This is a genomic window from Hyphomicrobiales bacterium, from assembly GCA_002869065.1.
Taxonomy (GTDB): domain Bacteria; phylum Pseudomonadota; class Alphaproteobacteria; order Rhizobiales; family Rhodobiaceae; genus Rhodobium.
In genome coordinates this window covers 115,344-230,686 of record PKTR01000005.1, presented here as the reverse complement: position 1 = coordinate 230,686, position 115,343 = coordinate 115,344, and the positions used below count along the sequence as shown (strand labels likewise).

Annotated in this window: 97 protein-coding genes, 1 other RNA gene and 2 pseudogenes (2 of these 100 cut by a window edge); 56 read left to right on the top strand and 44 right to left on the bottom strand. The window is 64.5% G+C overall.

Annotation, left to right across the window (positions count from 1 at the left end; all coding sequences use genetic code 11):
* From C0606_15025 to C0606_15015, 3 genes are all read left to right on the top strand, one after another.
* A protein-coding gene (locus tag C0606_15025; GenBank protein PLX36624.1) for a cell division protein FtsK crosses the window boundary here: on the top strand, positions 1-2,472 show its 3' portion. Its footprint begins 192 nt before the window's first position; 2,472 of the gene's 2,664 nt are visible here — the last part of the coding sequence; its start codon lies off the left edge, out of view; it ends in the stop codon at positions 2,470-2,472.
* A 116-nt stretch (positions 2,473-2,588) separates the two neighbouring features.
* Complete coding sequence (locus tag C0606_15020; GenBank protein PLX36583.1) at positions 2,589-3,257, top strand: hypothetical protein; 669 nt, start codon at positions 2,589-2,591, stop codon at positions 3,255-3,257.
* A gap of 555 nt (positions 3,258-3,812) precedes the next feature.
* The gene (locus tag C0606_15015) at positions 3,813-5,024 is read left to right on the top strand and encodes a hypothetical protein (protein PLX36582.1); all 1,212 of its coding nucleotides are present in this window, start codon (positions 3,813-3,815) and stop codon (positions 5,022-5,024) included.
* Between the two features lie 15 nt (positions 5,025-5,039).
* Here the strand turns inward: C0606_15015 and C0606_15010 are convergent, their stop codons facing one another.
* The 4 genes from C0606_15010 to C0606_14995 all read right to left on the bottom strand — a co-directional run bounded on the left by C0606_15010 (position 5,040) and on the right by C0606_14995 (position 10,028).
* Positions 5,040-5,576: a GNAT family N-acetyltransferase gene (locus tag C0606_15010; protein ID PLX36581.1), complete on the bottom strand. Its 537-nt coding sequence runs from the start codon at positions 5,574-5,576 to the stop codon at positions 5,040-5,042.
* A gap of 122 nt (positions 5,577-5,698) precedes the next feature.
* Positions 5,699-6,481 (bottom strand): hypothetical protein, encoded by a 783-nt coding sequence (locus C0606_15005; GenBank protein PLX36580.1) that lies wholly within the window; start codon positions 6,479-6,481, stop codon positions 5,699-5,701.
* A 269-nt stretch (positions 6,482-6,750) separates the two neighbouring features.
* Positions 6,751-9,201 (bottom strand): glycosyl transferase family 1, encoded by a 2,451-nt coding sequence (locus tag C0606_15000; GenBank protein ID PLX36623.1) that lies wholly within the window; start codon positions 9,199-9,201, stop codon positions 6,751-6,753.
* A gap of 131 nt (positions 9,202-9,332) precedes the next feature.
* Positions 9,333-10,028 (bottom strand): ABC transporter ATP-binding protein, encoded by a 696-nt coding sequence (locus tag C0606_14995; GenBank protein PLX36579.1) that lies wholly within the window; start codon positions 10,026-10,028, stop codon positions 9,333-9,335.
* A 105-nt stretch (positions 10,029-10,133) separates the two neighbouring features.
* On the opposite strand from C0606_14995, the gene C0606_14990 reads away from it, so the two are divergent.
* From C0606_14990 to C0606_14980, 3 genes are all read left to right on the top strand, one after another.
* Positions 10,134-10,772, top strand: a complete 639-nt coding sequence (locus C0606_14990; GenBank protein ID PLX36578.1) for an arylesterase — start codon at positions 10,134-10,136, stop codon at positions 10,770-10,772.
* Positions 10,773-10,862: 90 nt separating this feature from the next.
* The gene (locus tag C0606_14985) at positions 10,863-11,057 is read left to right on the top strand and encodes a hypothetical protein (protein PLX36577.1); all 195 of its coding nucleotides are present in this window, start codon (positions 10,863-10,865) and stop codon (positions 11,055-11,057) included.
* A gap of 155 nt (positions 11,058-11,212) precedes the next feature.
* Positions 11,213-11,416, top strand: coding sequence for a hypothetical protein (locus C0606_14980; GenBank protein ID PLX36576.1), 204 nt, complete (start codon positions 11,213-11,215; stop codon positions 11,414-11,416).
* A 100-nt stretch (positions 11,417-11,516) separates the two neighbouring features.
* Here the strand turns inward: C0606_14980 and leuD are convergent, their stop codons facing one another.
* The 3 genes from leuD to C0606_14965 all read right to left on the bottom strand — a co-directional run bounded on the left by leuD (position 11,517) and on the right by C0606_14965 (position 13,533).
* Positions 11,517-12,122: a 3-isopropylmalate dehydratase small subunit gene (gene leuD / locus C0606_14975; GenBank protein ID PLX36575.1), complete on the bottom strand. Its 606-nt coding sequence runs from the start codon at positions 12,120-12,122 to the stop codon at positions 11,517-11,519.
* A gap of 96 nt (positions 12,123-12,218) precedes the next feature.
* On the bottom strand, positions 12,219-12,779 hold the full coding sequence (locus tag C0606_14970; GenBank protein PLX36574.1) for a hypothetical protein: 561 nt from the start codon (positions 12,777-12,779) through the stop codon (positions 12,219-12,221).
* A gap of 160 nt (positions 12,780-12,939) precedes the next feature.
* Positions 12,940-13,533, bottom strand: coding sequence for an alkylhydroperoxidase (locus C0606_14965; GenBank protein PLX36573.1), 594 nt, complete (start codon positions 13,531-13,533; stop codon positions 12,940-12,942).
* 410 nt (positions 13,534-13,943) lie between these two features.
* Between C0606_14965 and C0606_14960 the strand changes: the two genes are divergently transcribed.
* Both C0606_14960 and C0606_14955 read left to right on the top strand, forming a co-directional pair.
* Positions 13,944-18,782 (top strand): NAD-glutamate dehydrogenase, encoded by a 4,839-nt coding sequence (locus C0606_14960; GenBank protein ID PLX36572.1) that lies wholly within the window; start codon positions 13,944-13,946, stop codon positions 18,780-18,782.
* 13 nt (positions 18,783-18,795) lie between these two features.
* Complete coding sequence (locus C0606_14955) at positions 18,796-20,187, top strand: MFS transporter (GenBank protein PLX36571.1); 1,392 nt, start codon at positions 18,796-18,798, stop codon at positions 20,185-20,187.
* A gap of 284 nt (positions 20,188-20,471) precedes the next feature.
* Here C0606_14955 and purH read toward each other — a convergent pair whose 3' ends face one another.
* From purH to C0606_14935, 4 genes are all read right to left on the bottom strand, one after another.
* Positions 20,472-22,088, bottom strand: coding sequence for a bifunctional phosphoribosylaminoimidazolecarboxamide formyltransferase/inosine monophosphate cyclohydrolase (gene purH, locus C0606_14950; GenBank protein PLX36570.1), 1,617 nt, complete (start codon positions 22,086-22,088; stop codon positions 20,472-20,474).
* A gap of 109 nt (positions 22,089-22,197) precedes the next feature.
* The gene (locus tag C0606_14945) at positions 22,198-23,973 is read right to left on the bottom strand and encodes a heparinase (GenBank protein ID PLX36622.1); all 1,776 of its coding nucleotides are present in this window, start codon (positions 23,971-23,973) and stop codon (positions 22,198-22,200) included.
* A gap of 190 nt (positions 23,974-24,163) precedes the next feature.
* The gene (locus C0606_14940; GenBank protein ID PLX36569.1) at positions 24,164-25,591 is read right to left on the bottom strand and encodes an MFS transporter; all 1,428 of its coding nucleotides are present in this window, start codon (positions 25,589-25,591) and stop codon (positions 24,164-24,166) included.
* A complete protein-coding gene (locus C0606_14935; GenBank protein PLX36568.1) occupies positions 25,588-26,643 on the bottom strand; it encodes a zinc metalloprotease HtpX in 1,056 nt (351 codons plus the stop codon). The genes C0606_14940 and C0606_14935 overlap by 4 nt, the downstream gene beginning before the upstream one ends.
* A gap of 149 nt (positions 26,644-26,792) precedes the next feature.
* Between C0606_14935 and C0606_14930 the strand changes: the two genes are divergently transcribed.
* Entirely contained in the window at positions 26,793-27,050 is a 258-nt protein-coding gene (locus tag C0606_14930; GenBank protein PLX36567.1) for a DUF1674 domain-containing protein, read from the top strand.
* A gap of 28 nt (positions 27,051-27,078) precedes the next feature.
* Complete coding sequence (locus C0606_14925) at positions 27,079-27,501, top strand: aldehyde-activating protein (protein PLX36566.1); 423 nt, start codon at positions 27,079-27,081, stop codon at positions 27,499-27,501.
* Positions 27,502-28,335: 834 nt separating this feature from the next.
* Here the strand turns inward: C0606_14925 and acs are convergent.
* The 9 genes from acs to C0606_14880 form a co-directional block, all read right to left on the bottom strand.
* On the bottom strand, positions 28,336-30,285 hold the full coding sequence (gene acs, locus C0606_14920) for an acetate--CoA ligase (protein ID PLX36565.1): 1,950 nt from the start codon (positions 30,283-30,285) through the stop codon (positions 28,336-28,338).
* 134 nt (positions 30,286-30,419) lie between these two features.
* Positions 30,420-30,797, bottom strand: coding sequence for a hypothetical protein (locus C0606_14915; GenBank protein ID PLX36564.1), 378 nt, complete (start codon positions 30,795-30,797; stop codon positions 30,420-30,422).
* Entirely contained in the window at positions 30,794-31,519 is a 726-nt protein-coding gene (locus C0606_14910) for a nicotinamide N-methylase (GenBank protein ID PLX36563.1), read from the bottom strand. Before C0606_14910 ends, C0606_14915 begins: the two co-directional genes overlap by 4 nt.
* 24 nt (positions 31,520-31,543) lie before the next feature.
* Positions 31,544-31,894 carry a hypothetical protein gene (locus C0606_14905; protein ID PLX36562.1) on the bottom strand — a complete coding sequence of 117 codons (351 nt, stop codon included), beginning with the start codon at positions 31,892-31,894 and terminating at the stop codon, positions 31,544-31,546.
* Positions 31,895-32,108: 214 nt separating this feature from the next.
* Complete coding sequence (locus C0606_14900; protein PLX36561.1) at positions 32,109-32,537, bottom strand: EVE domain-containing protein; 429 nt, start codon at positions 32,535-32,537, stop codon at positions 32,109-32,111.
* Positions 32,538-32,744: 207 nt separating this feature from the next.
* Complete coding sequence (locus C0606_14895) at positions 32,745-33,725, bottom strand: DMSO reductase (protein PLX36560.1); 981 nt, start codon at positions 33,723-33,725, stop codon at positions 32,745-32,747.
* A 21-nt stretch (positions 33,726-33,746) separates the two neighbouring features.
* Positions 33,747-34,478 (bottom strand): ferredoxin, encoded by a 732-nt coding sequence (locus C0606_14890; GenBank protein PLX36559.1) that lies wholly within the window; start codon positions 34,476-34,478, stop codon positions 33,747-33,749.
* 14 nt (positions 34,479-34,492) lie between these two features.
* Positions 34,493-37,333, bottom strand: a complete 2,841-nt coding sequence (locus tag C0606_14885; protein ID PLX36621.1) for a formate dehydrogenase — start codon at positions 37,331-37,333, stop codon at positions 34,493-34,495.
* Between the two features lie 625 nt (positions 37,334-37,958).
* Positions 37,959-40,835, bottom strand: coding sequence for an excinuclease ABC subunit UvrB (locus C0606_14880; protein PLX36558.1), 2,877 nt, complete (start codon positions 40,833-40,835; stop codon positions 37,959-37,961).
* 234 nt (positions 40,836-41,069) lie between these two features.
* On the opposite strand from C0606_14880, the gene C0606_14875 reads away from it, so the two are divergent.
* Complete coding sequence (locus tag C0606_14875) at positions 41,070-41,966, top strand: diguanylate cyclase response regulator (GenBank protein PLX36557.1); 897 nt, start codon at positions 41,070-41,072, stop codon at positions 41,964-41,966.
* A 6-nt stretch (positions 41,967-41,972) separates the two neighbouring features.
* Here the strand turns inward: C0606_14875 and C0606_14870 are convergent, their stop codons facing one another.
* Entirely contained in the window at positions 41,973-42,596 is a 624-nt protein-coding gene (locus C0606_14870; protein ID PLX36556.1) for a hypothetical protein, read from the bottom strand.
* A 198-nt stretch (positions 42,597-42,794) separates the two neighbouring features.
* Positions 42,795-43,205: a hypothetical protein gene (locus C0606_14865; GenBank protein PLX36555.1), complete on the bottom strand. Its 411-nt coding sequence runs from the start codon at positions 43,203-43,205 to the stop codon at positions 42,795-42,797.
* A gap of 284 nt (positions 43,206-43,489) precedes the next feature.
* Here C0606_14865 and C0606_14860 point away from each other — a divergent pair, with 284 nt between their 5' ends.
* The 3 genes from C0606_14860 to C0606_14850 all read left to right on the top strand — a co-directional run bounded on the left by C0606_14860 (position 43,490) and on the right by C0606_14850 (position 47,763).
* Positions 43,490-44,761 carry a pyridine nucleotide-disulfide oxidoreductase gene (locus C0606_14860; protein ID PLX36554.1) on the top strand — a complete coding sequence of 424 codons (1,272 nt, stop codon included), beginning with the start codon at positions 43,490-43,492 and terminating at the stop codon, positions 44,759-44,761.
* Between the two features lie 109 nt (positions 44,762-44,870).
* A complete protein-coding gene (locus tag C0606_14855) occupies positions 44,871-46,526 on the top strand; it encodes a hypothetical protein (protein ID PLX36553.1) in 1,656 nt (551 codons plus the stop codon).
* A gap of 4 nt (positions 46,527-46,530) precedes the next feature.
* Positions 46,531-47,763, top strand: coding sequence for a hypothetical protein (locus tag C0606_14850; protein ID PLX36552.1), 1,233 nt, complete (start codon positions 46,531-46,533; stop codon positions 47,761-47,763).
* Between the two features lie 75 nt (positions 47,764-47,838).
* Here C0606_14850 and C0606_14845 read toward each other — a convergent pair whose 3' ends face one another.
* Entirely contained in the window at positions 47,839-48,039 is a 201-nt protein-coding gene (locus tag C0606_14845) for a DUF2892 domain-containing protein (protein ID PLX36551.1), read from the bottom strand.
* 253 nt (positions 48,040-48,292) lie between these two features.
* On the opposite strand from C0606_14845, the gene C0606_14840 reads away from it, so the two are divergent.
* The gene (locus C0606_14840; GenBank protein ID PLX36550.1) at positions 48,293-50,812 is read left to right on the top strand and encodes a marine proteobacterial sortase target protein; all 2,520 of its coding nucleotides are present in this window, start codon (positions 48,293-48,295) and stop codon (positions 50,810-50,812) included.
* A gap of 59 nt (positions 50,813-50,871) precedes the next feature.
* Positions 50,872-51,453, top strand: a complete 582-nt coding sequence (locus C0606_14835; GenBank protein ID PLX36620.1) for a class GN sortase — start codon at positions 50,872-50,874, stop codon at positions 51,451-51,453.
* Here the strand turns inward: C0606_14835 and C0606_14830 are convergent.
* Positions 51,428-51,985: a hypothetical protein gene (locus C0606_14830; GenBank protein PLX36549.1), complete on the bottom strand. Its 558-nt coding sequence runs from the start codon at positions 51,983-51,985 to the stop codon at positions 51,428-51,430. The genes C0606_14835 and C0606_14830 overlap by 26 nt on opposite strands.
* A gap of 111 nt (positions 51,986-52,096) precedes the next feature.
* Here C0606_14830 and C0606_14825 point away from each other — a divergent pair, with 111 nt between their 5' ends.
* Positions 52,097-52,417, top strand: coding sequence for a hypothetical protein (locus C0606_14825; protein PLX36548.1), 321 nt, complete (start codon positions 52,097-52,099; stop codon positions 52,415-52,417).
* Positions 52,418-52,438: 21 nt separating this feature from the next.
* Here C0606_14825 and C0606_14820 read toward each other — a convergent pair whose 3' ends face one another.
* The 4 genes from C0606_14820 to C0606_14805 form a co-directional block, all read right to left on the bottom strand.
* Complete coding sequence (locus C0606_14820; protein PLX36547.1) at positions 52,439-52,849, bottom strand: GtrA family protein; 411 nt, start codon at positions 52,847-52,849, stop codon at positions 52,439-52,441.
* Positions 52,846-53,907 carry a glycosyl transferase gene (locus C0606_14815; GenBank protein PLX36546.1) on the bottom strand — a complete coding sequence of 354 codons (1,062 nt, stop codon included), beginning with the start codon at positions 53,905-53,907 and terminating at the stop codon, positions 52,846-52,848. Before C0606_14815 ends, C0606_14820 begins: the two co-directional genes overlap by 4 nt.
* Positions 53,894-55,120: a hypothetical protein gene (locus C0606_14810; protein PLX36545.1), complete on the bottom strand. Its 1,227-nt coding sequence runs from the start codon at positions 55,118-55,120 to the stop codon at positions 53,894-53,896. Before C0606_14810 ends, C0606_14815 begins: the two co-directional genes overlap by 14 nt.
* A gap of 130 nt (positions 55,121-55,250) precedes the next feature.
* Complete coding sequence (locus C0606_14805) at positions 55,251-56,552, bottom strand: flagellar biosynthesis protein FlgA (GenBank protein PLX36544.1); 1,302 nt, start codon at positions 56,550-56,552, stop codon at positions 55,251-55,253.
* A gap of 253 nt (positions 56,553-56,805) precedes the next feature.
* Here C0606_14805 and C0606_14800 point away from each other — a divergent pair, with 253 nt between their 5' ends.
* A complete protein-coding gene (locus tag C0606_14800; protein ID PLX36543.1) occupies positions 56,806-57,594 on the top strand; it encodes a hypothetical protein in 789 nt (262 codons plus the stop codon).
* An 84-nt stretch (positions 57,595-57,678) separates the two neighbouring features.
* Here C0606_14800 and C0606_14795 read toward each other — a convergent pair whose 3' ends face one another.
* Together C0606_14795 and C0606_14790 are read right to left on the bottom strand one after the other, a co-directional pair.
* Positions 57,679-58,365 carry a cytochrome B gene (locus C0606_14795; protein ID PLX36542.1) on the bottom strand — a complete coding sequence of 229 codons (687 nt, stop codon included), beginning with the start codon at positions 58,363-58,365 and terminating at the stop codon, positions 57,679-57,681.
* 12 nt (positions 58,366-58,377) lie between these two features.
* On the bottom strand, positions 58,378-60,024 hold the full coding sequence (locus C0606_14790) for a cytochrome C (GenBank protein PLX36541.1): 1,647 nt from the start codon (positions 60,022-60,024) through the stop codon (positions 58,378-58,380).
* A gap of 328 nt (positions 60,025-60,352) precedes the next feature.
* On the opposite strand from C0606_14790, the gene C0606_14785 reads away from it, so the two are divergent.
* Together C0606_14785 and C0606_14780 are read left to right on the top strand one after the other, a co-directional pair.
* Positions 60,353-61,222 (top strand): MipA/OmpV family protein, encoded by an 870-nt coding sequence (locus tag C0606_14785; protein PLX36540.1) that lies wholly within the window; start codon positions 60,353-60,355, stop codon positions 61,220-61,222.
* Between the two features lie 170 nt (positions 61,223-61,392).
* Positions 61,393-62,595, top strand: coding sequence for an aspartate aminotransferase (locus C0606_14780; protein PLX36539.1), 1,203 nt, complete (start codon positions 61,393-61,395; stop codon positions 62,593-62,595).
* A 74-nt stretch (positions 62,596-62,669) separates the two neighbouring features.
* Here C0606_14780 and C0606_14775 read toward each other — a convergent pair whose 3' ends face one another.
* On the bottom strand, positions 62,670-63,227 hold the full coding sequence (locus tag C0606_14775) for a hypothetical protein (protein ID PLX36538.1): 558 nt from the start codon (positions 63,225-63,227) through the stop codon (positions 62,670-62,672).
* 475 nt (positions 63,228-63,702) lie between these two features.
* Between C0606_14775 and C0606_14770 the strand changes: the two genes are divergently transcribed.
* The 8 genes from C0606_14770 (at position 63,703) to C0606_14735 (ending at position 75,691) form a co-directional block, all read left to right on the top strand.
* Positions 63,703-65,751: an elongation factor G gene (locus C0606_14770; protein PLX36537.1), complete on the top strand. Its 2,049-nt coding sequence runs from the start codon at positions 63,703-63,705 to the stop codon at positions 65,749-65,751.
* A gap of 387 nt (positions 65,752-66,138) precedes the next feature.
* Positions 66,139-66,888, top strand: coding sequence for an electron transfer flavoprotein subunit beta (locus tag C0606_14765; GenBank protein PLX36536.1), 750 nt, complete (start codon positions 66,139-66,141; stop codon positions 66,886-66,888).
* Between the two features lie 28 nt (positions 66,889-66,916).
* Positions 66,917-67,861 (top strand): electron transfer flavoprotein subunit alpha, encoded by a 945-nt coding sequence (locus tag C0606_14760; GenBank protein ID PLX36535.1) that lies wholly within the window; start codon positions 66,917-66,919, stop codon positions 67,859-67,861.
* Between the two features lie 175 nt (positions 67,862-68,036).
* Positions 68,037-68,918, top strand: coding sequence for a 3-hydroxybutyryl-CoA dehydrogenase (locus C0606_14755; protein ID PLX36534.1), 882 nt, complete (start codon positions 68,037-68,039; stop codon positions 68,916-68,918).
* Positions 68,919-69,045: 127 nt separating this feature from the next.
* A complete protein-coding gene (locus C0606_14750) occupies positions 69,046-69,810 on the top strand; it encodes a desaturase (protein PLX36533.1) in 765 nt (254 codons plus the stop codon).
* Between the two features lie 21 nt (positions 69,811-69,831).
* A complete protein-coding gene (locus C0606_14745; protein PLX36532.1) occupies positions 69,832-71,358 on the top strand; it encodes an AMP-dependent synthetase in 1,527 nt (508 codons plus the stop codon).
* Positions 71,359-71,595: 237 nt separating this feature from the next.
* Positions 71,596-75,114: a carbamoyl phosphate synthase large subunit gene (locus tag C0606_14740; protein ID PLX36531.1), complete on the top strand. Its 3,519-nt coding sequence runs from the start codon at positions 71,596-71,598 to the stop codon at positions 75,112-75,114.
* Between the two features lie 103 nt (positions 75,115-75,217).
* A complete protein-coding gene (locus C0606_14735) occupies positions 75,218-75,691 on the top strand; it encodes a transcription elongation factor GreA (protein ID PLX36530.1) in 474 nt (157 codons plus the stop codon).
* 94 nt (positions 75,692-75,785) lie between these two features.
* On the opposite strand, the gene C0606_14730 is transcribed toward C0606_14735, so the two are convergent.
* Positions 75,786-76,262 (bottom strand): ArsR family transcriptional regulator, encoded by a 477-nt coding sequence (locus C0606_14730; protein PLX36529.1) that lies wholly within the window; start codon positions 76,260-76,262, stop codon positions 75,786-75,788.
* 260 nt (positions 76,263-76,522) lie between these two features.
* Here C0606_14730 and C0606_14725 point away from each other — a divergent pair, with 260 nt between their 5' ends.
* The 4 genes from C0606_14725 to C0606_14710 all read left to right on the top strand — a co-directional run bounded on the left by C0606_14725 (position 76,523) and on the right by C0606_14710 (position 80,744).
* The gene (locus C0606_14725) at positions 76,523-78,124 is read left to right on the top strand and encodes a GMC family oxidoreductase (GenBank protein PLX36528.1); all 1,602 of its coding nucleotides are present in this window, start codon (positions 76,523-76,525) and stop codon (positions 78,122-78,124) included.
* Positions 78,125-78,151: 27 nt separating this feature from the next.
* Positions 78,152-78,559, top strand: a complete 408-nt coding sequence (locus C0606_14720) for a hypothetical protein (GenBank protein PLX36527.1) — start codon at positions 78,152-78,154, stop codon at positions 78,557-78,559.
* 270 nt (positions 78,560-78,829) lie between these two features.
* The gene (gene trxB / locus C0606_14715; GenBank protein PLX36526.1) at positions 78,830-79,783 is read left to right on the top strand and encodes a thioredoxin-disulfide reductase; all 954 of its coding nucleotides are present in this window, start codon (positions 78,830-78,832) and stop codon (positions 79,781-79,783) included.
* Between the two features lie 70 nt (positions 79,784-79,853).
* The gene (locus C0606_14710) at positions 79,854-80,744 is read left to right on the top strand and encodes a LysR family transcriptional regulator (GenBank protein PLX36525.1); all 891 of its coding nucleotides are present in this window, start codon (positions 79,854-79,856) and stop codon (positions 80,742-80,744) included.
* Here the strand turns inward: C0606_14710 and C0606_14705 are convergent.
* The 4 genes from C0606_14705 to C0606_14690 all read right to left on the bottom strand — a co-directional run bounded on the left by C0606_14705 (position 80,741) and on the right by C0606_14690 (position 84,001).
* The gene (locus C0606_14705) at positions 80,741-80,971 is read right to left on the bottom strand and encodes a hypothetical protein (GenBank protein PLX36524.1); all 231 of its coding nucleotides are present in this window, start codon (positions 80,969-80,971) and stop codon (positions 80,741-80,743) included. The genes C0606_14710 and C0606_14705 overlap by 4 nt on opposite strands.
* Before the next feature lie 418 nt (positions 80,972-81,389).
* Entirely contained in the window at positions 81,390-82,376 is a 987-nt protein-coding gene (locus C0606_14700) for a protein-methionine-sulfoxide reductase catalytic subunit MsrP (protein ID PLX36523.1), read from the bottom strand.
* A gap of 126 nt (positions 82,377-82,502) precedes the next feature.
* Entirely contained in the window at positions 82,503-83,309 is an 807-nt protein-coding gene (locus tag C0606_14695) for an N-acetylmuramoyl-L-alanine amidase (protein PLX36522.1), read from the bottom strand.
* A complete protein-coding gene (locus C0606_14690; GenBank protein PLX36521.1) occupies positions 83,306-84,001 on the bottom strand; it encodes a molecular chaperone DjlA in 696 nt (231 codons plus the stop codon). The genes C0606_14695 and C0606_14690 overlap by 4 nt, the downstream gene beginning before the upstream one ends.
* A gap of 154 nt (positions 84,002-84,155) precedes the next feature.
* Here C0606_14690 and C0606_14685 point away from each other — a divergent pair, with 154 nt between their 5' ends.
* Together C0606_14685 and C0606_14680 are read left to right on the top strand one after the other, a co-directional pair.
* On the top strand, positions 84,156-85,058 hold the full coding sequence (locus C0606_14685; GenBank protein PLX36520.1) for an EamA/RhaT family transporter: 903 nt from the start codon (positions 84,156-84,158) through the stop codon (positions 85,056-85,058).
* Positions 85,059-85,351: 293 nt separating this feature from the next.
* Positions 85,352-85,717, top strand: a pseudogene (locus tag C0606_14680) (hypothetical protein).
* Positions 85,718-86,095: 378 nt separating this feature from the next.
* Here C0606_14680 and C0606_14675 read toward each other — a convergent pair.
* The gene (locus C0606_14675) at positions 86,096-86,665 is read right to left on the bottom strand and encodes a transcriptional regulator (GenBank protein ID PLX36519.1); all 570 of its coding nucleotides are present in this window, start codon (positions 86,663-86,665) and stop codon (positions 86,096-86,098) included.
* A 212-nt stretch (positions 86,666-86,877) separates the two neighbouring features.
* Between C0606_14675 and C0606_14670 the strand changes: the two genes are divergently transcribed.
* Positions 86,878-90,504, top strand: coding sequence for a 5-oxoprolinase (locus tag C0606_14670; protein PLX36518.1), 3,627 nt, complete (start codon positions 86,878-86,880; stop codon positions 90,502-90,504).
* Positions 90,505-90,510: 6 nt separating this feature from the next.
* On the opposite strand, the gene C0606_14665 is transcribed toward C0606_14670, so the two are convergent.
* On the bottom strand, positions 90,511-91,446 hold the full coding sequence (locus C0606_14665; protein PLX36517.1) for a hypothetical protein: 936 nt from the start codon (positions 91,444-91,446) through the stop codon (positions 90,511-90,513).
* A gap of 139 nt (positions 91,447-91,585) precedes the next feature.
* On the opposite strand from C0606_14665, the gene C0606_14660 reads away from it, so the two are divergent.
* From C0606_14660 to C0606_14650, 3 genes are all read left to right on the top strand, one after another.
* Positions 91,586-92,032, top strand: a complete 447-nt coding sequence (locus C0606_14660; protein PLX36516.1) for a group 1 truncated hemoglobin — start codon at positions 91,586-91,588, stop codon at positions 92,030-92,032.
* Positions 92,033-92,112: 80 nt separating this feature from the next.
* The gene (locus C0606_14655; protein PLX36515.1) at positions 92,113-93,408 is read left to right on the top strand and encodes a hypothetical protein; all 1,296 of its coding nucleotides are present in this window, start codon (positions 92,113-92,115) and stop codon (positions 93,406-93,408) included.
* A gap of 76 nt (positions 93,409-93,484) precedes the next feature.
* Positions 93,485-94,621, top strand: a complete 1,137-nt coding sequence (locus C0606_14650) for a sorbosone dehydrogenase (GenBank protein PLX36514.1) — start codon at positions 93,485-93,487, stop codon at positions 94,619-94,621.
* Positions 94,622-94,627: 6 nt separating this feature from the next.
* Here the strand turns inward: C0606_14650 and C0606_14645 are convergent, their stop codons facing one another.
* Entirely contained in the window at positions 94,628-95,947 is a 1,320-nt protein-coding gene (locus tag C0606_14645) for an MFS transporter (protein ID PLX36619.1), read from the bottom strand.
* Positions 95,948-96,277: 330 nt separating this feature from the next.
* Between C0606_14645 and C0606_14640 the strand changes: the two are divergent.
* From C0606_14640 to C0606_14615, 6 genes and pseudogenes are all read left to right on the top strand, one after another.
* A pseudogene (locus C0606_14640) lies at positions 96,278-96,505 on the top strand (hypothetical protein).
* Between the two features lie 268 nt (positions 96,506-96,773).
* Entirely contained in the window at positions 96,774-97,481 is a 708-nt protein-coding gene (locus C0606_14635; protein ID PLX36513.1) for a DUF4386 domain-containing protein, read from the top strand.
* Between the two features lie 13 nt (positions 97,482-97,494).
* A complete protein-coding gene (locus tag C0606_14630; protein PLX36512.1) occupies positions 97,495-98,337 on the top strand; it encodes a short-chain dehydrogenase in 843 nt (280 codons plus the stop codon).
* Between the two features lie 110 nt (positions 98,338-98,447).
* Positions 98,448-98,642 carry a hypothetical protein gene (locus C0606_14625; GenBank protein PLX36511.1) on the top strand — a complete coding sequence of 65 codons (195 nt, stop codon included), beginning with the start codon at positions 98,448-98,450 and terminating at the stop codon, positions 98,640-98,642.
* A gap of 36 nt (positions 98,643-98,678) precedes the next feature.
* Positions 98,679-99,257 carry an ATP:cob(I)alamin adenosyltransferase gene (locus C0606_14620; protein PLX36510.1) on the top strand — a complete coding sequence of 193 codons (579 nt, stop codon included), beginning with the start codon at positions 98,679-98,681 and terminating at the stop codon, positions 99,255-99,257.
* 26 nt (positions 99,258-99,283) lie between these two features.
* A complete protein-coding gene (locus C0606_14615) occupies positions 99,284-99,976 on the top strand; it encodes a rhomboid family intramembrane serine protease (protein ID PLX36509.1) in 693 nt (230 codons plus the stop codon).
* A gap of 96 nt (positions 99,977-100,072) precedes the next feature.
* On the opposite strand, the gene C0606_14610 is transcribed toward C0606_14615, so the two are convergent.
* Entirely contained in the window at positions 100,073-100,981 is a 909-nt protein-coding gene (locus C0606_14610; GenBank protein ID PLX36618.1) for a hypothetical protein, read from the bottom strand.
* Positions 100,982-101,121: 140 nt separating this feature from the next.
* On the opposite strand from C0606_14610, the gene C0606_14605 reads away from it, so the two are divergent.
* Both C0606_14605 and C0606_14600 read left to right on the top strand, forming a co-directional pair.
* Entirely contained in the window at positions 101,122-101,709 is a 588-nt protein-coding gene (locus C0606_14605; protein ID PLX36508.1) for a PadR family transcriptional regulator, read from the top strand.
* A gap of 56 nt (positions 101,710-101,765) precedes the next feature.
* Entirely contained in the window at positions 101,766-102,080 is a 315-nt protein-coding gene (locus C0606_14600; protein PLX36507.1) for a DUF2218 domain-containing protein, read from the top strand.
* A gap of 78 nt (positions 102,081-102,158) precedes the next feature.
* Here C0606_14600 and C0606_14595 read toward each other — a convergent pair whose 3' ends face one another.
* Genes C0606_14595 through C0606_14580 form a run of 4 tightly spaced genes read right to left on the bottom strand, consistent with a single transcriptional unit; the run spans position 102,159 to position 104,397 of the window.
* Positions 102,159-102,818 (bottom strand): pyridoxamine 5'-phosphate oxidase family protein, encoded by a 660-nt coding sequence (locus C0606_14595; protein ID PLX36506.1) that lies wholly within the window; start codon positions 102,816-102,818, stop codon positions 102,159-102,161.
* Between the two features lie 5 nt (positions 102,819-102,823).
* Positions 102,824-103,081, bottom strand: a complete 258-nt coding sequence (locus C0606_14590; protein PLX36505.1) for a DUF1272 domain-containing protein — start codon at positions 103,079-103,081, stop codon at positions 102,824-102,826.
* A 15-nt stretch (positions 103,082-103,096) separates the two neighbouring features.
* The gene (locus C0606_14585; protein PLX36504.1) at positions 103,097-104,047 is read right to left on the bottom strand and encodes an EamA family transporter; all 951 of its coding nucleotides are present in this window, start codon (positions 104,045-104,047) and stop codon (positions 103,097-103,099) included.
* Positions 104,044-104,397 (bottom strand): cupin domain-containing protein, encoded by a 354-nt coding sequence (locus C0606_14580; protein ID PLX36503.1) that lies wholly within the window; start codon positions 104,395-104,397, stop codon positions 104,044-104,046. Before C0606_14580 ends, C0606_14585 begins: the two co-directional genes overlap by 4 nt.
* Positions 104,398-104,504: 107 nt before the next feature.
* On the opposite strand from C0606_14580, the gene C0606_14575 reads away from it, so the two are divergent.
* From C0606_14575 to C0606_14530, 10 genes are all read left to right on the top strand, one after another.
* Entirely contained in the window at positions 104,505-106,034 is a 1,530-nt protein-coding gene (locus C0606_14575; GenBank protein ID PLX36502.1) for a PLP-dependent aminotransferase family protein, read from the top strand.
* A gap of 32 nt (positions 106,035-106,066) precedes the next feature.
* Positions 106,067-106,465: RNase P RNA component class A (gene rnpB / locus C0606_14570), an RNA gene on the top strand.
* Positions 106,466-107,005: 540 nt separating this feature from the next.
* Entirely contained in the window at positions 107,006-107,500 is a 495-nt protein-coding gene (locus tag C0606_14565) for a transcriptional regulator MraZ (GenBank protein PLX36501.1), read from the top strand.
* Positions 107,497-108,558: a 16S rRNA (cytosine(1402)-N(4))-methyltransferase gene (locus tag C0606_14560; GenBank protein PLX36500.1), complete on the top strand. Its 1,062-nt coding sequence runs from the start codon at positions 107,497-107,499 to the stop codon at positions 108,556-108,558. The genes C0606_14565 and C0606_14560 overlap by 4 nt, the downstream gene beginning before the upstream one ends.
* Entirely contained in the window at positions 108,555-108,914 is a 360-nt protein-coding gene (locus C0606_14555) for a hypothetical protein (protein PLX36499.1), read from the top strand. Before C0606_14560 ends, C0606_14555 begins: the two co-directional genes overlap by 4 nt.
* A 9-nt stretch (positions 108,915-108,923) precedes the next feature.
* Positions 108,924-110,636, top strand: a complete 1,713-nt coding sequence (locus C0606_14550) for a cell division protein (GenBank protein PLX36498.1) — start codon at positions 108,924-108,926, stop codon at positions 110,634-110,636.
* A 64-nt stretch (positions 110,637-110,700) separates the two neighbouring features.
* Positions 110,701-112,167 (top strand): UDP-N-acetylmuramoyl-L-alanyl-D-glutamate--2,6-diaminopimelate ligase, encoded by a 1,467-nt coding sequence (locus C0606_14545; protein PLX36497.1) that lies wholly within the window; start codon positions 110,701-110,703, stop codon positions 112,165-112,167.
* Positions 112,164-113,606: a UDP-N-acetylmuramoylalanyl-D-glutamyl-2, 6-diaminopimelate--D-alanyl-D-alanine ligase gene (locus C0606_14540; GenBank protein PLX36496.1), complete on the top strand. Its 1,443-nt coding sequence runs from the start codon at positions 112,164-112,166 to the stop codon at positions 113,604-113,606. Before C0606_14545 ends, C0606_14540 begins: the two co-directional genes overlap by 4 nt.
* An 8-nt stretch (positions 113,607-113,614) precedes the next feature.
* Positions 113,615-114,700, top strand: coding sequence for a phospho-N-acetylmuramoyl-pentapeptide-transferase (locus C0606_14535; protein ID PLX36495.1), 1,086 nt, complete (start codon positions 113,615-113,617; stop codon positions 114,698-114,700).
* A gap of 4 nt (positions 114,701-114,704) precedes the next feature.
* Positions 114,705-115,343, top strand: partial view of a UDP-N-acetylmuramoyl-L-alanine--D-glutamate ligase gene (locus tag C0606_14530; GenBank protein ID PLX36494.1) — the start only. 870 nt of this gene lie beyond the right edge of the window; the window shows 639 of its 1,509 coding nt (coding positions 1-639); the start codon lies at positions 114,705-114,707; its stop codon lies beyond the right edge, outside the window.

Sequence of the window (115,343 nt, the reverse complement as noted above, 5' to 3'; positions counted from 1 at the left end):
AATCTGCTCGGCACGCCGGGTGCGCTCATCGCCGACAGCCTGATCCAGATCGTCGGTATCGGCGCGGCGGTGATCCTGCTGCCGGTCGCGGTGTGGGGCTGGCGGATGGTGTTCGGCCGCACGGTTTCGATCACCCGGCGGCGTATCGCGAGCTGGGCGCTGGCGGTGCTGCTCGCCACGGGGCTGTTTGCCGTGATTTCCCCGCCGGTGACCTGGCCGCTGCCGACCGGGCTCGGTGGTGTCGTCGGCGATTTCGTTTTGCGGCTGCCGATGGCGTTCCTCGGTGCGCCGCTGCTCGGCGTTCCGGCAATGGCCGTGGCCGCGGTGTTCGGCATCGCCGCGCTTGCCTTCTTCGTGCATGCCTGCGGCTGGCCGCAAGGGGCGCCGGCGGATGCAGCCGTCGAGGCGAAGGCGAAGAAACAGGCGAAGCGCGCCGTGAACGACAAACGCGCGGCCAAGCGCAAGGCGCAGCCGGTTGTCGACGACTACGACGATGACGACGAGGAAGAGGGCGGCCGTTTCGCGACGACCTTCGGCGCGCTCGCCCATTTCGGCCTGTCGGCGAAGACGCTGGTGCAGCGCGTGCTGTTCCGACGTCGGCGCGACGTACTGTCGGTGAAGAAGCCGCGTGCGTCGGCATCGAAGCTGAAAGAGATCGGCCGTCAGGCACGCCAGTCGATCCTCGGAGCGGAGGATGACGGGCTTGAGGAGTTCTACAAGGGCGACCGGGTCGAGCCGCGCTGGCATGGCGAGGACCGCGACGACGAGGCGCTCTATGAAGCCGACCTCGCCGACGAAGACGATCTGTTCCGTCAGGTTCCCGAGCCGGAGCCGGCCCGCGCCATGCCCGTATCGGAACCGCCGCGCACAACGCGCGTTCGGGTCGATGAGCCGGCGCCGAGCCTGAAGCCCGGCCGTCGCGTGCTGCGCGAGGCGCAGCCGGCGCTGATCAATCTGGAAGCCTACGAATACCCGCCGCTGCAACTGCTCGCCGAGCCGCAGGCGACCGGGCGCAAGCCGGGCATGAGCGCGGATGCGCTGGAACAGAACGCCCGCCTGCTCGAAGGCGTGCTGGAGGATTTCGGCGTGCGCGGCGAGATCATGGCCGTGCGCCCGGGTCCCGTCGTTACGCTCTATGAACTCGAACCCGCGCCCGGCATCAAGTCGTCGCGGGTGATCGGCCTTGCCGATGATATCGCCCGCTCGATGAGCGCGATCTCGGCCCGCGTCGCCGTCATTCCGGGCAAGAACGCGATCGGCATCGAACTGCCGAACCAGCGCCGCGAGACGGTCTATCTGCGCGAGCTGCTCGCCTCGCAGGACTTCGAGAAGTCGAAGGCCAAGCTGCCGATGTGCCTCGGCAAGACGATCGGCGGTGAGCCGGTGATTGCCGATCTCGCCCGCATGCCGCATCTGCTCGTGGCCGGCACCACCGGCTCGGGCAAGTCGGTGTCGATCAACACCATGATCCTGTCGTTGCTCTACCGGATGTCGCCGGACCAGTGCAAGCTGATCATGATCGACCCGAAGATGCTCGAACTCTCCGTCTATGACGGCATCCCGCATCTGCTGTCGCCGGTGGTGACCGACCCGAAAAAGGCCGTTGTCGCGCTGAAGTGGACGGTGCGCGAGATGGAAGATCGCTACCGCAACATGTCGAAGCTCGGCGTGCGCAACATCGACGGCTACAACACCCGCGTCGCGCAGGCGCTGAAGAAGGGCGAGGTGATCTCGCGCACGGTGCAGACCGGGTTCGACCGCGAGACCGGCGAGGCGATCTACGAGGAAGAAGAGCTCGATCTGCAGCCGATGCCCTATATCGTTGTGATCGTCGACGAGATGGCCGACCTGATGATGGTCGCCGGCAAGGACATCGAAGGCGCGATCCAGCGGCTGGCGCAGATGGCACGCGCCGCCGGCATCCACATCATCATGGCGACGCAGCGCCCCTCGGTCGACGTCATCACCGGCACCATCAAGGCGAACTTCCCGACGCGCATCTCGTTCCAGGTGACGTCGAAGATCGACAGCCGCACCATTCTCGGCGAGCAGGGCGCGGAGCAGCTGCTCGGCATGGGCGACATGCTCTACATGGCCGGCGGCGGGCGCATCCAGCGCGTGCACGGTCCGTTCGTCGCCGATGGCGAGGTGGAGGACATCGTCGCCCATCTGAAGTGCCAGGGCTCGCCGGAGTATCTCGATCAGGTGACCAACGAGGACGAGCAGGAGCCGAGCCAGTTCGAAATGCTGTCGAGCGGTGATGACGACTCCAACGATCTCTACGACAAGGCCGTCGCCGTCGTTCTGCGCGACCGCAAGGCCTCGACCAGCTACATCCAGCGCCGCCTGTCGATCGGCTACAACCGGGCGGCCTCGATCATCGAGCGGATGGAGCAGGAAGGCGTGGTCGGTTCTGCCAACCATGCGGGCAAGCGGGAAATCCTCGTGCCCGAGCGTGAAGAGTACGACTGATAAATCGGCTCCGCCGGTCGCAAACTCGCCATAGAGGCGTGCGACAGGACGGGGAGAAAATGAGCAGCGTGCGCTTTGCGCCGCGCGCCAGAGACACGACCAGACGGAGACGACGCATGTTCGCCCGCACCCGCATTCTTTCCCTGCTGCGCCCGATGACCATGGCGCTCGTTGTTGCCGCCTTCTCCGCGGCGGTCAGCCTTGCCGGCGCGCAGCCGGCGGCGGCCAATCTCAACGAGGAGCAGAAGGAAGTTCTCGGCAAGATCAACGACTACTTCAACGGCATCCGCACCATGCAGGGCGACTTCGTGCAGTTCGCGCCGAACGGCTCGCGCACCGAAGGCACCTTCCACCTCGCCCGCCCGGGCAAGGTGCGGTTCGAATATGCCAAGCCGGCGCGCATGCAGATCGTCGCCGACGGCGAGTCGGTCGCCGTGGTCGACACGCGGCTGGCGACGCAGGACGTGTGGCCGCTCAACAAGACGCCGCTGCGCTTTCTGCTCGCCGATCACATCGACCTGACCGCCGACGCCAAGATCACCAATGTGGTGGTCGAGCCGGATCTCGTCACGATCACCATCGAGGAAGAGAGCGCCTTTGGCGACGGCAAGCTGACGCTGATGTTCGACGGGCGCACCCACGAACTGAAGCAGTGGACCGTCACCGATGCGCAGGGCGACACCTCCGTCGCGATCTACAATGTGGAAACCGGCAAGCCGGCGAGCGACAAGCTGTTCCGCATCAACTACCGCCACTTCATGCTCGACCGCGGCCGCACGAAATAGGGTCGTGGAGCGGTGAGGGTGGCGACTTACGGTCGTCAGCGCGCGTTTAGAGCGGGCAGAACACTCGAAAGCGGTTCCGTTGGGGGCCGTTTTTTTGTTTTGGGTGCACTGGGGTAGAGGGACGATGGGGACATGTCGGGTTGGCGGAGGGTCGGCAATGGGTTTTCGCGCCGACGTGGCTTGATCTGGCACTTCCGGGACCTCTTGCACGCGCCATCCTCCGGCTTGACCGGAGGATCGGTCCGCCATGCGCAATGCATCGGCGTTTCTTGAACCGGCGAGGGTGTCCGTTCGGCTCGAAACGCACCGCCGGAGCGTGCCGAGAGCGATCCTCCGGTCAAGCCGGAGGATGACGCAGGTTGGGGATGGGACCGGAGGATGGGTGGCTAAGGCCGGTGCAATGATGGTTGCGCTCGCTAACGGGAGGTAGTCGACCGTACGGGGGCGAAGGGCCGTTGAGTGGTACTGGGAGCTTGTGTCTCGCATTCGGCCGGTTCGGCGATATGCTTCGCTAAAGGAGTCGCGAATCCAAAGAAACGAGGAAAGTGGTGTCCGATGGAACCCGATGAGGTGATTGCCGAACTCAGAAATGCAACCGTTGGAATGGCGATCTTGAACTCTCGGGAAGCGCGTGATGTAGACGGGACGGCTCGTTATTGGTTCGAGTTTGACCGGCACCCGAGATTTGAGAGGCTATCGAAATATTTTTCCGAGATTCCCAGATTTCAGAAGTTCGATGAGAACCACGTACACGGCATTGCCTCGATTGGCGCTCCATTCACTAGAATGGATCTATTTAGATGGGTGGTGCGCCGGGCTGTCGAGACGGATCCGGAAGGCGCGATGGCCGACGTGTTTCGCTACTTAAAAAACGAGAAGGTCCGGGCGTATCGCATCGTTCTGGTGGAGGGGCTTTATTGCGGAAGCTCCGATGAAAACGCGTCATTTGCCAATGACATCAAGATAGTCCATCGCATGCATGCCCCTGTCCGAGCCATTCGTGACAACTGGATACAGAGCGCCGAACTGTTCGGCGTAAGTGATTACTTGGTTTGTCAGGAATTCTCTGTCAATCGGCATATCCGAGACGCTGCGGCATGGCCGAACCGGCACACGGCCGATGATTTCCCTGTGATCGAGCACTTGGAGGATCGTATAGCGTTGCTTTCCCTCATCTCCCGTCGAGGGTTGCAGATAGCTGCTTCGGCTGTCATTCAGGCGGATGAAGTTCCGCGCGCAAACGACAATATTACCTACGCTCTCCATTCCCGCAGAACACCCGTCTATTTGGATTCCCCGATCATCGGATTTGATCCTCAACGAGCGGAATTGCGCTACAAAAAATTCGCTGCGCTGAATACAAAATGGCGCAAGAAACTTCGTATCCCCATGGCGAAGCTCAATGATTGTCTTTCGGAAACAGGCGTGGTTCAGCGCGCGATCGACCTTCGAACGTGCCTTGAAGCCCTTTTTTTGGATGGCTCTAAGGAGGGCGAATATAGATATCGATTGTCTTTGCGGGCAGCTTTTTATGCAGCAGAAGAGATTTTGGATCGCCGGGAAATTTTTGAAGCGGTGAAGCGTTGGTATGATTTGGGGTCGGAGGCTGTGCACAGTGGATCGTTGAATCTCAAGGATGGGGACTATCAGAAATTTGAGATTGTGACAGGTGCGGTAAGGACAGCATTGCTGAAGCGCATCGACGGCGAGACACCAGATTACGATAATTTGATTATTGGCAACGGCCTTCCAAATGCTCTCGACTAGTTACCAATTTCTCGACTACTTCCCCTTGGGCGCTGTCTCCGCCCCTTCTCCAAGCGTCTTTTGCATCAGAACCGTGTCGAGCCAGCGTTCGTGCTTGTAGCCGACGTTCTGCAGCGTGCCGACGGGGCGGAAGCCGAGGCGGGCGTGCAGGCGGACCGAGGCGTGGTTGGCGGAATCGCCGATGACCGCGACGGCCTGGCGGAAGCCGGCCTCTTCGGCGAGCTTCATCACTTCGCTGAGGAGCGTCAGCCCGAGGCTGCGGCCGCGGAAGCGCGGGTCGACATAGACCGAATCCTCGACCGTCCAGTAATAGGCCGGGCGCAGCCGGTAGGGCCCGCAATAGCCGAAGCCGGCGACCTCGCCGTCGATCTCGGCAACGATATAGGGATAGCCGCCGTCGACGAGGCTCTTCCAGCGGCTGCGCATCTCGGCTTCGCTCGGCGGGTCCAGTTCGAAGGAGGCGCGGGCGTTGCGGACCTCGGCGCCATAGATGGCGGTGATGGCGGGGATGTCGGCCTTGGTGGCTGCGCGCAGGGTTGGAGTGGTGGTCATGGCGAATATTCCGGCAGAAACGATCTTGGGCGCGGGGGAGGTATCTTCCGCAGGATACTACGCCGGAAAAGAAAAGGGCGCGAAAAATCGCGCCCTTTTGTCGTTTTGATCGAGGCTGGCGACTATTCGCGGTTGCCGAACAGCTGCAGCAGCATGATGAACAGGTTGATGAAGTCGAGGTAGAGACGCAGCGCGCCCATGACCGCCTTGCGGCCGGCGACGGTGCTGTCGTCATACTCGTAGTACATCTCCTTGATCTGCTGCGTGTCGTAGGCCGTCAGGCCGGCGAAGACGAGCACGCCGATCACCGAGATGGCGAACTGCAGCGCCGAGGAGGCGAGGAAGATGTTCACCAGCGAGGCGATGATGATGCCGATCAGGCCCATGAACAGGAACGAGCCCCAGGCCGACAGGTCCTTCTTGGTGGTGTAGCCGAACAGGCTGAGCGCACCGAAGGAGGCCGCGGTGATGAAGAACACGCGGGCAATCGAGCCGTGGGTGTAGACGAGGAAGATCGACGATAGCGACAGGCCGACAAGGGCCGCGTAGACCCAGAAGGTCGCCTGCGCTGCGCCGACGCTCATCTTGTGAACGCGGAACGACAGGAACATCACCATGGCGAGCGGGGCGAGAATGACGACCCACTTCAGCGGGCTGGTGTAGAGCGCGACGCCGAGGCTGGTGAGATATGTGCCGCCGCGGATCTGGGCGGCTGCCGCCGCCGGATCGTTGGTCACCGCCATGTTGAAGATGGCGATGGCGGCAAGGCCGGTGATCGCCAGGCCGATGGCCATGTAGTTGTAAACGCGCAGCATGTAGGAGCGCAGGCCAGCATCAATGTCAGCCGCGCCAGCCCGGCCAACAGGGGTGCCGAAGCGCGCGTAGGGATTCGGGTTGTTGGTCATGTAGACAAACCTCTCCAGGTTCAAAACTCACTGTCCCGCGCACGCACTGCACGCGGGGCCTTGCAAGGAATATGGGTGGTCGGCGTGACCGAAGCAAGACTTCGGCGGATCAAAATCGGCGTGATGGTGTCCGCCGGTTTACGTTTTTCGGCAGAGGCGCCCCGGCTGGCTGGAGTATTTTACATTCAGCCTGAATTGCCAAAATGGCTATCGGCTTGTTTTGCCGCACCTTTGTCGACGCCAATTGGAACAATTGGCTGCACGATGCTCTACTGATTACGCAGGGCCGGGGCCGGTTTTTCGCCGAGAACGCGCCATGTTCCGACCAGGCCGAAGACCAGCGACAGGGTCATGGCACCGAGCGCGGCGACGAGCGCCACTTCCGGCAGGACGATGAACGGCAGGTTCATGACGCGGGCGACGACGGCCCAGGCTGCCGCGATGCCGGCGAAGACGCCGAACAGTGCCGTGGCGAGCCCGATCAGCAGATATTCGAGCCCGAAAGCCGTAATGAGGGTCGAGCGCGTGGCGCCGAGCGTCTTGAGGATGACGGCGTCGTAAATGCGGTGGCGGTGGCTCGAGGCGAGTGCGCCGCCGAGCACCAGAACGCTGGCGATCAGAGTGATCGAGGCGGCGGCGCGAATGGCGATGGCAAGCTGCGAGAGCAGATCGTTGATGGTGGAGAGCGCGTCCTTGACGCGGATCGCGGTCACCGTCGGGAAATCTTTTGCGACGTCTTTCAACACGGCTATTTCCCGCTCCGGGCTGCCGCCATCGGCGAAGGTGAGGGTGGCCAGATGCGGGTGGGGGGCGCCGGCAAAGGTGTTCGGCGAGAACACCATGACGAAGTTGATCGCGAGCGATTCCCATTCGACGCCGCGCAGATTGGCGATCTTTGCGGTGATCTCGCGGCCGAGCACGTTGACGGAGACGGTGTCGCCGATGGAAAGACCCAGTTCGCCGGCGAGTTCGGCGGCAAAGGAGACGAGCGGCGGGCCGGAATAGTCCTTTGGCCACCATTCACCGGCTTCCAGCGTGCTGTTGGCGGGCAGCTCGGCGGAGTAGGTCAGGCCGCGGTCGCCGCGCAGCACCCATGCGGCCGCCGGCGTTCCCTTCAACTGGTCGGCCGGCACGCCCTGCAGGGCGGTGATGCGGCCACGCAGCATCGGTACGCGCTGGAGCTTGCCGTCGGGCGCGGATTTGGCGATGAGGGCTTCGAAAGCCGGCACTTCGGCGCTCTGGATGTCGAGGAAGAAGAAGCTCGGCGCCTGTTCCGGCAGGTTCGAGGTGATCTGGTGGCGCAGGTTGCCGTCGATCAGGGACAGGGTGACGATAAGGGCAAGGCCAAGGCCGAGTGAAAGCACGACCGTCGGGGTCAGCGCGCCCTTGCGGTGGATGTTGCCGACGGCGAGCCGGAGAACCGTCGAGCGCGCGCGCGGCAGGCGTCTGGCAAGCGCCATGATCGCAATGGCGACACCGCGCAGCACGATGAAGATGGCGACGGTGGCGATCGTGTAGACGATGGCGATGCGCGGATCGTCGGCGAGCACGATGGCGATTGCCGCAAGGGCCGCGACGGCGATGGCGGTCGCGACGATATAGGGTGCACGCGGCCAGCGCCGGCTCGATCCGGCACGGTCGCGGAACAGCGCGGTCGGCGGCACTTCGCCGGCATGGCCGAGCGGCCAGAGCGCGAAGGCAAGCGTGGTCAGCACGCCGTAGACGGTGGCGAGCGCCAGTTCCTGCGGATAGACGCCGATCGCCGCCGTAAAGGGCAGGAGCTGCGCCAGGAAGGCGCCCGCTATGAAGGGGATTGCCGCGCCCGCGATCAGGCCGATGACGATGCCGATGCCGGCAAGCGTCAGGATCTGGATCAGATAGACCGCGAAGACGAAGCCGGCGGTGGCGCCGAGGCAGCGATAGGTCGCGATCACCTCGCGGCGGCCGTCGAGATGGGCGCGCACTGCGTTGGCGACGCCGACGCCGCCGACAACGAGGGCGGTCAGGCCGACGAGGGTGAGGAACTGGGCGAAGCGGGCGATGTTGCGGGTCAGGCCGGGGGCGGCCTCGGTGCGTGAGCGGATGCGCCAGCCGGCTTCGGGGAAGGCTGCTTTCGCGCTTTCGGTGAAGCGGGCGATGGCCTCGTTGGAGGCGATGCCGGTGTCGTTGAGGCGAACCCGGTAAACCCAGGTGACGAGGCTGCCGGGCCGGATCAGACCGGTGTCGGGCAGTGCTTTTTCGGAAATCAGCAGGCGCGGGCCAAAGACCGCCCGTCCGCTGAGCCGGTCGGGTTCGCTCTTGATCACGCCGGTGATGCGCACTGACGTGCGGCCGAGCGAGATCGTATCGCCGACCTTGCGGTCGAGGCGGGCAAGCAGGGTTGCTTCGGCAAGCGCGCCCCACAGGCCGTCGGTCTTCTCGAGCCGGGGGCGGAAATCGCCGCCGTCTTCGAGCGCGAGCGTGCCGTAGAGCGGATAGGTGGCGTCGACGGCCTTCAATTCGACGAGTGTCTGTGTCGCGCTTTCCTCGACGCGGCCCATGGCGCGCAACGTCGCCACTTCGCTGAGGCTGCGGGCGGTCTCCAGGAAGCGGCGTTCGTCATCGTTCACCTGCCGCTGCACGATGGCAAAGGCGAGATCGCCACCGAGGATCGACTGGCCTTCACTGGCGATGCCTTCGGTGAGCGCGCGTGACAGCGAGCCGACGCCGGCAATCGTCATGACGCCGAGCGCGATGCAGGCAAGGAAGATGTAGAAGCCCTTCAGCCCGCCGCGCAGTTCGCGAAAGGCGAAGCGCGAGGCAACGGCCAGCGTCGGTCGGCCTGCTGCAGGCGATGGGGCGGATGCGGTGCTCACGATGCCATCTCCGGCATGCGCGCCGGGGTGATTTCGCCGGAATGCATCTCGATGGTGCGGTCGCAGCGGCGCGCGAGGGCCACGTCATGGCTGACCAGCACCAGCGTGGTGCCGCGGTCGGCGGCTTTCTCGAACATCAGATCGGCGATCTGGCGGCCGTTCGCCTCGTCGAGATTGCCGGTCGGCTCGTCGGCGATTAGCACCGGGGGCGCGGCAACGAGGGCGCGCGCGATGGCGACGCGCTGCTGCTCGCCGCCGGAAAGTTCGGTTGGATAGTGGTGGCCGCGATCGGCAAGGCCGACGGAAGCGAGCTCGGTGCGGGCGCGCTCAAAGGCATCGCGGGCGCCCTGCAGCTCAAGCGGGACGGCGACGTTTTCGAGCGCCGTCATGGTCGGAATGAGGTGGAACGACTGGAAGACGATACCGACCGTGCTGCCGCGAAACTTCGCCAGCGCGCTTTCATCGAGCGTGCCGAGGTCCTCGCCGGCAACGGTGACGCGGCCTTCATCGGCGCGTTCGAGCCCGGCCATGACCATCAGCAGCGTCGACTTGCCCGACCCCGACGGGCCGACGATGCCGACGCTTTCGCCGGCCTCGATTGCCAGCGAGACACCTTTCAGAATGTGCACGCGGCTGGCGCCGCTGCCGAGTGAGAGGTGGACGTCGGCAAGATCGATGACTGGTCGCGACACGGTGGAGGACCCTATATTGCGGTTCGGGGAGGAGCCCCGGGGAGAAAGGCTTATGGTCCCATATGGGGCAACAGGCCGGCCGATCCAAGGAAAGAGACGGTGTCGATGCGAAGCTTTTTTCAGTCCAGCCGATTGTTTGCCATGCTTGCGGTTTTTCTGGCCGTTTTCGGAACGTCGGCGGCAAGCCGGGCAGAGCCGGCGACCATCGTTGCCTTCGGCGACAGCCTGACGGCGGGCTACATGCTGCCGGCGGGCGAGGGGTTCGCGCCGCAGCTCGCGGATGCACTCAAGGCGCGGGGGCACGATGTGACGGTGATCGATGCCGGCGTATCCGGCGACACGGCGAGCGGCGGGCTTGCTCGGCTCGACTGGTCCGTCGGCGAGGGTGTCGACCTGGTGATCGTCGAGCTTGGCGCCAATGACGCGTTGCGCGGGATCGACCCGGCCGAGACGAAAAAGGCGCTGACAGGCATCGTTCAGCGGCTGAAGGAGCGCGGCATCAAGGTGCTTCTCGCCGGTATGCAGGTGCCGCCGAATATGGGGCCGGATTACGAGGAGGCGTTCAACCCGATCTATGGCGAGATCGCCGAGGCCGAAGGGGTCGCGCTCTATCCCTTCTTTCTCGACGGTGTTGCCGCCGACCCGTCGCTCAACCTTGCCGACGGCATGCATCCGAACCCGAAAGGCGTTGCAATCATCGTCGAGCGCATCGTGCCAGCGGTGGAAAAGGTGATGGGCTGGTAGATGCGCGGTTCTGGAGTCTTGTGGCGTCGGGCCGGGCGCTGATAGGGTCGACGCACCGAACATTCAATTTACGAATAAGGGGAGGCCATCATGGCGACTTACACCTGCAGCGTCTGCGGAATGGGGGTCAACGCGACCTGCGCCAAATGCGACGCGCCGCTCGTCAACGATACGCTGACGCTCGACAACGGGACGTCCGTGCAGATTTCCAAGTGCCCGAACGGCCACGGCAAGATCAAGTCGCCGATGTGCTGCGGTCAGGACATGGTCTGCGAAGCGGTCTGACCGTTTCGTCGTCGGGTGGCGGAGCCATCCGTTGAGCGATGTTTGAAGGGCTGCGGGCGGAATGCCGTTCGCAGCCCTTTTTCGTGTGTACGATCGGGGCAACCTCCGGTTAACCCGGGCCCGCTAGGCTTGCAGGCTGAACAGGAGTAGCCGCGATGGATGTTGCCGCCCTTGCAGGCGCGATGGTCGCCGCCAATCAGGCGCAGGCCGCGCAGAATGCGCAGATGTCGATGATGAAAAGCGCGCAGGATGCGCAGCTCGCCATGGCGTCGATGATCGAAGAGGTCGCCGCCGCGGGCGCTCAGGCCGCCGCCGCGCCGCCGCCCGGCATGGGGCTCGTGGTCGACACCACGGCGTGAGCATCGTGCAGCCAATTGGAACAATTGGCGTCGACAAAGATGCGGATATGAAAAAAGCGCGGAGCGATCCGCGCTTTTTGCGTTTCCGGTACCGGAAAAATCAGGCCCAGGGGCGGCTCTCGGCGGCCTTGGCCTCGTAGGCGTCGATCGAGGCGGCCTTTTCCAGCGTCAGGCCGATATCGTCGAGACCGTTCAGCAGGCAATGCTTGCGGAACGGGTCTACCTCGAACGAGATGCTACCGCCGTCCGGCCCCTTGATTTCCTGCGCTTCGAGATCGACGGTCAGCGTCGCGTTGGCGCCGCGCTCGGCGTCGTCGAACAGCTTGTCGAGCTCTTCCTGCGACACGCGGATCGGCAGAATGCCGTTCTTGAAGCAGTTGTTGTAGAAGATGTCGGCGAAGCTCGTCGAGATCACACAACGGATGCCGAAGTCGAGCAGCGCCCAGGGCGCGTGCTCGCGGCTCGAGCCACAGCCGAAATTGTCGCCGGCGATCAGGATCTGCGCGTTGCGGTAGGACGGCTTGTTGAGCACGAAATCCGGGTTTTCGTTGCCGGCCTCGTCGAAGCGCATTTCGTAGAACAGCGACTTGCCGAGGCCGGTGCGCTTGATCGTCTTCAGGAACTGCTTGGGGATGATCATATCGGTGTCGATATTGATCAGCTTCATGGGAGCAGCGACGGCGGTCAGCGTGGTGAACTTGTCCATGGAACCCTGCGGATTTCTTGAGAAGGCGTTTGTTGCCCTCGTCATGACGCCTGCGGGCGGCAAGGTCAAGACCCACGCCGGCCGCTGAGGGGCCGCTCAGCGCGAAACGGCGCTGTTCAGTTCCATCAGGCTGCGCTCCACCTTGTCCTGCAATGTGTCGGATTGCTTGAGCGTGGTTTCCAGCGTGGAGATCTTGCCGGTGATGGTCGACAGTTGCCGCGCGTATTCATCCTCGAGGCTGCCGATATCCGGACTGGCCGCCACGTGCTCGGGGCCGGATGGCGGCATGGTGCGGATTTCGGAGAAGGTGATCTTCGATTTCATGATCGGTTCGATCTTCACCAGTGCCGTGTTGATCGCCGAGACAGCGTTCTTGAGATCCGCGATGGCCGCCTTGTTGGTCTTGGCGAGACGCGACACGTCTTCCGTCAATTCCTGCATCTTCACTGTGAAGCCGCCGGTGGGCGTCAGGCTGAAATGCGAGATGATCGGCGCCCCGGCGAGGATGACACCAAGACCGATGACGAAGGCGTTGCCGAGGTGGTGACCGCGCAGCAGAGCGATGACGAAGCCTGCCACGATGATGAAGATACCGGTGATCATGATCACCGCCATGCGGTCCGCCTGACCGAAAAACTCCCAGAACTCCGCCAACATGACTGAACCCTCCCAATGAACCCGCGAGGGAGTGTAGCCGCATCGCAAAAACACGCAATAGTAGAAATAGCTAATAGATATACAGGTGTTGCGTGTGTGTGCCCAAAAATAAACCCCCGCACGAGGCGGGGGCTCTTAGGTGCGCTTTTGTCGGTTGCGGTCAGCGATACTGGCCGTGGTATTCCGGGTTCGGCTCCATCGCGGTCGCCGAGGCCATGCGGTTGGACATGTTGAAGAAGCCGACGACGGCGGCGACATCCCAGATGTCGCGCTCGCTGAAGCCGACGTCGCGCAGCGCCTGACGGTCGGCCTCGCCCATCTTGGCCGGCGTTTCGGTCAGCTTGGTGGCGAAGTCGAGCATGGCGCGGTGGCGCGGCGACAGTTCGGCGGCGCGGTAGTTGATCGCCATCAGCTCGCCGAGCTCGGGATCGCCGGAATACTGCCGCACGGCGGCGCCATGGGCGACGATGCAGTAGTGGCAATGGTTGATCGAGGAGACGACGACGGCGATCATCTCGCGCTCCAGCTTCGATAGGCCGGATGGCGCCAGCATGGTGTCGTTGTAGAGCATGCTGAAGGCGTTCAGCTTGGCTTCGTCGAAGGCGTAGGCCTTCAGCACGTTGGGCACGAGGCCGAGCTTCTCGTCGCATTTGTCGAAATAGGCCCTGGTATCCTCGCTCAGATCGGCCATCGGCAGATCGAGTGCGATGACAGAGCGTTCGCGGCCCTGCTGGCGGATCGGATCTTCGGACATCGGTTCTTTCCCCCTGGTGATTATCGTTGTCGCCTCGTTCGGCGTTTCCACTGTTGTAGAGCAAAGCGTACCGCGCCGGGAAGCGGGCGCCGCGGGAAAAGTGGAGCGCGCCTGTGCGGGCGGGCTCGGCGCGGTCTTTTGCCTGCGCGATCACGGATTGTTCAAGCGATCAAAATGACGGGTGTTTCCCCTGTCGGGCCGGTGACGATTCGGTTAACCTCGCTGCGACATGATGACCGCACCCGGTCGATGGTTGTCGCCGCCCTCAGGCAAGCCGGTGTCGCCGGGTCCAGGGTCCAACAGCATTCGGGTCGTCCGCCGCCGCGGCATGGCCCGAGCAATGCCGTGGCCGGTTCAAGCGTCCGGTGGGACGTGAGGCCAAAAGGCGTTGCCGACCAGGAGGAATGCCCATGCCCGACCTCAAGGACGCGGAAAAAGAAGTGCGTGTCGATGCCGCCGCCGCGCTGCTGCGCAAGGCGCATGAAAAGACGCCGTCGATTGCGGCATTTGCCGAAGCGATCTACGAACGCGGCGCCGCGCAGGATCTGGTGACTTACACGCCGGCCGAACTGGCTGCCTTTGCCGAGAGCCTGTGGAAGACGATGGCAGGCCGCGTTGCCGGTAGTCCCGCCGTGCACATCCACAATCCCGATTTCGACGGCGCGGGCACGGCCCATCAGGCGGTGACGGCGATCGAGGTGATCAACGACAATATGCCGTTCCTCGTCGACTCGGTGATGGGCGAACTGCACGATGCCGGGATCGAGGTGCAACTGGTTCTGCATCCGGTCGTTGCCATCAAGCGCGACAAGAAGGGCAAGCTGACGGATTTCGGCGGTCTGGCGAGCCGCGAAGCCGACAAAGGCTTCGCGCGCGAAAGCGTCATCGCGGTTCATGTGTCGCGGATCGACTCGCTCAGCGAGCGCGAGCAGCTGGTTGCCCGTCTGGAGAGCCTGTTCGGCGAGGTCCGCCAGGCGGTCGAGGACTGGCAGCCGATGATGGCGCGGGTCAAGGAGGTGCTGGCCAGCTACAAGGAGACGCCACCGCCGCTGCCGGTCGATGAACTGGCCGAGGCGATCCAGTTCATGGAATGGCTGGTCGATGCCAATTTCACCTTCCTCGGCGTGCGCGACTACATCTATCAGGGCGATGCCACCCAGGGCGTGATGGCCAGCGACAAGGCGACCGGTCTCGGTCTGCTGCGCGATGCCAACGTGAAGGTTCTCAGGCGTGGCTCCGAGTTGGTGACCATGACGCCGGAGATCCGCGACTTCCTGATGCGGCCGGAACTTCTCATCATCACCAAGGCGAATGTGAAGTCGCGTGTCCATCGCCGGGTCCACATGGACTATATCGGCGTCAAGCTGTTTGGCGAGGACGGTCAGCTGTCCGGCGAACTGAGGATGGTCGGTCTGTTCACCTCGACCGCCTACACCCGCTCGACGCGCACCATTCCCTATATCCGGCGCAAGGTCGACCGCATCCTCACCCAGGCCGGCTACGATCCCGCCAGCCATTCCGGCAAGGCGCTGCTCAACGTGCTGGAATCCTATCCGCGCGACGAGTTCTTCCAGGGCGACGAACAGATCCTGTTCGACAATGCGATGGCGATCCTGGAGCTGTTCGAGCGGCCGCGCGTGCGGGTGCTGCCACGACGCGACAAATTCGACCGCTTCGTTTCCGTGCTCGTCTTCGTGCCGCGCGATCACTACACGACCGATGTGCGCTTCAAGATCGGCGAATTGCTGTCGGGCCTGTATGACGGCGTCATCTCCGCCTGGTCGGTGGTGTTCCTCGATCAGGGGCTGGCGCGTGTCCATTTCATCATTGGCCGTTACAAGGGCGAGACGCCGAGCCCGGACCAGGAGGCGATCGAGGCGGCGATCTCGGATCTGATGCGCACCTGGGCCGACGGCTTCCGCGTTGCGCTCAAGTCGGGGTTCGATCCGGAGACCGCGCGCACGCTGTTCGAGCGCTACGCGCATGCCTTTTCCGCGGCCTATCGCGAGGCGTTCACCCACAAGGCGACGCTGAAGGATCTGCGCATCATCGAAAAGATGTCGGCGGACGAGCCGACCGGCATCGACTTCTATCTGCGCAAGGGAGACGCCGGCGCCCGGGTGAGCCTCAAGCTGTATAACCGGACATGGCCGATCCCGCTGTCGGAGCGCGTGCCGATCCTGGAACAGATGGGCTTCCGCGTCATCAACGAGCGGACCTACAAGATCGAGCCGTCGGGCGGTCAGGGCGAAATCTTCCTGCACGACATGAGCCTTGAGCGGCGCGGCGGTGTGCCAATCGAGCTGACCGACGAACTCGATGGCCGGCTCGAAGCTCTGTTCATGGCGGTTTGGGGCAAGGAGGCGGAGAGCGACGGCTACAATGCGCTCGTGCTCAACGCCGATCTCAACTGGCGCGACATCGCCATGCTGCGCGCCCTGTCGCGCTATCTGCGGCAGGCCCGCATTCCCTATTCGCAGGACTATATGTGGGGCACGCTGAATCGCTATCCGCAGACGGCGGCGCGGTTTGCCGAGCTGTTCCATCTGCGTTTTGCACCCGGGCGCGACGACAATGACCGCTCGCTCGGTTCGGCACGGATCGAACAGGAGATCATCGCCGGCCTCGACGAGGTGTCGAGCCTCGACGACGACCGCATCCTGCGGCGTTTCCTCAATCTCCTGTCGGCCATTCTGCGGACCAATTTCTTCCAGGTCGATGCGCACGGCATGAACCGGCCGACGATTGCCTTCAAGCTCAATCCGCGGCAGATCGACGAATTGCCGGCGCCGCGGCCGTTCCGCGAAATCTTCGTCTACAGCCCGCGGGTCGAGGGCGTGCATCTGCGCTTCGGCATGGTCGCGCGCGGCGGCTTGCGCTGGTCGGACCGGCCGCAGGATTTCCGCACCGAGATTCTCGGCCTCGTCAAGGCGCAACAGGTCAAGAACGCGGTTATCGTGCCAGTCGGCTCCAAGGGCGGCTTCGTGCCGAAATGGCTGCCGGAAGGCGGTAGTCGCGAGGAGATCTTCGCCGAAGGCACCGAGGCCTACAAGATCTTCGTCTCGACGCTGCTCGACGTCACCGACAATCTCGAGGGCGACCGGATCATTCCGCCCTATCAGGTGGTGCGCCACGACGGCGACGACCCCTATCTCGTCGTCGCCGCCGACAAGGGCACGGCGACCTTCTCCGACACCGCCAACGGCATCTCGGAAGCGCATGGCTTCTGGCTCGGAGACGCGTTTGCCTCCGGCGGTTCGGCCGGTTACGACCACAAGAAGATGGGCATTACCGCGCGCGGTGCGTGGGAGGCCGTTAAGCGCCACTTCCGCGAGATGGATATCGATATCCAGACGACGCCGTTCACGGTGGCCGGCGTCGGCGACATGTCCGGCGATGTGTTCGGCAATGGCATGCTGCTATCGCGGGCAATCAAGCTCGTCGCGGCCTTCGACCATCGCGACATCTTCTTCGATCCTGACCCGGATATCGACAAGTCCTACGCCGAGCGCGAGCGCATGTTCGGCCTCGGCCGGTCGAGCTGGCAGGACTACGACACATCGCTGATCTCGGAAGGCGGCGGGGTGTTCTCGCGGTCGATGAAATCGATCCCGTTGTCCAAACAGATTCAGGAGCTGCTTGGGCTTCGAAAATCGAAGGCGCCGCCGCAGGAGATCATCACGGCGATCCTCAAGATGCAGGTCGACCTGTTCTGGTTCGGCGGCATTGGCACCTATGTGCGGGCGTCCGCCGAGACCGACGCCGAGGTCGGCGATCGCGCCAATGACGCGATCCGCATTCCGGCGTCGGATTTCGGCTGCAAGGTGGTTGGCGAGGGTGCCAATCTCGGCATGACGCAGCTTGCGCGTATCGAGTTCAGCCGGCGCGGCGGGCGATGCAATTCCGACGCCATCGACAACTCGGCGGGCGTCAACTCGTCCGACGTCGAGGTCAACATCAAGATTGCACTGGGCGCGGCGATCCGTGCCCGCACCCTCGATACCCGCCGCCGCAACAAGCTGCTTGTCACCATGACCGAAGAGGTCGGGCGGCTCGTTCTGCGCAACAACTATCTGCAGACGCTTGCGATCTCGCTTGCCGAGGGGCGCGGGGCGGAGGACTTCGGCTACCAGCGCCATTTCATGCAGGATCTCGAGGCGCGCGACCTGCTCGACCGCGAGGTGGAGGAGCTGCCGGACGAACTGGCGCTCAACGATCTGGAAGCGGCGGGCGATTGCCTGACCCGGCCTGAGATCGGCGTCCTGCTCGCCTATGCCAAGATCACCCTGTTCGACGAACTGGTGGCGTCGAGCGTGCCGGACGATGCCTATCTCGGGCGCGAGCTGTTCCGCTATTTCCCGCTCGAGATGCGCGACGCCTATCACGGCGAGATCGCCGGTCACCGGCTGCGACGTGAGATCATTTCCACCATGCTGGCGAACTCGATGATCAATCGCGGCGGTCCGACCATGATGGTGCGGGTCGGCGACCAGACCGGGGCAACGCCGGCGGAAATCGCGCAGGGCTTTGCCGCCGTGCGCGACGCCTACGGGCTGACCGAGCTGAACGACGCGATCGACGCGCTCGACACCAAGGTGCCCGGCGCCGTGCAGCTCGAACTCTATCGCGGTGTGCAGGATCTGATCCTCGAACAGGTCGTGTGGTTCCTGCGCAACGTGTCGTTCCGCGAAGGCATCGCGGCGGTGGTCGAACGGTTCAGCGGCGGGCTCGAAGCGCTGTCGCCGACGCTCGACAGCGCGCTGCCGGAAGCGACGCTGGAGCGCTACAAGGACATCGCCACGGCGTGGAAAGAGGCCGGGGTTGGCGAAGAGCTCGCCGACCGGGTCGCACGGCTGCCGCTGTTCGCCATGATCCCCGACATCATCCTCGTCGCCGAGGAAACCGGAAAGCCGCTCGACGCGGTGGCGGGCTCGTTCTTCACGGTCGCCAGTCATTTCCGCATCAGCCGGCTGGATGGTCTCGCCCGGGCGATGAAGGTGCGCGACTATTTCGACGGGCTGGCGCTCGACCGGGCGCGACGGACCCTTGCCGAGGCGCATCGCCTGATCACGGCGGAAGTGCTGGCCGCAGACGGTGGCGATAACGGCCTTTCTGCATGGCTTGCCGAACGGCGCGAAGAGGTCGAACGCACCAACGAGACGGTTGCCAATATCGTCGACAGCGGCACGCTGTCGGTGTCGCGGCTCGCGGTTGCCGCCGGCCTTCTGGCCGATCTCAGCGGATTGTGAGGCCGGCGCTGGAATGACGGGGACAATCGGGGGCGTTTCGGCGGATGAGCCCGCCTATGCCGGGCGGGCGGGCGTTGCCGGCTGGCTGTTGTTCGATGCCGCGGTTCAGCCGTGGTTCACGCTCGTCACCACCTTCGTCTACGCGCCCTATTTCGCCACCGCGATTGCCGCCACGCCCGCCGAGGGGCAGTCGCTGTGGGGCCTTGCGACCGGCATCGCCGGCTTCGTCATCGCCATTGCCTCGCCGGTGCTCGGCGCGATTGCCGATGCCAGCGGGCGGCGCAAACCCTGGATCGCCGTCTTCACGATCATGACGATCCTGGCCGCACTGGTGCTTTGGTATGGCCAACCCGGCGCGCCGGACATGATCGTGCCGGTGCTGATCGCCTTTGCCATCGGTACGGTCGGGGCGGAGTTCGCCACCGTCTTCACCAATGCGATGATGCCCTCGCTGGTGCCACCCCACCGGATCGGCCGTCTGTCGGGCAGCGGCTGGGCGATCGGCTATGTCGGCGGGCTGATCAGCCTTGTCATTGTGCTCGGCTTCATCGCCGGCAGTCCGGATAGCGGGCTGACGTTGTTTGGGCTGGAGCCGCTGTTCGGGCTCGATCCGGCCTTGCGCGAGGGCGACCGGTTCAGCGGACCGTTCTCGGCGCTGTGGCTCGCTATCCTCATCGTGCCGCTGATGCTGTTCACGCCGGACGGCAAGCAGCGGGTGGCGCTTGGTGCAGCGGTGCGGGCAGGTCTTGCCGACCTCAAGCACACGATCGGTACGCTCGGCGAGCACCGGCCGGTGTTTCTCTTCCTCGTCGCACGCATGGCTTATACCGATGGGCTTGTCGCGCTGTTCGCCTTCGGCGGCATTTATGCGGCGGGGATTTTCGGTTGGCAGACCATCGAGATCGGCATTTTCGGCATCTGGCTGACGATCACCGGCACCATCGGGGCGCTCGCCGGTGGGCGGCTCGACGATCGCTTCGGGCCGAAAGCGGTGATCGGTGGCGCGCTATGGGTGCTGATGGCCGGCGCGGTCGGTGTGCTGTCAGTGGACGCAAGCCATGTGCTGTTCGTCGTGCCGGTTGCGCCAGCCGGCGAGGGCGGGCTGTTCTCGTCGCCCGGCGAGGTTTTCTACCTCGTCTTCGGCGGCCTCATCGGGCTTGCTGCCGGGCCGATCCAGGCCGCCTCGCGCACGCTGTTGATCGTGCTCGCGCCCAAGACGCACATCACCCAGTTCTTCGGCCTGTTCGCATTCTCCGGCAAGGTGACGAGCTTCCTCGGGCCGCTGGTGGTGGCCGGGGTCACGGCCGTCACCGCCGATCAGCGGATCGGCATCGCCAGCATTCTGGCGTTCCTCGTCGTCGGTGCTGGTTTGCTGACGCTCGTGCAGGCGGAGGGCGAGGCCTAGCCGGCGGTTTGAATCTCGCTCACGGTTGAGCGCGCTGCGCGTCAGAGCATTCTGCGTTCAAGTTGAATCGCCGATATGCTCTATCCCTTTGTTTTGCCGCATCTTTGTCGACGCCAATTGTTCCAATTGGCTGCACGATGCTCAAGCCTGCGCGGGCGCGGCGCATAAGCGCCGACGGCCGTTCGGCCTTGCGGCCCTTCGGGCCGGGCGAAGTTTGATTTCGCAACGAAAAAAGCCGGAAACGCGGCAGCGCCTCCGGCCTTCGCTGTTCAATCTTCCAGAAACTAGTGGCGGAAGTGGCGCACGCCGGTGAAGACCATGGCGAGGCCGGCTTCGTCGGCGGCCTTGATGACTTCGTCGTCGCGCATCGAGCCGCCCGGCTGGATCACCGCCGTGGCGCCTGCCTCGACAGCGGCCAAGAGGCCATCTGCAAACGGGAAGAAGGCGTCGGAGGCGACCACAGACCCCTTGGTCAGCGGCACGGCGTTGCCGGCGGCCTCGGCGGCGTCTTCCGCCTTGCGTGCGGCGATGCGGGCCGAGTCGACGCGGCTCATCTGGCCGGCGCCGACGCCAACCGTCGCGCCGTCCTTGGCGTAGACGATGGTGTTCGACTTGACGTGCTTGGCAACGCGGAAGGCGAAGCGCAGGTCGGCGAGTTCTTCCTCGCTCGGCGCGCGCTTGGTGACGACCTTCAGTTCCAGATCGTCGACGCAGGCCGCGTCGCGGGTCTGCGACAGGAAACCACCGGCGACCGAACGGAAGGTGGTGCCCTTCTCGCGCGGATCGGGCAGCGTGCCGGCGATGAGCAGGCGCAGGTTCTTCTTGCTCGCGACGATGGCGATCGCTTCGTCGGTTGCGTCGGGGGCGATGATCACCTCGGTGAAGATCTCGACGATCTTCGTGGCCGCTTCGGCATCAAGCGTGCGGTTCAGCGCGACGATGCCGCCGAAAGCCGAGACGGGATCGCAGGCAAGTGCCTTTTCGTAGGCATCGAGCAGGGTCGCGCCCTCGGCGACGCCGCACGGATTGGCGTGCTTGATGATGGCGACGGCTGCGGTGCGCGCCGGGTCGAATTCGGCAACGAGCTCATAGGCCGCATCGGTGTCGTTGATGTTGTTGTAGGAGAGTTCCTTGCCCTGCAGCTGGCGGGCCGAGGCAACGCCCGGGCGATCCTGCGCGGTGCGATAGAAGGCGGCGGACTGGTGCGGGTTCTCGCCATAGCGCAACGTCTGGGCAAGCGTGCCGGAGATGGTGCGGCGCTCGGGCGCGGTATCGCCCAGTTCGGCGGCGAACCAGGTCGAGATCGCGGCATCGTACGACGCAGTGCGGGCAAACGCCTTGGCGGCGAGCTTGCGGCGCAGTTCGATGGTCGACGAACCGCCGGTCGCGGCCAGCGTGTCGAGCACGGCGCTATAGTCGGCCGGGTCGGTGACGACGGCGACATAGGCGTGGTTCTTGGCGGATGCGCGGATCATTGCCGGGCCGCCGATATCGATGTTCTCGATCGCGGTTGCGGCATCGGCGCCGCCGGCAATCGTTTCCTCGAACGGGTAGAGGTTCACCACCACCAGATCGATGCCGACGATGCCATGTTCCTTCATCGCGGCGGCGTGGTCGGCGTCGTCGCGGATGGCAAGCAGGCCACCATGCACGCTCGGATGCAGCGTCTTCACGCGGCCATCCATGATCTCGGGAAAGCCGGTCACTTCGCTGATATCGGCGACGGCGACGCCGGCATCGGCGATGGCCTTGCGGGTGCCGCCGGTCGAGACCAGTTCGACGCCGCGCTCGCCGAGCGCACGGGCGAACTCGATCAGGCCGGTCTTGTCTGATACGGACAGCAGGGCGCGCTTGACGGCGACCTGATCGGGAACGGGAACGGATTTCGGGCTGATCGACATCAGGCGACCCCTCATTGGTGACTCGGGCTGGAAAGATGCGGGGCCGATAGCACGTTTTGCCGGCATCGGGTAGTCGGACAAAAGGCGGCGGGGCAAAGAGCCGGGAAAACTAGAGCGGGAGTTCCGGCGTTTCGCCGCTGGTGCGTTGTGCCGAAGCGGCCGGCGGCTGGCGCGTCAGGGTCCACGTTACCGTGGTGATATCAGAGAGCCGGCCATAGACGACGATCTGCTCGTTGCGGCGGAAGCCGTGCGGGTCGGCGAGATAGACCGATTCCTCGATCAACACTTCGAGCGCCATCGCTTCGTCGTCGCCGGGCTCGTGGCTGTGGACATCGAAATCCCAGACTTCACCGTCCGGGCAGATCAGCAGCGCGCCGGTGCCGCCGCCGGTGCTGTTGGCGCGGACATCCGGGTGCAGGTGAAAACGGATGGCAACTTCGTCCTCGCCTTTCTTGAGGGCGCGCCCGCCGGTGCTGAAGCGGTCGATGCCGATCAAGGTGCCGCCCTCGCCGGACAGCATGAAACTGCGTTCATGCACGACGTGGAAGCGGCGCTGGTAACCGTCATGGCTGGCCGTCACGTTGACCAGCCCGTTGTCGTCGCGGCGGCTGACGGCAACGCGGTTCGGACCGGCGACGATCGGCCGGCCAAACACTTTGGTCAGCGAGGACGACAGGAAGCGGCAGGAGGAGGTGTCGTTGAGTACGGCGACCGAATGGGCGGCGGTCGAGCGGGCGACCCGGTGCCATTCCTCATTGTTACGGGCCGGAACGCCGCAATTGACGATGAGCAGGTTGGTGCCGGAACTCATTTCGAACGACAGGCAACCGGCATGGGCCTGACCGCTCAGTTCGGCGGGCGGGGGCGGGCCGGTATCGGCAATCACCAGGGTGCGGCCGGCGGTCAGGCGTTGATAGCCGGAATGGCCGGCATTGTTGGCCGGTGCGCCGCGGGCGTCGTCATAGGCAAGAATGGTGGCGACGAGATCGCTCGGCGTGAAACCCATGCCGTTGAAATGGGCAAACGTGCCGTCGCCGTGACGGAAGAAGCGCAGCATCGGCATCATGCGGTCGACGGCGTTCATCATCGTCTGCGAGGGGGCGATGCCGCGCGCGTTCAGGGCCTGGCGGATCGGCAGGATGTCGGCGAGGATTTCGATGATCGCAGCCGGGTTGCGCGACACATGACCGCCATCGGGCAGGATCTGCGCGGCGAGTTCGGCATCAAGGCGGCGGGCGCACTGGCGCATGAAGCGGTTCGAGCCGGCAATCGACACCGAAGCGGAGGACAGCGCAAGGGCGATGCGCATACGCGGCATGCCGGACGGGCTCTGCTCGATGGCACGGCGCAGGAAACTGATGTGGCGGGCAATGGCGCGCATGAAGCGGCGGTAGAAGCCGCGGTTGCAGTCTTCCAGGATAAGCGGCGACTGCGACAGCCAGGACATCAGCCGGCGGCTGGCGACGTCGCTGTCCCAGGCGATCGGGTGCTTGCGCGGGATAACCTTCAACCAGTCATCGACCAGCGCGCGGGCATTGGTCTGCGACAGCGCCCGTTCCGAGGCGCGCAAATGGCGCAGCCAGCCAAAACCGTGCAGGGTGCGCGCCCATTCTTCGGACGGCGGCGGCATCTCGAAGGGCGAGCGGCCGCCGCATTCGACGGTCTGGCCGAGGAAGGCGAAGCGTCCGGCGTAATAGTCGGCGGCCAGTGTCGGGTCCGAGGTTCGGATATCCTGCGGGGCGATGAGCAGGCGATCGGGGGTCGGGCCCGACAGGGTCAGGCGTGCGAACGGGCCGGCATGGATCCAGCCACCGGCCTTGCGCCACAACCACGCCGCCGATAGCTGCCACATCCGAGCCTGATCGGACAGCGCCAGAAACGCCATGGCCGCCATTGCCTCCTTCACGGCTCCCAGGCGCCCGGCGAATCGCCATCGGCACAGGAACCCAGCCTCCCCCATCGGCCAGTATAACCGGGATTAAGGTTATCATAGCGTTGAAATTACCGGTAAATTGCCGGGTAAATGACGTCGCGGATGAGGTTTTGCACCGGTTTCTTGCGTTGTTGGGCCCGGTTTACCGGCGACGGAGGCGCGCGGCAAAGAAGCCGTCGAGACCGGAAAGCCGGTCGTCCTCAAGCTTCAGATGGTGGGGAAGGGTGCGCATATCGCCCTCTGGCGTCACCAGTTCGGCAAGGCCGCCGAGTTCGTCGGGGGTAATGGGAACGCGCTCCGCCATGTCACTGCGGGCGAGCAGCGCGGCGATCTGGTCCCCGCCTTCTTCGGGCTCCAGCGAGCAGGTGCAATAGACGAGAAGGCCGCCCGGCTTCAGCCAGGTGAGGGCGCGGTCGAGGATTTTTTGCTGCAGATCGGCGAGCGCGGCGATATCCGTATCGGTCTTGCGCAGGGCCACGTCGGGGTGGCGGCGGATGGTGCCGGTCGAGGAACAAGGCGCGTCGAGCAGAATGGCGTCGAAGGGTTCGTCGGGCTGCCAGTCGAGCAGATCGGCGATGACGACATTGGCTTTGAGACCGAGGCGCTTGAGATTGGCGCGAAGCCGTTCAGCGCGCGGTTTCGAGATATCGACGGCGGTGACGTCGGCACCGGCAGACGCCAGCTGCGCGGTCTTGCCGCCGGGCGCGGCACACAGATCGGCGACGCGCAGGCCCGAGACGTCGCCCAGCAACCGGGCGGGGAGGGCCGCGGCGGCGTCCTGTACCCACCAGGCCCCCTCGCCATAGCCGTCGATATGCTCGACGAGGCCTTTCGGTATCAGCCGCAGCGATCCGGTCGGCAGCACGGTGGCATTGAGCCGCTCCGCCCAGCTTGCGGGATCGCTCTTGACGCTAATGTCGAGGCTCGGCTCCAGCATGTGCATGGCGGCGAAGCGGCGCACGGTTTCCTCGCCATAGGCGGCGGTCCAGCGCGCCCACAGCCAGTCGGCGGTGTTGAGGCGGACATCGTCCTGATCGGCGAGAATTTCCTCGCGCTGGCGCACAAGATTGCGGGCGACGCCGTTGACGAGCCCCTTCCAGCCGGCAATGCGGCCGTCGCCGGCAGTCACCGCGACCGCGAGGTCGACAGCGGCGTGGTCTGCGACGTCCATGAACAGGATCTGGGCGGCGGCGACGCGCAACACGTGGCGCACGCGGGCAGCCTTTTTCGGCAGCGGCTTGTCGATGAGACGGGACAGGGCGTCGTCGATCTGGCCGAGGCGGCGCAGGGTCAGCGTGACCATGGCGCGCACCAGCGCGCGGTCTTTGGCGATGACGGCGCGGTAACCGGCGTGGCCGGTTTCGGGATCAAGTTCGGTGTCGAGCAGATGGCCGCGGTCGGTGACGGCCTCGATGATATCGATGGCAAGACGCCGGGCCGCGAGCCCGACCTGCGCCTTCTTGTGGCTCGGCGGGCGATTGCCGCCGCGCGGGCGATTGCCGGAGCGGCTCTGGCTGGACGCGCCGCCCTTATGCGGCCGGCGTCCCTTTGTGGTCCCGGTTTCGCTCATCCCCACGGTCCACGGCGCGGGCTGGAGGTATCGCGGCTACCGGCCGATGGTGTGCGGCGGCCGCTGTCGGCGCGCGGATCGGACGGAGAGTGGCCCCACGGGCCTGCCCCGCCGGTGCTGCCATGCGGATCGGGTTGTTGCGGTTCGTGGCGCGACGGGTGGCGGGCTTGATGCCGAGCGGGCTCCGACGGGTATTGGGTTGTTTGGCCGCGCCCGCCATTGGCCATGTCGACCAGCGCGGCGACGCGGTTTTCGGTCGCCGGGTGGGTGGAGAACAGATTGTCCATGCGCGCGCCCGACAACGGGTTGATGATGAACATGTGCGCGGTGGCCGGGTTCGCTTCGGCGTGCGTGTTTTCGATGTGGCTCGCATCGCCGGCGATCTTTTGGAGCGCGCTCGCCAGCGACAGCGGGTTGCCGGCGATTTCCGCGCCCATGCGGTCGGCGGCGTATTCGCGCGTCCGGCTGATTGCCATCTGCACCATCATGGCCGCGAGCGGGGCGACGATCATGGCGAGCAGCACGCCGATGATGCCGAGCGGGTTGTTGTTGCGGTTGCCGCCGAAGAACAGGGCGAAATTGCCGAGCATGGAAATCGCGCCGGCCAGCGTCGCGGTGATCGTCATGGTCAGCGTGTCACGGTTCTTCACATGCGCCAGCTCATGCGCCATGACGCCGGCGATCTCGTCGCGGCTCAGCCGGTTGAGCAAGCCGGTGGTGGCGGCAACGGCGGCGTTTTCCGGGTTGCGGCCGGTGGCAAAGGCGTTCGGCTGGTTTTCGTCGATGAGGTAGACGCGCGGCATCGGCAGATCGGCGCGGGTGGCGAGTTCGCGCACGATGGCGAAGAACTCCGGCGCATTGTGCTCGCCGATTTCGTGCGCATTGTGCATGCGCAGCACCATCTTGTCGGCGTTCCAGTAGCCGAAGATGTTCATCGCCGCGGCGATGAGGAAGGCGATCATCATACCGGCCTGGCCACCGATCATGGCGCCGACGCCCATGAAGAGCGCGGTCATGACCGCAAGCAGCATTGCCGTGCGCATGGTGTTCATAAGAGGCGTTTCCTCGTCTCGAAGGAGCCCGCTTCCAGCGTTTGGCAGCAGGCCCGGTCGCCTTATATGATGGTGAGCATGACTTGTCTGCGCAAGATTTGCGCGGCTTACGGATTGGTAAGGTGAGGCGGCGCGAGCCGGAACGCGAAATGGTGAACGAAACCGAGACAGGCATGGATGCAGGCGAAGCGACGGGGACCGATGTTGAGGCGCGGGAAACGCCGCACCGGCGGTCGTTCGAGGAGTTGCCGCCGGCGGCTCAGCGGGCGCTTAAGGAAGCCGAGGAACGGCGCAAGGCGAGCGAGGCCGAGCCGGCTTTGCCGAAGGAACTCGGTGGGCGCAAGGACGGTCTCGAGCCGACCCGCTACGGCGACTGGGAAAAAAAGGGAATCCTGTCGGATTTTTGAGTGCCGAAACGAAGGCGGGGAACACGTCATGGCCAAGGGGTTTAGCGGCGGATGCCTGTGCGGCGCGGTGCGCTTCGAGTGCACGGCCGAGCCGCAATCCGTTCTGCATTGCCATTGCATCGACTGCCGCAAATCGAGCGGGACCGGCCACGGCACCCATGTCGCGGTCCCGCGTGAGGCGTTTTCCGTGAGCGGCGATGTCACCACCTACGAGCGGGCGGCCGACAGTGGCAACATCGTCAGTCGCCGGTTCTGTCCGGTCTGCGGGTCGCCGGTCTATTCGACGACCTCGGGCATGCCGGACCACGTCTTCCCGATCGCGTCCGCTCTCGACGACCCCGATTTTCTCGAGCCCGAGATGATCGTCTATGCGCGCCGCGCGCCGTGGTGGGACTATATGGATCCGTCGCTGCCGGCTCTGCCGGGGGATTTCGAAAACGGCGAAGAGTAGCTGGGCTGGTGGACGGGTTTGTGAATTTGGTCTCTGCAAATGCAATTTATTAGTGCATATTGTATCCATTGCTAAAAATACGATATTCGATGACGATGCCCTCTCTGGTTGAAGTAGAGGAGTGCGTCATGAAGATCTGGATTGCAGCCCTGGCCGTCGCGACGATGGCTTTCACGACATTTGCCTATCTGCCGACGGCGGATGCCCATGGCGGCGGCTGCCGCAAGAGTTCGCCGGCCGGTCAGTGCTGCCACATGGACCGCAAGGCGGGACGGGTGCACTGCCACTAGAGCGTGGCTTCGTGGGACTGCGGTACTGGTCCTTTGCGCGGCGTCATGCCGGGCTTGACCCGGCATCTAATGGCGGTGGAGCCAAGTAACGGCGCCTGCGGGTGGGGCGAGGGGCGCGCTTCTAGTCGCTGCGTCATGCCGCGTCGAGAGGGGCAATAGGCCCCGGATCAAGTCCGGGGTGACGCGGAGTGTGTGGGTTTTGTGGCGTGCCACGTACCGCCAGGCTTGTTCCACATCCCAACGACGTCATCCTCCGGCTTGACCGGAGGATCGTTCTCAACATGCACGGCGGGTGTGTGTTGGGGCGCCATCGGCGGGTTTTTGGGGGGTCAAATTGGGGGACGTGCGTCTTGCCGGCCGATCCTCCGGTCAAGCCGGAGGATGACGGGAGCGAGAAGAGATAAGGCTGTGCCTCGTGTGCGGTTCTCGAATGGCGCCGCCCCGCGAGGGCGTCCTGCAGGTGGACAACAAAAAAGGCCGGAGAGTTTGCTCTCCGACCTTTTGTTTTTGCGGCGTTTGCCGAACCTTTTCGACTGAGCGCGTTTTAGCGGTTCTGGCGGTTGTCGATCAGGTCGTCGACGACGCCCGGATCGGCCAGCGTCGAGGTGTCGCCGAGGTTGTCGAACGAGTCCTCGGCGATCTTGCGCAGGATGCGGCGCATGATCTTGCCCGAGCGGGTCTTCGGCAGGCCCGGCGCCCACTGGATGAGATCCGGCGAGGCGATCGGACCGATCTCCTTGCGGACCCAGGTGACGAGTTCCTTGCGCAGCTCGTCGCTCGGTTCCTCGCCTTCCATCAGCGTGACATAGGCGTAGATGCCCTGGCCCTTGACGTCGTGCGGGTAACCGACGACGGCGGCTTCGGAGACCTTGGGATGGGCGACCAGCGCGGATTCGACTTCCGCGGTGCCCATGCGGTGGCCGGAGACGTTGATGACGTCGTCGACGCGGCCGGTGATCCAGTAGTAGCCGTCTTCGTCGCGGCGGCAGCCGTCACCGGTGAAGTACTTGCCCTTGTAGGTGGCGAAGTAGGTCTGCACGAAGCGCTCGTGGTCGCCATAGACGGTGCGCATCTGGCCCGGCCAGCTGTCGGCGATGACGAGGTTGCCCTCGGTCGCGCCCTCGAGCACGACGCCCTCGGCGTCGACGATCTGCGGCTGGATGCCGAAGAACGGACGGGTCGCGGAGCCCGGCTTCAGGGCCGTGGCGCCCGGCAGCGGGGTGATCAGGATGCCGCCGGTTTCGGTCTGCCACCAGGTGTCGACGATCGGGCAGCGCTTGTCGCCAACGATCTCGTGGTACCACATCCAGGCTTCCGGATTGATCGGCTCACCGACCGATCCGAGGATGCGCAGCGACTTGCGGCTGGTCTTGGTGACGTGCTCGTCGCCGGCGCCCATCAGCGAGCGGATGGCGGTCGGCGCGGTGTAGAAGATGTTGACGTTGTGCTTGTCGACCACTTCCCAGAAACGGGCCGGGGACGGATAGGTCGGCACGCCTTCGAACATCAGCGTGGTGGCGCCGTTGGCGAGCGGGCCATAGACGATGTAGCTGTGGCCGGTGACCCAGCCCACATCCGCGGTGCACCAGTAGACGTCGCCGTCATGGTAGTCGAAGACATACTGGTGGGTCATCGCGACATAGAGCAGGTAGCCGCCGGTGGTGTGCATCACGCCCTTCGGCTTGCCGGTCGAGCCCGAGGTGTAGAGGATGAACAGCGGGTCTTCGGCGTTCATCTCTTCCGGCGGGCAGTCCGGCGACGCGGCCGCAACCGCCTCGTCATACCAGACGTCGCGGCCTTCCTTCATGTTCACGTCACCGCCGGTACGGCGCACGACGAACACCTTGTCGACCTTGGCGCCGTCACCCTCGGCGATCTCGATCGCGCGGTCGGTGTTGGCCTTCAGCGGCACCTTGCGCGAACCGCGCAGGCCCTCGTCGGCGGTGATGACGAAGTTGGAACCGCAGTCCTCGATGCGGCCGGCGAGCGAATCCGGCGAGAAGCCGCCGAAGACGATCGAGTGCACGGCGCCGATGCGGGTGCAGGCGAGCATCGCGTAAGCGGCTTCCGGGATCATCGGCAGGTACAGGGTGACGCGGTCACCCTTCTTGACGCCGTGGTCCTTCATCGCGCTGGCAAGGCGCGAAACGCGCTCATGCAGCTGGCGGTAGGTGATCTTTTCGTCGTCTTCCGGGCTGTCGCCTTCCCAGATGATCGCGACCTGGTCGCCACGGGTGGCGAGGTGGCGGTCGATACAGTTCGCCGAGACGTTCAGCGTGCCGTCCTCGAACCATTTGATGGAAACGTTGTCGTAATCGTACGACGTGTTCTTGACCGTCGTGTAGGGCTTGATCCAGTCGAGACGCTTGCCGTGCTCGCCCCAGAAAGCTGCCGGGTCTTCGACCGACTGCTTGTACATTTCAAGGTATTTGTCGTTGTCGACATAAGCCCGTTCGGCGATTTCCGCCGGAACCGGGAAAACTTCGTTATGCATACTATTCCTCCCAGACGAATTCCCTACGACGCGCCTTTGCGGCGGCGAATTCATTCAGCGCGCATTATGCTGGCGCTCAGCGCGTAAATCCACGCTTCGTTGGTCGAACTTTGGTAGGGCGGTTTTTCCCGCACCTAGCGCGACGTCGCGGCAATGGCGATTTCGCCGTCCGCAATATGCAGGGGAACCGGGATCAGGCGTTTGTCGCGGCAGGGGCCGGCGACGCAAAGCCCGTCGCCACGTCGGAAGCGGGCGCCATGGGTCGAGCAGACCAGAATGTCGGGATCTTCGCGGTCGAGGAATTGCCCGTCGAACGTCTCCAGCGTGGTGAAGGCATGCGGGCACTCGTTGACGAAGGCCGATATCGCGCCGCCGACGCGGATGACGACCACGTCGAGCCGGTCCGCTCCCTCGCCGAGCACCACGCTTTGCGCATCGGGATCGCCGAGCGTTGAGGCGGCGAGCAGGCGGCTGCCAGCGAAGCGGGCGATGAGGGCGGCGGCGGCGGTCATGCTGCCGCTTTGCCCGGCGGCGTGAGGTCGGGACTGCCGGCGGCGGCTTTCAGGCGCCAGACATTGGTCATCTTGACTTCGCTGTCTTCGAGTTCGCGCGTCGTCGGCACGGAATAGGTGGCGCAGAGGTCGAGACGATCCTTCGGCAGGTAGGCGCGGCCTGGGTCGCCGACGAGGCATAGAGTGCCCAACCGCTCGGCGGCGGACAGCCAGGGGAGCACACGGTCGGCCATCGGCTTTTCATAGAACACATCGCCGGCGAGGATGACGTCGAAACCGACCGTCGGCGTGCCGAGGACGTCGGCATGGTCGACGGTGATGTCGACGCCGTTGGCCGCGGCGTTGACGCCGATGGCGATGGCGGAGAAGGCGTCGATATCGATTGCCGTGACGCTTGCCGCGCCGGCCATGCAGGCGGCGATGGCAACGAGCCCGGAGCCGGAGGCGAAATCGAGCACACGCTTGCCCGCGACGGTGTCGGGGTGGTCGAGAATGAAGCGGGCGAGCGCCTGCCCGCCGGCCCAGGCGAAGGCCCAGAACGGTGGCGGTAGCCCGAGTTCGCCGAGTTCCTCTTCGGTGCGCGACCACAGCTCGGTCGCCTCGTCGGCGAGGTGAAGGCGGATCTCAGGGGCGTGCGGGACCGGCTGCAGCGCGGTGTTGTTCAGGATGAAGGCGCGCCGGTCGACGGTGCGCGGCGGAATGGGAGAAAGGATATCGGTCATTCCGCGCGCGCCTTTTCCGTGGGGTCAGAACTTTTCTTCGCCGCGTTTTCGCACCGGGTCGGGGAAATCGCGGTAGAGCGCGAAGCTCGCCGAGGCGACCATGCTGTTGACGCCGTGGTGTTGTGCCTCGACCGTGCCGGCGCGGCTTGCGACCAGCGAAAAGGCATCGTCGAGCTGCGCCAGGTTCTCCACTTCCATCATGATGTGGAATTCACCGAGATCGGCCGATCCGAGGCCGAGCTTGCGGCGCATCAACCGCCAGCCGGCGAGCTTGCCGTCGGCCTTCAGCGCATCGAGATAGGTGGCGAGCGCATCCGCAAAGGCCGTATCCGATGTGCCGGGCTTCAGGCTGACGAAGGCGTGGTAGATGTTCATTTCTGTTCGCTCACGGTCGTGCGTTCGCTTCGCTCACTGACCTCATGCGGGCGCGCCCTGACCGGGCGACGCGCAGTCGCGCTTGCGAACCCTACGGGTTCGAAGTGATACGCAAAACGGGCCGCTCGCAAGTCAATTCTTTACGCCTACGGTCGTGCGTTCGCGTTGCCGACTGACCTCATGTGGGTCCACCCGGAAAAGGGGCGGGTGCCGGTCAGATCTTGTCCGGGTCGACACCGCCCATGGCGCAGATGATCGCCCATTCCTCGTCGCTCACCGGCTGCACGGAGAGGCGCGAATTGGTCGCCAGCACCATGGTTTCGAGCTGCGGGTGCGATTTGACGTCGTCGAGCGTCACCGGGGTGACGAAGGGCGCGACGGCCTTGATGTCGACGCACTCCCAGCGCGGATCGTCGGTCTTGGAATCCGGGTGCGCCTCGGCGACGACCTCGATGATGCCGACGACCTGCTTCTCGTTGACCGAATGGTAGAAGAAGCCGCGCTCGCCGACCTTCATGGCGCGCATGTTGTTGCGCGCCTGGTAGTTGCGCACGCCGTCCCACTCTTCGCCCGCGTCGCCCTGTTTCACCTGATCGTCCCAGGACCAGGTGTTGGGTTCCGATTTGAACAGCCAGTAGGCCATGCGCCGCTCCCTTTCGTGCGTGTGAATTCCGTTGTCCGGCAATGCCCGAATATGGGGCGGCTTGTCCAGCCCGGCGAGGGGGTTCTTTTGTGGCGCGAGTTCTTGTCCAAAAACCGGTTCCCCCTTTTTGGGAACACGCTTGGCAAAAAAGAGGGCCGGCATTCCCCGATGCCGGCCCTCCAGGAGAGGTTCGCGGGGTCACACTCGCTAGGCGATCGACTGGTAGTAGATGTTCTGCGGGTGGTTCGCCTCGGCGAAGAAATACCAGCGCTCGACCAGAAGGCCGAGGAACTGGATCGCGAAGGCGACGATGAACGGCTCGTGCAGGCCCGTGGCGATGCCGGTGCCGACAAGTACGATGGGCAGGACGAAGACGCTGGCGAGGAAGATCCAGCGCAGCGACTTCAGGAACATCGCCGAACGGTGATGGAAGAACTCGCGGGTGTTGAACGAGCCACCCATGGAGCCCTGCGTCTTCTGCACGATCTTGCGGTGATGCACGCCGATTGCGGTCTGCGGCGAGGATTTCGGCCTCAGGCGGGCGTTACGGATCAGCGAGGCGCCGCGGGTGATCAGCGCCACCACGGTGATCACGATGGCCCAGCCGCCGTAGAAACTTGTCAGCTCCGGCGCGACGAAGGACGCGTAGGCCGCGGTGAAGACGAAGCCCGATGCGCCGCCGAGCGTGATGTAGTTGATCACGGTGAGCGGCGAGTGCCATTCCTGCAGGAACTTGACGCAGGCGTAGATCATCGCGGTGCAGACGAACAGGCCGAACGACAGCAGCGTGCCGAGCGAGGCGATGATCAGCGACAGGCGGACCGGCGGGGCGTCGACGCGATCGATCAGCACCGGGTTCCAGTCGAAGAAATAGAGCAGGCCGTAGATCAGCACGACGCCGACGACGGCCGGCACGAGAAGGACTTCACGCGACAGCCACGAGGTGCGCCATTGCGCTGCCGCTCGCCAGGCCCGCTCGGGGCGGCCGAGATGGGCGAACGAGGCGGCAAGGCCGCCGGCCAGGAACAGCGCGGCCAACACCGAACCGATGACGTAAAAAACGTTGTCGGGCAGCTCGGGCAGCAGGTCGAAATAGATGTAGATCTCGGCCGTCAGCATAGCGAGGTAGATACCCTGGCCGATGCCCATCAGGACGGTGAGGAAGATCACGGAAAAAGCCGGATGCATGGGTCTGTCTCCGTTCTCTGGTTACCAGGTCATGACGTCGTCTGACGTCGGCTCGTTGAAGGCGGGCTTGGGCTGCGGCTCTTCTTTCTTGAGCGGATTGTCCGAGCGCACCAGTTCGTCTTCGTGCAGATGGATGCGGGTCTTGCGGCGCGGCAGGTAGTGGTTGGCCGGCTTTGTGCCCCATTCCGGCATCAGCTCGTAGCCGCCGTCCTCGCGGATCGCTCTGGACACCTGCGATTCGGGGTCGTGGATGTCGCCGAACAGGCGGGCGCTAGTCGGGCAGGACAGGACGCAGGCGGGCTTGCGCTCCTTTTCCGGCAGCGCCTGGTCATAGATGCGGTCGACGCAGAGGGTACACTTCTTCATCACCTTCTGGTTCTCGTCGAGCTCGCGCGCGCCGTAAGGACAGGCCCAGGAGCAGTATTTGCAGCCGATGCACTTGTCGTAGTCGACCAGCACGATGCCGTCTTCCTTGCGCTTGTAGGAGGCGCCGGTCGGGCACACGGGCACGCAGGGCGGCTCCTCGCAATGCAGGCAGGATTTCGGGAAGTGGACCGTCTCGGTGTTCGGGTATTCGCCGACCTCGAAGGTCTGCACGCGGTTGAAGAACGTGCCGGTCGGGTCCTTGCCGTAGGGGCGCAGGTCCGACAGCGGGCCGGCGAGACCGCCGGTGTTCCACTCCTTGCACGAGGTCACGCAGGCGTGGCAGCCGACGCAGACATTGAGGTCGATGATGAGGGCTAGCTGTGTCATGGGGCCGTCCTCCTTTACGCGCTCGTGCCGGCGTCCTTGCCGGAACCGAACAGGGTTTGCCAGATCTTCGGGCGCTTGGAGACGCCGGGGAGAACCGGCATCGGCTTGAATTGCGGATAGCTCTGCTTGGCCTCGCCGGCATCGGCCTTGAAGATGCGCACGCGCACGTCGAACCAGGCGGCCTGACCGGTCAGCGGATCCGAGTTGGAGAAGCGGTAGCCGGTCGTCGGGTCGGGCGGCAGTTCCTCGGACATGACGTGGTTCAGCAGGAAGCCCTTCTGGGATTCGTTGGCGTCATTGTCGAGGTTCCAGGCGCCGGCGGCCTTGCCGATGGCGTTCCAGGTCCACACGGTGCCCGGCTCGAGCGCTTCGGAGAAGCGGCACATGCAGCGCACCTTGCCCCATTGCGATTCGACCCAGATCCAGTCGCCGTCCTCGATGCCGAGGCCCTGCGCCATCTTCGGGTTCACATAGAGGTAGTTGTGGGTGTGGATCTGACGCAGCCAGGCGTTTTGCGAGTCCCATGAATGGTACATCGCCATCGGTCGCTGGGTCAGCGCGGTCAGCGGATACTTGGCGGTGTCTGTCTGCTGCGCCTCGAGCGGTTCGTAATAGAACGGCAGCGGGTCGAAATAGGTCTCGACGCGCTTCCTCAGGCGCTCGGGCGGCTGGCGGCCGATGGTCTTGCCCTGGGCGGCGAGCCGGAAGCTCTGCAGCACCTCGGAATAGAGGTGGATGTTGATCGGCTCGGCGTAGCGGGTCAGGCGGTTGCGCTGCGCCCAGTCGAGATAGCCGCGGTTCCAGTTGCGCATGTACTGGTACGAGCGCGGCAGGTGATAATGGAAGTGGTTGTTGTTGTCGGCATACATCTGCCACTGGCGCGGGTTCGGTTCGCCGCGCAGCGATTTCTCGCCGCCGGTGCCGCGCCAGCCGGCGAGGAAGCCGATGCCGGAACCCGGCTCGGTCTCGAAATTGACGATGAAGTCGGGATAGTCGCGGAACTTGCGCTTGCCGTCCTTGGTGACGAAGGCGGGCAGCTTCAGCCGCGAGCCGAGCTCGATCAGCACTTCCTGGAACGGCTTGGAATTGCCGGTCGGCGGCAGCACCGGGATGCGAACCGAGTCGACCGGGCCGTCATATTCCGAGATCGGCCGGTCGAGCATCGACATTACGTCGTGGCGCTCGAGATAGGTCGTGTCGGGCAGCACCAAATCGGCATAGGCGACGGTTTCCGACTGGAACGCGTCGGCGACGACGAGGAACGGGATCTTGTATTCGCCGTTCTCGTCCTTGTCGGTGAGCATGTCGCGCACGGCCGAGGTGTTCATCGTCGAGTTCCAGGCCATGTTGGCCATGAACAGGAACAGGGTGTCGATCTTATAAGGGTCGCCGCGCCAGGCGTTGGTGATGACGTTGTGCATCAGGCCGTGCGCCGCCAGCGGATATTCCCAGGAGAATGCCTTGTCGATGCGCACCGGCTCGCCGTCATCGTCGACGAACAGATCGTCCGGGTCGGCCGGCCAGCCGAGCGGCATGCCGTCGAGCGGCGTGTTCGGCTTGACCGCGGCCGGGTGGGTCGGCGTCTTCGGGCAGGGCGGGATCGGCCGCGGGAACGGCGCCTTGTGACGGAAGCCGCCGGGCCGGTCGATGGTGCCGAGCAGCGACATCAGGATCGACAGGCCGCGAATGGTCTGGAAGCCGTTCGAATGGGCGGCGAGGCCGCGCATGGCGTGGAACGACACCGGGTTGCCGGTGATCGTGTCGTGGTCGTTGCCCCAGGCGTCGGTCCAGGCGATCGGCAGTTCGATCCTCTGGTCGCGGGCGACGACGCCCATTTCATGCGCCAGCCGGCGGATCGTCTCGACCGGGATGCCGGTGATCGAGGAGGCCCATTCCGGGGTGTATTTGGCGACACGTTCCTTGAGCAGTTGGAAGGCCGGCTTGACGGGCGTGCCGTCCTTCAGCGTGAATTCGCCGAGCAGGCGCGGATCGACGCCCTCGGTGTGGGTGATGACCGGCTTGTCGGCCTTGCGGTCCCACCACAGCTTGTTCTGCGGGTCGAAGCAGCCTTCCTCGACCGGGATCTCGGTGCGCACGAACATGCCGTATTCCGACGACGCCTCATCGAGGTTCACCAGTTCGCCGGCGTTGGAATATTTGGTCAGGAAGTCGCGGTCATAGAGGCCCATCTCGATGATCTCGTGGATCAGCGCGAGGAACAGGGCGCCGTCGGTGCCCGGCTTGATCGGCACCCATTCGTCGGCGATCGCCGCATAGCCGGTACGCACAGGGTTGATCGCGATGAAGCGGCCGCCGTTGCGCTTGAACTTCGACAGCTCGACCTTCATCGGGTTGGAGTGGTGATCCTCCGCCGTGCCGATCATGATGAACAGCTTGGAGCGATCGAGGTCGGGACCGCCGAATTCCCAGAACGAGCCGCCGATCGTGTAGATCATGCCGGTCGCCATGTTGACCGAGCAGAAACCGCCATGGGCGGCGTAGTTCGGCGTGCCGTACTGCTTGGCGAACAGGCCGGTCAGCGCCTGCATCTGGTCGCGGCCGGTGAACAGGGCGAATTTCTTCGGGTCGGTGGCGCGCAGTTCGCCGAGGCGCTCCTCGAGGATCGAGAAGGTCTCCTCCCAGCTGATCGCCTCGAACTGGCCGGTGCCGCGCTCTGCGCCCGCCTTGCGCTTCAGCGGCTGGGTCAGGCGGGCGGGCGAATACTGCTTCATGATGCCGGAGGCACCCTTGGCGCAGATCACGCCCTTGTTGAGCGGGTGGTCGGGGTTGCCCTCGATGTAGCGAACCTTGCCGTCCTTGATGGTGACGCGGATGCCGCAGCGGCAGGCGCACATGTAGCAGGTCGTATTGACCCGGCGTTCGCCTGACCGGTCCTCGGTCGGGATGGGCGCATCGGCCTTGTAGGTTGTCGCCACCGGCTGTCTCTCCCCCTCGTGTCGCGTGCCCCCGCATTGATGACGGGTGGCATCGGCGAACGTTTATGTTCTCGGCTCGGGCGGCGTTGCACACGCCCGCTGTCGCCGGGGCCAGCGGATTTCTCGATACACGGGACGGGAACGGGGTTTCGATGCTGCGCGGAAATATGACGCGTTGCGAAACCGTCGACCGGCGGGCCGGTCCGTCGACACCCGATGAGCGAGGCACACTGGCCGCCCATCGGACGGCAGACGCGAATATTAACATATACTAATTTACTAATTCAATCCTCTTCGACGTGTTGCCCGCCAAAGCCATGGTTGAATTCAAGAAAAACGCTAAAAGGATACGGTTTTCGCAAGCCAATCTCGCATGTGCGAGCAAGAAATCTTGCGCTTGCGAAGAAACGATTCAAGTGCATCCGGAAGTGAGGGGGCTAAACTTTGTGCGGCGCACAATTCTACCCGGAGGTGGAATGAATTTCCGGCCGTATAGAGGGCGCCGCCGACGCTTTCGTGCGTATTTCTCTGCCTGACGTATGGGTCAGCGCCCCGGTCGTCCGGTCTTGCCCTTGCCGCGCTTCTTCTGCTTCTCGTCGGCGGGATCTTCATAGGACCCTGTGCCGACCTGGTGGCGGCGCACTGGCGCAGGATTGTCTCCGCCGAGGGGCTTCTCCGTCCGGCCGATGGTCATTTCGTCGAGTGTGTTTTTGCGGACCTTCTTGCTTGGGCTGAGTTGGCTTTCGCTCACGGTCGAACGCTCGCTATCGCTCGCTGACCTCCGCCGGGGCGGCGCATCAGCGCCGGCGCCCGGTCGGGCTTGCGGGCCTGCGGCCCGGTTCTTCGCTCCTGAACCTTTGCTCGGGAGATTGGCGGCGGAGCCGTATTTCTTGTCGCCGCGATAGCCGCCGGTGCGGTCGTCGATCGCCGCCTGGCGGGCCATCGGGTCGTCGGCGACGGCAAGCTCGGTTTCCTGCAGCCGCTTGATTTCGTCGCGCAGCCGGGCGGCCGTCTCGAATTCGAGGTCGGCGGCGGCGTCGCGCATGCGCTTTTCGAGATCGGCGATATGGGCCTGCAGATTGTGGCCGACCAGCGCGCCGCCATCCTCGGCGAAGCCGGTGTCGACGGTGACGTGATCCTGCTCATAGACCGAGTGGAGAATGTCGCCGATGGCCTTCTTGACCGATTCCGGCGTGATGCCGTGCTCGGTGTTGTAGGCGACCTGCTTCTCGCGCCGGCGGTCGGTTTCGGCGATCGCCCGTTCCATCGAGCCGGTCATGTTGTCGGCGTAAAGAATCACCCGGCCGTCGACGTTGCGGGCGGCACGGCCGATGGTCTGGATCAGCGAGGTTTCCGAGCGCAGGAAGCCTTCCTTGTCGGCATCGAGAATGGCGACCAGCGCGCATTCGGGGATGTCGAGCCCCTCGCGCAACAGGTTGATGCCGACCAGCACGTCGAAGGCGCCGAGCCGCAGATCGCGGATGATCTCGATGCGCTCGATGGTGTCGATGTCGGAGTGCATGTAGCGCACCCGCACGCCCTGTTCGTGCAGGTATTCGGTCAAATCCTCGGCCATGCGCTTGGTCAGCGTGGTGACGAGTGCGCGATAGCCGGCCCTGGCGGTGTCCTTGACCTCGCCGAGCAGGTCGTCGACCTGGGTCTTGGCCGGGCGGATTTCGACAGGCGGATCGATCAGGCCGGTCGGGCGGATGACCTGTTCGACGAAGACGCCGCCGCTCTGGTCCATTTCCCAGCCGCCTGGTGTCGCCGAGACGCAGGTCGTCTGCGGCCGCATGGCGTCCCATTCCTCAAACCGCAGCGGCCGGTTGTCCATGCACGATGGCAGGCGGAAGCCGTATTCCGCCAGCGTCGCCTTGCGACGGAAGTCGCCGCGATACATGCCGCCGAGCTGGCCGATGGTGACGTGGCTTTCGTCGATAAAGACCAGCGCGTTGTCGGGCAGGTATTCGAACATGGTCGGCGGCGGCTCGCCCGGCTTGCGGCCGGTGAGGTAGCGCGAATAGTTCTCGATGCCGGCGCAGGAACCGGTCGCCTCGAGCATTTCGAGGTCGTAACGGGTGCGCTGGTCGAGGCGCTGGGCCTCGAGCAGGCGGCCGGCAGCCTCGAGTTCGGCGAGCCGGTGCTTGAGCTCTTCCTTGATCGCCTTGGTCGCCTGATTGAGCGTCGGGCGCGGCGTCACATAGTGCGAGTTGGCGTAGACCTTGACCGATTTCAGCTCGCCGCTCTTCCTGCCGGTGAGGGGATCGAACTCGACGATGGAATCGATCTCGTCGCCGAACAGCGAGACGCGCCAGGCGCGGTCTTCAAGGTGGGCCGGGAACAGTTCGATGGTGTCGCCGCGCACCCGGAAGGTGCCGCGGATGAAATTGGCGTCGGAGCGGCGGTATTGAAGCGCCACCAGATCGGCGAGCAGCTGCCGCTGGTCGATGCGCTCGCCGACCTCGATGGCAAAGGTCATCGCGGTATAGGTCTCGACCGAGCCGATACCGTAGATGCACGACACCGAGGCGATGATGATGACGTCGTCGCGTTCCAGCACGGCGCGCGTCGCCGAGTGGCGCATGCGGTCGATCTGCTCGTTTACCGAGGATTCCTTCTCGATATAGGTGTCGGTGCGCGGGACATAGGCTTCCGGCTGGTAGTAGTCGTAATAGGAGACGAAATACTCGACCGCGTTGTCCGGGAAGAACTGCTTGAACTCGCCGTAGAGCTGGGCGGCGAGTGTCTTGTTGGGCGCCAAAATAAGCGCCGGGCGCTGGGTCGCCTCGATCACCTTGGCCATGGTGAATGTCTTGCCCGAACCGGTGACGCCGAGCAGCACCTGGGTCGCCTCGCCATCGTTGATGCCGGCGGTCAGGTCCTCGATCGCCTGGGGCTGGTCGCCACGCGGTTCGAATTCCGAGACCAGCCGGATCGGCACGCCGCCTTCGGATTTTTGCGGCCGTTCCGGCCGGTGCGGCTTCCACACGTCGCCCTGCAGTTCGGGGCGGCCATGCTCGATCAGCTTCGACAGGGCGTCGACCGTGGCCGTCACGCCGGCATTCGAGATGCTGCCGGCGTCCTCGAGGGATACGTCGAGCCCGGCGACCGGGTTGAGGCCGCCCTTGGCGCGGGCCTTGGCGGTGGCCTTGCCGCCCATCGAGGTGCCGCGCGCCGTCTTGACGGGCTTATCGGCGGCTTTTTTCGGCTTGCTCGCCTTCTTGGCCGCCGGCCGCGAGGCGATGTCTTCCGGCGCATCGGCTGCCTCGGCGATGTCGCGCGCCCACTCCGAAATCGCGCCGCCGAGCGGTTCGCCGGTCAGCGGCGCCTGTGGCGCTTCACCGAAGCCGGGCGGGGAATCGGTTTCCGTCCGCGCTGCGGATGTGCTGCCGTCGCGGGTTGATTTGGGAGATCGGGCCATGGGGCGAATATGGCGCGAGTCCGGCATTGTGAAAAGGGGCGTTGTGGCGAGGACCGCGAGCGGCGGATGCGGCCGGCTATCCCGATTTCGGCTTGTCGGTCGATCGTGACGCCGGGCGGTAAGTCTTCGTTCACCGTGTCGCGGATTGGGGTGGGAAAAAATGCGTATTTTTAGGTGCAATTAAGCGTGTCCCCCTAACTTGCCGGTAACGAAAAACGAGGAAGCCAAAAGGCAATGGACGTACTGCTGGTAGAGCCTTCGCGCGTCGGGCTCAGCATTCTTGGCAAGATGCTGGAGCGGCGCGGCGATGTGGTTCACCCTTTTCAGGATGGGGTGGAAGCGCTTGCGTTCCTGCGCAAGACGCCCGGCGTCGATGTGATCATCACCAGTTTCGAAACCAAGACGATCTGTGGCCTGGAGCTGTGCTGGGAAGCGCGCGTCCTGTCGGAAAGCCGTGGCCCGATCCATGTCATCGTCATGTCGGCGGATCGCGAGGACGCCAAACTGATCGAGGCGCTCGACAGCGGCGCGGATGATTTTTTTCACAAGCCGCCGATCGAGGCGGAGCTGAACGCGCGCCTTCGTGCCGCGGAACGGATGGTGCGCACGCAGAAGGAAATCCTGCGCATGGCGCAGACCGATCCGCTGACCGGCGCATACAACCGGCGCTTCTTCTTCGATCGGATGCGGGCCGAGATCGAGGAGGGCGGCGGACGGCCGCTGTCGCTCGTGATGCTCGATATCGATCACTTCAAGTCGGTGAACGACCGCTACGGGCACGATGTCGGCGATCTGGTGATCTGCCAGGTGGCGGGACAGTTTGCGCGCCGCGAAGGCGTGTTCGGCCGCATCGGCGGTGAGGAGTTCGCCTGGCTGCTGCCGGACTGCGACGAGGCGCAGGCGGTGGAGAAGGCAGAAGCCGTTCGCCGTATTATCGAGAGAACGCCGGTCTCGTCGGATCAGGGGCGTTTTTCGGTGACGTCGAGTTTCGGTGTTGCCGCGCTCGGTCCCGGTATGGGGCTGGCGGAACTCAGCAAGCGCGCCGATATGGCCCTGTATGAAGCCAAGCGGTCGGGACGCAATTGCATCGGTCTCGGCTCGCAGGTCGAACCTCGCAGGCTCAGCGCCTGACGGGCGTTATCCCGCACTTGGATGGATGATCGGTCGATAGCCGGCGTTGAGCGCGGCGACTATGGGACGTGGCGTCATGACGGAGACCGGCACCCCGGTCGGGCGCCGTTCCGCAGGGCCGTAGCCGGCCGGCGAATAGGGCAGAAGGCGGTCGCCGAGGACGAGGAAAGCGTCGTCCGGCCCATCTCCGGCGATGAAGGTGCCATCGGGCAAGTCGTCGATGGGGGCGGTGTGGCGGATCTGCCGCCGCCGGCGGCCGTCGATGCGGGCCTTGTGCAAATGGCGGTCGAGGTCGCCGGCCTTCGGGATCTCGCCGCCATGAACCTGCTGCCACAGCGCTAGGAAATGCTTCAGGTCGGCACGGCGGCATTCGCCGCAGGGGCGGTGCCCGGCCGCCAGCGCCACCGCCTCATCGAGGAAGAAGAGCTCAGTGTAGCGGCCGGGGCGCATCAGCTCGCGTCGCCGGCCCTTGAAAGCGGTGACGCAGGAGATCCAGTGCGGATGGGTCCAGCGGGCCACGCCCAGTGTCCGGTCGGTTCCGTGCAGGATACCGCGATTGCCCATCATGAGGCCGCGGTGGGGCGTGGCGATGATCTCATTGGCCGGGGTTACCCGGTTTTGCAGCGGCATGGTCGATCCCTCCCCCAGGCAACGGCGTTTGGAACGGCATCGTCCCGCCGCTCTAACAATTTATTTCCGCATCGGGCGGTTGCGAAAACCGGTTCCCCCTTTTACCGGCCGGCGCAACCCGAAATCGGATTGCACGGGTAGGGCTTTCGCCAGGCAGGCGACATTGGGGCGGGGTAGGGCTGGCGGCGCTGGCGGCGGTCACCGCCCGATGGCGTCGAGCCCTTCCTCGATATAGTCGGCGAGCATGGTCATGCCGAGCAGGTAGCGCGACGTCGACCCCTGCGCCCGGCCGGCAGCGTCCGATACGGCGCTCTCCCAGTCATTGGCATCGTAGTCGCCGCGGCCGATCCAGACGATGGCGACAAGCTCGGAGGCTTCGTCGACATTGAGGTCGTCGATAAGTTCCTTGAGCTCTTCGCGGGTCAGGTTTTCCGATTCTTCCTCGCGCAAACCTTCGTGGGCATGGGTGTCGCTGAGGTTTTGAGTGTCGAACTCGACTTCGTGCTCGTGACCGTCTTCGAACGTGTCGTCGACCGCCGACGCGATGGCACGTGCCTTCTGGGCGAACAATCGGACGGTATCGGGATCAATGGTGATGTCGACCGCCATGACCTGGCTCCCTTGGTTTGTTGTTTTTGGGCGGTAGCGAGACGCGCCATTCACGAAATGTCTGCCGAATTCGCGCGGCGATGCGCCATCGGCGTTTGTGCCTCCAATCTTACGCAGCTTCAGCTCTGAGAAAAGAGGCAAAAGGGTGGTGATATGACGAATGTCCACCCCCATGCTCCTGTTGTATATGTTTGAATTCGAAAGTAGTGAACATTAAGGTGTGCAAATGCTCGCCGTGACGGGGCATTTGTAAAAACACAGTTCAGTTGGGGAAAGGAAACATCATGGCACATATTGTTGTGCTCGGGGGAGGCATTGGCGGTATCTCCGCGGCCTATGAGGTTCGCCAGGCGCTTCGCCGGGAACATCAGGTCACGGTCATTTCCAAGGTCCCTTACTTCCAGTTCACGCCGTCCAACCCGTGGGTTGCGGTGAAATGGCGGAGCAAGAAAGACATAACGATCGATCTCGCTCCGGTGCTTGGCAAGCACAAGATCGACTTCATTTGCAGCGCCGCGACCAAGCTTCATGCCGACGACAACAAGGTCGAGCTGGAGAACGGCGACAGCGTTGCCTACGATTACCTGATCATCGCGACCGGTCCGGAACTCGCCTTCGACGAAATCGAGGGCCTCGGTCCCGACGGCTACACCGCGTCGATCTGCGACGTCGAGCACGCCACCTCTGCTTCCAACAAGTGGGAAAAGTTCTGCGCCGATCCGGGTCCGATCGTCGTTGGCGCCGTTCAGGGCGCGTCGTGCTACGGCCCGGCCTACGAATTCGCGCTGATCATGGACACCGACCTGCGCAAGCGCCGCCTCCGCGACAAGGTGCCGATGACCTTCGTTACTGCGGAGCCCTATCCGGGCCATCTCGGCCTCGGCGGCGTCGGCGACACCAAGAGCCTGCTCGAATCGGGCTTCCGCGAGCGTCATATCCGCTGGATCTGCAATGCCAAGGTCGACAAGGTCGAAGACGGCACAATGCATGTCAGCGAGCACAATGACGACGGCTCGGTGAAACAGACGCACGAGTTGCCGTTCAAGTACTCGATGATGCTGCCGGCCTTCCGCGGCATCGGCGCGGTGCGCGGCATCGACGGTCTGGTCAATCCGCGCGGCTTCATCGTCGTCGACAAGCACCAGCGCAACCCGAAGTATCCGAACATCTTCGGCGTCGGCGTCTGCATCGCGATCGCGCCGCTCGAATCGACCCCGGTTCCGGTCGGTGTGCCGAAGACCGGCTACATGATCGAGAGCATGGTGACGGCGACGGCGCTCAACATCGCCGAGATCATCGCCAACCAGCAGCCGACGCATGAAGCGACGTGGAACGCGATCTGCCTCGCTGACTTCGGCGATACCGGCATTGCCTTCGTGGCGCTGCCGCAGAACCCGCCGCGCAACGTCAACTGGTCGTCGAGCGGCCGCTGGGTGCACCTGGCGAAGATCGCCTTCGAGAAGTACTTCCTGCGCAAGGTCCGCAAGGGATCGACCGAGCCGTACTTCGAAAAGGTCGTGCTGCAGATCCTCGATATCGGCAAGCTGAAGCGCTAGCCGCGGCTAGCCGGCGCGGATGCCGGCAGGATGAACAACGAAGCGGCGGACCGGCGGGTTCGCCGCTTCTTTTTTTGCCTGAACGCCGGTGTCGTGCGGCCCGCGCGGTATGCCATCGCGTTCTGTTGCGCGTCCCGCCCCTGGTTCCGATATCTCTTTGCCTGGTGCCCGGTTATTGCCTGAATGGGTCGGCATGAATGCGGTGTTATTCTGCCATTCATGGTCGGTTCAGCCCGCCGGCGTCATCTATCGGGCATGTCCTGACCGAACACGGCAGCGACCGGGCGCTGGTCCTGGTGCGGGTCCCGAGCGATGGGGCCGGAACTGCCGGCGGCGGGGGGAAGGAGATCCTATGGTCCGACACGAGACGATCACGGCGCTCAAGCGCTTCGGTATGGGGCCGTCGGCGAATGACGCCCTTACCATCGACGGCCATGCCCGCGAGTGGTTGTTGCAGCAATGCGACGATCCGGATGTGGCGTTGATCGAGGACAGCCGGACACAGGGCTCGGATGCGCTCTATCGGAGCTTCATCGGCTTTCGCCAGATGGAGCGGGAACAGGGCGGGCGTGACGATGCGACGGCCGGGATGCAGGGTAAGCAAGCCGGTGACAGGAGCGCAGAGGCGCAGCGCATGGAGCGCAAGCTCGCCCGCGCGAACAACCCTGCCTTCAGCGTCTATCGCCAGGAGGCGGAGTTGCGGGTGGCCAAGGTCGTGCGTACGCCGGCGCCGTTCGTCGAACGTCTGGTGACATTCTGGGCCGATCATTTCTGCGTCTCCGCACAGCACAGCGGGCGGATTCGTGTCCTCACCGGTGCCAATGAACGTGAGGCGATCCGGCCCAACGTGCTCGGCAGCTTCCGCGAGATGCTGCATGCGTCGGCCCGCCATCCGGCGATGCTGCTCTATCTCGAAAACGCCCGGTCGCGCGGCCCGAATTCGGTCGCCGGCCAGCGCGGCGGCAACGGCCTCAACGAGAACCTCGCCCGCGAAATCCTTGAACTGCATACGCTGGGCGTCGATGGCGGTTACAGCCAGGACGACGTCACCAATTTCGCCCGCATCCTGACCGGGTGGTCGGTCCGCAAGTTCAAGCATCCGCTTGGCGGCCAGTTCGTGTTTCACAAGAACTGGCATGAGCCGGGCGCGTTTCCGCTGCTTGGCAAGACTTATGATCAGGACGGGATGGAGAAAGGCGTTGCCGCGCTGGACGATCTCGCCCGTCATCCTTCGACGGCGCGGCACGTCGCCGACAAGCTCGTCGCCTATTTCGGCAATGGCACGCCGATCCCCGCGCTGTCGAAACGGCTGGCGACGCTGTTCATGGACACCGACGGAGATCTGATGTCGATGTCCCGCGCGCTGGTGCTGGCCGACGAGTTGTGGGAGCAGCCGGCGTCGAAACTGCTGTCGCCCTACGAGATGATGGTGGCCGCAGGCCGGGCACTTGACTGGGTACCGGGCGGCAACGAGATCGTGCGGGCGCTGAACCTGCTCGGCCAGCCGATATGGGGACCACCGTCGCCGGCCGGCTGGCCCGATGACAGCACGACGTGGCTGGCTGCCGACGCGCTTCTGGAGCGGCTCGACTGGGCCGATCAGATTGCCTCGGAACGGGCCGAAGCCGTCGACGTGCGGCAATTGGCCGATGCCCTGTTCGGCCCCGCGCTGACCGACTACACCGCGCAGGCACTCAGACGTGCCGAAAGCCGCCAGCAGGCGCTGGCATTGCTGTTGATGAGCCCCGAGTTCCAGAGGAGGTAATCGGATGACCGGTTTTTCCGTCAATCGCCGAGAGGTTCTTGCCGGTGTCGGTAGCCTTGTCGCCTGGACGCAGGTGCCGCGCATCGCCCACGCTGCGCCGGGTCGCGACCCCCGCCTGCTCACCATCGTGCTGCGCGGTGGTCTCGACGGGCTGTCGACCGTCGAGCCCGTCGGCGATCCCGACTATGCCCGGGTGCGCGCGGGGCTGACGCTGGCCGAGGCGGGTATCAAAGGCATTCCGCTCGATTCCCTGTTCGCGCTCAATCCGAAGATGCCGACACTCGGCAAGCTGTATGCCAGGGGCGAGGCGCTGATCGTTCACGCGACGGCGACGCCCTATCGCGCACGGTCGCATTTCGATGCCCAGGATATTCTCGAAAGCGGCAATGTCCGCCCGAAGCTGACCGGCAGCGGCTGGATGAATCGGGCCTTGCAGGCTGTCACGCCCGGCGATGCGGTCGAGCCGCAAAAGGCGTTCGCGATCGGGGCGCAGGTGCCGCTGATCATGAAGGGCAAGGCGCCGGTGCTGAACTGGGTGCCGCCGGGCTTCAGTGATGCGTCGCCGGACACCAAGATGCGGCTGCTCGACATCTACCGCCATGTCGATCCGCAGCTTGCCGACGTGATGCAGGAAGGACTCGACCTCGACGATATGCTGGGCGGCGAGGCGGCCGTGACGAAGACCATGCGCAAAGCGCGCGGGATGACCGAAAACGCCCGGGCGAGAACTTTCCGGGTCGCCGGCAGTGTTGCCGGCAAGGCGCTCGCCGGCGCCAACGGTCCGCGCATCGGTGCGTTCGATCTGACGGGTTGGGATACCCACGTTGCCGAACGGCCCGCCAATGGCCGGCTGGCCCAGCTGCTCGAGGGCCTCGACGGGATGATCGACGCGCTGCACCAGGAGATGCGGCCGGTGTGGGCCGATACCGCGGTGATCATCGTGACCGAGTTCGGGCGCACCGTCGCCATGAACGGCAACAAGGGCACGGATCATGGCACGGGCACGCTCGCCTTCGTCCTCGGCGGTGCTGTGCGCGGTGGCCGGGTGGTCAGCGACTGGCCGGGCTTGTCGAGAAAGGCGCTTTTCGAGGAGCGCGACCTGATGCCGACGACCGATCTGCGCAGCGTGCTGAAAGGCGTATTGCGCGACCATCTCGATGTGTCGGAGCGGGCGCTCGCCGAGACGATCTTCCCCGAAAGCCGCGCCGTTCGGGCGCTGGACGGGTTGATGGTCTGACCCGTTCGGGCCGGGAACAAAAAAACGCCGCGCGGGATTTGCGCGGCGTTTTTGTTTTTCAGGGGCGGTTCGTGATTAGAACGCCGCGCCCGGGCGCACACCCATCTTCTTCAGGATCAGGGCGAGCGGGCAGAAACCGGTGAACGACGCCTGAAGCAGGTTGGCGCCGACGAAGGCGGTCAGCCACAGGAAGTTGACATTGACGTAGATGGCGAGCAGGACGGAAGCGAGGATCACGACGCCTGCGAAGGCCATCACCATGCGATCGATGGACATGGACGGGGCTCCTTATTTCATCAAATTCTAATACAAAGCGGTCGCGCCTCTTACCAAGCAAGCCGCACCCTTGTAAAGGCGAAGGCGACCCCGCTCCCCGCGCACGCGCGCAGTGCCGCAAAGATTACCACGAACACACTATGGCCACGAAATATGTCCCTGAGCGCCCCATTGCCGGCCCTCACTGGTCCCATTCGCATGTCTCAATGGTCGTCGGACCGGGGACGACGTGAGACGACGAGAGGGATCGACCATGCAGAGGGCGCACGACAGGATTTCGGTCGGGGCACGATGGGCCGGGGATTTCAGGAATTCGCAGGACCGTATTCAGGACGGTTCGCCGGGACGAGCCGTGGAAGGACGCGTGGCGGGTCCGCGTTGGATGCGCGGCCTTCAGCGCCGTGGAGCGTTGATGCGCGCGGCCATGCTGGCGCTTGCCGTCGTGCTCGGCGGAACGTCTGTGGTCGCGCCGGCATTCGCCGCCGGCGATGTGGCGAGCGGTACATCAGACACCGCGCCTCGGCTTGCGCTCGTCAAGCCGGGCGACATGAAGGGCGGTGCGTTGCTTCTGCCGGCGCAGGAAGACGGGCGCTATGTCGTTGCCCCGCTGGTCGCGACCGATGTCGCCGTGTCGATCTCCGGGCCGATTGCGCGCACCGTCGTCACGCAGCGTTTCACCAATCCGACCGGCGGCTGGGTGGAAGGGCTCTACGTCTTTCCGCTGCCGGAGACGTCTGCCGTCGACACGCTGAAGATGCGGATCGGCGACCGCTTCATCGAAGGTGAGATCAAGCCGCGCGGCGAGGCGCGGGCGATTTATGAGAAGGCCAAGCAGGAAGGCCGCAAGGCGAGCCTGCTGGAGCAGGAGCGGGCCAACCTCTTCACCAATTCGGTCGCCAATATCGGCCCCGGCGAAACCATCGTCGTGCAGATCGAATATCAGGAGACGGTGCGCCGTTCGCAGGGCGTCTTCTCGCTGCGCGTGCCGCTGGTCGTGGCACCGCGCTACAGCCCGAAGCCGGTCGTTCACACGGTGAAATTCGACAATGATGGCGGTTGGGCAAGCGGCACCGATCCGGTGCCCGATCGTGATCGAATCGACCCGCCGGTGCTCGATCCGGCGGACAATCCGAAGACCAATCCGGTGACGCTGAGCGTCGACATCAAGGCGGGCTTTGCACTCGGCGAGGTCAAGAGCGCGACCCATACGCTGTCGCGCGAAACGCTCGGCGACGACCATATCCGTGTCACACTGGCCGACGAGACGGTACCGGCGGACCGGGATTTCGAGCTGAGCTGGTCGGCGAAGGCCGACATGGCGCCCACTGCCGGCCTGTTCCGCGAGCGCGTCGACGGCAAGGACTATCTGCTTGCCTTCGTCATGCCGCCGCAGGTTCCGGAAAACCGCATGGCGATCCCGCCGCGCGAGATGATCTTCGTGGTCGACACGTCGGGCTCGATGGCCGGCCTGTCGATGGCGCAGGCGCGGGCGAGTCTTGGTTTCGCGCTCGATCAGCTGCGCCCCGGCGACCGCTTCAACATCATTCGCTTCTCTAACGACTATGAGCAGCTCTTCCCGGCCGCGATGCCGGCCGACAAGGCGCATCTCGACACAGCGATGCGCTTCGTCGAAAAACTCGATGCCAATGGCGGCACGGAGATGCTGTCGGCGCTGCAGGCGGCATTCGTCGACGACAATGCCGGCGACAGCAGCACGGTCCGTCAGGTTGTCTTCCTGACCGATGGCGCGATCGGCAACGAGACGCAGCTGTTCGAGGCGATCAACCGGCTGCGTGGCCGCTCGCGGGTGTTCACGGTCGGCATCGGCTCGGCGCCGAACACCTTCTTCATGAACCGGGCGGCAGAAATCGGCCGTGGCACCTTCACCCATATCGACTCGGTGTCCGAAGTCCTGTTCCGCATGAACGAGCTGTTCGCCAAGCTGCGTAACCCGGTCATCACCGATTTGCAGGCGGAGGTGCGCGGCGGCACGCTCGATGACATCACCCCGGACGCCCTGCCGGATCTCTATCTGGGCGAACCGATCGTGCTGACGGCGCAGACCGAGACGTTGCGCGGTACGCTGGCGCTGAGCGGCACCTATCGCGGCCAGCCGTGGCGGCTCGATCTGCCGCTCGCCAAGGCCGCCGAAGGGTCGGGCATCGGCAAATTGTGGGCGCGGCGCAAGATTGCCGATCTCGAGATCGAGCGGGCGGCTACGCGGCAGCCGGCAACCATCGATACGGGTATCGAGCGGGTGGCGATGACCCATCATCTGGTCAGCCGCAAGACGAGCCTCGTTGCCGTCGACGTGACGCCTAGCCGGCCGGCCGGCGAGCAGATTTCGAGTGCCGAGGTGCCGCTCAACCTGCCGCATGGCTGGGTTTACGACAAGGTGTTCGGCGGCCCGGATGCTCCCGCCGGCACACCGACCGATACGGGGCCTCGTCAGCCGAATCCGGTCGGCCAGCCGACGCCGCAGCGCGATGCGGAAGCGCCGGCTGCAGAACAGGCGGCCTATGCCAAGCTTGCGATGGCGCGTGGCGCGCCCAACATGGCCGCACCGACGGGTGCTGGCGTCATGTCGCTCGGCTCGGTTTCCAAGCGCGCCGTTCTGTTGCCGCAGACCGCGACCCCGGCCGACCGCAAGATCATCATCGGTCTGGTCATGCTGCTGTTCGCGGCGATGGCGACCGTGGTCGGCATGATGTGGCACCGGCTTGCCGCCAGTATTGAGGCAGGAGCGCCGAATGTTCGGCGGCGGGACTGGTGATGCGCGCGAATACACATATCGGGCAGCGCCTACGGGCGCTGTCGCCGTTCGGGTGGGTGATGGCCGGCATAGTCGCAGCCTCGGCATTGGCCGGTCTGGTGCTGATCGGCGAAGGCGTCTTTATCAAGGCGAAAGCCGCGCTGGCGCAGGTTCTGCTCGACGACGCGTTCGAGCGCTCGAAGCGGGACGGGATGCCGGTGCGGGCGTGGCCCTGGGCCGATACCTGGCCGGTGGCGCGGCTGACGGTGCCGAGGTTGAAACGTTCGGCGATCGTGCTTTCGGGCGGCAACGGCGAGGCGCTGGCCTTCGGGCCCGGCCATCTGCTCAACACGGCAGAAGTGGGCGAGGACGGTACGGCGGTCTTCGCCGCCCACCGGGACACCCATTTCGCGTTTCTCGCCGATGTCCGGCCCGATGATGTGATCGAGGTCGAGCGTGGCGACGGGCACCGCTTTCGCTACCGGGTGACCGGCTCACGGGTGGTGAAGTGGAATGCGTCGGGGATCGATGCGGCGGCCGAGGGTTCGCACCTTGCGCTGTCGACCTGCTGGCCGATCGGCGCGCTCGGTCCGGGCGATGAACGCCTCGTGGTCGATGCCGAACTCGACCCGACCGTTACGGCGACCGTGGCGAATCCCTGAGCCCTTCGAGCGCGGCCTTCACGGTGTCAGGACCGGCGACGTCGGGGATCACCATGCGGCGCCCGTCGGTGCGCCGGATCACCAGCGTGGCGACATCGAAAAGGTGGCCGGCAAGGCCGCGCCGCAAACGTACCGAATGGATGATGGTTGCCGGAATGTGCGTTGGATGGCCGGCCGGGCTGCGCCGCGCCAGCACGTGGTCATCGTACAACGCGATGTGGATCGACCGCCAGCGGAAGAAGGCATAGGCGATCAAGAGTGGCGGCGCGACCGTGCCGACCAGCAAGAGCAGGCGTGCGATGGAGCCGCTGCCGCCGCCGGAAATCCAGGTCACGCCCCAGCCCCCGAGATAGAGTACGCCGATGACGAGCGCCGGCAGGAACAGGCTCCAATGGGCGCGGAACACGCGAAGCGGGCGCGGGTGTTCGTCGCGCTCCGGGGTGCTCGTCGGTGTGTCGGCGGATGTGCCCTTCGTCATGGTTGAACGATAGTGGATCGCGCGCCGCGATGCCATCGGCTTGGCGGTCGACACAGCGCTGCGGCAATGCGATGGTCAATTGTTGCCAGCGGGTTTCAAACCGCCGGCCGCGCCCCCACATATTCGGGTATGTCGCGCATTTGTGAGAGACACGGGAGCCGCATCATGCTTCGCACCAGTCTTGCCGTTCTGGGCCTTGTTCTTTTCGGGATTTCCGGCGCTGCCGCGGCGGACGCCAACGCGGTCAAGGGATTGATCGTCGAGCGTTGCGCGGATTGCCACGAAGTGCCGGGGCTCGACACCAAGCCTGCCGATGTCGGCGCGCCGACCTTCACGTCGATCGGCTGGGATCGGGAAACCTACACCGAGGCCAGAATCCGGCAATCGCTGCAGAAGACCCATTGGCCGATGCAGCAATTCATCCTGTCGCCGAGCGACATAAACGCGCTGGTGGCCTATTTCGATACGCTGAGGCCCGGGCAATAGAGGTCGGCCAATAAGGATTGGTCAGTGGGCGCGGAAGGCGGTTCGGAAGGCAAACAGTGCCGAGCCGAGGAAATTGACGGCGAGCGCGCCTGCCGAGGCAATCGCCAGCGCGGCAAGGGGCGGTAGCGCGGGCACGATGGCCAGCGCGATCGCGTAGAGCGCGTAATTGACCGCCGCGCCGACGCCGTTAACACCGGCGAAGCGGCTCCATTCGCCAAGCCGTTTCGGGTCGCGGGAGCGGAAGGTGAAGACGCGGTGCAGGCCCCATGTCGCGCTGACGGCGACCACGACCGAGATGACGCGCGCGCTGTAGGCGCCCATGCCGGCCCATTCGGTCAAGCCAAGCAGCACACCCGCATCGACGATGAAGCCGAAGGCGCCGACCAGCAGAAAGCGCGGAAACAGAGCTGAGAGCGGGCGGCTGCCGCTCATTTCAGCGGCTCGACGACACCTGCCCGTTCGGACCGGCGGCGGCTCGCTGCAAGCGAGGGCAGATCGAGGTAGCGCATGCGTTTCAGTTCCCGTCGGGTGTTGCTGACCGATTCGATGATGATACCGCACATGAAGCTGAGGAAGGCGAGCTGCATGATGCTGGCGGCCAGCACGGCGGTGGGCAGGCGCGGCACCAGGCCGGTTTCGAGATAGGTGTCGAAGACCGGCAAGGCGAGGAACACCGAGATCATGGCGAGCACGATCGCGCCGATGCCGTAGAAGCGGAACGGGCGCAGCGCGCGGTACATCTTCATGATGGTCCACAGAATGCGCATGCCGTCGTGATAGGTGCGCAGCTTGCTCGGCGAATGGCTCGGGCGCTCGCCATAGGGCAGCGGGATTTCCGCCGTCGCCAGCTTGATGTCGATGGCGTGGACGCTCAGCTCCGTTTCGATCTCGAAGCCGTTCGAGGCGGCCGGGAAGGACTTCGCGAAGCGGCGCGAGAACACCCGGTAGCCGGACAGGATGTCGGAGAAATTGCGGCCGAACAGATAGCCGACGATGTGATTGAACATGCGGTTGCCGAAGCGGTGACCGCGCCGGTAGGCCTCGGGGCCGCCGCCGACCCGGGTTCCGACGACCATGTCGAGATTGTCCTGCACCATCCGATTGATCAGCTGCGCGGCGGCTGCCGGCTCATAGGTGCCGTCGCCGTCGGCGAGCACGAAGATGTCGGCGTCGATGTCGGCGAACATGCGGCGCACCACGTTGCCTTTGCCCTGATGCATCTCGCGACGCACGATGGCGCCGGCGCGGGCGGCTTCCTCCGAGGTCTGGTCGGTCGAGTTGTTGTCGTAGACGTAGATCTCGGCGCTCGGCAGCGCGGCGCGAAAGCCGTTCACGACCCCGGCAATGGTCGCTTCCTCATTGTAGCAGGGCAGCAGAACGGCAATCGCGTTGGCGCGCGGTTCGGCGTTTGCATCGATGTGCGAGACGGTGTGGGTTTCACGCGGATCGGCGTGCCGCCCGGTGCGCGGCAGGGCGTCAGGCGAGAGCATGGCGGATCTCCGGTGACGGATTCTGTGTGGCGCGCGCATCGCGTTGCGTGCGCAGCAGGATGAGGGTGAACAAGGCGAGCGTTGCCAGCGCGCCGATCGGAATGGCGGTGTAGGTGGCGACCTGGCGGGCGATCAGCGGTGCCGTCCAGGCAATCGCGGCAAGGCTGATCTCGTAGGGACCGAAGCCGGTGCGCAGGCCATGACGGGCGAGGAAAGCAAGCGCGCCGCCGACCAGAACCATGTCGTAGTCGAGCGTATAGGGGGTTGCCAGCAGGCTGGCGAGGCAGAGCGCGGCGGCTTTCAGTTCGAAGGCGACCGGCCGACGCCATTGCCAGACGAGCGCGGCTGCGACCAGGAGCGTGACGACCCCTTGCGCGGCATGGGCTGCGGGGACTGTGCCGCCCCACATGCGAACGGCTGCAAAGATGCTCTGGATCTTCTCCCAGCCCGTCGAGCCGGCTTCGAGCACGATGGTGCGGGTCGGCTCCAGGCTGGCGATGAAGGCCGGCCAGACGTCGATGCCGAAAGCGGCGGTGGCGATAGCGGCCATGGCGAGCACCGTCGTGGCGGCCGCGAAGAAGGTCTGCCAGCGGCCGGTTGCAACGAGAACCAGCGGGATCAGCAGGCCGAATTGCGGCTTGTAGGCAAGCAGGCCGATCAACAGGCCGGCGAGGATGGGCCGGCGATCGAGAACGAGCAGGGCGCCGGCAAGCAGTGCGGTGGTGAGGAAGCCGTTGTGGCCGTGGCCGAAATTGACGAAGACCGCCGGGAAGGCCGCGGCCAGCAGCAGGGTCTCTCGCCCGGGTACGATCCGTGCCGCCAACCGCAGATAGAGCGCGAATGTCGTTGCCTGCCAGACGAACAGGGCGAGCAGATACGGCATGGTTGCGAGAAGGGCTGCGAGCGCGAGGAAGAACGGCGGGTAGTGCCAGCCGTAGAACGGGATGTCCTCGCGGCCGAAGACGGCCTTCTCCTCGGCGTGCTGGATGTCCCAGTCATAGGCGGCGGGGGCTTCGCCCTTCAGAACGAGGCGACCGGCGGCATAGACGTTCGAGAAGTCTGTGCCGAGCGGTTTGCCGTCCCGCGCCACAAGTCCGTCCGATGTCGCGACCAGTGCGACGAGCGCGACGGCGGACAGGGCCAGAAAGATCCAGGCGTAGGTGGTACGGCGCGCTCTGGTCAGCCAAGCGCCGCTCCGGAGCGTCTCTGGCATCGGCAATCCCCAACTTGCTCATGGCCGCCGATTTCCGGCGAGGAATTTCGCCAAAAAGGGGCAAGCCATGGTTCGCGGGCACTTTAGATGGCAGGGATTAAGATTGGGTTTTTCGGAGCGTGTGCCAGCCTCATGCCATCGCTTCGGCTTCGCGGCGCAGGCGCATGTCGAGGCGGGTCTCGTCGATGTTGACGTCCTGCCAGGTGACGACCGAACCTTGCTTCACCGGGCGGGTCAGCGGCACGCCATGGGCAAGGCCGATCGGCAGGGCGCCGGCGGCAAGGCTCGCGTCTGCCGGTTGCAGCTTGCCCCACACCGTGTAGCCGCCCTCGCCGTCGAGCGTGTCGCCGGGCTTGAGGTCCTTCTTGGCGACGGCAACAGCGTCGCCGCGGAAGGCGCGGGTCTGGCCGGTCGGCTCGCCGCGCAGCGCCGCGTTCAGCACCGAGATGCTGAGCTCCAGTCCGATCAGGTGGAACGGCTTGTACATGGCGGCGAAGCGGCCGCTGTCGTCGGTCTTCAGCCCGTATTGGCGGAAGCATGCGGCGGCGTAGTCGTTCGGCGCCTCCAGCACCACATAGACGCCCCAGCGCAGATCGCGGAACACCGGCCGGCCGTCGCGTTCGAGCGACGAGATCACCTCGACCATTCCGTTGCCCTCGAGCAGACCGCCGGCCGAGCGGGGCTTGAGGATCTGGGCGAGATCGTCGACGCCGCAGGGCGGGAAGGCCAGACCGTCCGTCGGCACCGCCAGATCGCAGGCATTGGCGATCGCCGCCATCTCGATCGCCGATTTGGTGCCGTCGAGGAAGGAATTGAACATCTGCGGGTTCATGCCGGCGGCGCGGGCGGCATCCGGCGTCAGGCCGTAGTGGTCCCAGACCGTGTCCGGCGTCACCGAGTGGTAGAGCGGCAGATATTTGGTTCCCTTGCCGGCGGCGGCGACCTTGAAGCCGGTGGCGCGAGCCCAGTCGACCATTTCCGAAACCAGCGCCGGCTGGTCGCCATAGGCCATGGAATAGACGACACCGGCGTTGCGGGCGCGTTTGGCGAGTGCCGCGCCTGCCAACACGTCGGCCTCGACATTGACAATGACGATGTGCTTGCCGGCATCGATGGCGGCGAGTGCGTGCGCAATGCCGGCGGCCGGGTTTCCGGTCGCCTCGATGACGACGTCGACCTCCTTGTGGCGGCACAGTTCTCCGCCGTCCTCGAGATAGGCGCAAGTCGCGATGCGGCCCTCGTCCCAACCAACGGCGCGGCAGCTCGCCCTGGCGCGGTCTACATTGAGGTCGGCGATGGCGGCGACTTCGAGCCCGGTAATATGAGGGACCTGCGACAGGAACATGGAGCCGAACTTGCCGGCGCCGATGAGGCCGGCACGGACGGGGTTGTCGGCATCGCTGCGGGCAGCAAGCATCGTCGTCAGGTTCATGTGGTGAGGCCTCCCGAAAAATCTTTTGGTTCGGTGCGGCATTCGTTGAAGCCGCCCGTTCTGGTTGGCCCCGACTATGAAAGAGGATTCGGAAAATGAACAGGCGTTGTGAAGCCTGTTGTCGTGCAGGGTGAACGGCAAAGGTGGTTCCCTTGCCCGGCTGCAACTTCACAGGGAGGTGCGGCTCTAGTAGCTATCTACCGTGGGATCATTTTGGGGTGTGTCTGTTGTGCGGTTGACGGCGTTGGTGGTGATGGTCCTTTTTGCAGCCGTGCTGTGGCCGCGCGACGTGTTGGCCGTGCCGTCCGAAAACGCGATCGATGCGCGTTTGCGTATGGAAGAGGCCTTCAGGCTCTTCAGCAAACTCGCCTTCAGGTGCGAATCCTATTCGTCCTTGGCGAAGTGTTCCTACGGCGGGCGCCTGGTCAAATGGCAGAAGCCGGAGATCACCATCACTCTGGTATTCGAGCCAAGCCTCAATGGCTCCGTGTCTCAGGCGGAAAAGCGGATTCGCGGATACTTCGACAAGTACATTCGGCAGATCAACAAGGAGACTGACGTTCATCTGCGCGTCGGGAGGAGCAGAGATTTCATCGTCCTCGTCGGCAACCGGGAGTTCTTGCGCAACTTTCTTCAACTTGGAGCGGCCCTCAAGGGTGAAAAGGATGTCAGTCTGATTCACAAGCTGAAGGACTCGCGCACGTGTATGGCGACACTCTCGTCCAGGTCTCGCAATGGCATGCCAGAGGCCAAATATGGTTTGATGTTGCTTAACCTTGATGCCAATGAGACGTGTATTGCGCGGTCCTTGCTCATTGCGCTTGGCATCAATCCTTTTCTCTTGAAAAAGAGCCACACCATTCGGCGCGACCTTCGCAAGCACGGGGCTGCGCGATATTCGCTGGCGCCGGTCGCGAAGTTCCTGCTGCGGATGATGTACAGCCGCCGTATGAAGCCCGCTTACCTTCAGTCGCCAACGAAGACGAAGAACCTCGCTCGGCGCATGATCTTCGGGCGCGAGGTGAAGCTACCTGAGCAGTAGGCTTAGTTAGCATCGCGAGAGCCGCAAAGAAAAAGCCGCGTCCCAGGGGCGCGGCTTTTCAATTCGTGATCCGGTGCGACAGCGCTAGCGCAGGCGATCCGGCTCCTCGGCCTCGAGATAGGCCTCTTCGACGTCGGACAGTTCGACCTTCTCGTAACCCGTGATCATCGTCTTGATGTAGTGGGTGACGGTCTTGCCGGTGGTCGTCATGTAGACGTGGATGACGACGAAGGTGATCATCAGGAACGCGGCGGCGGTGTGGACGAACACCACGATCGAGAAGATTGTGCCGGTCTGATCGTAGGTCTGCCAGACTTCGTAGAGCAGGTAGACGATGCCGGAGGCCCACAGGGCCGGGCCGATGATGACCATGAAGGTCAGATAGGCCAGCGACTGCAGCGCGTTCTGCTTGCGCTTCAGCGTCTTCGAATAGGGGTGCGGTGCACCTGTCAGAATGCCGACCGCATAGAACTTGATGACGTTGAAGAGGCCGGAGCTGGTCGGCAGGTAGTGCCGCCACTGACCGGTGGTGAAGTGCCAGAAGGTGGTGAAGATCCACAGCACGATCAGTGCAATCGCCGCGAAGGTGTGGACGCCGACGGCGGCCTTGAACGGCAGCAGCGAATGCGTGCCGTGCAGGCCGAAGCCGGAGAACACCAGGATGAAGATCAGCAGTGCCTGCGACCAGTGCCAGAAGCGCTCGTAGCGGGAGTAGATCTTGACCGCGCGGACCGAGGTCTTGCCCTCGTTGATGGGGGTGGAGTTAGCCATATCGATGTCTCCTCAGCGCGTGCGCTTGCGCATGGCAAACCGCAGGATGCCGTGGATGAAGATGCCGAGCAGCGTCAGGCCGAACAGCGTGTAGCCGATCAGGTCGAGCCAGCGGTAGCTGTCGCGGCCGGGCATGTAGACGCCGGTGACGCCGGCGAGCCGGCCGTCCTTGGCGTGGCATTCGCCGCATTTGAGCGCGTCTTCCTTCGGCGCCACCATGTGGGTGATCGGCCAGTACATGGCGGTGTCGACGAAGCCGTATTTGCCGGAGAACTCGCGGCCAACGGCCTTCTGGCCGGCGGCGATCGCCTTTTCCCAATCGAGATTGGTCCACAGCGCGGTGTCGTCCTTGCCGAACACGTGGTTGTAGACGAGATGGTTGGTGCCGGCGTCGTAGGCCTGACGGCCGCGCATCTTCTTGAACGGCCAGATGCGGGATTTGCCGTCGGTCGCGTTGCCGGCGATCTTGTTGATCTCGACGACGTTTTCCGGATCGATGGTTTCGTCAGCGGTGGTGTACTGCACCTGTCCGTCGAACCAGGCGTAATACGGCGTGACGTTTTCTTCCCACTCGAAGGTGCCCTTGATCGACATGTAGGTGTGCAGGCCCTTTTCGTTTTCCTCCGAATAGGGTTTGCCGTCCTTCAGCTTGCCGGCGGTCGACCAGTCCCAATAGGTCTTGGTGGCGACGCCGCCGCGGGCAAAGGCCGGGATGTGACAGGTCTGGCAGGCGACCTTGTCGGTGTGGCCGTTGAGCTTGATCGCCTCGAGGTTGACGCCCTTGTGCGGCTGGTCGCTGTGGCAGCTTTCGCAGGAAGCGACGTCGCGGCGCTGACCCGGCTTGCCGGTGCCGCCGGTGTCCTTGGCGAGCGTGTCGTAGCGCGAACCCGGCCAGATATGCTGGTCAGACACGTGGCAGGCGGAGCAGGCGAAGTTGGGCCCGTCCTCGGCCATGTGCACGTCGAGTGCCTTAGTCGGATGGGTCAGCGAGGAGTCGAGGTCGCCGTGCTTGACCGCATCGCCGCCGCCGCCGTTGAAGTGGCAGGCGCCGCAATTGGCGCGACCCGGCATGCCGACCTTCTGTGCGATCTTGGTCAGATCGGGCGGCATGAAGGTCTTGCCGTTCTTGGTCAGCGGTTCATAGAGCGGATGACCGGCATTGGTCGGCCACTTGACGTAGTCGCCGGTGGTGTCGTGACAGGCGAGACAGTCGACGTTCTGTTCAGACGTGAAGTCGAAGCTGTTGTCCTTCCAGCCATAGCCGACGTGGCAGCTGGTGCAGCGCGGCTCGTTGGATGCGATATTGCCGCAAAAGGCATTAATCACATTCTTCTTTCCGAGCTTCTGGCCTGTTTTGGGATGGGTGTAGTCCCAGGTCCAGTGAATCGATTTATGAACCTGCTTTGCCGCTTCAGTGTGGCAGCTCAGGCAGGCCTGGGTCACTTCGGGGCCGGAGGCGAAGGGTTTCTGCAGGATCTCGAACTTGGTGTGATCCGCGGTTGCGCCGGGCTTCTTGGCGGTCTTTTGCGGACCCGCCGAGATCGTCGTGGCCGCCGGTTTTTCTTCGTGGTTTTCTGCAGTTACCGGGGTCATCGGCAAGAGCAGACCGAAACAGAGCGCGAAAGCCGCGGTGCTGCCTCGAGCGAGTGAACGGATCATCAGCGTTTCCCTTTTCGGGCCTCGTCGGGTGGTTTTCCAGCCGATTCCCGGCGTTATTTTAGATGCACTTAATATGCCGAATAAGAGATATGTCCGTCCCGAGTCAAGATAGGTTGTACGCTGATCGACCGGTTCTTTGGTCGATAATTGCGGTATTTCTCTTTATTATTATTCGCATGTGCAGGTTTGTGTTGGCATCCGGCCACACTGCATTGGAAAGACTGCCGGCGGGAAGGATTCCCGTGCCTGGCGGCTTTACAATGAACGGTTAGGGATTAGAGATGTATCCTGAAAGGGCTTGCGACCGGTCAGACGGCGCGCGGGCGACATGCCGGATCAGGCAGGGGAGCGGGACATGATCATGGCGCAGAATTTCAAGCGAAATCCGGCCGCATTTCTTGCGGCGGGCGTTCGCGGTGCGCTGTTGTCGGCCGGTGTTGCAGCACTTGTCGCGGGTGGATTTACGACCGGCGTATCGGCGGAGGAGATTTCGCGCGCCGGCGCAACCGATCTGGCGATCACGCTGGGTGTCGGCGCGCGGCTTTCCCCGGGTTTCGAAGGATCGGGCAAATATCTGCTGAGCCCGTTTCCGATCGTCAAACTGCATTATCTGCGCATTCCTCAGCTCACCGATTTCGGTGGCGGTCCTGACATCGGCCCCTTCATCAGCCCGTCGTTCCGCTTCATTTCGAAGCGCGATTCCACCGACGAGCCGATCCTGCGCGGCCTCAACGATGTCGACTGGGCGTTCGAAGCCGGCCTGAAGCTCGGTTACGAGGCGGAGCACTGGCGTGCCTTCGTCGCGGTGCGGCGCGGGTTCAACGGCCATGAGGGCATCGTCGCCGATCTTGGCGCCGACGTGTTGATGCGCCCGGCGCCGGACTGGAACCTGGCGCTCGGTCCGCGGCTCTACTTCGCCGACGACGAATACATGGACACCTATTTCCAGGTGACGGGGCCGGAAGCGATCCGCTCGGGCTATCGTCGCTACAACCCCGACGCCGGGTTCTATGCGGCCGGTCTTGCTGGCGAGGCGGTCTATTCGATGACGGAAAACGTCTCGCTGCATCTTGAGGCCGAGTACAAACGGCTGGTCGGCAGCGCGGCGGATTCGCCGATCGTCAGGGCAGGCAATCGCGATCAGTTTTCGGTCGGTGCCGGCGTCAGCTACCGGTTCAATTTCGACCTGTTCGATTAAGTCGCCCTCTGACCCAAGTCGCGGCCCGGCCACGGCAGGCGGAAAAACGGCGGAGAAAGCGGACAAACAGCCGCATCGGGCGGCTTGGCTTCTTGCGGTTCGGCGGCAATATCCCTAGGGTCGCCGGGTTTCCAATCACGGCGGATCATCGCCATCAGGAGAGAACGATCATGGGCTTCCTTGCCGATGCGCTTGCTCGCGTAAAACCTTCTGCGACGATTGCAGTTACCAACAAGGCGCGCGAGCTGAAAGCTGCCGGCCGCGACGTTATCGGTCTGGGCGCCGGCGAGCCGGATTTCGACACGCCGGACAACATCAAGGAAGCGGCGATCCGCGCGATCCGCGAAGGCAAGACCAAATACACCGCCGTCGACGGTATCCCGGAGCTGAAAGAGGCGATCGTCGCCAAGTTCGCGCGTGAGAACGGGCTGACCTACACGGCCGGCCAGATCACGGTCGGCACCGGCGGCAAGCAGGTGCTCTACAACGCACTGATGGCGACTATCAATCCGGGCGACGAGGTTCTCGTGCCGGCGCCATACTGGGTCAGCTATCCCGACATGGTGCTGCTCGCGGGCGGCACGCCGGTCGCGGTTGATGCCTCCATCGACACCGGCTTCAAGGTGACGCCGGCCGCGCTCGAGGCCGCGATCACGCCGAAGACCAAGTGGCTGATCTTCAACTCGCCGTCGAACCCGTCGGGCGCGGCCTATACGCGTGAAGAGCTTGCGGCCATCGGCGAGGTGCTGCTGCGTCACCCGCAGGTCTGGGTGATGACCGACGATATGTACGAACATCTCGTCTACGACGATTTCGAGTTCACCACGATCGCCCAGGTCGTGCCGGAGCTTTTCGACCGCACGCTGACCGTCAACGGCGTGTCGAAGGCCTATTCGATGACCGGCTGGCGTATCGGATACGCGGGCGGGCCGACCGAAGTGATCAAGGCGATCGCAAAGATCCAGTCGCAGTCGACGTCGAACCCGTGCTCGATCTCGCAGTGGGCGGCGCTTGAGGCGCTGACCGGCACGCAGGAGTTCATCAAGCCGAACCAGGAACTGTTCAAGGGCCGGCGCGATCTCGTTGTGTCGATGCTGAACCAGGCGAACGGCCTGAAATGTCCGACCCCGGAAGGTGCGTTCTACGTCTATCCGAGCTGCGCCGCATTGATCGGCAAGACGGCGCCGTCGGGCAACGTCATCAACAATGACGAGGATTTCGTCACCGAGCTTCTGGAAACGGAAGGCGTCGCGGTGGTGCAGGGTTCGGCCTTCGGCCTTGGCCCCAACTTCCGCATCTCCTATGCGACCTCGACCGAGGCGCTTGAGGAAGCCTGCACCCGCATCCAGCGCTTCTGCGGCTCGATGAAGTAAATCGGGTCAGTGCGAAGCGAGCGAACGAGACGCCCCGGCGAGACGATCGCCGGGGCGTTTTCTTTTGGCGGGGCTCACTCGGTGGCGGCGGTGATCGCGTCGAGGAAGGCTTGCGCATAGCCGGCGACCAGCGGAGCGCGGTCGCGGCCGTTGATGATGCGCCGCGCATTGACCAAGTCGGCACGCTCGCCGTCGATGTAGTCTGCCAGTTTGCGGCCGGTGAAATGGCCGCCGATCATGCCTTCGAACAGGATCGCGGTGGCGTGGGCGAGGTCGAGCGCGCGTTCGGGATCGGCGACGAGGTCGATGCCGAGCAACTTGCCCATGGTGCGGTAGTTGCCCTTCCAGGTGAGCTGGACGAAGCCGCGTCCGTAATAGGTCTGGCCGGTGTCCGGGTCGGGGCGGCCATAACGACGTCCACGGCCGCGTCCGTATTCGCGGATCGGCTGCATGGTGCGGGCGGTTTCGTGGAAGGTGGTGGCTAACATGTAGGCGAGCCAGCGCGGGTCGGGCAGCGCGCGGCGCTCCCATTCGTCGAGGATCGCGTCCATGCCGGCGACCTGCGCTTCGCCGAGCCGTCCCTTGAAGGGCGTGGCGCGGACGCGGTCGAAGAAAATCTTGCGGTCGATCATGGTCAGGGCTCCGTGTCTTGCGTCGACAGCAAGTCTAGGAGCGGTAAAACCGGACGAGGATTGACGCGGGTGGGGTTCCTTTGCCGCGAGATATCCTCCGCAACGCGATTGTTTTTCAGTGGTTTGGCCGTTTTGTCCTTTCGCTCCACAGAGCGTACGTGCCGGTGCGGCGGGGATTGTGCCGACGGCTTGCCAAAAGTGCGGTCGCGGGCGCGCGATTTGCGCTATGTCAGCGTGAGGCTGCCGGAAAGGGGCTAGTAAGATCGATGCGGTCTTTTTCGTACGGGCGGGGAGGGCGCTGCGCGCCGGCTGTCGAGCCTCTTGCGCGATGCCTTTCAGACTGAGACGATGAGTTTCGCGCCGGCCTTAGCGCCAGCATCGCGCGCAAGGCACGGGTCTTTCCGGGCCACATCCGCCGCCACGGTCCCGTGGGGCGTTTTCAGACAAGAAGCGACAAGAACAAGGAGTAGGTATCATGGGAGACGGCAACGGCAGAGAAGCTGGGCCCCGGTGCATTGCGCTGGTTGGCCCATTCGCGAGCGGCAAGACCACTCTGCTCGAGGCCATCCTCGCACGCACGGGGGCCACTGACAGGCAGGGAACGATCGCCGGCGGCAATACGGTTGGTGACGGGTCTCCCGAAGCGCGCGCCCATGGGATGAGCGTCGAGGCGAATGTCGCCGAGATGACCTTCATGGACGACACCTATACGTTCATCGACTGCCCCGGTTCGGTCGAGTTCCTGTCGGAAGCCGACGGCGTTCTGGCCGGCGTCGACATGGCGATCGTGGTCGCGGAAGCCGACGAAAAGAAGCTGCCGGCCTTGCAGGTCATTCTGAAGGCGCTCGACGATCGCAACGTTCCGCATGTCCTGTTCCTCAACAAGATCGACAAGGCCGATCACGGCGTGCGCGAAACCCTCGAGGTTCTGCAGCAAGCTAGCGCAACGCCGCTGGTGCTGCGCCAGATCCCGATCTGGAAGGACGGCATTGCCACCGGCTTCATCGATCTCGCGCTCGAACGCGCCTTCGTCTACCACGAGCATGCGGCGAGCGAGGTCGTTGAGATCCCCGATGCCGAACGCGCCCGCGAGGTCGAGGCGCGCTTCTCGATGCTGGAAAAGATCGCCGACTACGACGACGAGCTGATGGAACAGCTGCTGGAGGATATCCAGCCGAAGGCCGACGTCGTGTTTCACGATCTCGTCGATGAACTGCGTGACGGTGTGATCTGCCCGGTGTTCATCGGGTCTGCCGAAGGCGGCAATGGCATCTTCCGCCTGCTGAAAGCGCTGCGGCATGAGGCGCCGGGTATCGATCAGACGCTGGAACGTCTCGGCGCGACCGATATGCCCGGCACCGTGGTGCAGGTGATGAAGACCATCCACACATCGCATGGCGGCAAGATGTCGGTCGCCCGTGTGCTCGCCGGCAAGGTGGCCGACGGCACGGTGTTTCATGCAACCGACGGCACAGACAGCCGGGTTTCGGGCGTGTTCCGCATCATGGGCCAGCAGGTGACCAAGCGCGATGCGGCCGACGTCGGCGAAACCGTGGCACTCGGCAAGCTCGACGTGGCACAGACCGGCATGACGCTGAGCGACGAAAAGGACGGCGTTGCCGACTTTGTCACGCTCAATCCGCCGGAGCCCGTGCTGCTGATGGCGGTCAGCCCGACCGATCACAAGGACGAGGTGAAGCTGTCGGCCTCGCTCGCCAAGATCGTCGAGGAAGACCCTTCGCTCAAGATCACCCACAATCAGGAAACCGGCGAGACCGTCGTCGGCGGTCAGGGCGAGATGCATCTGCGCGTCGTGCTCGAGCGGCTGAACAGCAAGTACGGCATCACGGTCGAGCGGCATGAGCCGTCGATTCCCTACAAGGAAACGATCCGCGGCAAGGTCAGCCTGCGCGGTCGGCACAAGAAGCAGTCGGGCGGCCACGGCCAGTTCGGCGACGTGGTGCTCGACATCAAGCCGCTGCCGCGTGGCGAAGGCTTCGTGTTCTCCGACACGATCACCGGCGGTGTGGTGCCGAAGCAGTACATCCCCTCGGTCGAGCACGGTGTTGCCGACTTCCTGAAGTCGGGTCCGCTCGGCTTCGAGGTGGTCGACATCGCGGTGACGCTGACCGACGGCTCCTACCACACGGTCGACTCCTCGGATCAGGCCTTCAAGATGGCGGCGCAGATCGCCATGCGCGAGGGCATGGCGCAGTGCAATCCCGTGCTGCTCGAACCGATCCTCGACGTGACGATCTACTGCCCGAGCGAGGCAACGGCGCGGATCAACGCGATCGTGTCGGGCCGGCGCGGCCAGTTGATGGGCTTCGATGCCCGTCCGGGTTGGCCGGGCTGGGACGAGGTGCGGGCGATGATGCCGGAAGACGAGGTGCGCAGCCTGATCATCGAGCTGCGTTCGGCGACGCAGGGCGTCGGCTCCTTCGTCACCCGCTTCGACCATCTGGCCGAGCTGACCGGGCGCCACGCCGAGGCCGTGCTGGAACGTTACGGCAAGAAGGACTGATCTCCGGGGCTGTGCGGCGGCCTTTGCCGCCGCCGCTCTGGTGAGAAAAACAGCCGGCCGGGGCAACCCGGCCGGCTTTTTCGTTGCGATTGCCTGCCGTAGCATTTCCGGGGGCTTGGCGCAGCGGGTTTGGGTGCGGTGCAGCGAAAGCGCTAAGACTATGGTCGGGGGCGCTGTTGGTCGAATTGCCGCGAGGGCGGAAACAGGCGTATTCCTGTCGCGTTCCGCCGTTGACACCCTGTTGGCCCGTCAGTACGGTCGCGGGCGTTTTCATCGGGCAGCGACCGCACCGCCGCATGGCGACGGACCGGCGCGAACCCGGTTTTCTAAGTCAAACTTATCCCGCATCGCAGACGCTCCGCGGTGCGGCCAAGGAGGTTCTGGACCATGAAGATCCTCGTGCCTGTCAAACGGGTGATCGACTACAACGTGAAGGTTCGCGTCAAGCCGGATGGCAGTGGCGTCGACCTGGCCAACGTGAAGATGTCGATGAATCCGTTCGACGAGATCGCCGTTGAAGAAGCGATTCGTCTGAAGGAAGCGGGAAAGGTGGAGGAGATCGTTCTCGTCTCCATCGGCCCGAAGCAGGCGCAGGAGACGATCCGGACCGGCCTTGCGATGGGCGCCGACCGCGGCATCCTGATCGAGACCGACCAGACGGTCGAGCCGCTCGGCGTTGCCAAGCTGCTGAAGCAGGTCGTCGAAGCCGAGGCCCCGGGCCTCGTCATTCTCGGCAAGCAGGCGATCGATGACGATGCCAACCAGACCGGCCAGATGCTGGCCGCGCTGCTCGGCTGGTCGCAGGGCACCTTCATCTCCGAACTCGCCATTGATGGCGATGCGGCCGAAGTGACCCGAGAAATCGACGGCGGTCTGCAGACCATCAAGATTTCGATGCCGGCGGTGGTGACCACCGATCTTCGCCTCAACGAGCCGCGCTATGCGTCGCTGCCGAACATCATGAAGGCGAAGAAGAAGCCGATCGACATGAAGACGCCGGACGACTACGGCGTCGACATCGCGCCGCGCCTCTCGGTCGTGACGACCGTCGAGCCGCCGAAGCGCGAAGCCGGCGTAAAGGTCGGCTCGGTCGCGGAGCTTGTCGACAAGCTCAAGAACGAGGCCGGCGTCCTTTAAGGCGCGCGAAGGGAACGGAGACCAGACAATGACCACGCTTCTTTTCGCCGAACACGACAACGCCGCGCTGAGCGATCAGACTAACAAGGCGCTGACGGCTGCCCGCGAACTCGGTGGTGACGTGCATATCCTCGTCGCCGGCCAGGGTGCCGCTGCGGCGGCCGATGCGGCCGCCAAGCTCGAGGGCGTTTCCAAGGTGCTGCTCGCCGACGATGCGGCGCTTGAGCACCGGCTCGCCGAACCGACCGCCGCGCTGATCGTCTCGATCGCCGAGGGTTACGACGCCATCGTCGCGCCGGCCACGACCGCGGGCAAGAACATCATGCCGCGCGTTGCTGCCCTGCTCGACGTGATGCAGATTTCCGACATCATCGCGGTCGAGGGTGCCGACACCTTCCAGCGGCCGATCTATGCCGGCAACGCCATCCAGACCGTCAAGTCGGGCGATGCCAAGAAGGTCATCACCGTGCGTACCGCCGGCTTCCAGGCAACGGGCGAGGGCGGTTCGGCCGCCGTCGAGACCGTGTCGGCTGCCGCCGATCCGGGCCTGTCGTCCTTTGTCGGCGCCAAGCTCTCGGAATCCGAGCGTCCGGAACTGACCTCGGCCCGCATCATCATTTCCGGCGGTCGCGGCACCGGTTCCAAGGAGCAGTTCGAGACCGTCATCACGCCAGTCGCCGACAGGCTGGGTGCTGCCATCGGCGCGAGCCGTGCGGCCGTCGACGCGGGCTACGCGCCGAACGACCTGCAGGTCGGCCAGACCGGCAAGGTCGTGGCACCGGAACTCTATATTGCCTGCGGTATTTCGGGTGCCATCCAGCACCTCGCCGGCATGAAGGACTCCAAGGTCATCGTCGCCATCAACAAGGACGAGGAAGCACCGATCTTCCAGATCGCCGATTACGGCCTCGTCGCCGATCTGTTCCAGGCACTGCCCGAGCTCGAGGGCGAGCTGGACAAGATCAAGGGCTGAACGGCTCTCCAATCGGCCCGGCAGGGCCTTGCCGTTGCCGGCTGCGGCAATGGTGCAACGAAAACAACCTCCGGCCGGCTCGACAAAGCCGGTCGGAGGTGATTGTTTCTAGGCCGCCAAAGAGCGAAAATGGCGCCGGCGGCTGTTCGCACGACGACAGGGAAACGGTTCGGTCATGGTAAGCGAGATCAAGAAAGTCAGCATTATCGGTGCGGGCCAGATGGGCAACGGTATCGCCCATGTCTGCGCGCTTGGCGGTTACGATGTCGCCCTGCATGACATCTCGGTGGAGCGCATCGAGGCTGGGCTTGCCACCATCAACGGCAACATGGCCAAGCAGGTGGCCAAGAACACGATCACGGAAGACGAGCGCAAGGCGGCGCTCGCCCGGATCAAGCCGACGGCAAAGCTCGAAGACGCCGCGATCGCCGATCTGGTGATCGAGTCGGCGACCGAGAACGAGGACGTCAAGCGCAAGATCTTCGCGCAGGTCTGCCCGCTGCTGGCGGAGCACACGATTCTGGGCACCAACACCTCGTCAATCTCGATCACGCGGCTTGCGGCGACGACCGATCGTCCGGAACGCTTCATCGGCGTGCACTTCATGAACCCGGTTCCGCTGATGGAGCTGGTCGAGCTGGTGCGCGGTATCGCGACGGACGATGCAACCTTCGAGCTGATCAAGGCGTTCTCGCACAAGCTCGGCAAGACGGTTGCGGTGTCGGAAGACTTTCCGGCCTTCATGGTCAACCGCATCCTGCTGCCGATGATCAACGAGGCGATCTACACCCTGTACGAAGGTGTCGGTTCGGTCGAGGCGATCGACACCGCGATGCGGCTCGGCGCCAACCATCCGATGGGGCCGCTGCAACTGGCCGACTTCATCGGCCTCGACACCTGTCTGTCGATCATGCAGGTGCTCTATGAGGGCCTCGCCGACACCAAGTACCGGCCTTGTCCGCTGCTGGTGAAATATGTCGAGGCAGGCTGGCTCGGCCGCAAGACCCACCGCGGCTTCTACGACTATCGCGGCGAGACGCCGGTTCCGACCCGGTAAGTCCGACGCCAAAAAGTCCGACCTGGCCAAGCCGGGCCGGGCACGCCCTGCCGGTTGGCGGATCGGGTTCGTGACGTGGGGGTGATGCGCTCCCGGAGCGGCGCGTGTTCGATTAGCGAGAGATGTCATGGACTCGTTGATTACGTTTCTTCTGATCTATGCCGCGACCTATTTCGGCTTCGTCACGCTCTATCTTGGCGGCGGACTGTTCATCACTGCGATCAACAACCGCTATCCCGAGCGGCGCATCCAGAAGACCCGGAAGAACACGCGCACGAAGCAGGAAATCCTGCAGAGCCTGTCGTCGCTGTTGGTCACGGCGGGCTGCCTCGCCTTCGGCCTGTTCTCGCAGCATCAGGGCTGGACGATCACGCCGCTGCCGCTCACCATCTGGTCGGCGGTCGGCATGTTCGTCGTGTCCGTCATTCTGTTCGATGCCTGGTTCTACTTCGCGCACCGTTTCGTGCATCTGAAGCCGTTCTACAAGATCCACCATCTGCATCACACGGCGGTCGCGCCGACGGTGTGGTCGAACTACTACGACACCTGGCTCGATGCGTTTGCCATGCAGAGCTACTTCCTGTGGATCGTGTTCGTGCTGCCGATCCCGCCCGAGGTTCTGATCGCGCATCGTCTGTTCGACCACTTCAACGGCATGTTCGGCCATTGCGGCTTCGAGCACTTCGCCGGCAAGTCGGCGCGCTGGCCGTCGATCGGCGTGTGCACGGTGTTTCACGATCAGCACCACGCGCACTTCAACACCAATTTCGCCAACCACTTCTCCTATCTCGACCGGCTGTTCGGCACCATCGATCCGCGCTACGACGAGGCGGTGAAGGCGTTCGAAACCGATCCGGCTCACGCCAACGTCAAGGGCGCGATCAAGGACTGAGCGCGCCGTCCGGAGCTCGCCATGCTGCCGTCGCACTTCAATCTCGCCGAATACGTCCTTGCCCGTTCCGCGTCGGAACATCCCGAAAAGGCGGCGCTGCTTGTCTATTCCGAGCCGGCCGCCGCGCCGGAAGTGACCTTCACCTTTGCCGAGATCGAAGACGCGGTGCTGCGCATCGCCACCGGCCTTGTCGAACGCGGCGTCGAGCGGGGCGACCGACTCCTGCTTCGCCTCGGCAATACGCCGGAGTTCCCGCTGGTGTTCTTCGGCGCGATTGCCGCGGGATGTGTGCCGGTACCGACCTCGGCGCAGCTGACGTCCGGGGAATGCGACAAGCTGTTGATCGATTCCGGCGCGCGGCTCGTGGTGCATGACGATCACACGCCATTGCCGGCTGAACGCGCGGGCGTCGGGCGGCTCGGCTCCGAGGGGATCGCAGCGTTGCACAAGGCCGCGCGCGGCAGCTATGCCGACACGGCGGCGGACGATCCGGCGTTCCTCGTCTATACGTCGGGCACCAGCGGCAAGCCGAAGGGCGTGTTGCACGCGCAGCGTTCGGCCTTTGGCCGGCGGCCGATGTATCGCGGCTGGTACGGCATCGGGCCGGACGACGTACTGTTGCATGCCGGGGCGTTCAACTGGACCTACACGCTCGGCGTCGGGCTGACCGATCCGTGGGCGAATGGCGCAACCTCGATCGTCTATACCGGTCATCGCGATCCCGATGTCTGGCCGTCGCTGCTCGAGAGCACCGGCGCGACGCTGTTCGCCGCGGTGCCGAGCCTCTACCGGCGGATCCTGAAATACGGCCATATCGGCAGCCACTCGTTCCCGTCGCTGCGCCACGGGCTGACGGCGGGCGAGGCGTTGCGGCCCTCGATGCATGCCGAATGGCTGGAGAAGACCGGGCGGCCGCTTTACGAGGCGCTCGGGATGAGCGAGATCTCGACCTACATCTCGTCTGGCCCGGAAACGCCGACCCGGCCCGGCAGTCCGGGGCGGCCGCAACCGGGCCGCAACGTCGCCATCCTCAGCGAAGAGGCGGACGGCACGGTGCTCGGCCCCGACGAGCCGGGGCTGTTGTGCGTGCACCGGTCCGACCCGGGGCTGATGCTCGGCTATTGGCAGGACGAGGCCGGCACCGACGAGGCCTTCCTCGGCGAGTGGTTCCGCACCGGCGACCGCGCTCGCATCGATGCCGACGGCTATGTCTGGTACGAGGGCCGCGCCGACGACGTGATGAATGCGTTCGGCTATCGGGTCGCGCCGGAAGAGGTCGAGGCCGCGCTTGCCGGGCATCCGCTCGTCCACGACGTCGCCGTCACCGAAACCGAGGTGCGCGACGGCATCCGCCTGATCACCGCCTTTGTCGTGCCGAATGGCGACGAGCACCCGAATGAGGGCGAGCTCAACGACTGGTGTCATGCCCGGCTCGCCGAATACAAACGGCCACGCCGCTGGGTGTTCGTGCACGATCTTCCGCGTACGCCGTCGGGCAAGGTGCAGCGCCGCGAGCTGGCGAAAAAAGTGCCGCCGCATTCGCACTGACCGGGGGTGTTTTCCGGCGTGTCGGGCGCGACTTATTGTGCATATGCGAAAAAGCTGCGCGAAGTTGGGGAAGTGAGGGCCGCACGGGGTTTCTAAATGAGGTCTTTTCCCCTATAAGGCCGGTTTAGCCGAGAACATTGCATCTTTTGAGCCCCGGTTGCGCCCGCGTGCCGGGGTCTCCTGTGCGCTCGTTTCAAATGGCGGTCCTGTCGTCTCGAGAAAGTACTGAATAACAGCATGCCCAAACGTACGGACATCCACACGATCCTGATCATTGGCGCTGGCCCGATCGTCATCGGCCAGGCCTGCGAGTTCGACTATTCCGGTACCCAGGCGTGCAAGGCCTTGCGCGCCGAGGGCTACCGCATCGTTCTGGTGAACTCCAATCCGGCCACGATCATGACCGATCCGGAGATCGCCGACGCGACCTATATCGAACCGATCACGCCGGAAGTGGTCGCCAAGATCATCGAGAAGGAACGCGTAAACGTTCCCGAAGGGCGGGGCTTCGCGCTCCTGCCGACGATGGGCGGCCAGACGGCGCTGAACTGTGCCCTGTCGCTGCGCCGCAATGGCGTGCTCGACAAGTACGATGTGGAGATGATCGGCGCGACGGCGGAAGCCATCGACAAGGCGGAAGACCGCGAGCTGTTCCGTGACGCGATGAAGAAGATCGGGCTCGAGACGCCCAAATCGTTCCTCGCCAACGCTTCGACGCTGAAGCAGGCGGATCGCGACCGCTACGACGAGCAGCGCGCGCGGGTCGAGGAGTCGGATGCGAGCGATGCCGAAAAGGCGGAGCGCTTGTCGGCGCTCGAGCGCGACTGGCACAGCGGAGAAAGCGAACGGCGGCGGCGCTACCAGTGGCGCGGCCTTGGCGAAGCGCTGATCGCGCTGTCGGAGATCGGCCTGCCGGCGATCATCCGTCCGTCCTTCACGCTCGGCGGCACCGGCGGCGGCATCGCCTATAACTATGATGAATTCGTCGACATCGTCGCCCGCGGCCTCGACGCCTCGCCGACCAACGAAGTGCTGATCGAGGAATCGGTGCTCGGCTGGAAGGAGTACGAGATGGAGGTCGTCCGCGACAAGGACGACAACTGCATCATCGTCTGCTCAATCGAGAACATCGATCCGATGGGCGTGCACACCGGCGACTCGATCACGGTGGCGCCGGCGCTGACGCTGACCGACAAGGAATACCAGATCATGCGCGACGCCTCGCTGGCGGTGCTGCGCGAGATCGGCGTCGAGACCGGCGGTTCGAACGTGCAGTTCGCCGTCGATCCGGAGACCGGTCGCATGATCGTCATCGAGATGAACCCGCGCGTGTCGCGCTCTTCGGCTCTGGCGTCGAAGGCGACCGGCTTCCCGATCGCCAAGGTGGCGGCGCGGCTTGCGGTCGGCTACACGCTCGATGAACTCGAAAACGACATTACCGGCGGCGCGACCCCGGCCGCTTTCGAGCCGACCATCGACTATGTGGTGACCAAGATTCCGCGCTTCGCGTTCGAGAAATTCCCGGGCGCAGAGCCGACGCTGACGACGGCGATGAAGTCGGTCGGCGAGGTGATGGCGATTGGCCGGACCTTTGCCGAATCCCTGCAGAAGGCGCTGCGCGGCTTGGAAACCGGACTGACCGGTCTCGATGAGATCGAGATTCCGGGGCTGGGCCAGGGCGACGACAAGAACGCCATCCGCGCCGCGCTCGGCACGCCGACGCCGGATCGTCTGTTGAAGGTCGCACAGGCGCTGCGGCTCGGCGTCGACCACAAGCAGATTTACCAGTCCTGCGCCATCGATCCCTGGTTCATCGAACAGCTTCAGGCGATCATCGATACCGAGGCGCGGGTCAAGGAACACGGCCTGCCGCAGACGCCGGGCGCGCTGCGCGAGCTCAAGGCGATGGGCTTCTCCGATGCCCGCCTCGCCGGTCTCACCCTGCAGGAAGAACGCGACGTCGCGGCGCTGCGCGCCAAACTCGGCGTCCATCCGGTCTACAAGCGCATAGACACCTGCGCGGCCGAGTTCGCCTCGCCGACGGCCTATATGTACTCGTCCTACGAGGTGCCGTTCGCCGGTGCTCCGGCCAACGAAGCCCAGCCGTCGGACGCCAAGAAGGTGATGATCCTCGGCGGCGGTCCGAACCGCATCGGCCAGGGCATCGAGTTCGACTATTGCTGCTGCCACGCGGCCTTTGCGCTGGGCGACGCCGGCTACGAGTCGATCATGGTCAACTGCAACCCGGAGACCGTGTCGACCGACTACGACACCTCCGACCGGCTCTATTTCGAGCCGCTGACGGCGGAAGACGTGCTCGAGATCGTGCGCACCGAACAGTCGAAGGGCACCTTGCATGGCGTCATCGTGCAGTTCGGCGGTCAGACGCCGCTGAAGCTCGCCGAAGCGCTGCAGCAGGCCGACGTGCCGATCCTCGGCACCTCGCCAGATGCCATCGACCTCGCGGAAGACCGCGACCGGTTCCAGAAGCTTCTCGCCAAGCTCGACCTCAAGCAGCCGAAGAACGCGGTTGCCTACTCGATCGAGCAGGCGCGCATGGTTGCCGAGCAGATCGGCTTCCCGGTCGTCATCCGGCCGTCCTACGTGCTCGGCGGGCGGGCGATGGAGATCGTGCGCGATCACGACGCGTTCGAGACCTACGTCCAGCAGACGCTGTCGGAACTGGTGCCGCATGACGTCCGGCTGCGTTATCCGAACGACAAGACGGGCCAGATCAACGCGGTGCTGGCGCGCAATCCGCTGTTGTTCGACTCCTACCTGTCGGGCGCGGTCGAGATCGACGTCGACGCGCTGTGCGACGGAGAGGACGTCTTCGTGTGCGGCATCATGGAGCACATCGAGGAAGCGGGTATCCACTCCGGCGACTCGGCCTGCTCGCTGCCGCCGCATTCGCTCAGCGAAGAGACCCTGGCCACGCTCGAGCAGGAAACCGAGGCGCTTGCCCGGGCTCTGCAGGTCGGCGGCCTGATGAATGTGCAGTACGCGATCAAGGACGGCGAGATCTACATCATCGAGGTCAATCCGCGCGCCTCGCGCACCGTGCCCTTCGTTGCCAAGACGATCGGCATTCCGGTTGCCAAGATCGCCGCGCGGGTGATGTCGGGCGAGAAGCTCGATGCCGCGATCGGTGCATATGGCGATCGGCCGAATCCGAACGCGCTCGACCATATCGCGGTCAAGGAAGCCGTCTTCCCGTTCGCCCGCTTCCCCGGTGTCGACACGGTGCTCGGCCCCGAGATGCGCTCGACCGGCGAGGTCATGGGCCTCGACCGCGACTACGCGATCGCGTTTGCCAAGTCGCAGCTCGGCGGCGGCACGAAGGTGCCGACGGAGGGCGCTGTGTTCGTCTCGGTGCGCGATGGCGACAAGCCGCTGATCCTCGACTCGATCCGCACGCTTTCGCGGCTCGGCTTCGAGATCGTCGCGACCGGCGGCACGCAGCGCTACCTGATCGAAAACGGCGTCAACGCCACCAAGATCAACAAGGTGCTTGAAGGCAGGCCGCACATCGTCGATGCTATCAAGAACGGCGAGATTGTCTTGGTCTTCAACACCACCGAAGGTGCCCGGGCGCTGGCCGACAGCCGGTCGCTGAGGCGCGCTGCGCTTCTGCACAAGGTGCCGTACTACACGACCCTTTCGGGCGCGATTGCTGCGGCGCAGGGGATCGAGGCGTATTCCGCCGGCAATCTGGAAGTCCGACCCTTGCAAGCCTATTTCAGCAACGGTCGATAAGCGATAACGCGACGGGGCCGCCTCGGGAGGGGCGGCAACGAAAACCCGTCTTTACGAAAGCGGCGCGCTGGCAGCGCCCCGCGTGAAGTGAGGTCAACGACGGATGATCAAAGTTCCCATGACCGCCGGCGGCCACTCGGCACTAGAAGTCGAGTTGAAGCGCCTTACCTCTGAAGAGCGCCCGCGTATCATTCAGGCGATCTCGGAAGCGCGCGCCCACGGCGATCTCTCGGAGAATGCGGAATACCACGCCGCCAAGGAAGCCCAGAGCCACAATGAAGGCCGCATCGCGGAACTCGAAGACGTGCTGTCGCGCGCCGAGGTCATCGATGTGTCGAAGCTCGGTGGCGACACGGTGAAGTTCGGCGCGACCGTGCTGCTGGTCGACGAGGATACCGACGAGGAAAAGCGCTACCAGATCGTTGGCGATCTCGAGGCCGACGTGAAGGAGGGCAAGGTGTCGATCTCCTCGCCGATCTCTCGCGCGTTGATCGGCAAGAGCGTGGGCGACTCCGTCGAGGTGACGACGCCGGGCGGCTCGCGCGCCTACGAGATCCTCGAAGTCAAGTTCTCCTGAGCGATCTGACGCGGCGTTTCCGCCCTGTCTCGACAGTTCCGCAGCGGCCGCCTTCCGGGCGGCCGTTCGTGCGTCGGGGGCGGCGTTGCCGGGATTATTCCCCGGCGGTGATCGGAACGCCGGTCGAATCCTTAGACTTGCGAATAGTCAGGGCGGTGCGCACGCTGTCGACATTCGGCGTCGCGGCAAGATCCTGAATGACGAAGTTCTGAAAGCTCTGCAGATCGGTGGCGACGCAACGCAGGATGAAGTCGACCTCGCCGGACAGCATCCAGCATTCCCGCACCACATCCCAGCTGCGGGCCTTTTCCTCGAACGCGATCAGATCCGCTTCGGCCTGGCTGGCGAGCCCGACCATGGCGAAGGCGGTGACGTCGTAGCCGAGTGCCTTTTCGTCGACCAGCGTGCGGTAGCCGCGAATCACGCCGTCCTTTTCCAGCGAGCGCACCCGGCGCAGGCAGGGGGGCGCGGAAATGCCGATCCGGCTGGCCAGTTCCACATTGGTGATGCGGCCGTTTTCCTGCAGTTCCTTGAGGATTTTCCAGTCAATGGCGTCGAGGCGAAGTTTCACCGGCGATCTCCAGGCGAGGGTGCGCGGTGGCTCGATATGTTGGTCGCCCAGCCGCTACGGGCAAGATACTAACAAAATCCGGTAAGATTCCTACGCGCTTCGCGCAGACAACCCCAAGGAAATTTCCACGCGCCCCGGCTTTCGCGTGCGCGGATCGCTTTAAGCCGGCGTTTAGATGCCGCGTCTATAGTCGGTGCCTAAATTGAGGCAATCCGACTTCGATCCTTTCGACGCGGATATTTGCGACCGGACGGGGAAGCATGCTCACCGATCTTGAAAGCGTAGACGACGGCGCGGTCTTGAAGACCCCGGTCTGTATCGTCGGGGCGGGCGCCGCCGGCATCACGATCGCGCTCGAACTGGCCAAACGCAACATCGACTGCATTCTGCTCGAGGGCGGCGGCCTCGAGTATGAAGACCCTTCGCAGGAAATCTACGAAGGCGAGCTGGTCGGCAACCAGAACACCGACCTGGCCTATTCGCGGCTGCGCCAGTTCGGCGGCACCACCGGCCATTGGACCGGTCTTTGCGCGCCGCTCGATCCGATCGACTTCGAAAAGCGCGAGGCCATCGCCCATAGCGGCTGGCCGATCACCCGCGCCGATCTCGATCCGTTCTATGAGCGCGCCCAGCCCTATCTGGAGCTCGGGGCCTACGCCTATGACAGCGCGGCATACAACGGCAAGCGCGAGGGTAAGCCGCTGCCGCTCGATCCCGCCAAGGTGGTCGATACGGCCTACAAGAACAGCCCGCCGACCCGGTTCGTCGACACCTATCTCGGCGACATCAAGGATGCGAAGACGATCAACGCCTTCTTCCATGCCAACCTGACCGACCTCGATATCGGCGAGGATGGCGTGATCGGCGGTGCGGAGATCAAGAGCTTTGGCGGCAAGACCGTTCGCATCGAAGCGGCGAATTTCGTGATCGCGGCCGGCGGTGTCGAAAACGCCCGCCTCCTGCTCAACTTCACCAAGGCGCGTCCGGCCGGTATCGGCAATGGCAACGACCTCGTCGGCCGCTACTTCATGGACCATCTGAACTGCACGCTCGGCGAGTTCGTTCCGGCGGATCTGCAGCTCAATCTCGACTATTACAGCGACCAGGCGGTCGACGGCGTGCCGGTTTCGGTCGGGCTGAAGCTGCCGCCGGCGGTGCTCGAGAGCGAGAAGCTGCGCAACAACACCACGTTCCTGTCGCCGGTGTGGGAGACGGAAAGCTTCAACGACGATTTTCGGGATCACGCCTGGCTCGCCTTCTCCTCGATCGCCAAGGCGCTGGCCAAGGGCAACAAGCCGGACCAGTTCACGGCGCGGCTGTGCATGGTGGCGGAGAATCCGGGCAGCGTGATCACCGGGGTGACACGCCACATCCGCCGCAAGTTCGAGCCGGCGGGCACGATCAAGACGGTCAATTTCAAGCAGGACGCGGAACAGGCGCCGAACCCGGACAGCCGGGTGCTGCTCGGCGAGGATACGGACAAGTTCGGCATGCGGCGCGCCGCGCTCGACTGGCGGATCTCCGACGACGATCTTATGTCGTTGCGCCGGACGCACGAGCTGATCGGTATCGCGATCGGCGAAGCCGGCCTCGGACGGGTCAAGCTCGGCCTCGATGTGCCGCCGAGCCGTGACGACATCTTCACCGGCTACCATCACATCGGCACGACCCGCATGCATGACGACCCCAAACAGGGCGTTGTCGACAAGGATTGCCGGGTGCACTCGACGAAGAACCTCTACATGGCCGGCAGTTCGGTGTTCACCACCGCCGGTACGGCCAATCCGACGCTCACCATCACCGCGCTTGCCGTCCGCCTTGCCGATCATCTCGGCGAGTGGGCGTTGCGGCCGGGCCTGTAACCTTCAACACCTCTGGGGAGTCAAACGATGTCGAAACTGACCCGACGGGTTTTCCTTGGACTGGCAGGGGTGGGGACTATTGCCGTTGTCGGCTATGGCGGCACGCTGCTCGCCTGCCGCTTCGTGCCGCGCAACACGCCGGACTTCTTCGCCGGTCTCGATGACGAGGCGTTGCGGGCGGCGGCTCGCGGTGTCGGCGAGCGGGTGCTCGCGATGCATCCCGAGCTGATCGAGGATGTCGCGCTCGACCGCTTTCTGGAGGCGCGGCCACTGCTGCAGACCGCGGCCAATGCCACCTGTCCCGGCGACCGGCGCAGCCTGCTGCAGGATCAGTGCGCGGCGGATTTCGCAGCTGGCGAGGTGCGGGTGCTCGATGGCTGGGTGCTGTCGGAGACCGAAATCCGGCTGTGCGGGGCGGCGGCGAAATACGCCTGAGCCTAGGCCCTTTCGCGGCACGCGCCGACTTCCTATATCGCAAGCAAGTTCGATTGCCGGAACGCGCCGTTCTTTGGCGCGTATTCTTATCCGAAAACCGATTCCCACTGTTCGCGTCCGTGGACCTTCGGTTCGGGAATACGCTATCGGCGCGCCATTCGGCGTGACCAGTGCGGTTGCGCGGTGATAGAGTTCCGGTAACAGTTCCCGCCAACATTCTGCGCAGCCGTTTCCGGCGCGCAGCTGCACGACATTGCAAGGAGGCCGACAATGGCTACTCATCATTCGAAGGTTCTGATCGTCGGGTCCGGGCCGGCTGGCTACACCGCGGCGATCTATGCGGCGCGGGCGATGATGGAGCCGACGCTCGTTGCCGGCATTCAGCAGGGCGGCCAGCTCACCATCACCACCGAGGTCGAGAACTATCCCGGCTTTGCCGATCCGATCCAGGGTCCGGAGTTGATGGAGGCGATGCGCCAGCAGGCCGAGAACGTCGGCACCAAGATCGTTGCCGATACGATCGAGACGGCGGATCTGACGGCGAAGCCGTTCGCGCTGGTGGGCGATTCCGGCGATACCTACACCGCTGACGCGCTGATCATCGCGACCGGTGCGCAGGCGCGTTGGCTCGGCCTTGAAAGCGAAGACAAGTTCAAGGGCTTCGGCGTTTCGGCCTGCGCCACCTGCGACGGCTTCTTCTATCGCGGCAAGCACGTTCTGGTGATCGGCGGCGGCAACACGGCGGTCGAGGAAGCGCTCTATCTCACGCATCATGCGGCCAAGGTGACGATCGTTCACCGCCGCGACGAGTTCCGCGCAGAGCGCATCCTGCAGCAGCGCCTGTTCGACCACGAAAAGGTCGAGGTGATCTGGGACAGCGTGCTCGACGAGGTGCTCGGCAATGAGGGCATCCCGCCGTCGGTGACCGGCGCGCGGCTGAAGAACATCAAGACCGGCGAGACCAACGATATCGCTGTCGACGGCATTTTTGTCGCCATCGGCCACGCGCCGGCCGTCGAAGTGTTCAAAGATCAGGTCAAATTGAAGCCAACCGGCTATATTTGGACGGCGCCCGATTCGACGGCGACCGATGTGCCCGGCGTTTTTGCCGCCGGCGATGTCACCGACGAAATCTTCCGGCAGGCGGTTACGGCCGCCGGCATGGGCTGCATGGCAGCCCTCGAAGCCGAGAAATATCTCGCCGAACAGGGTGTGACCGCATAGCAGCGCCACGGCAGCGCCGCGGTCTTTTCCGCGCCAGCCGGACCGCCCGGGGCGAAAGAGGGGAAAGCCCATGGACTGGGACAAGCTGAGGATCTTTCACGCTGCGGCGCGGGCGGGCAGTTTCACGCGCGCCGGCGAGAGCCTGGCGATGAGCCAGTCGGCGGTCAGCCGTCAGGTCAGCACGCTGGAACAGGAACTCGGCGTTTCGCTGTTCCACCGGCATGCGCGCGGCCTGATCCTCACCGAGCAGGGCGAATTGTTGTTTCGCACCGCGCGTGAGGTGTTCCTCAAGCTTGATGCCGTGCGAACCAGGCTGACGGATGCAAAGCAACGCCCCTCGGGTAAGCTCAGGGTGACCACGACGGTCGGCCTCGGCTCGACCTGGCTGACCGCGCGGCTCGATGAGTTCGTCGAGCTCTATCCCGATATCCAGCTCGAAGTGATCCTGGCCGATCAGGAACTCGACCTTTCCATGCGCGAGGCTGACGTCGCCATCCGGCTGCGCCAGCCGGTGCAGCCCGACCTGATCCAGCGCAAGCTGTTTTCGGTCCACTTCCATCTCTATGCGGCGCCGCGTTACCTGAAGCGCTTCGGCAATCCGAAATCGGTCGCCGATCTCGACGATCACCGGCTGATCACGTTCGGGGAAAATGCGCCGGCTTACTTGCGGGAAATGAACTGGCTGGAGAGCGCCGGACGCGATCCGGACGATCCGCGCACGGCGGTCTTGCGCATCAACAATATCGTCGCGGTCAAGCGTGCGGTGCAGCACGGGGTCGGCATCGCAATGCTTCCGGACTATCTGATTGAAGTCGATTCGGGGCTCGTTCAGCTCATTCCGGGGGCAGATGTACCCGTTTTCGATACGTATTTTGTCTATCCGTCGGAATTGCGGAACACCGCTCGTATCAAGGTGTTCCGGGACTTTCTGGTGACAAAAGCCGAGCGCTGGACCTTCTAGGCCGGCAAAAACCCCAATTTCCCCAAGTTTTTCATGGGCTTCCGTGCCTTTAGCGGAAAGTCGCATGTCCTCTGCAATAATTGCATAGCAATTATGCGTTTCTGCTTATGGATTAAGCAGATCAAATAACCCATATTGTTTTTCAGCTGATCGCAAGTGTCGTCTCTCTCCTCCCTTTGGGCGATAACTGCTTCCAGCTGTTCCCCTCTGTAAAGTGATTGGCTCATACTTCGGTATGACAATTGACTACCGGGCCCCTAGGGCCCGGTATTTTTTTGTCTTTATGCCTGACCTAGGGGAAGGGCAAAAGACTATGAGACCTTTGTCCTATTCATGGGCTGTTCTTTAGTGGTTTGGTCTTGTGGGGGCCTTGGTCATGCGCGCGCGGCATGGCTCGGGCATTTTGGTTCCACCGGAGTGGTGGAATTCTGTTTGCCGGAAATGCGTGCGCGTTGATCCTGCCTAAATATCAATCACGAACGATTGTGCGTTGCATGAAAAACGGGCCGCCTACGTGCTCGCGTTGAGTGTTCCCCGTGATTATTGAGTCGCGTGAAACGCCTCCACTTTTTCCTTTCGCGGATTCTGTCCCGAAAACCGGCTCCCACTGTTCGCTTACGCGGTCCTGCGGTTCGGGGATACGTTTTAGCGGAAGTAGGTCTCGTCGGTCAGGTCGGGATAGAGGTCGGCGACGAAGGCCGCGTAGCCGTTGAAAAGCTGCGTATCGCGGCGCTCGCCGGTGGGCAGCAGGCGCTCGCTGGCCTGGCTCCAGCGGCGATGCGGCACCTTCGGGTTGATGTTGGCCCAGAAGCCGTATTCGCGGGCGTCGACCGCTTCCCAGAATGTGGTCGGGCGCTTTTCCTCGAACACGAAGCGGGTGATCGACTTGATCGACTTGAAGCCGTATTTCCACGGCACGGCGAGGCGCAGCGGGGCGCCGAAATGGCGCGCCAGCGGTTTGCCGTAGGCGCCGGTGACCATAAACGCCAGCTCGTTGGTCGCCTCGGCCATCGTCAGTGCCTCGACATAAGGCCAGGGATACCAGCTCTGTTTCTGCGAGCGCGCGACCTCCGGATTCATGAAGGTTTCCATGCGCAGGTATTTGGCGTTCGACAGCGGGCGAGCGAGCTTGACCAGCTCGGCAAGCGGGAAGCCGGACCACGGCACGGTGATCGCCCAGGTTTCAACGCAGCGCAGCCGGTAGACGCGCTCCTCGAGCGGCATCTTGGCCAGCAGTTCGTCGATGGCGATGGTGAAAGGCTTTTCGACGGCGCCTTCGACGCGGAGTTCCCAGGGGCGGATCGGCAGGTGAGAGGCGGCGGCTTGGATCTGCTTGTGCGAGCCGAACTCGAAGAAGTTGTTGTAGCTGCCGGCAACGCTTTCCTTGGTGATCGGCCGGTTGACGATGAAGCGCTTGTTGCGCTCGACCGGGTAGAGGCCGGCGCTCGGATCGGCCGGAAGATCGCTCTCGGCCACGCCGGCGCTGGAGCTGCTGTCACCGCAGCCGGTCAACAGGGCGGAGCCAAGAACCAGACCGCTCGCTTCCAGAAAGCGGCGGCGGTTGAAGACCGCTTCAGGCGGCGAGGCGAGGCGTTCCGGCAATTCCCATCCGCGGGGGATCTTGATCAGCATTGGTGCTGCTCCGTCGTTCCAATCTGACGTCAGAGCTAAAGCGCGGTGGGTGTTCGCGCAAATCACGCCGGGTCACGACATCTTCAACCGCCGAGAGGGAATACTCCCGAAAGCGGGAGAAGCGCGTTACACGCCGGTGGCTGGCGGGGAGAGGGAAAGCGCTTCGGCGCGCGCCGCCTCGAGCCGTGTCAGAGTTTCGAGCGTCGAGAGATCGGCGACGCCGTCGATCCTCGCGGTGCGGAAATGGCGTTGGAAGGCGGCGACGACAAGCGCGGTTTCCGGGTCGTAGATGTCGCCCTCGCCAAGCCCGTAGCCGAAGGCGCGCAGGCGGCGGCGCAGGGTGAAGACGTCCGGTCCGCTGTCGCCCTCGCTCAGTTGCGGGCCGGCCTCGATCGGGGCGGGTTCGCGCCACAGGCCGACGCCGGCGGCGGCGAGCCGGCTCCAGGGGAATTTCTCTCCCGGGTCGGTCTTGCGGGCGGGGGCGACGTCGGAATGGCCGAGCACCCGGTCGGCGGCGATGCCGTTTCGCGCGACGATGTCGCGGCACAATTCGACGACGGCGGCGATCTGTGCTTCAGGGAATTCGCGATAGCCGAATTCATGGCCCGGATTGACGATCTCAATGCCGATCGAGTGGGAATTGATGTCGGTGATGCCGGCCCATGACGAGACGCCGGCATGCCAGGCGCGGTCGGCTTCGGCGACAAGCTGCGTGACGGTACCGTCTTCGTCGACGAAATAGTGGCAGGAGACGCCGCTTTCTGGCGTCACCAGCCAGTCGAGCGCGGCGGGGCCCGTCACCATGCCTGTATAGTGCAGCAGCAGGATATCGGCCTGGCCGCAGCCCTTTCGCGGGCCGAAATTGGGCGACGGGCGCACCGCATCGACGCATGCGCTGTCCGGCGAGAAACTGCTGGCGGGGGACGCGCTCACGAGATGCCTCGTTCGGCGCGGATCTTCGCCCAGGCGGCGTTGATCGCGGCAAGCCGGTCGTTGGCGATGCGCACGAATTCTTCCGGTACGCCGCGAGCGATCAACCGGTCCGGATGGGTCTCGGCAACGAGCCTGCGGTAATGACGCTTCACCTCGTCGTCGCCGGCCGTGTGCTCGATTTCGAGGATCATGTACGGATCGGCGGCATCGGCGCCGACGTGGCGCGCCTTGATGCAGCGGAAATGCGCTGCGCCGATTTCGAAGATCTCGGCGACCCGCTCGAGATAGGCGAGTTCCGCCTCGTGCAGGATGCCGTCGGCCTTGGCGATGTGAAACAGGCCGTCGAGGATGTCCTCACGGGTCTGCACGTCGTCGGCGAACAGCCTGGCGATACGGTTGGCGTAATACTCGTAGCCGGCGACGTCCTGCTTGGCGAGATTGAACAGGCGCGCGACGTTGCGCTCCTCGCCGGGCGGCATTTCGAACAGCTCGCGGAAGGCGTCGATCTCGTCGGGCGTGACGATGCCGTCGGCCTTCGCCATCTTCGCGGTTAGCGCAATCATCGACACGGTGAAGGCGACCGGCTGGCGGTCGTTCCCGCCGGTGACGGCGCTCACCACGCTGTCGATGACCTTCTGGCCACCACTCCCGATGGCGGCGATCACGGCGCCCAGTTTTTCCCAAATCGACATGCCCGAAGTTTACTGCATTTTCGGCCGCAAGTGTGCGGGCAAATGGCGCAGGGAGAGAGGCGATTTGTCGGCCCGACAATAAGTGACTCGCCGGCCGGTTCCGTCCCGCCTACAGTCCGCCGCGACATTTGCGGGCGACAGGCGGATCAGGCATATGACAGTCGAAGTCGGGGCGGAGGAAACGCGCGGCAGCGACCTTTTGGGGTTTTTCCTCGGCTTTGTCGGCGTCGTCATTTTCGGCGTCACCCTGCCGATGACGCGGTTCGCGCTCGAGGCTTTCGATCCCTGGTTCATCACGGCCGGACGCGCGGCGCTGGCAGGAACGTGCGCGATCTTCACCGTGATCGCGATGCGTGCGCCTTTGCCCAAACGCGGGCAGTGGCCGCGCCTCGCCGTGGTCGCCGCGTGCACCGCCTTCGGATTTGCCGCCTTCACGGCGCTGGCGATGCAGAGCGTGCCGGCCGCGCATGGCGGCGTGGTGCTCGGTCTGCTGCCGCTGGCGACCGGCATTGCGGCGCTGTTGTTCGCCGGTGAGCGTCCGTCGCCCGCCTTCTGGGGCTGGGGTGCGGTCGGTGCCTGTCTGGTGATCGCGTTTACATTGCGCGAAGGCGGCATGCGGTTCGCGGCCGGCGATTTCTGGTTGCTCGCAGCCGGGGCGAGCGCGGCCGTCGGCTACGCGCTGTCTGGCGCGTTGGCGCGAACCATGCCCGGCTGGGCGGTTATTTCCTGGGCGCTGGTGCTGGCGTTCCCGATCAGCCTGCCGCTGACGCTGATCCTCTGGCAACCGGCCTATGCCGTGGCGCCGCTTTCGGTGTGGGCGGCGTTTTCCTATCTCGGCCTCTTTTCCATGTTTCTCGGCTTCTTCGCCTGGAATGCGGGTATGGCGCTTGGCGGCGTGGCGCGCGTCGGGCAGGTGCAATTGCTGCAGACCTTCGTCACGCTCGGCGTTTCGGCAGTGCTGCTCGGCGAATCGGTGGATCTTGAAATGATCCTCTTTGCGGTTGCCGTGGTTGCAACCGTCGCGGCCAGCCGGCGGACGCGGGTTGCCCGCCGATAGGTGGGGCTCTCAAAAAAACCGGTGCAGTTTTCGAGATTCGCCGGCGAACTATTTCGGCGATGTGCCATTTCGTCATGATGAAGTGACATTCTGGCGCGACACTTGGCGCAATTTCTCCGCCTCAAAGCGCCGAAAAATCACCGTATTCTTGGCGGATCACTGTTCAAATTGAGGAAACGGTGTCGATGGGGGCATTGTTTTGACTTTCCGGTGACCGGCTGCAGCGTGTTTTGTGGCTGGAAAAACATAAAACTGCTTAAAACCGGGCTATTCAGAAACCATTGGAGGCAATTTTGAAGAAAACTCTGGCACTGATGTTCGTTGCGGCCGTTGCGCTTGCCGGTTGTGACGATTCGAGCAAGACGGAGGCCGAAAAAGCCTCTCCGGCAGGCGAGGCGAAGCAGGAAGCCGTCGAAAAGGCCGGCGAAGCGATGGACAAGGCCGGCGAAGCGGCCGAAGCCGCCGGTGAAGCGGCGAAGGCGGCTGGCGAAGCGGCCAAGGAAATGGCCAAGGAAGCGGCGAAAGACGCCTCGAAGGCGGCCGGCGAAGCCATGGATGCTGCGAAAGAAGCTGCCGACGACGCGACCAAGGCGGCGGGCGAGGCGATGGATTCGGCCAAGGAGAGCGCCGGCGAGGCCATGGACGCCGCGAAGGACGCCGGTGAAAAGGCAATGAACGCAGTCAAGGGCGTGACCGAGAGCGCGACCGATGCCGCCGGCGAAGCCACCGAGGCGACGACGGAAGCTGCCGGCGATGCCGCCGAAGCTGCCAAGGAAACGGCCAGCGATGCGGCCGAGGCCACGGCAGAGACGGCGAGCGAAGCCACCGAAGCCGTGAAGGACGCGGCGGGCGACGCTGCTGACGCGGCCGCCGACACCGCGTCGGATGCGGCTGACGCGGTCAAGGATGCGGCCAGCGATGCCCAGAGCGGCATGTCCGGCATGTCGGGCGACAGCCAGTAAGGCAGAGGCTTACTGCGAATACAAAAACGGCGGCTCTCGGGCCGCCGTTTTTTGTGGCCGGTTCGGGAACGCGCTTTAGAGGCTCGCGGCTGCCCGCGCCGCCTGGTCGTAGTGGCCGGAGACGGCGCGCAACAGGGCGGCGAGGCGGGAGATGTCTTCCTCGCTGAAGGAGAAGCCGGCGATGTTGCCGATCAGCAGGTCTTCGCGCAGCTCGCGATAGGCCGAGCAGGTCTCTTCGCCGGCAGGCGTGATGGCGACGGTCTTTTCCTTGCCGCGCTTGCCGGATTCGACGAGGCCGGCGGCCTCCAGCTTGCGCACGGCGTAGATCACCGTGTGGGTGTCTTCGATGTTGAGGATCAGGCAGATGTCGGCGATCGTCTTGGCGCGGCCGCGATGGTTGACGCTGTGCAGGACGAGCACATCGAGCGCGCCGAGGCCCTCGATACCGGTCGCCGCCATGCAGCGCACGATCCAGCGCTGGAAGGCGTTGTTGGTCATGGTGAGCGCGAATTCGAGTTCCGACATGGCCGGCAGGGCGCCGGTCGCCAGATGGGCGGCCGAGACGACCGGGCCGGTGCGGCGCGGCGCCGGGCTGGTGGCGTTTTCCGATTTTCCGGCGGGCTTTGCGCTTTTGTTGTCGGCCATTGTTCCCGGCTCCTCCATCGCATTCACTGTGCGATGACATCGATAATTTATCAACAAAATGTTGACGTGATATCGTCCTTATGTGCACAGTCTAGAGCATATTGGCGGAAAGTTGCGCGACTTTTCGGCCTTGAAAAAGCGCTGGATTACCAACCGGGCATTGCAGGCGATGACGCTCGCAGACACCCCGGACAGGCTTCACGGAGACGGACATGGCGGCGATTGGCAGCGGCAAGTGGGATTTCTGGATCGATCGCGGCGGCACCTTCACCGACATCGTCGCGCGCAAGCCTGATGGCAGCCTGAAGGCGCACAAGCTCCTTTCCGAAAACCCCGAGAGCTATCGCGACGCGGCCATTCAGGGCATTCGCGAGCTGCTTGGCGTTGCGTCTGGCGAACCGATCCCGGCGGCGCAGGTTTCGGCGGTGAAGATGGGTACGACGGTTGCGACCAACGCGTTGCTCGAGCGCAAGGGCGACCGCACGCTGCTTGTCATCACTAGAGGGTTCCGCGATGCGCTGCGCATAGGCTATCAGGCGCGGCCGGAGATTTTCGCCAAGGAAATCATCCTGCCCGAGCAGCTCTATGAGAGCGTCGTCGAGGTCGCCGAGCGGGTGCGCGCCGACGGAACGATCGAGGCCGAGCCGGATCTCGCCGCCGTGCGCGCCGATCTGCAGGCCGCTTTCGATACGGGCATCCGTGCAGTCGCGGTTGTCCTCATGCATGCTTATGCGTTCCCCGAGCACGAAAAGCGTGTTGCCAAGGTGGCCCGCGAGATCGGCTTCACGCAGGTTTCGGTGAGCCACGAGGTTTCGCCGCTTATCAAGCTGGTCGGGCGCGGCGACACGACCGTGGTCGATGCCTATCTGTCGCCGATCCTGCGCCGCTATGTGGAGCAGGTGGCGAGTCAGCTGAACGCCGGCGAGCAGGCGGTGGGCGCCGAGGCGACCAAGCTGATGTTCATGATGTCGTCGGGCGGCCTGACGGCGGCCGATCTGTTCCAGGGCAAGGACGCGATCCTGTCCGGCCCGGCGGGCGGTGTCGTCGGCGCGGTCGAAACGAGCCGCATGGCCGGTTTCGAGAAGGTCATCGGCTTCGATATGGGCGGCACCTCGACCGACGTGTCGCATTACGATGGTGAGTTCGAGCGCGCCTTCGAGACCGAGGTTGCCGGCGTGCGCATGCGCGCACCGATGATGCGCATCCACACGGTCGCGGCGGGCGGCGGCTCGATCCTGTTCTTCGACGGCGCGCGGTTCCGCGTCGGCCCGGACTCGGCGGGTGCCAATCCGGGGCCGAAATGCTACCGCCGCGGCGGGCCACTGGCGGTAACTGACGCTAACGTCATGGTCGGCAAGCTGCTGCCGGACTACTTCCCGCCGATCTTCGGCCCGAACCGCGACGAGCGGCTCGATGGGGGTGCGGTGAAGGCGGCTTTTGCCGACATGGCGGGCGAGATCGGCAACGGCCGCACGCCCGAGGATGTCGCCGACGGCTTCCTCAAGATCGCGGTCGAGAACATGGCCAATGCGATCAAGAAGATCTCGGTGCAGCGCGGCTACGACGTCACCGAATATGCGCTGACCTGCTTCGGTGGCGCTGGCGGTCAGCACGCCTGCATGGTGGCCGACGCGCTTGGCATGAAGACGGTGCTGATCCACCCGCTTTCCGGCGTTTTGTCGGCCTATGGCATGGGGCTGGCGCAGATCCGCGCTGACCGCCAGCAGGCCGTCGTCAAGCGGCTCGAGGCCGATACGCCGGCGATGCTCGCGCCGGTCCTCGACGCGCTGTCCGGTGAGGTCACCGCCGAACTGACCGGGCAGGGGCTGGCTGCGAGCGATATCATCGTGTTGCGCCGCGCCCATCTGCGCTACGAAGGCTCCGATATGCCGATCCAGATTCCGTTTACGTCAACGGAAGAAATGATCGCGATCTTCGAAGAAGCGCACAAGAAGCAATTCGGATTCATTTTCGAGGATAAGCCGGTCGTCGTCGAGGCGATCGAGGTCGAGGCGGTCGGCGGCGATGTCGACATGACCGAGCCGGCACACACGCCGGCGCGCGGCACGCCGGAGGCTGCCGGCCAGAACCCGATCTTCTCCGATGGCTGCTGGCACGACGCGGCGATCTACCGGCGCGAGGCACTGGCGCCCGGTCACAAGCTTGGCGGCCCGGCGCTGATCGTCGAGCCGCACCAGACCATCGTCGTCGAGCCGGGCTGGCAGGCGGAAATCTCGTCGCTCGATCACGTCATCCTGACGCGCGCCGTGCCGCTGCCGAAGCGTACCGCGCTCGGCACCGACGCCGATCCGGTGATGCTCGAAGTGTTCAACAACCTGTTCATGTCGATTGCCGAGCAGATGGGCATGACGCTGCAGAACACGGCCTATTCGGTCAATATCAAGGAGCGGCTCGACTTCTCCTGCGCGGTGTTTGCGTCCGAGGGCACGCTGGTCGCCAATGCGCCGCACATGCCGGTGCATCTCGGCTCTATGGACCGCAGCGTCGAGACGATCATCGAGCTGAACAAGGGCCGGATCGCGCCGGGCGACGTGTTTGCGCTGAACGCCCCCTACAATGGCGGCACGCATCTGCCCGACATCACGGTGGTGACGCCGGTGTTCGACGAGGCCGAAAGCGAGGTGCTGTTCTGGGTTGCCTCGCGCGGCCACCACGCCGATGTCGGCGGCACGGCGCCGGGCTCGATGACACCGCTCGCGACCAATGTCGACGAGGAAGGCGTGCTGATCGACAATTTCAAGCTGGTCGACCGCGGCCGCTTCGATGAGGCGGGGCTCATCCAGCTTCTCACCGGCAACAAATATCCGGTGCGCAACGTCACGCAGAACATCGCCGATCTGAAGGCGCAGATCGCCGCCAACGAGAAGGGCGTGCAGGAACTGCGCAAGATGGTCGGCCATTTCGGCCTCGATGTGGTGCGCGCCTATATGGGCCATGTGCAGGACAATGCGGCGGAGAGCGTGCGCCGGGTCATCGACGCGCTGAAGGATTCCGAGTTCTCGCTAACCACGGACCAGGGCGCGACGATCAAGGTGAAGATCACCGTCGACAAGGAAAAGCGCGAGGCGACCGTCGACTTCACCGGCACGAGCCCGGTGCAGCCGAACAATTTCAACGCGCCGGAGCCGGTGGCCCGCGCCGCGGTGCTCTATTGCTTCCGCGTCATGGTGGAAGACAACATCCCGATGAATGCGGGCTGTCTGCGCCCCATCAACGTGATCATCCCGGATGGCTGCATGTTGAAGCCGAGCTATCCGGCCGCCGTCGTCGCCGGCAATGTGGAGACCAGTCAGCACGTCACCAACGCGCTGTTCGGCGCGCTCGACGCGATGGCGGCTTCGGAAGGGACGATGAACAATCTGACCTTCGGCAACGACACCTACCAGTATTACGAGACGATCTGCTCGGGCTCGCCGGCGGGACCGGGTTTCAACGGCACCTCGGGCGTGCATGTCCACATGACCAATTCGCGGCTGACCGACCCGGAAATCCTCGAATTCCGCTTCCCGGTCCTGCTGGAAGATTTCCACATCCGCAAGGGCTCCGGCGGCAAGGGCAAGTGGCATGCGGGCGACGGCACGTCGCGCACCATCCGCTTCCTCGAGACGATGGACTGCGCGATCCTCTCCTCGCATCGCACCGTGCCGCCGCACGGGCTGCATGGCGGCGAGCTGGGCGAGGTCGGCCACACCATCGTGCATCGCACCGACGGCAGCGAGCAGGAACTCGCCGGCTGCGATCACACCGTGCTCAATCCGGGCGACACGGTCACCGTCATCACCCCGACCGGCGGTGGCTACGGCAAGGCGGGGACGTAGCGCCGGTTACGATTTCACCAGCCGGAGGCGGTCGTCGGCATTGCCGGCGATCAGCGCCGGGACGGTTGTGCCGATGTAGTCGAGGAAGGCGGCGACCTCGGGCTTTGCCGGCGCCGTTTCCGTCCACAGCCATTCGAAGGTGAAGGCGGCGGCGCGGCCATCGGCGCGGCGCAGCGGGACTGCACGGTTCGTCGCGATGGAGAGTTTCGCCTTCGGCAATATGCCGGCGCCGATGCCGAGATCGGTCCATTCCTCGATCACCGGATAGCTGATCGCCTGGCCGGGATAGGCGGTGAGGCTGGCGCCGTCCTCGGCAAAGAGGGTGGCGAGCGCGCCGTTGAGGCCGCAGCCGCCGCCGGTCAGGATGACGGGATCGTCGGGCAGGGCGGTGAGCGCCAGTGCGCCGGTCTCGGGCGTTACCCCGCCGCCGTCGCGCGGCAGATAGAACAGCGGGTCGTTGTAGAAGGCGCGTCGTTCGAGACCCGGTTCCAGCATGGTCTCGGGCACGATGGCGATGTCGACGACATTGTTGGCGAGGCGTTGCGACAGGTCGTCGAGCAGACATTCCTTGAAGAAGATCGCGACGTCGGGGTTCTGCCGGCGGAAGGGGCCGAGGATGCGGTCCAGGAGCTTCATGTCGACGAGCGGCGAGAAGCCGATGCGCAGCATGCGGTTGTCGGGATCGCGATAGGCGTCGGCCGCGCGCGACAGCTCGGCGCGGGCGTCGAGCACGGCGCGCAGATAGGGCAGCATGTGGGTGCCGAAGGGGGTCAGCTCGACCTTGCGGGTGGTGCGCACGAAGAGCTTGCCGCCGAGTTCCTCCTCCAGTTGCGACACCGCGTTCGACAGCGTCGGCTGGGTCGCGTGGCACTGTTCCGCCGCGCGGCTGAACGACGTCGTCTCGGCAACGGCGAGGGCGAATTCGAGCTGTCGGAGCTTCATGGCTTACCTATAGTTTTTCTCTATCAATCGCATTCATAAATACAATTTCTCTATTTAAATAGCCTGATCTATCTCTTTGCGCAAGGGCCAACGGCCTGACGATCATTCTTTTCCTTCCGTGTTTTCAAGGAGATACTCCATGTCTCTCGCCCTCAACCGTTTCCGTGGCCTGGCGCTTGCCGGCCTGTTGCTGATTCCCGGCGCGGCGCTCGCCGACGAGGCAACGCTCTATCAGCGGCTCGGCGGCTATGACGCCATCGAAGCCGTCACCCAGGACGTTGCCGCCCGTCTGATGGCGGACGAAAAGCTCGGGCGCTTCTGGGCCCATCGCGGCAAGGACGGCATCCAGCGCGAGGTGCAGCTCATCGTCGATTTCATCGCCCATGAGGCGGGCGGGCCACTCTATTACCGTGGCCGCGAGATGAAGCTCTCCCATGTCGGCATGCGCATCGACGGCGAGGACTGGGACCGGCTGATGACGCATCTGAACGCGACGCTGGACAAGTTCCAGGTGCCCGATCGCGAGCGCAAGGACGTGGTGGCGTTCTTTGAATCCACCCGCGCCGACATCGTCGAGATCAAGTAACGCCGAGAGCACGCCCCGGAAGGGCGGGTGCGGTCGCCGCCGCGCCGTGCCCGCCACCCGAGGCGGCAGGGAGAAGTGTCATGGACGCCAGCATTCTGAGCATCTTCATCATCAGTATCCTGTTCGGGGTCGTGACGCTTCTGCTTGTCGCCAACGAGCTTGGCCGGCGCACGGGGCTGTCCCTGCCCGGCAGGTTCGCCCTGATGGGCGGGCTCGGCTTCGGCGTTATCGCCTTCACCATCAAGGCCGCGCTGATCGTCTATCTCGGTTCGCTCGATCACACCGATATCGCCGCGCTTGCCGCCAACTACGGCCGCGCGGTCGAGGCACGCACCGCCCCTCGGACGCCATCACCCCAACCCCCCTCTGACTCGGCGCTGTGGGCGGCGTGGCGGGCGCTGCCGGAAGCGGCGCCCGCACCGCGCGACAATCCGCAAACAGCGGACAAGGTCGCGCTCGGCAGGAAGCTTTTCTTCGATGCCTCGCTTTCGCTCGACCGCACGGTGTCCTGTGCCTCCTGCCACAAGCTCGGCGAAGGCGGCGATGACAACGCCTCGGTGTCGACCGGCATTTCAGGGCTGACCGGCAACCGCAACGCGCCGACCGTGTTGAACGCGGCGTTCCTGACGCGGCTGTTCTGGGACGGGCGGGCAGCCTCGCTCGAGGATCAGGCACTCGGGCCGTTCCTCAATCTGGTCGAGATGGCGTTGCCATCAGCCGACGCGCTGGTCGAGCGGGTGCGCGAGAACTCGGGCTATCGGCCGGCATTTGCTGCCGTCTTCGGCGGGGAGGATCCGATCTCGGCGCGCAACATTGTGCGCGCGATTGCCGCCTTCGAGCGCACGCTGATCACGCCGAACGCGCCCTATGACCGCTACGTGCTTGGCGACACGAATGCGCTGACGGCGCAGCAACGGCAGGGCATGGCGCTGTTCGAGGCCAATGGCTGCCGCACCTGTCATCTCGATCCGCTGTTTTCCAGCGCGGGCAAGGTCAAGAATTTCGGCACTTATCGCCCGTTCCCGGTCTATCCGGACAACGATTTCATCGGCAAATACGACCTGCTGGTCGATGGCAAGCCGGCCATCTGGCGGGTGCCGTCGCTGCGCAATGTCGCGCTCACCGGCCCGTATTTTCACAACGGCTCTGTCGCGACGCTGGAAGAAGCGGTGCGCGTCATGGCGGTGTCACAGCTCAACAAGGTTCTGAGCGACGATCCGGCCGACGACGTGACGCTGATCGCCGACGGCAATGGCAGTGGCGAGGGTTCCGGCAGCCGGGTGACCGTCGTGCGCGACCGGGCGTTGAGCAGCGCCGAGGTCGAGGCGATCGCCGCGTTCCTGCGCTCGCTGAGCGGGCCGCTGCCGCAAATGTGATCTGCCGCCTCTGTTCTGCCATTTCCCGTGAGCTAGATTTTCCTGCAAGGGCTCGGGACGCGCGGAACGGAAGGCGATGATGACCAACCCATCTCGATTGATGAAACACCTGTCGGTTCTGCTTTCCGGAGCGATCCTCTCGGTTCTGTCGGTGTTGCCTGCCGCAGCACAGGCCGAGCGAATCCTCGATGGGCTCTCGTTGCCGGACGGGTTTTCGATCAGCGTTTTTGCGCAAGCGTCGGGCGCGCGTTCAATGGCGATGTGCGGCGAGGTGCTCTATGTCGGCACGCGCGACGACACGGTCTATGCGGTGCGCGACGACGACCGAAACGGCGCCGCTGACAGTGTGACGGTGGTCGGCTCAGGCCTCAGGGTGCCGAACGGGCTCGACTGTCGCGATGGCAAGCTCTTGATCGCGCTACAGAACAGGGTGATCGCCGCGCCGATCAATGCCGACGGCACGCTCGCCGCGCCGTTGCGCTCCGCCGAGACGATTTTCACCGGCCTGCCGAATTACCGCGGACATGGCTGGCGCTATGCGCGCTTCGGGCCGGACGGTCGGTTCCATATCGGCGTCGGCGCGCCGTGCAACATCTGTGAGACGAAGGACTATGAGGGCACGCTGATCGCCATCGATGCGGATGGCGGCAATCCGCAAATTCTGGCGTCGGGCGTGCGCAATACGGTCGGCTTCGACTGGAACCCGGTGACGGGCAATCTTTTCTTCACCGACAATGGCGCCGACCGCATGGGCGATCTGATCCCGCCGGACGAGCTGAACGAGATCGAACAGCCCGGCGGTTTCTTCGGCTTTCCCTATCGTGGCGGCAAGGACATCGCGCTGACCGGTTATGAGGGCCGCACGCCGCCGCAGCCGGCGATCCCCACCGTGATCGATTTCGACGCCCATTCGGCCAATCTCGGCTTCCGCTTCATCCGGGGGACTGGCTTTCCGGCTGAGTATCGCGGCGATGCCATCGTCGCGCAGCACGGCTCGTGGAACCGGTCCGATCCGATCGGCTACCGGCTGGTGCGGGTCCGCTTCGATGAGGCCGGCAAGGCGGTCGACCATGAGGTCTTCATCGATGGCTGGTTGCGGCCGGGCGGGGGCGTCACCGGGCGGCCGGTCGATGTTCTGGAACTGGCGGATGGCTCGCTGCTCGTCTCCGACGATTATGCCGGGCTGATCTACCGCATCGCTTACGCGAAATAAGCGGGCTCAGCCGGCCTTTGCGGCGAGTGCCTTGGCGCGGCCCGGAACCAGGCGGACCTTGCGCGGGCTTGCCATGAAGATGCACAGGATCGAGAACAGCGACAGAGCGAAGGCGAGCCACCAGGCCGGCACGTAGCTGCCCGTCTGGTCGTGCAGGATGCCGGTAATCCATGGGCCGATGCCGGCGCCGAGATTGCCGCCGAGGCTGCACACCGAAAAGATCGAGGCGAAGCGCGGTCCGGCGAAGATGTCGGCGGGGATGGCGCCATAGAGCGAGGCGAGGCCGTAGCCGAACATCCCTTGTGTGATCACCATCGCCAGCATCATCGGCGTCGTCGGGTAGCGGGCGATCAGGATCAGCGCGGCGTAGCAGAGCGCGAAGCCGGCAAGCGCCAGACCCCAGGCCGGTTCGCGCCCGGCGCGATCGGAAAAGGCGCCGATGCCGATCTGGCCAGCGATGGCGAAGAGGCCAACGAGCCCGAGCGCGAAGGCCGCCGTCTCGCTCGAAAAGCCGGCGTCGATGAGGAACTTGGTCTGGTGCACCTGCACCGCGTACCAGGCAAAGAGGCCGCAGAAATAGCCGACGAAGATCCACCAGAATCGGGCGGTTCTCGCCGCCGTCTTCAAGGTCCAGTTTGTCTCGACCCAGACGCGGTCGACGACCGGGTCGACATCGAGCGGGCGGGTGCGTCCGCCACGGCCGTCGCCGTCGGGCTCGAGGCCGAGATCGGCCGGACGGCGGCGCTGGAAGATCATGTTGAGGGGAAAGAGCAGCAGCACGGCTGCGGCCATGACAAGGCAGGCGGCGCGCCAGTCATAGGCCTCGATGATGTGCTGGATCAGCGGCAGGAAGGCGATGGCGCCGATGCCGACGCCGGCAAAGGCGATGCCGACGGCAAGGCCGCGCTTTCTGGCGAACCAGGACGGCAGGAACATCGAATGGCCGATATAGCTCATCGAGATGCTGCCGCCGACGACCATCAGGCCGAGCGTTGCGTAGAGCACAATCGGCGAGGTCATCAGGGTGGCGAGCGCGAAGCCGCTTGCGACCAGCGCCGCGCCGAGCGGGATGACGAATTGTGGGCCGCGGCGGTCGACCATGTGGCCGATCAGCGGGGTAAACGCCGTCGAGACGATGAAGCCGACCGAAAAGGCCGCCGCAGTGGTGCCGCGATCCCAGCCGAATTCGTCGAGGATCGGCGGAAACAGAAGGGAAAACGAGGTGCGCGCATTGACCGCGATGCCAAGCGTCACGAAGGCGACGGCGACCACCACCCAGCCGTAGTAGAACGGCAGGCGGGCGAGGCGGGATCGATCATCGGTCATGAAGCTGCCTTCGTCGGATGCGAGAGCGGCGATCTTCGGCGAAGGAATGGGCCGGTGCAATCGATCTTTGCCGTTTTGTGATGCTGAAAATTTCTGCCGACGATTTATGTTAGCTGCAGAATCACGCTGCGGAAGGCTCCTCCGCTCGCATCCGCATTTGGGAAGGAAGACGTCATGTCGAACAAGCCGTTCACCTCGGTCGCGGCCGTGGGGGCCGCGCTGCTGCTCGTCGGCACAAGTGTCGCGGTCGCGCAGATGGGCATGGGGCGACACAATCCGACCCGCCATCGCGTCGTGCGCTTCAATGGTGTGCCGGCTCCCTATCAACTGATGCAGAATCCGGTTGTCTCATCGATTGATGTCATTGCCGAAGGGCGGCAGCTCTTCGCCGACAATTGCGAGAGCTGCCACGGCGTCAACGGTCGCGGCGAGGGCGAGGCCGGCAAGGACCTGACGCCGCCGGCGCCGGCGCTGCGCATGCTCGATCAGGCCACTGTCGACAAGATGATGCAGGACCGTGCAGCCGGCATGGGCGGTATGGGTATGGGCGGAATGGGCTCCGGAATGGGCATGGGCCCCGGAATGGGCATGGGCCGTGGCATGGGAATGGGCATGGGCGGTGGTCCGGCCATGATGATGAAGCTCGTGTCTTCCGACGGCTTTCTGATGTGGTCGATCAGCGAGGGCGGCGAAGCGCTCAAGACCGATATGCCGGCCTTCAAGGACGTGTTGAGCGACGAGGAGCGCTGGAAGCTCGTCACCTTCATCCAGGCCAATCTGCCGGACGGAAACTGAGCCGCCCACTGCCGTCACCAAAGGATCTGCCGTGACCAACCGCGCCGCTTCGCGAACTGCTTTTCCGACCGCGCGGCTGGCCGGCGTGCTCTATCTCATCATCATCGTCTGCGGCGTGTGGAGCGAGGCGGGCGTCCGCGCCGGTCTGATCGTTGCGGGCGATGCGGCTGCGACGGTAGCCAATGTGATCGCGGCGGAGGGGCTGTTCCGGCTCAGCATGTCCGCCGATGCCGTGATGGCGCTGTCGGACGTGGCCCTTGCGATCCTGCTCTATCGGCTCTTGCGGGCGTTCGGCGAAGGTCTTGCGCTGGCCGCGACCGCATTCCGGCTGGTGCAGGCGGCGATCATCGGCGCCGGGCTGGCACTTCTTGCCGGCGCGCTCGTTGCGCTCGGTGGCGATGGGTTTGCCGCGGCCGATCAAGGGCAGGGCGTGGCCTATACGCTGATCGCGATGCACGGTATCGGCTACGATATCGGGCTGTTGTTCTTCGGCGTGAACTCGCTGCTGGTCGGCATGCTGCTGGCTCGCGTCGGCGGTATCGCCAGATTGATCGGGTTTGCGCTGCTCGCCGCCGGAGCGGTCTATCTCGCCGGTAGTTTCATCCGCCTGCTCGCGCCGGAGCTGACCGCGAGCTTCATGCCGGCCTATGCCATTTGCTTGCTTGCCGAGAGCACCTTTTGTCTACTGCTTCTCGTTCGAGGCGACAGACCCTTTGCCGCATCTCGCGCCAGTCATTGAGGACGCTGTGACCATGAGTGACAAATCGATCCTGATCACCGGCTGCTCGTCGGGCATTGGCGAAGCTGCCGCGCTCGATCTCGCGGCGCGCGGCTGGCGGGTGTTTGCGACCGCGCGCAAGGCGGAAGACATCGCCCGGCTCGACGCGGTCGACGGCATCGAGGCGCTCTATCTCGACTATACGGATCAGGCCTCGATCGAGGCAGTTGCCGCAACGGTGCTGGAGCGCACGAACGGCAAGCTCTACGCGCTCTTCAACAATGGCGCCTATGGCCAGCCGGGCGCGGTGGAGGATCTGCCGACGGATGCGCTGCGCGTTCAGTTCGAGACCAATCTGTTCGGCTGGCATGAGCTGACGCGGCGGCTCATTCCGGCGATGCGGGCGAACGGGCGCGGGCGCATCATCCAGTGCTCGTCGGTGCTCGGCTTCGTCGCGATGAAGTATCGCGGCGCCTACAACGCGTCGAAATTCGCGCTCGAAGGCCTCACCGACACGCTGCGCCAGGAACTCTATGGCACGGGGATTGCGGTCGTCTCGATCGAGCCGGGACCGATCGCCACCAAGTTCGGCCAGAACGCGGTTGCCGCCTTCCGCCGCAACATCGTGATCGAGGGGTCGCCGCATCAAAAGGTCTATGAGGAGAGCCTCGGGCGGTTCCGTGGGCGCAGCGCCGGTGTCTTCACGCTGCAATCGAGCGCGGTGGTCGCCAAGCTGCGCCATGCGCTCATGAGTTCGCGCCCTAAGCCCTATTACTGCGTGACCTTCCCGACCTATCTGATGGGCGCACTGAAACGCATCCTGCCGAACCGGCTGATGCAGCGATTTCTTGCCGCCGTTTCCAACGCCAACACCTGAGACGCGAAGGGTTTTCAGCTTTTTGTGGCGGCCCGGCTTTCTCAGGCCGCCGAAACGCCCTACCTTTCACGGCCTGTTCCCTTTCCACGCGCGAGGATTCCGCCCGCATCATGGCCAGCGTCTTTTACAACCTCATCCCGATCGCACTCGGCCTTGTCGCCATCGTGCTGATCCTTGGACTTTTCAACATGGTGCGCGGCGGCAGTGCGAAAACCTCGCAGAACCTGATGCGCGCCCGCGTCATCCTGCAGGCAGTGGCGCTTGCGATCGTCATGGCGGCCATCTACTTCATGTCGAAGGCCTGACCGGGCGAACAGATTCGGGTTTCGGAGAGCGGTTCCGTGGTTGTTTTGAACAAGATCTACACAAAGACCGGTGATGACGGCACCACGGCGCTGGCAAGCGGAGCGCGCCGCGCGAAATACGATCTGCGGGTTGCGGCCTACGGCACGGTCGACGAAACCAACGCGACGGTCGGGCTGGTGCGCCTGCACACGGCCGACCTGCCGGACCTCGACGCGATGCTGATGCGCATCCAGAACGATCTGTTCGATCTTGGCGCCGATCTGGCGACGCCGCCAACGGCTGAGTATCTCGGCTACGAGCCGCTGCGCATCACCGACGCGCAGGTCACGCGGTTGGAAAAAGAGATCGACAAGCTGAATGCCGATCTCGAGCCGCTGCGCTCCTTCGTGCTGCCGGGCGGGTCGCCGGCGGCGGCCTATCTGCACCTCTGCCGCACGGTTTCGCGCCGCGCCGAGCGTATGGTCGTCGAACTTTCCTCATGCGAGGATGAAGAGGTCGGCACGCCGGTGCCGCGCTATCTCAACCGGCTTTCGGATTTCTTCTTCGTCGCCGCGCGCCACGTCAACGATCATGGTCGCGCCGACGTTCTTTGGGTGCCGGGCCAGAACCGGTAGGCGGGCTAGAACGGAGAGCCGGGCGGATGTTCATTCCGATCTATGATTACAACCGGCTCGAACACGTCCGGCTGCAATATGTCACCCTCGGTGTGATGGCGATCGCCATCTTCATGTTCGTTTTCTTCCAGAGCGGCGTCTTTATCGACGGGCTGAAGGCGAACGCGCTCGGCCTCGGTGTCGTGCCCTCGGTGATCCTCGACCAGAAGGTGCTGCCGCCGGGCTATGGGCTGGTGCCGGAGAATCTGACGCTCGTTACCTACACCTTCGTGCACGGCGACTGGCTGCATCTGATCGGCAACATGCTGTTCATCTGGGTGTTCGGCGACAATGTCGAAGATGCCATGGGGCACTTCCGCTTCCTGATCTTCTACGTCGCCTGCGCGGCCGGTGCCGCCGCCTTCCACATCATGATGATGCCGACTTCGGACGCGCCGCTGATCGGGGCGTCCGGCGCGGCGTCGGGCATCATTGCCGCCTATCTCATGCTGCATCCGAAGATCCGCGTATGGGTGCTGGTGCTGAGCAAGATCCCGGTACCGATCTCGGCAGCCTGGGCGCTCGGCGCATGGATCGCGCTGCAGTTCGTCAATGTGATGTTGCCGGACGACGGCGAAGTCGCCTGGTGGGCGCATATCGGCGGTCTGCTGACCGGGGCGGCGCTGGTTCTGGTGCTGCGACGGCCGGGCGTGCGGTTGTTCGACGGCAACGCAAGTTAGTCGGCTTGTTTAGACGCGTATTCTTGTCCGAAAACCGGTTCCCACTTTCCGCTTACGCGGACCTCCGGTTCGGGAATACGCTCTAACCGGGCCGTCTTAGTCTCCGAGCGTGTCGAGAAAGGCTGCGATGCGGTCGCGCGAGCGGATGAAGCCCTTGTAGGCGAGCTGATCCTCGTTCATCGCCATCAACTGCATCTTCAAACCGGCCGCCAGTTCCGCTGCTTGGCCGTGGTTCGTCAGTTCGCCAAGCCGATCGCGGTGGATGCGGATCGTGAACAGGATATCGCCGCTGCCGGCGAGCCGGGTCAGGGTCTGGCGTTCCACGCGGATGATGAGGGTGCGGGCGAGCGCCTCGTCATCGAGGTCCTCGAATTTCTCCGCGTGCGGTTCGGGATGGTGCAGCTCGTCGTCGCTGTAGAACGACCAGTTGAAGCGTTCGACCGGCTGGTCGACCAGCAGATTGTCGAATATCCGCTCGATGATGGCGTTCATGCGGCCGGCGAAACCCGGCACCGGCTGATGGATGTCGGCCATCGGGCGGGAGAACTTTTCCGCCAGCGACCATGACGTCGGGAAACAGACGCAGGCCGCGGCGAGCCGCCAGCCCTCGTCGCCCTTGCGCATCAGGCAGAGGTCTTCCTGCACCAGCCGGCTGGCGAGTTCGAGCGGTGCGGCGGCGAAATCCGAGACACGGAAGCTGTCGCCGGTCGCTGCTGCGATGACCGTATCGCCATCCACCGAGACGAGATCGCCGTGATTGGTAACGAGACCGTCGAGGACGAGATCGAGGACCTCGCGCTGGGCGTTCTCGGTGCCGTCCTCGACGCGAAAGACCGCGTCGCGTTTTTCCGCCAGCAGGCGCTGCTTCTCAGCCAGATAATCGCCGTAGCCGGCATCGACCTCGAACAGGCCGAGTGGCGTCAGCGGCACCATGCCGATGGCAAAGGGCCGGGCGCGCGGATCGGCATAGGGCGTATGGGAGAAGCGGGGCGGGTTCATCGACATGACGCGACAGTAGGGATCGCGCCGGTTTTCGGCAACGCGGTTTTTGACGCGGGGCGGCGGCAAAAATATTTTTGGGCCGGTCTTGAAGTGCGATCTATCAAGATATATCTTGAATATATCTTAAACAGGAGAAAACACATATGAGACATGGAAGAAACCAACATGAAAAAGGCCCGGGTGGGCGCCATCAGCATGGCCATGGCGGCCGTGCGGGGCGTGGCCACGGGCGCGGCAGTGAAGAGATTTTCGGCGAACGGCGGCGTCATGGTCGGCGCGTTCTGACGTCCGACGATCTGCGCCTCGTGGTGCTGAAGCTGGTCGCGGAAGAGCCGCGCCACGGCTACGATCTGATCCGCGCCATCGAAGAGGCATCGCAGGGCGTCTATGCCCCGAGCCCGGGCGTGATCTATCCGGCTCTTTCGGTGCTGCAGGATATGGGCCTCATCGAAGAGGTCGACTCCAGCGGCCCGCGCAAGGTCTTCACGACGACCGAAAAGGCCACGGCCGAACTGGAAACCAATGCCGAAACGGTGCGCCGTCTGTTCGACCGCCTCGCCACGCTCGGTGGCCGGATCGGCGAGCGGGACATCAACCCGATCTTCCGGGCGATGGACAATCTGAAGGCCGCCTTGCGGGCGCGCATCGAGGATGACGACACCACCCGCGATACGGTGCATGAGGTTGCCGCAATCATCGACGAAACTGCGCAGCGGATCGAACGGCTTTGAACCCTCCCAGGCAAAGCCGGCCGCATGCAGATCAGACCGCGATGAAAGGAGCCTCCATGAGTGTAATTGGCGAAGCGCGCGTTCCCACAGAGAACGGCAGCCGTTACCTCCAGCAGCTCTGCAAGCACTGGAGCCACAATCTGGCGGTGGAGTTTACGCCCGAAAAGGGGACGGTGACGTTTCCGCGCGATGCGCGCGGCGCCGACTGGCCGGGCGACGCCGTCTTCACCATGGTCGCCCGCGAAGACGTACTCGAATGCCGTATCGAGGCAAGCGCGCCGGGCCAGCTCGAAGCGTTGAAAGGCGTCGTCGAGAGCCATCTCGACCGCTTCGCGTTTCGCGAGGCCCCGCTTTCCTTCGACTGGCGCTAGCGCGTGGGGCACAAGCGTGCCGCAGGATGAAGCCGCAGACGGGATCGTCTGCGGCCTTTTCTTTTTCAGGCTCTGCCGTCAGCCGTTTTTCGTCAGGGCCGAAACCGACGCCGGCACGTCGACCCCCGGCAGCAGGCGTGAGTCGCCTTCGGCCGGACCGTAGACGGTCTTGACCGGAACGACGCCGCCCCAGACCGGATCGGCATAATCCGCCTCCTCATCGACCGGTTCACCGTCGCGGGCCTTGGCGGCGGCTTCGTCGATCGAAACCGCGATGACGCCGGTCGCCTTCACCTCCTTGTCGAGCATCGGGCGAACTTCGGCCCAGCGACCCGGGATCACCTGCTCGGTGATCAGTTCGAGCGCGCGGGTGTGTTCGTCACTGCCGATTTCGATCGCGCGCGCGGTGCCGTGCACGACCACCGAGCGGTAGTTCATCGAGGAATGCATGGCCGATCGGGCGACGACGATACCATCGACATGGGTGACCTCGACGCAGACCGGCGCGCCGCCGGCGAGCATCTTGATGAGGCGGGCCGCCTTGGCGCCGTGCAGGTAGAGGGTCTCGCCGTCGCGGGCATAGAGCATCGGGATGACGATCGGGCGGCCGTTGTCGATGAAACCAACATGGCCGACCATGCCGGCATCGAGGATTGCGTGCACGGCCTCATGATCGTAATCGGCGCGGTTGCCGACGCGGACCTTGTTCATTTTCGTCGCGGAATAGGCGGCGGACATGGGAGTTACTCCTGGGGCTTCTTCAGTTTGGCCTTGTGGGCGGGGTTGTAGATCCGCTCGGTCGAAGCGGGATACTTTTCAAGCTTTGCCGGTGGCCGGATCGGGCGGACGACCAGGTTGCCGGTACAGTTGGGGCAGGTGTGGTCGAGGCCTTCGGCACAGTCGGCGCAGAAGGTGCACTCGAAGGTGCAGATGAACGCATCCGGGTCGGCGGGCGACAGGTCGCGGTCGCAGCATTCGCAGTTGGGACGCAGGATCAGCATGGCGAGTTCCTTTCCTCAGGCGAGAACGGATTTGCGGCGGCGGTGGCCGGCATAGAGGAGGCCGTAGAGGCTGACGAACACGAGACCCATGCCGACGAGTTCATAGGTTTCGATCGCTTCGCCGAGGAACAGGATGGCCAATGCCATGGTGACCACGGGGGCGGGAATGGTGATCGAACTGGCCAGCGACACATCGATGCTTCTGACCGCATAGAACCACACCAGCAGCTCGACGAAATAGACCACGCCCATGGCAATCGCGAAGGTCTGGAAACCGCCATTCATGGCCTGTTCCAGCGTTGTGCCGATGCCGTTGCCGGAAAGCGCGACGGCGCCGAGAAAAATGCTGGAGACGAGCACGCGCAGGAAGGTCACCTCGGCCGGCGTGATCGGGGTGCGGCCAAGTTCCTCCTTGATGATGACATGGGCGACGCTCCACAGGAAGGGAATCGCGAGCGCCAGCAGGAACCAGACGGAAAGCCCGTCGATCTTCCAGCTTCCGCCCGTTGCGAGATAGGAGAGGGCGGCGATCAAGAGCAGTGTGAAGCCGAGTTCGGCCGGGCTCTTGCCGCGCTTCAGGAACAGGCTCTCCCACAGCATGGCGAACAGCGGATAGGCCTGGATGGCGAGCGCGGCACTGACCGTGCCGGCTTTTTCCACCGCCAGCACGTAGATGTAGGTCGACAGGCCGAAGATCGCGCCGGTGCCGATGACGACGAGGATGGTGCGGCGTTTTTCTTCTGCCGAGAGGCTTGCCGCGAACAGGCCGCTGCGCCCGGCAGCGCGTTCGAGCGCGACGACCGGCAGCGCGCAGGCGAGTTGCCACAGCGACAGGAAGAAGGCGAAGCCGAGCGCGTCGAAGCCTTCCGGTCGCCCGTTCGAAATCACCGGCATGACGCCGAGGATGAACAGGCAGACGAAGGCAAGGGCGATGCCGCGGCCGACGGTCTGGGTGTGCTGGCTCACGGCTCGCTTCTTTCCTCTGCTGAGGCTTCGCCGCCGGTGGCACCATAGAAGATCACCCAGGTGCCGAAATCCTCGGTGAAATCGAGAAAGCGGTGGTCGATGCCAGCGGCAACGAACAGCGCGTCGCCCGCCACGAACGGCTTTCTGACGCCGTCGCATTCGAAGGTGCCGGAGCCGGAGGCGACGACATAGATTTCGTCCTGGTCGTGCGGTGTCTGCGCGTCGTGGCCGCGCGGCGCGTAGTAGCGCAACGTCATGGTGCCATGGGCGAAGAGGAGCGCGGACGCGCGGCCCGGCTCGTTCGGCGCGGTCATGGCGGTGGCGAGCGGAAAGGCGAAGTCTGGCGTCATTTCGGGTCACTCCCCTGTCGGCGGCGGGCATTGGCCGTCGCGAACTGCGGTGGCCTCATGAGAAATCCAAAATTGGCCCTTCATAAAGAGCCATTCTTTGAATAATCATGATGCCAATTATCCGTGCCGCGAGGGCTGCCATGACATTCCCGGTTTCCGGTCTGATCCGTGTCGACGGCGAGAGCGGCGATCCGCTGTCGCGCCAGATCTATCGCCAGATGCGTAGCGCCATTCTCGACGGACGCATTCCGGCCGGGGTCCGCCTGCCATCGAGCCGGCAGCTTTCGGCGACGCTCGGCCTGTCGCGGACGACGGTGACGGCGGCGCTCGATCAGCTGACGCTGGAAGGCTTCGTCGATGCGCGGGTTGGGGCGGGCACCTTCGTTGCCGAAACGGCACAAGCGCTGCCGACGATACCTGCGGAGAAGGTCGGCAGGGACGACAACCCGGGTCCGCGCGCAGCGCGGCTGTCGCGTCAGGGGGTGGCCCTGTCCACCTTTATGCGCCGCGAGAGCGGCACCGGGCCGGCGTTCAGTCCGGGCGTGCCGGATGTACGGCTGTTCCCGAACGATCTGTGGGGGCGGTTGCTGAGAGCCGGCGCGCGGCGGCCCGATCGCGGCCAGAGCGGCTACGATGCCTATGACGGCTTGCCGGCTCTGAAACAGGCGATCGTTGATCACCTTGCCGAAACACGTGGCGTCAAGGCCGACCCAGGGCGTGTGCTGGTGCTTTCCTCGGCGCAGGCCGCGCTCGATCTCACCGCCCGCATGCTGCTCGATGAAGGCGACGAATCCGCCGTCGAGAACCCGGTCTATACCGGCGCGCTGATTTCGCTGCGTGGCGTCGGGGCGAAGGTGACACCGGTGCCCGTCGACGGTGAGGGGATCGTGGTGGATGTGCTCGCGGGGGCGAACCCGCGACTCATTTACGTGACGCCGTCGCACCAATACCCGCTCGGCATGACGATGAGCCTGGAGCGCCGGCTGGCATTGCTCGAGGCGGCGTCGCAGGCCGGCGCCTATGTGATCGAGGACGATTACGACAGCGAGTTCCACTATCGCGGCCGGCCGATCCCGGCGCTCGCCGGCCTCGATGGCGGCGGGCGGGTGATCTATCTCGGCACCTTCTCCAAGACCATGATGCCGGCGATCCGCACCGCGTTCCTGATCCTGCCCGACGAACTCGTCGAGCCGTTCCGCAAGGCGCAGCGCAACACCGGCAAGGTGCCGGCGTTTGCCGTGCAAAGCGCGCTTGCGACCTTCCTTTCCGAGGGGCATTTGCGGGCGCATATGCGCCGCGTCGGGGCGATCTATCGGGGTCGGCGTGATCTGCTGGTCGCCGCCATCGAGTGTCACTGTCCGCAACTGACGGCGGAGCCGGTGCCCGATGGCGGCATGCAGCTTGCCGTGCGGTTCCGCGATCCGGCGGTGGATGATGTCGCGATCGCCCGGCGGCTGATCGCGCGCGGCATCGATTGCGGGGCGCTGAGCGCCTTTCACATCGGCGAGGAACGGCGCAGCGGCCTCGTGCTCGGCTTCGCCATGCCCGACGACGAGGAGATCGTGGCGGGGGTGCAGGTGATCGCCGAAGAGATTGCCGCAACACCTTCGATGGCAAAAGTCCCGGCAGTCTCTTGACGGCGGCGGCAAAGCCCCCTTTATCGGGAAGGCCAGTTGGCCGGACGGCCGCTCCGGCAAGCGGTGAAAACCCGCCGGGGAGGAAAGTCCGGGCTCCACGGAGACACGGTGCCGGGTAACGCCCGGCGGGGGTGACCCTAGGGAAAGGGCCACAGAAAGCAAACCGCCGGCGGCGTCAGCCAGCCGGTAAGGGTGAAAGGGTGGGGTAAGAGCCCACCGCGCCGCCGGCAACGGGGGCGGCATGGTAAACCCCACCGGGAGCAAGACCGAATAGGGACGACGCGGATGGCGCAAGCCGTTCAGGCCCGTTTCCAGGCCAGTCGTCCGGGTTGGTTGCACGAGGCGTCCGGTAACGGGCGTCCCAGATGAATGGTCGTCACGCGGGCTTCGCGCCCGCCTTACAGAACCCGGCTTACAGGCCGACTGGCACTTTATCACCCTTCCGTAACGTCAATCTGCGAATCAATGCGTCGAACGTGGCGTTCCTCCGAATAATTCCGGAATCCGTTCTTTTCTGCGGGAAAGAATTTTCCGTTTTTCGCAAGCAAATTTGCCCTGAGGTCCTTGTTGCCGCCGCAAGTGGATAATTTCATTTTTCCCACTACTCACGCCTGTATTTCATGTGACGTTACGGCATCTGCTCCAGTGTTTCGGAATGAGGCGGAAAAGCCCTTTTCCAAGAAGGGCTACGGCGAAAAGTAACCACTTGTTAAGCATACAAGGGGTTAATGAAAGGGCCGGGTCATCCGTGTCGCCACGGACCGGTGATTCCGTTGACGCCCATGAAGACTCCATGGTATCCCAGATTATCCCATATCGAGCCGATGGGCGTTGTTCCAGCAAGGGACGTGTAGCGGCGGTGCGTCATACGGTTTTCCGGGTTTCCGAGCCGCGCGGACGGGCCTTTCGCCACGGCATTGCTGTGTTTCGGCAGCGGCGCGATGGCGGGGAAAACGGGAACATGTGGCGTCATGACCGGCTTCGTCGGAACAATAACCAACAAGATCGACAGCAAGGGCCGCGTCTCCGTGCCGGCACCCTTCCGTGCGGTCCTGGCGCGCGACGGCTACGAAGGGCTGCACTGCTATCCCTCCCTCGACATGAACGCGATCGATGCCGGCGGCAACGAGCTGCTGGCGGTGATCGGCGCGCGGCTCGCCCGTTTCGAACCCTTCACCGAGGATCACGACTATCTGTCGACGGCGTTCTACGGCATGAGCGAGGCGTTGCGCATCGATCAGGACGGCCGGGTGATGCTGTCCGAGGCGCTGAAGGATTTCGCCGGCCTCACCGATCAGGTGACCTTTGTCGGCCAGGGCTACAAGTTTCAGATCTGGCATCCCGAACGGTTCGCGGAACACCGCGAGGAGGCGCGGCGCCGGGCGCTCGTCTTGCGCAAGGGAACGCCGGTTTCTGGACCGGTTGCTGGACCGGTTTCTGGGTCGGCGACGGGAGAGCCTTCATGATGGCGAACGCACAAAGCGCGGCGCCGTCCGGCGATCGCCACATCCCGGTGCTGCTGGACGAGGTGCTCGCCGCGCTTGAGCCTGCAGCGGGCAAGACCATCGTCGACGGCACCTTCGGCGCAGGTGGCTATACCAAGGCGCTGCTCAATACGGGCGCGAACGTGATCGCGATTGACCGCGATCCGGGTGCGATTGCCGCGGGACGCGCGCTCGAGGCCGAAAGCGCTGGCCGCCTCACGCTGGTCGAAGGGCGGTTCGGCGATCTCGATGACCATGCCCGCGAGCTCGGCCGCGAAACGGTCGACGGCGTGGTGCTCGATATCGGCGTTTCCTCGATGCAGATCGACGAGGCCGAGCGGGGCTTTTCGTTCCGTTTCGACGGGCCACTCGACATGCGCATGGAAAGCGCCGGCGATGACGCTTGTGAGGATCCGAGCGCGGCCGACGTGGTCAACCATATGGCGCCGGGCGATCTGGTGCGCCTGATCGGCACGCTCGGCGAGGAGAAGAAGGTCAAGCCGATCGTGCGGGCGATCGTGGCGCGGCGCGACAAGGCGCCGATCCTGCGCACCGCGGAACTCGCCGATCTGATCGATACCGCTGTCGGCGGGCGTCGCGGTTCTGCGATCCATCCCGCAACGCGGACGTTCCAGGCGCTGCGCATCTACGTCAATCGCGAGCTTCAGCAGCTCGCCGACGCGCTGATCGCCGCCGAAGCCGTGCTTGCCGAGGGCGGGCGGCTTGCGGTCGTCACCTTCCACAGTCTGGAAGATCGCATCGTGAAGCGGTTTCTGGCGCTGACCGGCCAGCCGCGCCCGGCGGGCTCGCGCCACATGCCGGTGATCGAGGAAGGGCCGCCGCAGACTTTCCACCTGCTATCGCGCAAGCCGGTCGAGCCCGGCGCGGCGGAACTTGCCGTCAACCCGCGCGCCCGGTCTGCGAGGCTGCGCGCAGCGGAGCGTACCGATGCGCCGGCTGGCAGCTCAGGCCCGATCGATTTCAAGGCACTCGGACTGCCGCTCCTGCCCGAGTTCGCAGGCGGGAGGATGTCGTCATGATGCGGGCGCTCAACCTGTTCTTCCTCATCGCCATGATCGCGGCGGCGGCGCTTGTCTACGACCGCAAATACGACGCTGAACTGGTGTCGCAGGACGTTGCCGATCTGCGCGAGAAGATCGACGAGGAAAAGAACGCGATCCAGGATCTGCGCGCCGAGTGGAGCGTGCTGACGCAGCCGGCCCGCCTGCAGAGCCTGGTCGAGCGCTATCAGGAACAGTTCGAACTGCAGCCGATGGAGCCGACCCAGGTGATCGGCATCGACGATCTGCCGGCTCGTCCGGTCGAGGTGGCGCCCTTGGATGGTGCGCCGCCGCTCGGCGGCGTTGCCGGCTCCGGCACTTCGGCGATCAGGTAGGGGAGCGCAATGGTCGATACGCCCCCGATTATGTCCTCTTCGCACGACGCCCATGGCGGCTGGTCGCGCCACGTGCGCAGCGAAGGCCCCGATATGCGGCGGCGGGTGACGCTTGCCATGGTGATGTTCGCGCTCGCCTATCTGGTGATCGCCGGGCGGCTCGTTTCGCTCGGGCTGACCGATGACGGGCCGGGGCGGGCGCGACTGACGGCGGAAGACATGGTGGCGGCGGCGCGGCCCGATCTGGTCGACCGCAACGGCAAGATCCTGGCGACCGATATCCGCACCGACTCGCTGTTCGCCGAACCGCGCAAGATCCTCGATGTCGATGAGGCGATCGAACTCTTGTCGAGCGTTCTGCCCGAACTGGGCGATCGCACTACCCGCAAGCGGCTCGCCAGCAATGCCGGTTTCGTCTGGCTGAAGCGCGAGATCACGCCGGCACAGAAACACGCCATCCACCGGCTCGGCATTCCCGGCATCGGGTTTTTGACCGAGAACCGCCGTTTCTATCCGGGCGGCCCGGCGGTCAGCCATATCGTCGGCCACGTCAACGTCGACAATGAGGGCATTGCCGGCATCGAAAAGCATGTCGACGGGCAAGGCCTCGCCGAACTGCACCAGTTCGGCTTCGCCAAGAAGGAAACCACGCTCGAGCCGGTCAAGCTAGCGGTCGATCTGCGCGTCCAGCATGCGGTGCGCGACGAGATCTCACGGGCGATGGAGCGTTTCCAGGCGATTGCCGGTATCGGCATCGTGCTCGACGTGCACACCGGCGAAGTGATCGCCATGTCGTCGCTGCCCGACTATGACCCGAACGATCCCGTGCAGGCTCTCGAGAAGGACCGCATGAACCGGGCGACGGCGGGCGTGTTCGAAATGGGCTCGGTGTTCAAGACCTTCAACACCGCGATGGCGCTCGATTCCGGACAGGTGACGCTGGAAAGCACCTATGACGCGACGCGGCCGATCCGGGTCGGCGGGCGCACGATCAGCGATTTCCACGGCAAGCACCGCGTGCTGACCGTGCCGGAAGTGTTAATCTACTCGTCGAATATCGGCAGCGCCAAGATGGCGTTGCAGATCGGCCGCGAGGGACAGAAGGAATTCCTTACCCGGCTCGGCCTGACCTCGCGGCTCGAAACCGATCTGCCGGAGGTGGCAAAGCCGCTGGTGCCGTCGCGCTGGAGCGAGGTGACCTCGATGACGGTGGCGTTCGGTCATGGTATTTCGGTGTCGCCGATGCAGACGGCGGTTGCTGCCGCCGCGCTCGTCAATGGCGGCAAGCTTATTCCGCCGACGTTCCTCGTGCGCAGCCGGGATGAGGCCGATGCGCTCGCCAAACGGGTCATCGAGCCGAAAACCAGCAACGCGATGCGCTACCTGTTCCGGCTCAATGCGGAAAAGGGTTCGGGCCGCCAGGCCGAGGTCGAAGGCTATCTGGTGGGCGGCAAGACGGGCACCGCCGAGAAGGTCGTCGACGGCCGCTATTCCTCGACCAAACGCTTCAATTCATTCCTGTCGGCGTTCCCGATGGATGATCCGCGCTACGTGGTGCTGGTCGTCATCGACGAGCCGAAGAAGGCCAAGGACGGCGGCGGCGTCACCGCAGGGTGGAACGCCGCGCCGACGGTCGCAAATGTCGTTCGCCGTATCGCGCCGATGCTCGGGGTCGCCCCGCGCTTCGAGGGCGGTGCCAACATGCACCTGGTTTCCTACTGATGGGTCGCAGCATGAGAGGGAAATCGGAAATGCCAAATCGCACAACCAGAAATCAGCGCCATCCATGCATCTGGGAGACCTTGCCCGCGACCTGACGCTTGATCCGGTCACGGCAGACATCACCATCACCGGGCTTTCCGCCGACAGCCGGCGGATCGAACCCGGTTTTCTGTTTGCCGCGCTGGCCGGGGCAAAGGTCGATGGCGCGCGCTTTGTCGCCGCTGCCATCGAGGCGGGCGCCGTTGCGGTCCTGGCCGCTGAGGATGCCGGCTTGCCCGATGATCTCGCCGTGCCGGTGCTGCGTACTGAGGATCCGCGCCGGCAACTGGCGCTGATGGCGGCGCGGTTTTATGCCGCCCAGCCGGGCGCGACCGTTGCCGTTACCGGAACCGCCGGCAAGACCTCGGTCGCGACCTTCACCCGGCAGATCTGGCAGCAGGCCGGGTACGATGCGGCAAGTCTTGGCACGCTCGGCGTGACGACCGCCGAGGGCACACAATACGGCAGCCTGACGACGCCGGATACGGTCGGTCTGCACGAAACGCTTGCCGAGCTCGCAGGCGAGGGCATCACCCATCTCGCCATGGAAGCCTCAAGCCACGGCATCGATCAGCGGCGCCTAGACGGTGTGCGGCTGAAGGCAGCGGCGTTCACCAATCTCGGCCGCGATCACCTCGATTACCACGCCGATCTGGAAGACTATTTCGCCGCCAAGCTGCGGCTGTTCACGACGCTCCTGCCCGACGACGGTACGGTTGTTGTCGATGCCGACGAACCCTATGCGGATCGGGTTGCCGCGGTGGCCGGCGAACGCGGCTTGCCGCTGTTCACGATCGGGCGCGCGGGTATGGGTCTGCGCCTGACCGACCTTGCCGAGGAGTCCGCGGGACAGCGCCTGACCATCGAAGCGGGCGGCGAAACCTACACGGTCTTGCTGCCGCTGATAGGCCGGTTCCAGGTTTCAAACGCGCTGATTTCCGCCGGACTTGCCATCGTCACCGGCACGCCGGTCGCGGTCTCGCTCGCCGCGCTCGAACATCTTCAAGGTGCGCCGGGCCGGCTCGATCTGGTCGGCCGTACCGAAAACGGCGCGCCATGCTTCGTTGACTATGCGCACAAACCCGACGCGCTCGCCAATGTGCTTGCCGCGCTGCGACCTCATGTGGCCGGCCGGCTCGTCGTCGTGTTCGGTGCCGGCGGCGACCGCGATCCCGGCAAGCGGGCGATCATGGGCGAGATCGCCGCGCGCGATGCCGATGTGGTGATCGTCACCGATGACAATCCGCGCTCCGAGGATCCGGCGAGGATCCGGGCTGCGATCATGGCAGCAGCCCCCGGCGCCAAAGAGATCGGCGACCGGCATCAGGCGATCGCCGAAGCGGTCGCGATGCTTCAAGCGGGCGATGTTCTGGTCGTTGCCGGCAAGGGTCACGAAACCGGCCAGATCGTCGGCGATCAGGTCCTTCCCTTTTCCGATCACGAGGAAGTTCGGGCTGCGCTTGCGCGGTCGGCTTCGGGAGGTGGCCGATGACCCCATTGTGGAATTTCGAGGCTTTCGCCGCCGCCTGTGCCGGCGAGGTGCATGGCGGTGGCGGACAACCCGTCACGGGCATTTCCATCGACAGCCGCACGATCGCGCCGGGCGAAGCCTTCTTTGCCATCAAGGGCGACCGTTTCGACGGGCATGACTTTGTCGCCAAGGCGTTCGAGAACGGTGCCGGCGTTGCCGTCGTTGCCGCGGACCGACTGGCCGGGCTTGGCAACATTGTCGGCGGCAAACTGGTGATTGCCGTTGACGATCCGTTGAAGGCGCTCCAACGGCTCGGTGTCGCATCGCGCGAGCGCAGCGGTGCAAAGGTCATCGCCGTCACCGGCAGCGTCGGCAAGACCGGCACCAAGGAGATGTTGCGCACCACGCTCGAACCGTCCGGCAAGGTGCATGCCTCCGTCGCCTCGTTCAACAATCACTGGGGCGTGCCGCTGACGCTCGCGCGCATGCCGGCGGATTGCGACTTCGCGGTGTTCGAGATCGGCATGAACCATCCGGGCGAAATCACGCCGCTTGTGGCGATGGTGCACCCGCATGTGGTGGTGATCACGACGGTCGAGCCGGTGCACCTGGCGCAGTTCGAGTCGGTCGAAGAAATCGCGCGCGCCAAGGCGGAGATTTTCACCGGACTGGTGCCGGGCGGGGCGGCGGTGCTCAACCGCGACAACCCGCACTTTGTGTTCCTGCATCACCTGGCGGTCGAGAACGGCATCACCCGCATCGTCGGCTTCGGCGAGGACGACGGCGCCGAGGTTCATCTGGAGAAGGTGGTGCTGCACGGCGGGTGCTCATGCGTTTCGGCGACGGTTTTCGGCGTGCCGGTGACCTACAAGATCGGCGTGCCGGGGCGGCATCTGGTGCAGAACAGCCTCGCGGTGCTGGCGAGCGTGCAGCTGGTCGATGCCGATCTCGCGAAGGCTGCCGTCGCGCTCGCCAATCTGCAGGCGCCGAAGGGGCGCGGCCGGCGCCATACGCTGACGCTGCGCGATGGCGAGGCTACGCTGATCGACGAGAGCTACAACGCCAATCCGACCTCGATGCGTGCTGCCATCGAGCTGCTGCATCAGACACCGGTCGGCGAATGGGGCAAGCGGATCGCCGTGCTCGGCGACATGCTGGAGCTCGGCGAGGGGGCGGAACAGTTTCACAAGGGGCTCGCCGAACCGATCGCGGCGGCCGGGATCGACCAGGTTTTCTGCGCCGGTCCGCTGATGGAAACCTTATGGAAAACCTTGCCGCGCAGCCGCCGCGGAGCGTATTCGGAGACGTCGGGGCGACTGGAAGCGATTCTCGCCGGTGCATTGGCGCCGGGAGACGTGGTGATGATCAAGGGTTCGTTGGGGAGCCGGATGGGGCCGTTGGTTGACGCGTTGCTGGCGCGTTACGGTTCCGATCCGTCCGAGGCCGGACCCGAGGGGTAAGACGAGGCATGCTGTATTTCCTTGGCGAATTCGCCGACCAGCTTTCGGTTCTGAACGTGTTCCGCTACATCACGTTCCGCACCGGCGGAGCTGTGGTGACCGCGCTGTTATTCGTGTTCCTGTTCGGGCCGCGCATTATCGCGGCCCTGCGCGTCCGCCAGGGCAAGGGGCAGCCGATCCGCGCCGACGGGCCGCAGAGCCACATCCTGACCAAGGCCGGAACGCCGACCATGGGCGGGCTGATGATCCTCGCCGGTATGATCGTCGCGACGCTTATCTGGGCCAACCTCAGCAACATCTATGTCTGGATCGTGCTGATGGTGACGATCGGCTTCGGCGCGGTCGGCTTCTACGACGATTTTCTCAAGGTCTCGCGCTCGTCGCACAAGGGCTTCGGCGGCAAGGCGCGGCTCGGCATCGAGGGCGCGATTGCGGTTACCGCGGCGATTGGCGTTGCCGGTGCCGGGGCCGAGCCGTTCTCGACCTCGCTTGCCTTTCCTTTCGTGAAGGATTTCGTGCTCAATCTCGGCTGGTTCTTCGTACCGTTCGCGGCCTTCGTCATGGTCGGCGCGGGCAATGCGGTGAACCTGACCGATGGCCTCGACGGGCTCGCCATCGTGCCGGTGATGATCGCCGCGGCGAGCTTCGGGTTGATCGCCTATCTGTCGGGCAACGCGGTCTTCGCCGACTATCTGCAGATCCATCTGGTGCCGGGCACCGGCGAGATCGCGGTGGTCTGCGGCGCGGTGATCGGCGCCGGGCTCGGCTTTTTGTGGTTCAACGCGCCGCCGGCGGCGATCTTCATGGGCGACACGGGGTCGCTGGCGCTTGGCGGCATGCTGGGCGCGGTCGCGGTGGCCACCAAGCACGAGATCGTGCTCGCCATCATCGGCGGGTTGTTCGTGCTCGAAGCCGTCTCGGTGATCATGCAGGTGGCGTCGTTCAAGCTCACCGGCAAGCGCATCTTCAAGATGGCGCCCATCCATCATCATTTCGAACATCTCGGCTGGACCGAAAGCCAGGTGGTGATCCGCTTCTGGATCATCGCTGTCGTCCTGGCGCTGATCGGCCTGTCGACCCTGAAGCTGAGGTAACAAATTGATCCCTGTCGGCGGTTTCGAAGACAAGCGAGTGGCCATCCTCGGGCTCGGACGATCCGGGCTCGTTGCCGCGCGTGCGCTTGCCGTCGCAGGCGCCGTTCCCGTGTGCTGGGACGACAACGAGGCGGCGCGGGAAAAGGCCGCTGCCGAAGGGTTCGAAATCGCCAATCTGCATGAGCCGGCAAGCTGGGCAGGCGTGCAGCGATTGGTGCTGAGCCCCGGCATTCCGCATCTCTATCCAACGCCGAACCCGGTCGTGCGCCAAGCCTGGGCCGCCGGCGTTCCGGTCGACAACGACGTTGGCCTGTTCTTCGAGATGGTCGAAGTCTGGCGGCAGGCGGCGGCCGACGCTCTTGCCGAGACCGACGGCGCGCCGGACGTGTACGACAGCTTCGATCCTTCGCTTGCCGATGCCTCTCTTGCTGATGTGGGCCCGAAGGTCGTTTGCATCACCGGCTCGAACGGCAAATCGACGACCACCGCGCTGATCGGACATATCCTGGCCGAAGCCGGCAAGCCGGTGCAGGTCGGTGGCAATATCGGCCGTGGGGTGCTCGATCTCGATCCGCCGCAGGCGCGCGATGCGATCTACGTGCTCGAACTGTCGTCCTACCAGACCGACCTCGCGCGGATCCTT

Coding starts and splice junctions, on each gene's coding strand:
- C0606_14765 (PLX36536.1), top strand. CDS start 66,139: ATGAAGATCCTCGTGCCTGTCAAACGGGTGATCGACTACAACGTGAAG.
- C0606_14895 (PLX36560.1), bottom strand. CDS start 33,725: ATGCATCCGGCTTTTTCCGTGATCTTCCTCACCGTCCTGATGGGCATC.
- C0606_14545 (PLX36497.1), top strand. CDS start 110,701: ATGCATCTGGGAGACCTTGCCCGCGACCTGACGCTTGATCCGGTCACG.
- C0606_14755 (PLX36534.1), top strand. CDS start 68,037: ATGGTAAGCGAGATCAAGAAAGTCAGCATTATCGGTGCGGGCCAGATG.
- C0606_14725 (PLX36528.1), top strand. CDS start 76,523: ATGCTCACCGATCTTGAAAGCGTAGACGACGGCGCGGTCTTGAAGACC.
- C0606_14805 (PLX36544.1), bottom strand. CDS start 56,552: ATGAACCTGACGACGATGCTTGCTGCCCGCAGCGATGCCGACAACCCC.
- C0606_14850 (PLX36552.1), top strand. CDS start 46,531: ATGACCGGTTTTTCCGTCAATCGCCGAGAGGTTCTTGCCGGTGTCGGT.
- C0606_14960 (PLX36572.1), top strand. CDS start 13,944: ATGCCCGACCTCAAGGACGCGGAAAAAGAAGTGCGTGTCGATGCCGCC.
- C0606_14595 (PLX36506.1), bottom strand. CDS start 102,818: ATGTCCGCCGCCTATTCCGCGACGAAAATGAACAAGGTCCGCGTCGGC.
- C0606_14780 (PLX36539.1), top strand. CDS start 61,393: ATGGGCTTCCTTGCCGATGCGCTTGCTCGCGTAAAACCTTCTGCGACG.
- C0606_14740 (PLX36531.1), top strand. CDS start 71,596: ATGCCCAAACGTACGGACATCCACACGATCCTGATCATTGGCGCTGGC.
- C0606_14835 (PLX36620.1), top strand. CDS start 50,872: ATGGCCGGCATAGTCGCAGCCTCGGCATTGGCCGGTCTGGTGCTGATC.
- C0606_14925 (PLX36566.1), top strand. CDS start 27,079: ATGGCCAAGGGGTTTAGCGGCGGATGCCTGTGCGGCGCGGTGCGCTTC.
- C0606_14710 (PLX36525.1), top strand. CDS start 79,854: ATGGACTGGGACAAGCTGAGGATCTTTCACGCTGCGGCGCGGGCGGGC.
- C0606_14970 (PLX36574.1), bottom strand. CDS start 12,779: ATGTTGGCGGAGTTCTGGGAGTTTTTCGGTCAGGCGGACCGCATGGCG.
- C0606_14875 (PLX36557.1), top strand. CDS start 41,070: ATGGACGTACTGCTGGTAGAGCCTTCGCGCGTCGGGCTCAGCATTCTT.
- C0606_14685 (PLX36520.1), top strand. CDS start 84,156: ATGACAGTCGAAGTCGGGGCGGAGGAAACGCGCGGCAGCGACCTTTTG.
- C0606_14565 (PLX36501.1), top strand. CDS start 107,006: ATGACCGGCTTCGTCGGAACAATAACCAACAAGATCGACAGCAAGGGC.
- C0606_14590 (PLX36505.1), bottom strand. CDS start 103,081: ATGCTGATCCTGCGTCCCAACTGCGAATGCTGCGACCGCGACCTGTCG.
- C0606_14535 (PLX36495.1), top strand. CDS start 113,615: ATGCTGTATTTCCTTGGCGAATTCGCCGACCAGCTTTCGGTTCTGAAC.
- C0606_14540 (PLX36496.1), top strand. CDS start 112,164: ATGACCCCATTGTGGAATTTCGAGGCTTTCGCCGCCGCCTGTGCCGGC.
- C0606_14690 (PLX36521.1), bottom strand. CDS start 84,001: ATGTCGATTTGGGAAAAACTGGGCGCCGTGATCGCCGCCATCGGGAGT.
- C0606_14810 (PLX36545.1), bottom strand. CDS start 55,120: ATGCCAGAGACGCTCCGGAGCGGCGCTTGGCTGACCAGAGCGCGCCGT.
- C0606_14965 (PLX36573.1), bottom strand. CDS start 13,533: ATGTCCGAAGATCCGATCCGCCAGCAGGGCCGCGAACGCTCTGTCATC.
- C0606_14890 (PLX36559.1), bottom strand. CDS start 34,478: ATGACACAGCTAGCCCTCATCATCGACCTCAATGTCTGCGTCGGCTGC.
- C0606_14855 (PLX36553.1), top strand. CDS start 44,871: ATGCCATCGCGTTCTGTTGCGCGTCCCGCCCCTGGTTCCGATATCTCT.
- C0606_14560 (PLX36500.1), top strand. CDS start 107,497: ATGATGGCGAACGCACAAAGCGCGGCGCCGTCCGGCGATCGCCACATC.
- C0606_14575 (PLX36502.1), top strand. CDS start 104,505: ATGATGCCAATTATCCGTGCCGCGAGGGCTGCCATGACATTCCCGGTT.
- C0606_14870 (PLX36556.1), bottom strand. CDS start 42,596: ATGCCGCTGCAAAACCGGGTAACCCCGGCCAATGAGATCATCGCCACG.
- C0606_15005 (PLX36580.1), bottom strand. CDS start 6,481: ATGACCAACAACCCGAATCCCTACGCGCGCTTCGGCACCCCTGTTGGC.
- C0606_14800 (PLX36543.1), top strand. CDS start 56,806: ATGGTCCTTTTTGCAGCCGTGCTGTGGCCGCGCGACGTGTTGGCCGTG.
- C0606_14790 (PLX36541.1), bottom strand. CDS start 60,024: ATGATCCGTTCACTCGCTCGAGGCAGCACCGCGGCTTTCGCGCTCTGT.
- C0606_14815 (PLX36546.1), bottom strand. CDS start 53,907: ATGCTCTCGCCTGACGCCCTGCCGCGCACCGGGCGGCACGCCGATCCG.
- C0606_14665 (PLX36517.1), bottom strand. CDS start 91,446: ATGAAGCTCCGACAGCTCGAATTCGCCCTCGCCGTTGCCGAGACGACG.
- C0606_14700 (PLX36523.1), bottom strand. CDS start 82,376: ATGCTGATCAAGATCCCCCGCGGATGGGAATTGCCGGAACGCCTCGCC.
- C0606_14940 (PLX36569.1), bottom strand. CDS start 25,591: ATGAGCGAAACCGGGACCACAAAGGGACGCCGGCCGCATAAGGGCGGC.
- C0606_15010 (PLX36581.1), bottom strand. CDS start 5,576: ATGACCACCACTCCAACCCTGCGCGCAGCCACCAAGGCCGACATCCCC.
- C0606_14880 (PLX36558.1), bottom strand. CDS start 40,835: ATGGCCCGATCTCCCAAATCAACCCGCGACGGCAGCACATCCGCAGCG.
- C0606_14675 (PLX36519.1), bottom strand. CDS start 86,665: ATGGCCGACAACAAAAGCGCAAAGCCCGCCGGAAAATCGGAAAACGCC.
- C0606_14615 (PLX36509.1), top strand. CDS start 99,284: ATGTTCATTCCGATCTATGATTACAACCGGCTCGAACACGTCCGGCTG.
- C0606_14655 (PLX36515.1), top strand. CDS start 92,113: ATGGACGCCAGCATTCTGAGCATCTTCATCATCAGTATCCTGTTCGGG.
- C0606_14670 (PLX36518.1), top strand. CDS start 86,878: ATGGCGGCGATTGGCAGCGGCAAGTGGGATTTCTGGATCGATCGCGGC.
- C0606_14935 (PLX36568.1), bottom strand. CDS start 26,643: ATGAACACCATGCGCACGGCAATGCTGCTTGCGGTCATGACCGCGCTC.
- C0606_14605 (PLX36508.1), top strand. CDS start 101,122: ATGAGACATGGAAGAAACCAACATGAAAAAGGCCCGGGTGGGCGCCAT.
- C0606_14820 (PLX36547.1), bottom strand. CDS start 52,849: ATGAGCGGCAGCCGCCCGCTCTCAGCTCTGTTTCCGCGCTTTCTGCTG.
- C0606_14705 (PLX36524.1), bottom strand. CDS start 80,971: ATGAGCCAATCACTTTACAGAGGGGAACAGCTGGAAGCAGTTATCGCC.
- C0606_15020 (PLX36583.1), top strand. CDS start 2,589: ATGTTCGCCCGCACCCGCATTCTTTCCCTGCTGCGCCCGATGACCATG.
- C0606_14625 (PLX36511.1), top strand. CDS start 98,448: ATGGCCAGCGTCTTTTACAACCTCATCCCGATCGCACTCGGCCTTGTC.
- C0606_14750 (PLX36533.1), top strand. CDS start 69,046: ATGGACTCGTTGATTACGTTTCTTCTGATCTATGCCGCGACCTATTTC.
- C0606_14930 (PLX36567.1), top strand. CDS start 26,793: ATGGTGAACGAAACCGAGACAGGCATGGATGCAGGCGAAGCGACGGGG.
- C0606_14825 (PLX36548.1), top strand. CDS start 52,097: ATGCTTCGCACCAGTCTTGCCGTTCTGGGCCTTGTTCTTTTCGGGATT.
- leuD (PLX36575.1), bottom strand. CDS start 12,122: ATGGACAAGTTCACCACGCTGACCGCCGTCGCTGCTCCCATGAAGCTG.
- C0606_14600 (PLX36507.1), top strand. CDS start 101,766: ATGAGTGTAATTGGCGAAGCGCGCGTTCCCACAGAGAACGGCAGCCGT.
- C0606_14795 (PLX36542.1), bottom strand. CDS start 58,365: ATGGCTAACTCCACCCCCATCAACGAGGGCAAGACCTCGGTCCGCGCG.
- C0606_14860 (PLX36554.1), top strand. CDS start 43,490: ATGGCACATATTGTTGTGCTCGGGGGAGGCATTGGCGGTATCTCCGCG.
- C0606_14610 (PLX36618.1), bottom strand. CDS start 100,981: ATGTCGATGAACCCGCCCCGCTTCTCCCATACGCCCTATGCCGATCCG.
- C0606_14555 (PLX36499.1), top strand. CDS start 108,555: ATGATGCGGGCGCTCAACCTGTTCTTCCTCATCGCCATGATCGCGGCG.
- C0606_14885 (PLX36621.1), bottom strand. CDS start 37,333: ATGTGCGCCTGCCGCTGCGGCATCCGCGTCACCATCAAGGACGGCAAG.
- C0606_14650 (PLX36514.1), top strand. CDS start 93,485: ATGATGACCAACCCATCTCGATTGATGAAACACCTGTCGGTTCTGCTT.
- C0606_14865 (PLX36555.1), bottom strand. CDS start 43,205: ATGGCGGTCGACATCACCATTGATCCCGATACCGTCCGATTGTTCGCC.
- C0606_14720 (PLX36527.1), top strand. CDS start 78,152: ATGTCGAAACTGACCCGACGGGTTTTCCTTGGACTGGCAGGGGTGGGG.
- trxB (PLX36526.1), top strand. CDS start 78,830: ATGGCTACTCATCATTCGAAGGTTCTGATCGTCGGGTCCGGGCCGGCT.
- C0606_14630 (PLX36512.1), top strand. CDS start 97,495: ATGAGTGACAAATCGATCCTGATCACCGGCTGCTCGTCGGGCATTGGC.
- C0606_15000 (PLX36623.1), bottom strand. CDS start 9,201: ATGACGATTGCCGGCGTCGGCTCGCTGTCACGCGCGCTCACCGAAGGC.
- C0606_14900 (PLX36561.1), bottom strand. CDS start 32,537: ATGGCCTACTGGCTGTTCAAATCGGAACCCAACACCTGGTCCTGGGAC.
- purH (PLX36570.1), bottom strand. CDS start 22,088: ATGTCGATCAGCCCGAAATCCGTTCCCGTTCCCGATCAGGTCGCCGTC.
- C0606_14985 (PLX36577.1), top strand. CDS start 10,863: ATGGCGACTTACACCTGCAGCGTCTGCGGAATGGGGGTCAACGCGACC.
- C0606_14955 (PLX36571.1), top strand. CDS start 18,796: ATGACGGGGACAATCGGGGGCGTTTCGGCGGATGAGCCCGCCTATGCC.
- C0606_14840 (PLX36550.1), top strand. CDS start 48,293: ATGCAGAGGGCGCACGACAGGATTTCGGTCGGGGCACGATGGGCCGGG.
- C0606_14580 (PLX36503.1), bottom strand. CDS start 104,397: ATGACGCCAGACTTCGCCTTTCCGCTCGCCACCGCCATGACCGCGCCG.
- C0606_14990 (PLX36578.1), top strand. CDS start 10,134: ATGCGAAGCTTTTTTCAGTCCAGCCGATTGTTTGCCATGCTTGCGGTT.
- C0606_15015 (PLX36582.1), top strand. CDS start 3,813: ATGGAACCCGATGAGGTGATTGCCGAACTCAGAAATGCAACCGTTGGA.
- C0606_14550 (PLX36498.1), top strand. CDS start 108,924: ATGGTCGATACGCCCCCGATTATGTCCTCTTCGCACGACGCCCATGGC.
- C0606_14760 (PLX36535.1), top strand. CDS start 66,917: ATGACCACGCTTCTTTTCGCCGAACACGACAACGCCGCGCTGAGCGAT.
- C0606_14915 (PLX36564.1), bottom strand. CDS start 30,797: ATGACCGCCGCCGCCGCCCTCATCGCCCGCTTCGCTGGCAGCCGCCTG.
- C0606_14910 (PLX36563.1), bottom strand. CDS start 31,519: ATGACCGATATCCTTTCTCCCATTCCGCCGCGCACCGTCGACCGGCGC.
- C0606_14845 (PLX36551.1), bottom strand. CDS start 48,039: ATGTCCATCGATCGCATGGTGATGGCCTTCGCAGGCGTCGTGATCCTC.
- C0606_14905 (PLX36562.1), bottom strand. CDS start 31,894: ATGAACATCTACCACGCCTTCGTCAGCCTGAAGCCCGGCACATCGGAT.
- C0606_14945 (PLX36622.1), bottom strand. CDS start 23,973: ATGGCGTTTCTGGCGCTGTCCGATCAGGCTCGGATGTGGCAGCTATCG.
- C0606_14745 (PLX36532.1), top strand. CDS start 69,832: ATGCTGCCGTCGCACTTCAATCTCGCCGAATACGTCCTTGCCCGTTCC.
- C0606_14775 (PLX36538.1), bottom strand. CDS start 63,227: ATGATCGACCGCAAGATTTTCTTCGACCGCGTCCGCGCCACGCCCTTC.
- acs (PLX36565.1), bottom strand. CDS start 30,285: ATGCATAACGAAGTTTTCCCGGTTCCGGCGGAAATCGCCGAACGGGCT.
- C0606_14660 (PLX36516.1), top strand. CDS start 91,586: ATGTCTCTCGCCCTCAACCGTTTCCGTGGCCTGGCGCTTGCCGGCCTG.
- C0606_14735 (PLX36530.1), top strand. CDS start 75,218: ATGATCAAAGTTCCCATGACCGCCGGCGGCCACTCGGCACTAGAAGTC.
- C0606_14980 (PLX36576.1), top strand. CDS start 11,213: ATGGATGTTGCCGCCCTTGCAGGCGCGATGGTCGCCGCCAATCAGGCG.
- C0606_14770 (PLX36537.1), top strand. CDS start 63,703: ATGGGAGACGGCAACGGCAGAGAAGCTGGGCCCCGGTGCATTGCGCTG.
- C0606_14785 (PLX36540.1), top strand. CDS start 60,353: ATGCCGGATCAGGCAGGGGAGCGGGACATGATCATGGCGCAGAATTTC.
- C0606_14645 (PLX36619.1), bottom strand. CDS start 95,947: ATGACCGATGATCGATCCCGCCTCGCCCGCCTGCCGTTCTACTACGGC.